Annotated in this window: 101 protein-coding genes and 2 pseudogenes (1 of these 103 cut by a window edge); 51 read left to right on the top strand and 52 right to left on the bottom strand. The window is 71.0% G+C overall.

The features are described 5' to 3' along the window. A protein-coding gene (gene glpX, locus ACIQCJ_RS09490; protein WP_355347954.1) for a class II fructose-bisphosphatase crosses the window boundary here: on the bottom strand, nt 1-577 show its 5' portion. The gene continues 455 nt to the left of window position 1, outside the view; the window shows 577 of its 1,032 coding nt (coding positions 1-577); it begins with the start codon at nt 575-577; its stop codon lies beyond the left edge, outside the window. 164 nt (nt 578-741) lie between these two features. Between glpX and ACIQCJ_RS09485 the strand changes: the two genes are divergently transcribed. After that, nucleotides 742-1,299, top strand: coding sequence for a DUF4245 domain-containing protein (locus tag ACIQCJ_RS09485; RefSeq protein ID WP_401312960.1), 558 nt, complete (start codon nt 742-744; stop codon nt 1,297-1,299). Nucleotides 1,300-1,405: 106 nt separating this feature from the next. Here ACIQCJ_RS09485 and ACIQCJ_RS09480 read toward each other — a convergent pair whose 3' ends face one another. The 3 genes from ACIQCJ_RS09480 to xseA form a co-directional block, all read right to left on the bottom strand. Further along, nucleotides 1,406-1,999 (bottom strand): malonic semialdehyde reductase, encoded by a 594-nt coding sequence (locus ACIQCJ_RS09480; protein ID WP_402711089.1) that lies wholly within the window; start codon nt 1,997-1,999, stop codon nt 1,406-1,408. 118 nt (nt 2,000-2,117) lie between these two features. Further along, complete coding sequence (locus ACIQCJ_RS09475) at nt 2,118-2,399, bottom strand: exodeoxyribonuclease VII small subunit (RefSeq protein ID WP_402711088.1); 282 nt, start codon at nt 2,397-2,399, stop codon at nt 2,118-2,120. Nucleotides 2,400-2,554: 155 nt separating this feature from the next. Beyond that, entirely contained in the window at nt 2,555-3,763 is a 1,209-nt protein-coding gene (xseA, locus tag ACIQCJ_RS09470) for an exodeoxyribonuclease VII large subunit (RefSeq protein WP_355347966.1), read from the bottom strand. Between the two features lie 97 nt (nt 3,764-3,860). Between xseA and ACIQCJ_RS09465 the strand changes: the two genes are divergently transcribed. Together ACIQCJ_RS09465 and ppgK are read left to right on the top strand one after the other, a co-directional pair. Next, complete coding sequence (locus tag ACIQCJ_RS09465) at nt 3,861-4,850, top strand: 4-hydroxy-3-methylbut-2-enyl diphosphate reductase (RefSeq protein WP_402711087.1); 990 nt, start codon at nt 3,861-3,863, stop codon at nt 4,848-4,850. Between the two features lie 30 nt (nt 4,851-4,880). Further along, nucleotides 4,881-5,618 carry a polyphosphate--glucose phosphotransferase gene (ppgK, locus tag ACIQCJ_RS09460; RefSeq protein ID WP_355347972.1) on the top strand — a complete coding sequence of 246 codons (738 nt, stop codon included), beginning with the start codon at nt 4,881-4,883 and terminating at the stop codon, nt 5,616-5,618. Here the strand turns inward: ppgK and ACIQCJ_RS09455 are convergent. Then, a complete protein-coding gene (locus ACIQCJ_RS09455; protein WP_391049220.1) occupies nt 5,539-6,102 on the bottom strand; it encodes a DUF6542 domain-containing protein in 564 nt (187 codons plus the stop codon). The two genes, ppgK and ACIQCJ_RS09455, sit on opposite strands and share 80 nt — an antisense overlap. Before the next feature lie 229 nt (nt 6,103-6,331). On the opposite strand from ACIQCJ_RS09455, the gene ychF reads away from it, so the two are divergent. Continuing rightward, nucleotides 6,332-7,420 (top strand): redox-regulated ATPase YchF, encoded by a 1,089-nt coding sequence (gene ychF, locus ACIQCJ_RS09450; RefSeq protein WP_355347978.1) that lies wholly within the window; start codon nt 6,332-6,334, stop codon nt 7,418-7,420. A gap of 49 nt (nt 7,421-7,469) precedes the next feature. Here the strand turns inward: ychF and ACIQCJ_RS09445 are convergent, their stop codons facing one another. From ACIQCJ_RS09445 to ACIQCJ_RS09435, 3 genes are all read right to left on the bottom strand, one after another. Then, on the bottom strand, nt 7,470-7,598 hold the full coding sequence (locus ACIQCJ_RS09445; RefSeq protein WP_402711086.1) for a hypothetical protein: 129 nt from the start codon (nt 7,596-7,598) through the stop codon (nt 7,470-7,472). 217 nt (nt 7,599-7,815) lie between these two features. Continuing rightward, nucleotides 7,816-8,319, bottom strand: coding sequence for an RHS repeat-associated core domain-containing protein (locus ACIQCJ_RS09440; RefSeq protein ID WP_402711281.1), 504 nt, complete (start codon nt 8,317-8,319; stop codon nt 7,816-7,818). Nucleotides 8,320-8,578: 259 nt separating this feature from the next. Then, entirely contained in the window at nt 8,579-14,773 is a 6,195-nt protein-coding gene (locus tag ACIQCJ_RS09435) for an RHS repeat-associated core domain-containing protein (protein ID WP_402711085.1), read from the bottom strand. 341 nt (nt 14,774-15,114) lie between these two features. Between ACIQCJ_RS09435 and ACIQCJ_RS09430 the strand changes: the two genes are divergently transcribed. From ACIQCJ_RS09430 to ACIQCJ_RS09415, 4 genes are all read left to right on the top strand, one after another. Continuing rightward, complete coding sequence (locus ACIQCJ_RS09430; protein WP_391049226.1) at nt 15,115-15,537, top strand: hypothetical protein; 423 nt, start codon at nt 15,115-15,117, stop codon at nt 15,535-15,537. Nucleotides 15,538-15,596: 59 nt separating this feature from the next. Then, nucleotides 15,597-15,776, top strand: coding sequence for a hypothetical protein (locus ACIQCJ_RS09425; RefSeq protein ID WP_391049229.1), 180 nt, complete (start codon nt 15,597-15,599; stop codon nt 15,774-15,776). Continuing rightward, the gene (locus tag ACIQCJ_RS09420; RefSeq protein ID WP_402711084.1) at nt 15,770-16,177 is read left to right on the top strand and encodes a hypothetical protein; all 408 of its coding nucleotides are present in this window, start codon (nt 15,770-15,772) and stop codon (nt 16,175-16,177) included. Before ACIQCJ_RS09425 ends, ACIQCJ_RS09420 begins: the two co-directional genes overlap by 7 nt. A gap of 61 nt (nt 16,178-16,238) precedes the next feature. Further along, the gene (locus tag ACIQCJ_RS09415) at nt 16,239-16,544 is read left to right on the top strand and encodes a hypothetical protein (protein ID WP_402711083.1); all 306 of its coding nucleotides are present in this window, start codon (nt 16,239-16,241) and stop codon (nt 16,542-16,544) included. Between the two features lie 195 nt (nt 16,545-16,739). Here the strand turns inward: ACIQCJ_RS09415 and ACIQCJ_RS09410 are convergent, their stop codons facing one another. Then, nucleotides 16,740-17,483: a hypothetical protein gene (locus ACIQCJ_RS09410; RefSeq protein WP_402711082.1), complete on the bottom strand. Its 744-nt coding sequence runs from the start codon at nt 17,481-17,483 to the stop codon at nt 16,740-16,742. 727 nt (nt 17,484-18,210) lie between these two features. Here ACIQCJ_RS09410 and ACIQCJ_RS09405 point away from each other — a divergent pair. After that, entirely contained in the window at nt 18,211-21,063 is a 2,853-nt protein-coding gene (locus ACIQCJ_RS09405; RefSeq protein WP_402711081.1) for a hypothetical protein, read from the top strand. A 95-nt stretch (nt 21,064-21,158) separates the two neighbouring features. Next, on the top strand, nt 21,159-22,553 hold the full coding sequence (locus ACIQCJ_RS09400) for a hypothetical protein (RefSeq protein ID WP_402711080.1): 1,395 nt from the start codon (nt 21,159-21,161) through the stop codon (nt 22,551-22,553). A 55-nt stretch (nt 22,554-22,608) separates the two neighbouring features. Here the strand turns inward: ACIQCJ_RS09400 and ACIQCJ_RS09395 are convergent, their stop codons facing one another. Both ACIQCJ_RS09395 and ACIQCJ_RS09390 read right to left on the bottom strand, forming a co-directional pair. Continuing rightward, on the bottom strand, nt 22,609-23,499 hold the full coding sequence (locus ACIQCJ_RS09395; protein WP_391049242.1) for an RICIN domain-containing protein: 891 nt from the start codon (nt 23,497-23,499) through the stop codon (nt 22,609-22,611). 88 nt (nt 23,500-23,587) lie between these two features. After that, entirely contained in the window at nt 23,588-25,654 is a 2,067-nt protein-coding gene (locus tag ACIQCJ_RS09390) for a hypothetical protein (protein ID WP_402711079.1), read from the bottom strand. A gap of 467 nt (nt 25,655-26,121) precedes the next feature. On the opposite strand from ACIQCJ_RS09390, the gene ACIQCJ_RS09385 reads away from it, so the two are divergent. Next, entirely contained in the window at nt 26,122-27,075 is a 954-nt protein-coding gene (locus ACIQCJ_RS09385; protein WP_391049246.1) for a GntR family transcriptional regulator, read from the top strand. 165 nt (nt 27,076-27,240) lie between these two features. Here the strand turns inward: ACIQCJ_RS09385 and ACIQCJ_RS09380 are convergent, their stop codons facing one another. Then, a complete protein-coding gene (locus tag ACIQCJ_RS09380) occupies nt 27,241-28,611 on the bottom strand; it encodes a glycoside hydrolase family 18 protein (protein ID WP_355348326.1) in 1,371 nt (456 codons plus the stop codon). A 92-nt stretch (nt 28,612-28,703) separates the two neighbouring features. Between ACIQCJ_RS09380 and ACIQCJ_RS09375 the strand changes: the two genes are divergently transcribed. From ACIQCJ_RS09375 to ACIQCJ_RS09340, 8 genes are all read left to right on the top strand, one after another. Beyond that, the gene (locus ACIQCJ_RS09375; protein ID WP_402711078.1) at nt 28,704-29,771 is read left to right on the top strand and encodes a DUF4190 domain-containing protein; all 1,068 of its coding nucleotides are present in this window, start codon (nt 28,704-28,706) and stop codon (nt 29,769-29,771) included. Between the two features lie 77 nt (nt 29,772-29,848). Beyond that, nucleotides 29,849-30,601: a GntR family transcriptional regulator gene (locus tag ACIQCJ_RS09370; protein ID WP_355348321.1), complete on the top strand. Its 753-nt coding sequence runs from the start codon at nt 29,849-29,851 to the stop codon at nt 30,599-30,601. 212 nt (nt 30,602-30,813) lie between these two features. Further along, nucleotides 30,814-31,287 carry an RpiB/LacA/LacB family sugar-phosphate isomerase gene (locus ACIQCJ_RS09365; RefSeq protein WP_401312999.1) on the top strand — a complete coding sequence of 158 codons (474 nt, stop codon included), beginning with the start codon at nt 30,814-30,816 and terminating at the stop codon, nt 31,285-31,287. Nucleotides 31,288-31,291: 4 nt separating this feature from the next. Continuing rightward, nucleotides 31,292-31,486: an SPOR domain-containing protein gene (locus tag ACIQCJ_RS09360; protein WP_355348316.1), complete on the top strand. Its 195-nt coding sequence runs from the start codon at nt 31,292-31,294 to the stop codon at nt 31,484-31,486. Nucleotides 31,487-31,545: 59 nt separating this feature from the next. After that, the gene (locus ACIQCJ_RS09355; RefSeq protein ID WP_355348313.1) at nt 31,546-31,938 is read left to right on the top strand and encodes a (deoxy)nucleoside triphosphate pyrophosphohydrolase; all 393 of its coding nucleotides are present in this window, start codon (nt 31,546-31,548) and stop codon (nt 31,936-31,938) included. Between the two features lie 23 nt (nt 31,939-31,961). After that, entirely contained in the window at nt 31,962-32,792 is an 831-nt protein-coding gene (locus tag ACIQCJ_RS09350) for an alpha/beta fold hydrolase (RefSeq protein WP_355348310.1), read from the top strand. A gap of 783 nt (nt 32,793-33,575) precedes the next feature. Then, nucleotides 33,576-36,104, top strand: coding sequence for a SpoIIE family protein phosphatase (locus ACIQCJ_RS09345; protein WP_402711077.1), 2,529 nt, complete (start codon nt 33,576-33,578; stop codon nt 36,102-36,104). A 212-nt stretch (nt 36,105-36,316) separates the two neighbouring features. Then, nucleotides 36,317-38,860 carry a SpoIIE family protein phosphatase gene (locus ACIQCJ_RS09340; protein ID WP_391161743.1) on the top strand — a complete coding sequence of 848 codons (2,544 nt, stop codon included), beginning with the start codon at nt 36,317-36,319 and terminating at the stop codon, nt 38,858-38,860. A gap of 37 nt (nt 38,861-38,897) precedes the next feature. Here the strand turns inward: ACIQCJ_RS09340 and ACIQCJ_RS09335 are convergent, their stop codons facing one another. The 6 genes from ACIQCJ_RS09335 to ACIQCJ_RS09310 all read right to left on the bottom strand — a co-directional run bounded on the left by ACIQCJ_RS09335 (nt 38,898) and on the right by ACIQCJ_RS09310 (nt 45,920). After that, on the bottom strand, nt 38,898-39,614 hold the full coding sequence (locus ACIQCJ_RS09335) for a PspA/IM30 family protein (protein WP_391049258.1): 717 nt from the start codon (nt 39,612-39,614) through the stop codon (nt 38,898-38,900). A gap of 125 nt (nt 39,615-39,739) precedes the next feature. Continuing rightward, nucleotides 39,740-41,791, bottom strand: coding sequence for a TPM domain-containing protein (locus ACIQCJ_RS09330; protein ID WP_402711076.1), 2,052 nt, complete (start codon nt 41,789-41,791; stop codon nt 39,740-39,742). 189 nt (nt 41,792-41,980) lie between these two features. Then, entirely contained in the window at nt 41,981-42,748 is a 768-nt protein-coding gene (locus tag ACIQCJ_RS09325; RefSeq protein WP_355348299.1) for a succinate dehydrogenase/fumarate reductase iron-sulfur subunit, read from the bottom strand. Further along, on the bottom strand, nt 42,745-44,712 hold the full coding sequence (locus tag ACIQCJ_RS09320; protein WP_355348296.1) for a fumarate reductase/succinate dehydrogenase flavoprotein subunit: 1,968 nt from the start codon (nt 44,710-44,712) through the stop codon (nt 42,745-42,747). Before ACIQCJ_RS09320 ends, ACIQCJ_RS09325 begins: the two co-directional genes overlap by 4 nt. 1 nt (nt 44,713) lies before the next feature. Beyond that, nucleotides 44,714-45,538, bottom strand: a complete 825-nt coding sequence (locus tag ACIQCJ_RS09315; protein WP_402711075.1) for a hypothetical protein — start codon at nt 45,536-45,538, stop codon at nt 44,714-44,716. A 94-nt stretch (nt 45,539-45,632) separates the two neighbouring features. Further along, on the bottom strand, nt 45,633-45,920 hold the full coding sequence (locus ACIQCJ_RS09310; RefSeq protein ID WP_355348291.1) for a hypothetical protein: 288 nt from the start codon (nt 45,918-45,920) through the stop codon (nt 45,633-45,635). Between the two features lie 353 nt (nt 45,921-46,273). Between ACIQCJ_RS09310 and ACIQCJ_RS09305 the strand changes: the two genes are divergently transcribed. The 7 genes from ACIQCJ_RS09305 to ACIQCJ_RS09275 all read left to right on the top strand — a co-directional run bounded on the left by ACIQCJ_RS09305 (nt 46,274) and on the right by ACIQCJ_RS09275 (nt 56,265). Beyond that, on the top strand, nt 46,274-48,031 hold the full coding sequence (locus ACIQCJ_RS09305; RefSeq protein ID WP_355348288.1) for an ABC transporter family substrate-binding protein: 1,758 nt from the start codon (nt 46,274-46,276) through the stop codon (nt 48,029-48,031). 186 nt (nt 48,032-48,217) lie between these two features. Next, nucleotides 48,218-50,083, top strand: a complete 1,866-nt coding sequence (typA, locus tag ACIQCJ_RS09300; protein WP_391161664.1) for a translational GTPase TypA — start codon at nt 48,218-48,220, stop codon at nt 50,081-50,083. A gap of 440 nt (nt 50,084-50,523) precedes the next feature. Next, nucleotides 50,524-52,167, top strand: a complete 1,644-nt coding sequence (locus ACIQCJ_RS09295) for an ABC transporter substrate-binding protein (RefSeq protein ID WP_391049267.1) — start codon at nt 50,524-50,526, stop codon at nt 52,165-52,167. 140 nt (nt 52,168-52,307) lie between these two features. After that, entirely contained in the window at nt 52,308-53,231 is a 924-nt protein-coding gene (locus ACIQCJ_RS09290; RefSeq protein WP_188285682.1) for an ABC transporter permease, read from the top strand. A 1-nt stretch (nt 53,232) separates the two neighbouring features. Then, the gene (locus ACIQCJ_RS09285) at nt 53,233-54,186 is read left to right on the top strand and encodes an ABC transporter permease (protein ID WP_402711279.1); all 954 of its coding nucleotides are present in this window, start codon (nt 53,233-53,235) and stop codon (nt 54,184-54,186) included. Nucleotides 54,187-54,197: 11 nt separating this feature from the next. Beyond that, nucleotides 54,198-55,226, top strand: a complete 1,029-nt coding sequence (locus ACIQCJ_RS09280) for an ABC transporter ATP-binding protein (RefSeq protein WP_355348278.1) — start codon at nt 54,198-54,200, stop codon at nt 55,224-55,226. Then, nucleotides 55,189-56,265 carry an ABC transporter ATP-binding protein gene (locus tag ACIQCJ_RS09275; RefSeq protein WP_402711074.1) on the top strand — a complete coding sequence of 359 codons (1,077 nt, stop codon included), beginning with the start codon at nt 55,189-55,191 and terminating at the stop codon, nt 56,263-56,265. The genes ACIQCJ_RS09280 and ACIQCJ_RS09275 overlap by 38 nt, the downstream gene beginning before the upstream one ends. A 70-nt stretch (nt 56,266-56,335) precedes the next feature. Here ACIQCJ_RS09275 and ACIQCJ_RS09270 read toward each other — a convergent pair whose 3' ends face one another. The 7 genes from ACIQCJ_RS09270 to ACIQCJ_RS09240 form a co-directional block, all read right to left on the bottom strand. Then, complete coding sequence (locus ACIQCJ_RS09270; RefSeq protein ID WP_401313022.1) at nt 56,336-57,133, bottom strand: DUF5984 family protein; 798 nt, start codon at nt 57,131-57,133, stop codon at nt 56,336-56,338. A 28-nt stretch (nt 57,134-57,161) separates the two neighbouring features. Beyond that, nucleotides 57,162-57,545: a VOC family protein gene (locus tag ACIQCJ_RS09265; RefSeq protein WP_391049273.1), complete on the bottom strand. Its 384-nt coding sequence runs from the start codon at nt 57,543-57,545 to the stop codon at nt 57,162-57,164. A gap of 90 nt (nt 57,546-57,635) precedes the next feature. Next, the gene (locus tag ACIQCJ_RS09260; protein ID WP_355348357.1) at nt 57,636-58,688 is read right to left on the bottom strand and encodes a dipeptide ABC transporter ATP-binding protein; all 1,053 of its coding nucleotides are present in this window, start codon (nt 58,686-58,688) and stop codon (nt 57,636-57,638) included. 10 nt (nt 58,689-58,698) lie between these two features. Then, nucleotides 58,699-59,724 (bottom strand): ABC transporter ATP-binding protein, encoded by a 1,026-nt coding sequence (locus ACIQCJ_RS09255; protein WP_355348260.1) that lies wholly within the window; start codon nt 59,722-59,724, stop codon nt 58,699-58,701. An 11-nt stretch (nt 59,725-59,735) separates the two neighbouring features. Beyond that, nucleotides 59,736-60,719, bottom strand: a complete 984-nt coding sequence (locus ACIQCJ_RS09250) for an ABC transporter permease (protein WP_355348263.1) — start codon at nt 60,717-60,719, stop codon at nt 59,736-59,738. Next, nucleotides 60,712-61,635 (bottom strand): ABC transporter permease, encoded by a 924-nt coding sequence (locus tag ACIQCJ_RS09245; RefSeq protein WP_355348266.1) that lies wholly within the window; start codon nt 61,633-61,635, stop codon nt 60,712-60,714. The genes ACIQCJ_RS09250 and ACIQCJ_RS09245 overlap by 8 nt, the downstream gene beginning before the upstream one ends. A 100-nt stretch (nt 61,636-61,735) precedes the next feature. Further along, a complete protein-coding gene (locus tag ACIQCJ_RS09240) occupies nt 61,736-63,382 on the bottom strand; it encodes an ABC transporter substrate-binding protein (RefSeq protein WP_355348269.1) in 1,647 nt (548 codons plus the stop codon). Between the two features lie 231 nt (nt 63,383-63,613). Between ACIQCJ_RS09240 and ACIQCJ_RS09235 the strand changes: the two genes are divergently transcribed. After that, nucleotides 63,614-63,994 carry a peptidoglycan-binding protein gene (locus ACIQCJ_RS09235; protein ID WP_402711073.1) on the top strand — a complete coding sequence of 127 codons (381 nt, stop codon included), beginning with the start codon at nt 63,614-63,616 and terminating at the stop codon, nt 63,992-63,994. 21 nt (nt 63,995-64,015) lie between these two features. On the opposite strand, the pseudogene ACIQCJ_RS09230 reads toward ACIQCJ_RS09235, so the two are convergent. After that, nucleotides 64,016-65,257: pseudogene (locus ACIQCJ_RS09230) on the bottom strand (IS701 family transposase). Between the two features lie 125 nt (nt 65,258-65,382). Between ACIQCJ_RS09230 and ACIQCJ_RS09225 the strand changes: the two are divergent. Next, entirely contained in the window at nt 65,383-65,787 is a 405-nt protein-coding gene (locus tag ACIQCJ_RS09225) for a hypothetical protein (RefSeq protein ID WP_401855815.1), read from the top strand. 165 nt (nt 65,788-65,952) lie between these two features. Here the strand turns inward: ACIQCJ_RS09225 and ACIQCJ_RS09220 are convergent, their stop codons facing one another. The 10 genes from ACIQCJ_RS09220 to ACIQCJ_RS09175 all read right to left on the bottom strand — a co-directional run bounded on the left by ACIQCJ_RS09220 (nt 65,953) and on the right by ACIQCJ_RS09175 (nt 75,468). After that, entirely contained in the window at nt 65,953-66,942 is a 990-nt protein-coding gene (locus ACIQCJ_RS09220; protein WP_402711072.1) for a hypothetical protein, read from the bottom strand. After that, nucleotides 66,939-67,394 (bottom strand): NUDIX domain-containing protein, encoded by a 456-nt coding sequence (locus ACIQCJ_RS09215; RefSeq protein WP_402711071.1) that lies wholly within the window; start codon nt 67,392-67,394, stop codon nt 66,939-66,941. Before ACIQCJ_RS09215 ends, ACIQCJ_RS09220 begins: the two co-directional genes overlap by 4 nt. Nucleotides 67,395-67,464: 70 nt before the next feature. Further along, nucleotides 67,465-68,307 (bottom strand): helix-turn-helix domain-containing protein, encoded by an 843-nt coding sequence (locus ACIQCJ_RS09210; protein WP_402711070.1) that lies wholly within the window; start codon nt 68,305-68,307, stop codon nt 67,465-67,467. Then, entirely contained in the window at nt 68,291-68,815 is a 525-nt protein-coding gene (locus ACIQCJ_RS09205; RefSeq protein WP_401313045.1) for a DUF6879 family protein, read from the bottom strand. Before ACIQCJ_RS09205 ends, ACIQCJ_RS09210 begins: the two co-directional genes overlap by 17 nt. Beyond that, nucleotides 68,799-69,005: a hypothetical protein gene (locus tag ACIQCJ_RS09200; protein WP_401313048.1), complete on the bottom strand. Its 207-nt coding sequence runs from the start codon at nt 69,003-69,005 to the stop codon at nt 68,799-68,801. The genes ACIQCJ_RS09205 and ACIQCJ_RS09200 overlap by 17 nt, the downstream gene beginning before the upstream one ends. Before the next feature lie 217 nt (nt 69,006-69,222). Beyond that, entirely contained in the window at nt 69,223-70,356 is a 1,134-nt protein-coding gene (locus ACIQCJ_RS09195; RefSeq protein WP_401313051.1) for an ABC transporter ATP-binding protein, read from the bottom strand. A gap of 27 nt (nt 70,357-70,383) precedes the next feature. Further along, nucleotides 70,384-71,445: an oligopeptide/dipeptide ABC transporter ATP-binding protein gene (locus ACIQCJ_RS09190; RefSeq protein ID WP_391049281.1), complete on the bottom strand. Its 1,062-nt coding sequence runs from the start codon at nt 71,443-71,445 to the stop codon at nt 70,384-70,386. A gap of 10 nt (nt 71,446-71,455) precedes the next feature. Next, on the bottom strand, nt 71,456-72,433 hold the full coding sequence (locus tag ACIQCJ_RS09185) for an ABC transporter permease (protein WP_355348256.1): 978 nt from the start codon (nt 72,431-72,433) through the stop codon (nt 71,456-71,458). A gap of 99 nt (nt 72,434-72,532) precedes the next feature. After that, entirely contained in the window at nt 72,533-74,329 is a 1,797-nt protein-coding gene (locus ACIQCJ_RS09180; protein ID WP_355348254.1) for an ABC transporter substrate-binding protein, read from the bottom strand. Between the two features lie 104 nt (nt 74,330-74,433). Then, nucleotides 74,434-75,468, bottom strand: coding sequence for an ABC transporter permease (locus ACIQCJ_RS09175; protein WP_355348251.1), 1,035 nt, complete (start codon nt 75,466-75,468; stop codon nt 74,434-74,436). A gap of 443 nt (nt 75,469-75,911) precedes the next feature. Between ACIQCJ_RS09175 and ACIQCJ_RS09170 the strand changes: the two genes are divergently transcribed. After that, on the top strand, nt 75,912-77,258 hold the full coding sequence (locus ACIQCJ_RS09170) for a hypothetical protein (RefSeq protein WP_402711069.1): 1,347 nt from the start codon (nt 75,912-75,914) through the stop codon (nt 77,256-77,258). A gap of 19 nt (nt 77,259-77,277) precedes the next feature. On the opposite strand, the gene ACIQCJ_RS09165 is transcribed toward ACIQCJ_RS09170, so the two are convergent. Next, nucleotides 77,278-79,428: a prolyl oligopeptidase family serine peptidase gene (locus tag ACIQCJ_RS09165; RefSeq protein ID WP_402711068.1), complete on the bottom strand. Its 2,151-nt coding sequence runs from the start codon at nt 79,426-79,428 to the stop codon at nt 77,278-77,280. Between the two features lie 249 nt (nt 79,429-79,677). On the opposite strand from ACIQCJ_RS09165, the gene ACIQCJ_RS09160 reads away from it, so the two are divergent. The 4 genes from ACIQCJ_RS09160 (at nt 79,678) to ACIQCJ_RS09145 (ending at nt 83,670) form a co-directional block, all read left to right on the top strand. After that, nucleotides 79,678-79,872, top strand: a complete 195-nt coding sequence (locus ACIQCJ_RS09160) for a hypothetical protein (protein WP_355348242.1) — start codon at nt 79,678-79,680, stop codon at nt 79,870-79,872. A 67-nt stretch (nt 79,873-79,939) separates the two neighbouring features. Then, on the top strand, nt 79,940-80,827 hold the full coding sequence (gene mshB / locus ACIQCJ_RS09155) for an N-acetyl-1-D-myo-inositol-2-amino-2-deoxy-alpha-D-glucopyranoside deacetylase (protein WP_391049289.1): 888 nt from the start codon (nt 79,940-79,942) through the stop codon (nt 80,825-80,827). Next, a complete protein-coding gene (locus ACIQCJ_RS09150; protein ID WP_317453004.1) occupies nt 80,824-81,183 on the top strand; it encodes a DUF6113 family protein in 360 nt (119 codons plus the stop codon). The genes mshB and ACIQCJ_RS09150 overlap by 4 nt, the downstream gene beginning before the upstream one ends. Before the next feature lie 153 nt (nt 81,184-81,336). Continuing rightward, nucleotides 81,337-83,670, top strand: coding sequence for a hypothetical protein (locus ACIQCJ_RS09145; protein ID WP_402711067.1), 2,334 nt, complete (start codon nt 81,337-81,339; stop codon nt 83,668-83,670). Nucleotides 83,671-83,687: 17 nt separating this feature from the next. Here ACIQCJ_RS09145 and ACIQCJ_RS09140 read toward each other — a convergent pair whose 3' ends face one another. The 3 genes from ACIQCJ_RS09140 to ACIQCJ_RS09130 form a co-directional block, all read right to left on the bottom strand. Then, a complete protein-coding gene (locus ACIQCJ_RS09140) occupies nt 83,688-84,839 on the bottom strand; it encodes a histidine kinase (protein ID WP_391161742.1) in 1,152 nt (383 codons plus the stop codon). Between the two features lie 134 nt (nt 84,840-84,973). Further along, nucleotides 84,974-85,714: an ABC transporter permease gene (locus tag ACIQCJ_RS09135; RefSeq protein ID WP_355348229.1), complete on the bottom strand. Its 741-nt coding sequence runs from the start codon at nt 85,712-85,714 to the stop codon at nt 84,974-84,976. Beyond that, complete coding sequence (locus ACIQCJ_RS09130) at nt 85,711-86,664, bottom strand: ABC transporter ATP-binding protein (RefSeq protein WP_355348350.1); 954 nt, start codon at nt 86,662-86,664, stop codon at nt 85,711-85,713. The genes ACIQCJ_RS09135 and ACIQCJ_RS09130 overlap by 4 nt, the downstream gene beginning before the upstream one ends. 251 nt (nt 86,665-86,915) lie before the next feature. On the opposite strand from ACIQCJ_RS09130, the gene ACIQCJ_RS09125 reads away from it, so the two are divergent. Continuing rightward, nucleotides 86,916-87,362: a hypothetical protein gene (locus ACIQCJ_RS09125; protein WP_402711066.1), complete on the top strand. Its 447-nt coding sequence runs from the start codon at nt 86,916-86,918 to the stop codon at nt 87,360-87,362. Nucleotides 87,363-87,940: 578 nt separating this feature from the next. Then, nucleotides 87,941-88,555: a response regulator transcription factor gene (locus ACIQCJ_RS09120; protein ID WP_355348223.1), complete on the top strand. Its 615-nt coding sequence runs from the start codon at nt 87,941-87,943 to the stop codon at nt 88,553-88,555. Nucleotides 88,556-88,572: 17 nt separating this feature from the next. Here ACIQCJ_RS09120 and ACIQCJ_RS09115 read toward each other — a convergent pair whose 3' ends face one another. Continuing rightward, nucleotides 88,573-89,397 (bottom strand): tetratricopeptide repeat protein, encoded by an 825-nt coding sequence (locus tag ACIQCJ_RS09115; RefSeq protein ID WP_402711065.1) that lies wholly within the window; start codon nt 89,395-89,397, stop codon nt 88,573-88,575. Then, entirely contained in the window at nt 89,394-90,155 is a 762-nt protein-coding gene (locus ACIQCJ_RS09110; RefSeq protein WP_355348217.1) for a GNAT family N-acetyltransferase, read from the bottom strand. Before ACIQCJ_RS09110 ends, ACIQCJ_RS09115 begins: the two co-directional genes overlap by 4 nt. Before the next feature lie 372 nt (nt 90,156-90,527). Between ACIQCJ_RS09110 and fdxA the strand changes: the two genes are divergently transcribed. Both fdxA and dapC read left to right on the top strand, forming a co-directional pair. After that, entirely contained in the window at nt 90,528-90,854 is a 327-nt protein-coding gene (gene fdxA, locus ACIQCJ_RS09105; RefSeq protein ID WP_355348214.1) for a ferredoxin, read from the top strand. An 84-nt stretch (nt 90,855-90,938) separates the two neighbouring features. Further along, complete coding sequence (gene dapC / locus ACIQCJ_RS09100; RefSeq protein WP_391049303.1) at nt 90,939-92,084, top strand: succinyldiaminopimelate transaminase; 1,146 nt, start codon at nt 90,939-90,941, stop codon at nt 92,082-92,084. Nucleotides 92,085-92,277: 193 nt separating this feature from the next. Here dapC and ACIQCJ_RS09095 read toward each other — a convergent pair whose 3' ends face one another. Next, complete coding sequence (locus tag ACIQCJ_RS09095; RefSeq protein ID WP_355348208.1) at nt 92,278-92,751, bottom strand: ATP-binding protein; 474 nt, start codon at nt 92,749-92,751, stop codon at nt 92,278-92,280. Nucleotides 92,752-93,036: 285 nt separating this feature from the next. Next, a complete protein-coding gene (locus ACIQCJ_RS09090) occupies nt 93,037-93,981 on the bottom strand; it encodes a heavy metal transporter (RefSeq protein ID WP_402711064.1) in 945 nt (314 codons plus the stop codon). A 137-nt stretch (nt 93,982-94,118) separates the two neighbouring features. Here ACIQCJ_RS09090 and dapE point away from each other — a divergent pair, with 137 nt between their 5' ends. The 3 genes from dapE to ACIQCJ_RS09075 all read left to right on the top strand — a co-directional run bounded on the left by dapE (nt 94,119) and on the right by ACIQCJ_RS09075 (nt 97,265). Continuing rightward, nucleotides 94,119-95,186, top strand: a complete 1,068-nt coding sequence (dapE, locus tag ACIQCJ_RS09085) for a succinyl-diaminopimelate desuccinylase (protein WP_391161651.1) — start codon at nt 94,119-94,121, stop codon at nt 95,184-95,186. Nucleotides 95,187-95,341: 155 nt separating this feature from the next. Further along, nucleotides 95,342-96,427 (top strand): alpha/beta fold hydrolase, encoded by a 1,086-nt coding sequence (locus ACIQCJ_RS09080; RefSeq protein WP_391161650.1) that lies wholly within the window; start codon nt 95,342-95,344, stop codon nt 96,425-96,427. 16 nt (nt 96,428-96,443) lie between these two features. Then, complete coding sequence (locus tag ACIQCJ_RS09075; protein WP_355348196.1) at nt 96,444-97,265, top strand: TIGR00730 family Rossman fold protein; 822 nt, start codon at nt 96,444-96,446, stop codon at nt 97,263-97,265. Nucleotides 97,266-97,303: 38 nt separating this feature from the next. On the opposite strand, the gene folP is transcribed toward ACIQCJ_RS09075, so the two are convergent. Continuing rightward, entirely contained in the window at nt 97,304-98,116 is an 813-nt protein-coding gene (gene folP / locus ACIQCJ_RS09070) for a dihydropteroate synthase (RefSeq protein ID WP_355348347.1), read from the bottom strand. 128 nt (nt 98,117-98,244) lie between these two features. Between folP and ACIQCJ_RS09065 the strand changes: the two genes are divergently transcribed. Both ACIQCJ_RS09065 and ACIQCJ_RS09060 read left to right on the top strand, forming a co-directional pair. After that, nucleotides 98,245-98,607, top strand: coding sequence for a DivIVA domain-containing protein (locus tag ACIQCJ_RS09065; RefSeq protein ID WP_391161649.1), 363 nt, complete (start codon nt 98,245-98,247; stop codon nt 98,605-98,607). Further along, a complete protein-coding gene (locus tag ACIQCJ_RS09060) occupies nt 98,600-99,181 on the top strand; it encodes a DNA-3-methyladenine glycosylase I (RefSeq protein WP_391049310.1) in 582 nt (193 codons plus the stop codon). The genes ACIQCJ_RS09065 and ACIQCJ_RS09060 overlap by 8 nt, the downstream gene beginning before the upstream one ends. A 97-nt stretch (nt 99,182-99,278) precedes the next feature. On the opposite strand, the gene ACIQCJ_RS09055 is transcribed toward ACIQCJ_RS09060, so the two are convergent. Beyond that, nucleotides 99,279-100,061, bottom strand: coding sequence for an enoyl-CoA hydratase/isomerase family protein (locus ACIQCJ_RS09055; protein ID WP_402711063.1), 783 nt, complete (start codon nt 100,059-100,061; stop codon nt 99,279-99,281). A gap of 268 nt (nt 100,062-100,329) precedes the next feature. On the opposite strand from ACIQCJ_RS09055, the gene ACIQCJ_RS09050 reads away from it, so the two are divergent. Beyond that, on the top strand, nt 100,330-100,497 hold the full coding sequence (locus tag ACIQCJ_RS09050; protein WP_069464762.1) for a DUF3117 domain-containing protein: 168 nt from the start codon (nt 100,330-100,332) through the stop codon (nt 100,495-100,497). A gap of 86 nt (nt 100,498-100,583) precedes the next feature. Here the strand turns inward: ACIQCJ_RS09050 and ACIQCJ_RS09045 are convergent, their stop codons facing one another. Continuing rightward, complete coding sequence (locus ACIQCJ_RS09045) at nt 100,584-101,219, bottom strand: O-methyltransferase (protein WP_355348344.1); 636 nt, start codon at nt 101,217-101,219, stop codon at nt 100,584-100,586. 212 nt (nt 101,220-101,431) lie between these two features. On the opposite strand from ACIQCJ_RS09045, the gene sigE reads away from it, so the two are divergent. The 4 genes from sigE (at nt 101,432) to ACIQCJ_RS09025 (ending at nt 104,570) form a co-directional block, all read left to right on the top strand. Continuing rightward, entirely contained in the window at nt 101,432-102,199 is a 768-nt protein-coding gene (gene sigE / locus ACIQCJ_RS09040; protein WP_355348341.1) for an RNA polymerase sigma factor SigE, read from the top strand. Then, complete coding sequence (locus tag ACIQCJ_RS09035; protein ID WP_402711062.1) at nt 102,196-103,137, top strand: zf-HC2 domain-containing protein; 942 nt, start codon at nt 102,196-102,198, stop codon at nt 103,135-103,137. The genes sigE and ACIQCJ_RS09035 overlap by 4 nt, the downstream gene beginning before the upstream one ends. 173 nt (nt 103,138-103,310) lie before the next feature. Beyond that, complete coding sequence (locus ACIQCJ_RS09030) at nt 103,311-103,808, top strand: sec-independent translocase (protein ID WP_355348180.1); 498 nt, start codon at nt 103,311-103,313, stop codon at nt 103,806-103,808. Nucleotides 103,809-103,955: 147 nt separating this feature from the next. Then, entirely contained in the window at nt 103,956-104,570 is a 615-nt protein-coding gene (locus ACIQCJ_RS09025; protein ID WP_391127398.1) for a hypothetical protein, read from the top strand. Between the two features lie 131 nt (nt 104,571-104,701). Here the strand turns inward: ACIQCJ_RS09025 and ACIQCJ_RS09020 are convergent, their stop codons facing one another. From ACIQCJ_RS09020 to ACIQCJ_RS09010, 3 genes and pseudogenes are all read right to left on the bottom strand, one after another. After that, on the bottom strand, nt 104,702-105,859 hold the full coding sequence (locus tag ACIQCJ_RS09020) for an Mrp/NBP35 family ATP-binding protein (RefSeq protein ID WP_355348575.1): 1,158 nt from the start codon (nt 105,857-105,859) through the stop codon (nt 104,702-104,704). A 179-nt stretch (nt 105,860-106,038) separates the two neighbouring features. Beyond that, nucleotides 106,039-106,611 (bottom strand): annotated as a pseudogene (locus tag ACIQCJ_RS09015) (DUF1003 domain-containing protein); the annotation flags it as partial. After that, nucleotides 106,598-108,019 carry a magnesium transporter MgtE N-terminal domain-containing protein gene (locus ACIQCJ_RS09010; protein WP_402711061.1) on the bottom strand — a complete coding sequence of 474 codons (1,422 nt, stop codon included), beginning with the start codon at nt 108,017-108,019 and terminating at the stop codon, nt 106,598-106,600. The pseudogene ACIQCJ_RS09015 and the gene ACIQCJ_RS09010, both read right to left, overlap by 14 nt. A 187-nt stretch (nt 108,020-108,206) precedes the next feature. On the opposite strand from ACIQCJ_RS09010, the gene ACIQCJ_RS09005 reads away from it, so the two are divergent. After that, nucleotides 108,207-108,932, top strand: a complete 726-nt coding sequence (locus tag ACIQCJ_RS09005; protein WP_355348581.1) for a hypothetical protein — start codon at nt 108,207-108,209, stop codon at nt 108,930-108,932. Nucleotides 108,933-108,946: 14 nt separating this feature from the next. Here the strand turns inward: ACIQCJ_RS09005 and ACIQCJ_RS09000 are convergent, their stop codons facing one another. After that, entirely contained in the window at nt 108,947-109,462 is a 516-nt protein-coding gene (locus ACIQCJ_RS09000) for a hypothetical protein (protein WP_402711060.1), read from the bottom strand. A 201-nt stretch (nt 109,463-109,663) separates the two neighbouring features. Between ACIQCJ_RS09000 and ACIQCJ_RS08995 the strand changes: the two genes are divergently transcribed. Beyond that, nucleotides 109,664-110,623 (top strand): DMT family transporter, encoded by a 960-nt coding sequence (locus tag ACIQCJ_RS08995; protein ID WP_402711059.1) that lies wholly within the window; start codon nt 109,664-109,666, stop codon nt 110,621-110,623. Between the two features lie 96 nt (nt 110,624-110,719). Here the strand turns inward: ACIQCJ_RS08995 and ACIQCJ_RS08990 are convergent, their stop codons facing one another. Next, nucleotides 110,720-111,856, bottom strand: a complete 1,137-nt coding sequence (locus ACIQCJ_RS08990; RefSeq protein ID WP_355348587.1) for a magnesium and cobalt transport protein CorA — start codon at nt 111,854-111,856, stop codon at nt 110,720-110,722. A gap of 376 nt (nt 111,857-112,232) precedes the next feature. Between ACIQCJ_RS08990 and ACIQCJ_RS08985 the strand changes: the two genes are divergently transcribed. Beyond that, entirely contained in the window at nt 112,233-112,826 is a 594-nt protein-coding gene (locus tag ACIQCJ_RS08985) for a suppressor of fused domain protein (protein WP_355348590.1), read from the top strand. Between the two features lie 113 nt (nt 112,827-112,939). Continuing rightward, nucleotides 112,940-113,578 (top strand): DUF6758 family protein, encoded by a 639-nt coding sequence (locus ACIQCJ_RS08980; protein ID WP_355348593.1) that lies wholly within the window; start codon nt 112,940-112,942, stop codon nt 113,576-113,578. Nucleotides 113,579-113,686 lie beyond the last annotated feature (108 nt).

Raw genomic sequence — 113,686 nt, 5'->3', positions numbered from 1 at the left:
CGCGGATCTCCTTCACGATGCCGTCGTGCCGCGGCCGGTCGAGCACCACGACGGTGACGTCCTCGGGCGCGCTGCCCTTGGCCTTGGCGACCCGGCGCACATTGACCGCGGGCGGCGCGGTGATGTCGACGTACTCGGCGGCCTCGGGGCCGACCACCAGCTTGTCCATGTAGAAGACGGCCGAGGGGTCGAACATGGTGCCGCGGTCGGCGACGGCGAGCACCGCCACCGCGTTCGGCATGCCCTTGGCGGTCAGCGTGGTGCCGTCCACCGGGTCGACGGCGACATCGCACTCGGGCCCGGTGCCGTCACCGATCCGCTCGCCGTTGTAGAGCATCGGCGCCTCGTCCTTCTCGCCCTCGCCGATGACGACGACGCCGTTCATCGAGACGGTGTGGACGAGGGTGCGCATCGCGTTCACCGCGGCGCCGTCGGCCCCGTTCTTGTCGCCCCTGCCGACCCAGCGTCCGGCCGCCATCGCGGCGGCCTCGGTGACGCGTACGAGTTCCAGTGCCAGGTTGCGGTCGGGGGCCTCCGGGCTCACTTCGAGCTGGGGCGGCAAATGCTGTTCGGTCATCACGCGCACCTTTCTGTACGAGGACGGCCGGAATATGAGGGTGTTCCGACCCTATCGGTTCGGCGCGAATATGAGCAGGGTGCACGTCACATGAGCGCCTGGTGCCCTGTGCGGGCCGGTGCCCGTGGAGGGTGCGGACCCCGGCGTCCGGGGCCGTTCCCGGCATGGGGGACGATGGTCGGGTGGCAGCAGACAAACGTGGCAACAAGACCGTGCGGGACCTGGTGCTGTCGATGGCGGTGATCGGCGCCGTCGCCGCCCTCATCTACGTGTTCATCCCGCACGACTCGAAGGCCGACCCGACCAAGCCGGTCACCTTCTCGGTGGAGCTCGGCCAGGCGCGGCGCGACGCGCCGTACAAGGTGGCGGGGCCCGAGGGGCTGCCCGCGACCTGGCGGGCCACCTCGGTCACCTACAGCGCGGCCGACCCGCAGGCCGTGACCTGGCACATCGGCTTCGTCGACCCCGAGGACCAGTACGTCGCCGTCGAGCAGAGCAACGCCGCGGCCGAGCCGTACATCAAGGACGTCACCTTCGGCGCGCACCGCGACGGCGGCCGTACGGTCACCGCGGGCGGCCTGGTCTGGGAGCGCTACGCGGGGCCGAAGTACAACGCGCTGGTCCGCAAGGAGCAGGGCGTCACCACGGTGGTGCTGGGCACCGGCAAGGACGCGGAGCTGACGACGATGGCCGCCGCGCTGAAGGAGCGCGGCGGCCAGTAATCGGTAGCCGGTCATATGGACATACGTCCCACCGGTAGCCGGTCATACGGACGTACGTGTGACCAGGTGTCCGGTCATACGGACATACGTCGGTCCGTCGTACGGATCAGACGGTCGTCACGACCTGCTCGTACGAAAGGCGCGGGTTGCGGTCGTACCAGGCGGCCTCGCCCGGCTTGCCTATGTTGACCACGGCCAGCACCGAGTGCTCGCCGTCCGCGAAGAACTCCTTGTTGATGCCGTCGGCGTCGAAGCCGGTCATCGGGCCGGCGGCCAGACCGGCGGCGCGGATGCCGATGATGAAGTAGCCGACCTGGAGCGCGGCGTTCAGCGCGGCGGACTGCTCGCGGACCGGGCGCTCGGCGAAGATCACGTCCTTGGCCTGCGGGAAGACCGGGAGCAGGGTGGGCAGCTCCTCGTGGAACTCGTTGTCCGCGGCCAGGATCGCCACCAGCGGCGCGGTCGACGTCTTCGCCTTGTTGCCCTCGCTCATGTGCCGCACCAGGCGCTCGCGCCCCTCTTCGGTACGGGCCAGGACGACGCGCAGCGGCTGCTGGTTGAAGGCGGTCGGCGCGTACTTCACCAGGTCGTAGATGGCCTGGACCTGCTCGTCGGTCACCGGCTCGTCGGTGAACGTGTTGGCGGTGCGGGCCTCACGGAAGAGCAGGTCCTGGGCGGCGGTGTCGAGCACGAGAGTCATGCGGGATCCTCAGGTCTTTCGGTCGTGCGAGGGGCGCGCGCCGGGGGGCGGCGCGTCGGAACACTCCGACCAACCTGGGTGAACGTTCAACCATTCCCTGGGGCAAGTGTGACCCCTGTCACTCCTGTGCGGCCCCCGTGACGTCTTCCGTCTCCTCGTCGTCCTCCTCCGCCGCCAGCGCCGCGTCCAGCCGGGCCCGCGCGCCCTCCAGCCAGCGGCGGCAGACCTTGGCCAGCTCCTCGCCCCGCTCCCACAGGGCCAGGGACTCCTCCAAGGTCGCGCCGCCCGCTTCCAGCCGCCGTACGACGTCCACCAGCTCGTCGCGCGCCTGCTCGTACCCGAGGGCCGCGCTACCGCTCTCCCGGTCCGCCGTATCGGTGGTGCCTGCCGTGTCTGCCATGGGGGCAAGCCTAGGCGCGGGGTGGGACAGGTCAGGCGACGCGCACACCGACATCACCGCGCGACACCGAACCGCGTGACGACGACATCACCGCGTGACGACACCGAACCGCGCGACGCCGACATCAGCGCGCGCCGCCCACGCCCACCCCGGCATCACTCCGTGACGCGCACCGTGAAGTCGCCCTCGGCCACCCGCGCCCGCAGCGCGTCGTCCGGCGCCACCTCCGCCGGGTCCCGTACCACCGAGCCGTCCTCGCGCTGGAGCACCGCGTACCCGCGGCGCAGCGTCGCGGCCGGGGACAGCGCGACCACCCGCGCCAGGGTGTGCGAGAGATCCGCGTCGGCGCGCTCCAGCAGATGGCGCAGCGTACGGCGGGCCCGGTCCACCCGGTCGGCCACCTCCGCCGCGCGGCCGTCGATCATCCCGTACGGCGCCGCCATCGACGGACGGCTCAGCGCCGCCTCCAGGCCGCGCTCCTCCCGGTCCAGCAGCCCGCGCATCACCCGCAGCGCCCGGTCCCGTACCAACTGGACGCGCGCCAGCTCCTCGCGCACATCCGGCACGATCCGCTTGGCCGCGTCGGTCGGGGTGGACGCCCGCAGGTCGGCGACCAGGTCGAGCAGCGGCGAGTCCGGCTCGTGGCCGATCGCCGAGACCACCGGGGTCCGGCAGGCCGCGACCGCGCGGACCAGCTCCTCGTCGGAGAACGGCAGCAGGTCCTCGACGCTGCCGCCGCCGCGCGCCACCACGATCACGTCGACATCCGGACGCGCGTCCAGCTCCCGTACCGCCTCGATCACCCGCGGCACCGCGCTCGCGCCCTGCACCGGCACATTGCGCACCTCGAAGCGGACGGCGGGCCAGCGCAGCCGCGCGTTCTCCCGCACGTCCCGCTCGGCCGCCGAGGCGCGGCCGGTCACCAGGCCGATGAGCTGCGGCAGAAACGGTATGGGCCGCTTGCGGTCCAGCGCGAAGAGCCCCTCGGCCGCCAGCGTCTTCTTCAACTGCTCCAGGCGCGCCAGCAGTTCACCCACCCCGACCGGGCGGATCTCCACCGCGCGCAGCGAGAGCTGGCCGCGCGGCCCGTACCACTCGGGCTTGGCGTGCATCACCACCCGCGCGCCCTCGCCGACCACGTCCGCGACCTGCTCGAAGACACCGCGGAAGCACGTCACCGTGATCGACACGTCGTGCGAGGGGTCGCGCAGCGTCATGAACACCACGCCCGCGCCCGGCCGCCGCGACAACTGGGTGATCTGCCCCTCCACCCACACCGCGCCCAGCCGGTCGATCCAGCCGCCGATCAGCCGCGACACCTCACCGACGGGGATCGGCGTCTGCGCCGAGGTGTTCAGAGCCATGCCCGCAGCGTAGTGGGCGCGACCGACACCGCCGCCGAACGGCCGCACCCCCGTACGCCCCCGCGCGTGCGATCAGCGCCCCCGTACGATGGACCTCATGACTGCCGCTACGAGCCCCCGCCGCGTCCTCCTCGCCGCCCCCCGCGGGTACTGCGCGGGCGTGGACCGGGCCGTGATCACCGTCGAGAAGGCGCTGGAGCAGTACGGCGCCCCGGTCTACGTGCGCAAGCAGATCGTGCACAACAAATACGTGGTCCAGACGCTGGAGAAGAAGGGCGCGATCTTCGTCGACGAGACGGACGAGGTGCCCGAGAACGCCATCGTGATCTTCTCCGCGCACGGCGTGGCCCCCGTCGTCCACGAGGAGGCCGCCCAGCGCAGCCTCGCCTCGATCGACGCGACCTGCCCGCTGGTGACCAAGGTCCACAAGGAAGCCGTCCGCTACTCCAAGGACGACTACGACATCCTGCTGATCGGCCACGACGGCCACGAAGAGGTCGTCGGCACGATGGGCGAGGCGCCCGACCACATGCACCTGGTCGACGGCCCCGCCGACGCCGCCAAGGTCACGGTCCGCGACGAGTCCAAGGTCGTCTGGCTCTCCCAGACCACCCTGTCGGTGGACGAGACGATGGAAACCGTGGACGCGCTCAAGGAGCGCTTCCCCAACCTGCTCTCGCCGCCCAGCGACGACATCTGCTACGCCACGCAGAACCGCCAGGTCGCGGTCAAGCAGATCGCCGCCGACGCCGACCTGCTGATCGTGGTCGGCTCCCGCAACTCCTCCAACTCCATCCGGCTGGTCGAGGTCGCCCTCCAGTCCGGCGCCGGCGCGTCGTACCTGGTCGACTTCGCCGAGGAGTGCGACGAGGCGTGGCTGGACGGCGTCACCACCGTCGGCGTCACCTCCGGCGCGTCCGTCCCGGAGATCCTGGTCGACGGCGTCCTGGACTGGCTGGCCGAGCGCGGCTACGCCGATGTGCAGGTGGTGACCTCCGCCGAGGAGTCCATCCAGTTCTCGCTGCCCAAGGAACTGCGCCGCGATCTGCGTGCCGAGGCCGCCGCCGGGGAATCCGCCAAGAGGTGACTTTTTCCCGTCACCTCTAACCTGGGGGCCATGAATATGTTCGGTGTGGACATCGGTGGTACGGGAATCAAGGGCGCTCCGGTCGATCTGGACCAGGGCGCCCTGTCGGACGATCGCTACAAGATCGACACCCCTCAGCCCGCGACTCCGGAGTCGGTGATCGACGGGGTGCACCAGGTCATCGAGCACTTCGGCTGGTCGGGCCCGGTCGGCGTGACCTTCCCCGGGGTGGTGGTGGACGGCACCACCCGTACGGCGGCCAACGTGGACGGCGGCTGGGTCGGCCTGGACGCGCGCGGGATGCTCGGCGACCGCCTCGGCCTGCCCGTGGTGGTGCTCAACGACGCGGACGCGGCGGGTGTCGCGGAGATGACGTTCGGCGCGGGCCGCGGCCGGGGCGGCACGGTCATCATGCTGACGCTGGGCACCGGCATCGGCAGCGCCCTGTTCGTGGACGGCAATCTGGTGCCCAACACGGAACTGGGCCACCTGGAGCTGCACGGGCACGACGCGGAGAAGAAGGCGTCGGTCAAGGCCCGCGAGGACGAGGACCTGAGCTGGGAACACTGGGCGCACCGGCTCCAGAAGTACCTGGCGCACGTGGAGATGCTCTTCTCGCCCGACCTGTTCGTGATCGGCGGCGGCGTCAGCCGCAAGTCGGAGAAGTTCCTGCCCCTGGTGAAGGGGATCAGCGCCGAGATCGTTCCCGCTGAACTGCAGAACAACGCGGGGATCGTCGGCGCCGCGATGGCAGCCGCAAAGCTCTGATCCCGACGATCGCGGCGGCCAGCACCGTCCCGGCGTAGAGCCAGCCGGTCATCAGCGCCAGCCCGGTGAAGACGCCGAGCAGATGACCGGCCAGGCCGCCGCCCCCGCTGTCGGCGGTCAGCGCGATGCCCACGGCGAAGGCGATCGGCGCCGCCACCGGGGCCGCCACCAGGTCGTACGGGCGTACGTACACCGCCGCCGCCACGCACACCGCGACGAAGACCAGGCCGAAGAAGACGCCGGGGCCGTCGAAGAGCAGGACGTCGATCCCGCCGCCCGCGACCGTCACGGCGGTGGTCAGCAGCCCGGTGCCGAGGCCGGTCAGCCGTGGCCTGGGCCGCTGGGCGGTACGCAGCCGGTGGACGGTCTGCCGTACCGCGGTGGCCATGACGGCCTGCCGGGGGCGCGGGGCGCGGTACACCCCGACTGTGGCCTCTCCGCCGGGTCCCGGAGCGGCACCTGAACGCGCACTGTGTTGGTCCACCTACTTACAGTAGGCACGGCAGTCGGGTGATCGCACGGCGGGACACGCGCTTTGCCCCTCCGGGGCGGGGCGGGGCTTTTTGGCGCGCACGTCCTCGGAGCGGTCCCCGTACCGGGTGCGGTGACGTCCTCGGGCCGGTGTTCGACGGGCGGCCGGGCGGTACGGCGGCGGCCCGTAGACTGGTGGCCGTCCGAACACCCACCAGCCCACCGCTCCGGGAAGTCTCCACGTGTCGCTCTCCATCGGAATCGTCGGTCTGCCGAATGTCGGCAAGTCGACGCTCTTCAACGCCCTGACCAAGAACGACGTGCTGGCGGCCAACTACCCGTTCGCCACGATCGAGCCGAACGTCGGAGTCGTGGGCGTCCCCGACGCCCGCCTCGGCACGCTCGCGGAGATCTTCGGGTCGGCGCGGGTGCTGCCCGCCACCGTCGACTTCGTGGACATCGCGGGCATCGTCCGCGGCGCCTCCGAGGGCGAGGGCCTGGGCAACAAATTCCTCGCGAACATCCGCGAGTCCGACGCGATCTGCCAGGTCATCCGGGCGTTCAAGGACGACAACGTGGTGCACGTCGACGGCCGCGTCTCGCCCAAGGACGACATCGAGACGATCAACACCGAGCTGATCCTCGCCGACCTCCAGTCCGTCGAGAAGGCGATCCCGCGCCTCACCAAGGAGGCCCGCCTCCAGAAGGAGAAGGCCGCGGTCCTCGCCGCCGCCGAGGCCGCCCAGGAGATCCTGGCCGCGGGTGACACCCTCTTCTCGCGCGGCATCACCAAGGGCACCGAGCAGGGCACCCTCCTCCACGAGCTGCACCTGCTCACCACCAAGCCGTTCCTCTACGTCTTCAACGTCGACGAGGACGAGCTGGCCGATGAGGACTTCAAGAACGAGCAGCGCGCCCTCGTGGCCCCCGCCGAGGCGATCTTCCTCGACGCCAAGCTCGAGTCCGACCTCGTCGAGCTCGACGACGCCGAAGCCCTCGAACTCCTCCAGTCCGTCGGCCAGGAGGAGCCCGGCCTCGCCACCCTCGCCCGCGTCGGCTTCGAGACCCTCGGCCTCCAGACCTACCTCACCGCCGGCCCCAAGGAATCCCGCGCCTGGACCATCAAGCGCGGCGCCACCGCCCCCGAGGCCGCCGGCGTCATCCACACCGACTTCCAAAAGGGCTTCATCAAAGCCGAGGTCATCTCCTTCGCCGACCTCGTCTCCACCGGCTCCGTGGCCGAAGCCCGCGCCAAGGGCAAAGCCCGCATGGAGGGCAAGGAATACGTGATGCAGGACGGCGACGTGGTCGAATTCCGCTTTAACGTGTAGCCGCTTGCGCGGAGGGCCGTCTGACCTGCGGCGGAGGAGGTGCGCGGCCTCAGGGCCCGCACCGAATCCGCAGGAGTACCGACATCGCGTCGCCCTCGTCGGGGCTGTCCGCGTACGCCTGGTCGACGGCGGCGCGGGGCCGTTCGTCGAGAGTTCCGAATTCTCGCTCTTCTTTCATTCCCCTCTCCTTCTCAGTAGGCGATACGTCAACCAGCAGACGTAGCCAATCGTCACTGAAGCAATCGGAGGTACCCACTCGGGAGAACGCGGCCACGCCGCCCGTATGACCACCATGGACACCATGCAGCAGGTGAACCCGATGAAATTCAGAGGTTCGTTCACCCGCCACCTCCCCTGACTTCTGCTTTGCTTATTTTCCATACGATTGGCCCTCTTTAGTTCCATCGATATTGCCCTGCTCCGACCGCACAGCCAACCAGCAGGGCGCCTGGCAGAAGTTTTTTGGCCACCTTGGCCACTGCGGAAATACCTATCCCCGACGCTCCGCCCCAGAGGCAGGCCCGGAAATAGTGATTTCGAAAGGCTGTGCTTGTATAGCGCAGGGCACTATTAAAGGGTGCGGGGGAATAGTGACGAGTGCGCCGCTTCGTCCATTTCCAGGAATTCTTGGCAACGCTTCCCCAGTCGCGGTGGAGAGGGCTCCAGCGGCTTACGTGGATCGGGTTGCGCCAGTGCCAACTGCCGAATTTACCGTCGAGGCCGTAGCAGTTGACGGGGTCGCCGTTGCAGTATTCGTAGGCGTTGGCGTTGCCGCCGGGGATGGGGTCGGTTTGGAGGAAGCGGCCGGTGGTGGGGTCGTAGAGGCGGACGCCCATGAGGGTGGCGGCGGTGAGGGTTTCGGGGTTGCCGAATTCGTCGTAGGCGAGGCGTTGGTCGATCGCGGCGGCGCATAGCGGGTCTTCGAACTTACCGAATGCCGGGTCACGCCATGTGGGCGTGACCCGGCACCTGGCCGAGATGGCTTATCGGTCTCGTCGAGAGTTCCGAATCTCCCGCACGGTGCCCACCACGACGAACACCGCCGCCACGCCGAACCCGATACGCACCCACACGTCGTCCGTCGTGATCATGGCGATTGTCGCGATTACGATTACGAGGCCGCTCAATAGCATGCTGAATGCACTCAGATTGCGCATGTTACTTGCAGTACCCCTTTTTGTAGCTACCTGGAATCAACCCAGGATATCCAAAAGGCCACTTCAGCTTGAGGCATTTGTGGTCCGCGTATGCCCACTGGGCCTTCACCGCGATGGTCCCGGCGTTCATAAAGACCCACTTCGCGATGACCCCGACACCCGAGCCAACGAGAACTGTGGACGCCGCATTGACGATGGTGGCCGCAGTGGCGGCGCGGCCCGCCTTCTTGGTTTCCCTTCTGTTGAGGTAGATCGTCCCGCTGACCCACCCCCAGGTGACCTTGAACTGGCCTGTGAGGTCAAAGGATCTGATCGGGTCCGAAGGGTAGGTATAGGCGTTCGCGTTGCCGCCGGGCACGGAGTCCGTCTGGAGGAAGCGACCCGTGGAGGGGTCGTACGCCCTCACGCCCATAAGCATCACGCCCCCGATGTGATCGCTGCCCCGCTCGTAAGCGCCAAGCCAGCCGTAGGTTGGGGTTGCGGATGTTCCGATGGCGTTGCCGAATTCATCATAACGGTAAACCGAGAGCGATTGGCTTGCGTCCAAAGGAAGCTGGACAGTGACGTCGCCGTGCAAATCGGTGAGCTGGAGGCTCACACCACCGGTCGCGGTAGTGATGGCACTCAACCGACCTTCCAAGTCCTGAACGTTACGGGCGATAGTGCCGCCGCTCTGTGACCAGGTTGGGCTGTCACAACCGCAGCCGAAGTGACTGACCGTGCTGCTCGTTGCTGTCCAACTGCCATCTGTTTGCTGGGTTTCCACGGTGGACAGAGAAAGCCTGTTCTCAGCGTCGAGACTCCAGCGCTCGCGCTTCCCGCCGATCGTCTCCTGCTGGAGGACGTCGTTCGCGTAGTAGCCGAGGGTAGTGCCGGTGGCCTGGACAGTGGTCCGGCCCAGTGCGTCGTAGACCGTGCCCGCTGTGGAGAGACGGTCGGCGCTGTCGTAGGTGTAGTTGACTGTGGCCGGGGTTCCGGCCGTGCCGTCGGGGTTGTCGACTGTTGTCGTGAGACTGGTGCGGTTGGTGTTCTTGTCGAAGGCGTAGGCGCGGTGGGTGATGGTGGCGTCTTGGACGTCTTCGATGTTAATCAGCCGGCCTGCGGCATCGTAGGTGTAGGCCTGGTTTCCGGTGTCGGTGGTGTGGGTGACCTGCTGGCCATGGACAGTCAGGGTGGCCGAGTCAGCCGTGACGATCAGGCCGTCGTTGTCACTGGCGTAGGTGCGTGAGGTGTCGGCGCCGGTTTCGTCCCGAGTGAACGTCACGGTGTAACCGCCTGGCAGGGCCTCTGTGGCCAGGCGGCCGTCGGAGTCGTAGGTGGCGTTGAAGGTGCCTGCGACGGAGTCGGCGCGGCCGGTTTCGAGACCCCGCGGATCACTGGCGGTGTCGTAGGTGTAGGTGGTGGTCGACGGGGCCGAGTCGGTCACCCTGATGGGCCGGTCGAGGGCGTCGTACCAGGTGGTGGCCGTGTTACCCGCACCGTCGCTGTAGGAGATCTGCCGACCAAGGAGATCGTAGGTCTGGCTGGCTGTGTGGCCGCCGGCAGTGATGGTGGCCTGCTTGCCGGTCGCCTGGTCGTAGGACGTCGTGGCACCAGGCACGGCGGTGCCCATTCCTCCGGTCACCGAGGTGCCGGTGGTACGTCCGGCCGCGTCATAGCTCGTGGTGGTGGTGCGGGTGCTGCTGCCCGCCGTGTCGGTGACGGTGGCGGCGCTGCCCCACCGGTCGTAGGTCGTGGTTGTGGTGGGCAGTTGGGACGGGTTGGTGCCGCCGCCGGTGATCGCACTGGCCGGGCCGGTCGAGCAGAGCAGGTCGGCCCATTCAGGTCGTCCGTTGCAGGCGCCGGTGCCGGTGGCGGACCAGTAGGTCGTGACGGTGGCCCCCGCGTCGGTGCCCGTGGACTTGGGCAGGGTGGTCTTGATGACGCGGCCCTGAGCGTCGTAGGCGGTGGTCTTGACCAGGTTCAGTCCGGCCGGGTCGGTGACCGTAGTGGTGGGCAGGCCCTTGGTCCAGTCGTATCCGGTGGTGCTGGTCCGGGTGTCACCGTCACTGGTGTAGGCGTCGCCCGCGTGGACGTCGGCGCCGATGGTGACGGTGGTCGGCTGGTTGGTCACGGTGGCGGTGCCGTTGGTCGGGCGGCCCTGGTCGTACGCGGTGACGGTGTGCGCACGTGCCGGGACGAAGGACCCTGCGGGCAGGCTGGTGCCGCCCGCGGTCGCGGGCAGGGCCTTGGCAAGGGTGACCATGTGCAGGGGGCCGGACTTCTCCAGCTCCCGCTGGCCGGCGTTGGCCGGGTCGGTGTCCTTGTTCGTACCGGCGTCGGCCGCCACGCTTGTGGTGTTGAACACCGATACGGTCGACAGCAGTTGAGCCCGCTCGGCGGACGGCAGAGCGTCGATGCCGAGTTGTTGCTGCTCGGCCAGGCTGTCGCCGTCGGTGGCGAGGGCCAGTTCACGGTTGGCTGCGGTCAGCTCACGGACGGTGTGACCGTACCGGTCGTACTCGGTGGTGGTGATGTGTGCGCCGGGGTTGGCGGTGTTGACCTGACGGCCCGAGGCGTCGGTGTAGGCGATGATCGCGCGCTGGTAGGCGTTGGCGGTCAGCGCGGCGCCGTCGTGCGACGCGGGTACGGCGTCCGAGGGGAACAGCGCCGTCGCGTCCGAGGGCGCGTCGCTCTGCCCCCAGGCGGTGACGTCGCCGCCGGACATCGGGTAGGGCGCCTTACCGCCGCTCAGCGGCACGTCGTAGACCAGGTTCGTGCTCGCGGTGCCGTTGGTCTGGGTGGCGCTTCCGGGGGTGAGCGTCGGCCGGGAGGCCGACAGCAGCATCCCGTCGCCCGCCGTCGCGGTGTTCCCGGCGCTGCCGTAGGCGAACGTCCACTGCAGTTCACCGGGCGGGGTCAGCGTGGTGATCCGGCCCGCGCTGTCGTAGTCGTAAGCCGTCTTCAGCGACGGGCTGATACGCGGATCCCACTGCTGGCGCAGGCGGCCGGTGGTGTCGTAGGCGTACTGCGAGACCGTGACCGCGGTCGCCGCGGACGCGCCGGGGTCGGTTCCCCACAGTCTGATCTGGGAGACCCGGTCGGTGAAGTCACCGAACGCCGAGGCGGTCGCGGTCGTGGCCGTGGCGTACACGTATTCCAGTACGCGGCAGCCCTTGGTTCCGGGAGTCGTGGCGCAGGTGGACTGCGTCACCGCGGACGTCGGCGCGATCACGTACTTCGGGCGGGCCAGGAACGTATTGCCGACCGGGATCTTCTCCGAGACGACCTGGGTGGTGGAGTTGGTGGTCGGCAGGAACGTCGAGGTCACCTGCCACGTCGTGGCCGAGGGGTCGACCTTCGCGAACGTGGTGGTCGTGCCTTCGCTGTCTTTCAGGGTGAAGGTGCCGGTGAGCAGGGAGCCGGTCAGTGTCAGGTCCTCCGCGCCCGGTTCGGGCTTCCACCCGCCGCCGGAGGCCGCGGTGAACCCGGTCGGATCACCGTCCCCATCGACCAGCGCCACCGACATGTCCGACGCCTTACGGAGGTAGGACCAGTCCGAGCCGGTGATCTCGGCGGTGGTGCCCGCCGTCCACTGCGGACCGAAGATCGCCGCCTGCCCCTCCTGCGCCGACCCGTTCGTGGGACGGCGGGAGGAGGCGCTACGGGTGACGGTGAGATCGAACCCGGAGGCGTCCGTGGCCGACAGCGAGGCGTCACCAGTCAGGGCGTTCACCGAGGCCGGACCCGCGCTCAGCACGGGGGCGGTGCCCGCGTTGCGGTCCACGGTAACGGTGTTCACGGGCGAGTTGTCGCTCGTCGTGCCGTCGGTGAACACCGCCCGGACATCGACAGGACCGTCCTGCGTGAACGTGTCGGTGATGTTCCAGGTCAGCGCGACCGGTTCTCCGCCCGGCGCGGCCAGCGGCCAGGAAACGACCGGCGCACCGGATGAACGGACGGTCACATGGGCAGTGGGCACGTTGTGCCAGATGTCGGTCTCACCGATCCGGTACTGATAGGTCACACCGGTCTCGGCGGGCTTGCCCTGCCCGGTCAATGCCACCCGGCGGGCTGGCCGGTCACCTTGCGCCGGGGTCAGCAGCGCCGCACCGGATCCGGCGTAGAAGACGTAGTACGTACCGGAGGCGAGGTTCCCGGCCTTGTCATGGGTCTTCGCGATCAGCGTGTGCTTACCCGCCCTGAACGTCAATGACTTGGTGAACGCGGCGCCTGTGGTGGAGGTGTAGGTCCAGGCGCCATCGTCCAGCTGCCAGGCCACCAGGCCCACGTCCGTACTGGGCGGGGTGAAGGTGAAGGAGCCGGTGAAGTTCCCCGAGGCGTCTGGGGTGCCGGACCAGGCCCCCGCCGGAAAAGCGGTGGAGGACACGGTGGTGTTGGCCGGTGCCTTGGTGTCGATGATCAGGGACTTGGCCGCCGTCCACGCGGAATAGTCGCGGCCGTCGTACGCCCTGACCTTCCAGGTGTACGAGCCGTCCGCCAGAGCCGTGGACACCTTCCACGTACCAGCAGTGCCGGAGTTGACGAACGCCGAACTCCCCGAAGCCTTGACGGTGGTACCCGACAGCACCTGGTAGTCCAGCCGCACGGTGTCACTGTTGGCGTCGGTGGCCTTCGCCGACAGCGTCGGAGTCGCACTGGCCGCGTAACCGTCGGTCGCCGTCGGCGAGGCCGCCAGCGAAGTCGGCGTGGCGGGCGGGGTGTTGTACGTGATCGACAGTGACGCGGCGCTGGAGAACCGCTTGAACTGGACCTCGTTGGTCTCACTGCTGGCGACCAGCACGAAGCAGATGGTCTGCCAGTGGTTCGCGGCGGCGTTGGTGACCTGGTTCATGAAACTGAACGTCCCCGACGGGCTGGACGTACACGCCGGACCGAAGTTCACCGAGCTCTGCTGGGCGACCTTCCCCGGCGCGTTGGCCCACGTGGTGGAGGCGTCGAAGACATTCGTGGACCACGCCTGGACACCGTAGGACGTGGTGCCGCACGACGCGGAATAGCTCTCCGTCATCTCCATGTCGGCGCTCAGCACCGTGCCACCCCAGATCGCCGAGGGAATGCTGACGCGGTAGTAGGTCCGCTCGATTCCCTTCGGTGAGGAAAACCCCTGGTACCCGACACCGTTGCCGTTCGATGGGCTGGAGTCGTAGTTCGACGTGTTCGGATACGCCTGCTGTACCTCGTTCCAGTGCAGGCGGCTGCCACTGGCCGGGTGCGGCACATAGGCGGGGTCGATGTAGACCGGGAAGACGGTGCTCTTCGCCGTCAACAGCCCACGGTCGGGCGTCAGATGGAGCTTGCGGTCCTTCAACGTGGTCTTCACCGCCGCATGGTGGGCGTGCGAACCCGGCCCCTGGGCGGTGGAACGGGTGCCCGCGCGGGGCTTCGCCTTGTCCGCCTCCGCGGGCGCGAGCCCGGCGGTGCTGTTCCCGCCGCCCGCCGCAGCGGGCTCGGTACTGGTCGCGGAGTCCCACATCACCGGCGCCGGAGAGTTCACCAGCAGACGGCCGGTGCCGTCGGTCACCGTCAGATTCCCGCCCGCGTCCGTCGCCGCGATGACGCCGTTGCTGGTCGACACGCTCTGCACCAGATCCGACAGCCCCGGGCCCGAGGCCGCCTCGGCGGACTTGACCACCAGCGTCTCCTCCACCCCGCCCTTCAGCGAAGCGGTCAACTCAAGGTCCACGTCCTTCAGCACGTTCGCGTACGTCGCCTTCGCACCCGACAGCACCGGCATCGGCAACGCCGTCGGCCACGTCAGCGACAGGTTCTTGCCGTCGACCGTCAACGAAGCCAACGGCCCCGAACCACCGCCGGACAGCACCAGATCCGTCTCGGCCGCCACCGGCACGACACTGCCATCGGCCCGCAACTGGAGCGTGGGGTCCAGATTCACCCACGAGCCGCCGCGCTGGGTCCACTTCGGCTCCGCGAACGCGGTGTACGTCACCGTTCCGTCGGCGTTCACGAACGTCTGCGAAGCATCCGTACGCTCGCTCAACGCCTCGATCCGCCGGCCCTGCAACCGTGCCATCAGCCGCGCCGACAGCACATCCCGCGCCTCCGCCACCCCGTACGACGGCGCCGACACGACGGTCCCTTCCCGCTGGGACCGAGGAGCGGCGAACGCCACCCCCGAATCCGCCGCGACCGTCGCCGCCTCAACGGCCAGCGCCATCACCACAAGCACCGACACCCGCCGCAACCACAACGACGAGCAAGACGATGAACGTGCGTGTCTCAGACCGCCCGGCGCGGAACGCCGAGCACCCCCCCAGAACATCCCCACGACCCCTCCTCGTCAGAACCCCCAAGGCGCAGAGCTGCCCCCGCGACTAGAAAACGGTCGGATCTTCACACATCCATCACACGGAGGGGAGTAGTTCAAAGGAACTGCCATGTTGAGCTAAAGGGCAGGCATAGACGACTTGAGTGAGCCGAAGGCTCAGTCGGCTCGCCAAATAACTGCAGACCGTCACGAATCACCGCTTGCGTAGCAACCAAAAGCCGCGTATCGCACCTGAAACACTTGACGAAGTGAGCGACATCACACCTTCGCCGCCCCGCTGTACCTCCGCAGAAGAAGCCGGGCACTTCCTCGGACGCCGGGAGCTATCCGTTCTGCTGTGCGGCGCACTGCCCTTCATCGCGCCATGGCTGCGGCCTCGAAACCGTCCTGGGCAACGCCTCGGCGGCGCCACCCAGGACGGCGCGTCGCAGCGCGGCATCCGGGACGTTCTCGCGCACCACGCACTCTTCGCCTGGAACGGCTCGGCTGAGGCCGAAAAGGCTATCTCTCCGCCTCCCGTAGTCCGCTTGCGAGCGGCAAGCGAGCATCACCGCATGGCGGCCGTCGCGGCGCGGAAAACCGGTGAGGCGGTTGCCGCTGAAATGCGACGATGCGGCTGTTTTGCAGGGTGGTTGTTCGTTTTGCGTGCGCGGGATGTGGCGGTGAGCTGACCGCCTCAGTATCGCAAGTTGAGCTGCCGGTCGACGCGTATCAGAGGTACGGGAACGCGGTGCAGCTCCCCGTGCTCATGGCGCGGGGCACGTTCGCGGTGGACCCGGAGCCCAGCGGGCAGCCGTGGCGGGGGTGGGAGGAGATCGATCCGTACGAGACGGCGGCCCGGGGCGTCTACGCGCCGGTCACCGGGCTGTCCTACGGGGTGCCCGGCCCTTCACCGTCGACAGCATGCTGATCTTCCAGATGGCCGCGCCGCGCGACGCGTTCACCGACTCCTTCACCTCGCTGTTCCCCGCCCCCGGCCGGGCGGGCGCGCCCTTGCGGGGTCCGCTGGTCCTCACCCACTCCCGCTGGGACCGGGCGACGGGCTTCTGGCATCTGCGGGCGGAAGGGGCGTCGGGGATCGGCCACTCGGGCGTCGGCAGGACGCCCGTACCGCAGTCCTCGATCCGGCTGCGGACGACGCGCACCGCGTACCGGCTGGACGATCTCGACCACCGCATCATGAACGTGGACGCGGGATGGCTCTACCGGGGTGGTTGGGGGACCCGGCTGTCGCCCGCCGGGGCGCACTCGGACTTCCAGCATCCGGAGTCCTCGCATCTGCTGCTTTCGCTCGCTTCGCACTCGCGGTGACTCGGCCGGTGGGCCGGGGGACGGGGCGGACGGCGGGGAAGTGGAGTGGGCCGCGCGGGGGTTGAGGGCGGAGCTCCTGGCGGGGGACGAGGACGGGGTACGGGAGGTGCGCCCGCGGGGCGAGGAGGCGCGGGAGGGGGCGAAGGGGGACGCGCATTCGTGGGCGGCGCTGGTGATCACTCTGGCGGCGTCGGGGGGAGTGCTGACGACGTTGATCACGGCGGTCAGCGGCTGGCCGGCGCGGCAAGGGCCGGACACGACGGTCGTGTGGGAGGTCGGCGGGGACCGCATCGCGCTGCCGGGGGCGACCGAGGCCGAACGGGCGCGCCTGATCGGAATCCTGGCCGCACGGCGCGACGACGAGTAGCCACGACGACGCGTCGTCAGGAAAACGGGCGGGAGCGCCAACGCGCAGCCGGGCCAGGGGCGTTCAGGCGGGAGAGCCCACGCGCTCGAGGCGCAGCGCGGAGACCAGGAAGAAGACCCCGCCGAGGAAGGCGTAACCCGCGAGATCGCGCGGGGAGGGATCGTCCTTGCCCGCCTGGGCCACGACGTCAGGGCCTCATGCGGGCCTCAATGGGGCTTCCGCTCTTGGCGGTTCGGCGGTGAGGCCCCTGAAGGTGGTGCGGCCCCACTGGGAGGCGCAGTCGACTGATATGCCGTCAGGCGCCAACCGCTCGTTGAGCCGTACGATCCGGGCCTGCAAGGCGCGGCGGGTCATCGGCTCGTCGGCCGCGCCGAGCAGGAGGCACAGGTCGTGGCAGCACCAGGGGCGCGCGGTGGTGCGGAGGATGTCGAACAGGACCTGCTGGGTGCCGCGTTGGGGGCGCGGCGATCCGTGGCGCGGTGCGTCCGGCGGCCGGCGGGGCGAGGACCTGGTGTCGAGCCAGCGCCGTTCGGCGAGGATGCGGCCGGCCAGTTCACGGGGGTCCGTGTCGCGCGGGATGACGTTGGCGGCGCCGGCCAGCAGCAGGTCAGCGGAGTCCGTACGGTCGGGCACCAGCACCACCACGGACGACAGATGGCTGAGGGCGTGGACGCGCTGGCCCAGATCGCCGGTCCCGCGCGGGCTCGGGACGTCCAGCACGGCGAGGGGGGTCCCGGCCCTGCGCAGCAGCGTGCGGTAGGCGGATTCCGAGCCCCAGGGGTGGCACAGCGCGGGCAGTACGTGGTGGGTGCGCAGGGCGCGCAGCAGGGCCGGGGTCCGCTCGCGGTGCAGCGAGAGAACGACGCTCACGGGATACGTGAACTGCTCCTCGGCCGGGACGGAGCGAATTAACTTCTCGCCAAACAGGTCAATAGGCATGGCAATGCCGCTGACACGGACCTCTCCTGTGGACGGTCACGGGAGCCGGGGACGGCACTCGGGTGCGGGAGGCGGGGGACGGGACGCGATGTTACTGACGGCGATCCCCGATTCCCCGTGGCTGAGCATGGGTTGGTCACCGTCTGAGCACGATCGGGCCCCGTGCTGAGCGTCCGGAGGGGCAGGCGGGAGAAGGGCCGGAAGGCCGGCCGGGCCGTCGGTCGCGGTCGGCCGCCGTGCTCCCGCCCGGGTCATACGGTGGGCGGCCACGCGGCGTTGGCCGGTCCGACACCGTGGTGCCATTGGGGTCTGATATATCTGGATGCCTCAATGACCCAACCAATAGGGCCGATTATCGCTCCACAGGGATAGGCAGTGCACCGGCCGCCGAGCAACGTCGTTCCGTTCGGCCGGGATTGGGCAGGGGAGGGCAGGTGGTGGGGTGTCTCCCACACGTCCGCGAGCGGTACGCGTCCGGTACGGCGCGAGGTGACGGACATCGTTGTCCCGTCGCTCCCGCGCTGACACCGCGCGGGCCGGTCTCTCGTGGCGCGAGATGAGGACGCATCCGCCCGGTCCGCGGAGACCCGCCGGCGCACGCAGGCTCGCGTGACCGGCCGGGAACGACTCACCGAACGAGGACAGTGATGAGCCAGCAGGGCGCGGGACGGCCGCGGTCGCCGTCGCGCACGACGGCACGGTACGGGGACCACGGGGAGGGCCAGGCATGAGCCGTTGGGCCTCCCGCCTGTCCCGCAAGGGCGGCGGCGCGAGCGGTACGGGCGGCGCGACCCGTACGAGCGCTACGGCCGGTACGAGCCGCGGCGCCGCTGCGGCGGAGTCCGTCCCCGCCCCCCTCGTCGAGGACATCGACGGCGTCCTCCTGGTCCGCTCGGTGGACGACGACTCCTTCCCAATGGCCGTCCTGGCCGAAGTGGCCCACACCTTCGGCGCCGAGGCGGACATCGTCACCGTCATGGTCGGCTCGGAGGGCGCGGGGCAGGGCAACGGCGGCGGCCACTGGCCGCGCCTGGTCACCCTCCTGGACTCGCTGCGCGCGCAGGGCACCCGCCGCGTCCGCCTCGTCCTGTCCGGCGCGGGCGACGACCGGCCGGGCCGCCCCGGCACCGCCCGCAGGATCGCCGACGGTTGGGGCTTCGAGGTGTTCGCGCCGGACGGCGTCGTCCTCATCACGCCCGGCGGCAGCCTCTTCGTCCGGGGCGACGACCGTCCCGAGGGATGCTGGTGGCGTTTCGCGCCCGGTGAGGCGCCCCGGAAGCTGGGCCCCCGCGCGCCCGCACCGGCCTGGCAGGAGGCCGTCGGCCGCGTGCCCACGCGGACATCGGGCGGCTGCGTGGTCGAGCAGATTCCGGCGGGCCTGGTGATCCGCCCCGCCGACGCGCCCGGGCCGCGCCCCGACGACCTGTGCTTCGCGGTGCCGCTCGACTCCGCGCACGCCGTCGTGCTGGTCGGCGCCCCGCACGCGGAGGACGTCGCCGCCGACGAGGTCGCCGCCGTCCTGTCCGCGCTCCCGGCGGAACACCGCGCCCGCGTGTGCCTCGCACCCGGCGGACAGGCCGACCTGCTGCGTCTGGCCCACACGGTCGCCGACACGCTGGACAGCCGGGTCGACGTCCTGACGGGCCTGCCGCTGCTCGCCGACCACGCGCCGCCCGGCGCCGTACCCCGCCCGACCCTGATCGGCCGTGACGGCGAACCGAGTTGGCAGCCGTACGTCACCGCCGTCGCGTGCCTCCCGACCGACGCGCGGGGCAGAACGCCCCTGCCCCGGCTGCTCGGCAGCCTCCCGCCCGACTGGCTCCCCGGCGGCACAGAACCGGGCACCGTACGGCTCACGGACGGCTGGCAGGCGACGGTGACGCGCTCCGGCCTCGCCCTGTGGGCCCAGGGCACGCCCCGCCCCCCGCTCGTGGGAACCGCCGTCGACCCCGAGACCTGCGCCATCGAACTCGGCGCGCCCGGACAGCGGTTGGACGCCTCCCTGCTCACCGCGCTGGCCCGCCTGCTCACCGGCCTCGGCGCCACGGCCCGCGCCAGGACCACCCTCCTCGTGCGAGGACGGCTCACCAGCGGGGAGGCCGAACTGCGCCGTCTGGCGGCGGAACACGGCGTACGCGGCATCCGCTACGTCACCGCCGCCCGCCCGGCCCCGCCCCCCTGGCAGACCCCGCCCCGCCCGAACCAGGACCGTCCGGGACCTGACCGTCCGGGACCTGACCGTCCGGGACCTGACCGCCCGGGACCGGCAGCGTCCCCGCGCCCTCCCGCGCCCGTGGCCGTACCGCCCGACGCGCGCCGTGAACAACCGGCCGCTGTAAGGGAGTTGACCGGTACGGCACCGGCACCGGCGCCGGGTGCGGAGCCCGTACGCCGTCCGGCCGCCGCGAGCGTGCCCACCGACAGCGCGTCCCCGGCCGGGGACAGCGGCGCGGACGGAACGCTCGTCCGCACGCCGACGACGGAGACGGATGTCGCCGCGCGCGACCGTTCCGCGCCGGGCGCTCCGGAGGAGCGGGGCGGTGAACGGCCCGACGGTACGGCCGAGGCGGCCCGTACGGTCGCCCCCGGCCCCCGCACGAACAGCCGGGGGCCCGGTCCGACGCGGTCGGCACCCGCGATCACCGCGCCCCTGCGGGGCTCCGCACTCGTCCGCGCACTCGTCGTCTCACCTCGCCCCGACCCCGACCCCGACCCCGACCCCGACCCCGACCCCGAGGCCGAGTCTGACCCCGACCCCGCACCCGTCGCTCAGGTCGCTCAGCCCGAACGGCCCGAACAGCCCCAGCCACCGGCCCCGTTGGCCGTCAGGCGGGAGGAGCCCCGCCTCGTGCTGCCCGGTCACGTCAGCACCGCCGCGCAACGGGCGGCGTTCCGCGAGCTGGTGGGGGACGGCTGGGAGGGGCACGCCGCAGCCGTGGACGGGCTGTTGGAGCGGAAGCTCGCGCTGCGCGGGGACGAGCGGGAGGCGGCGCGGCTCGATCTGGTCGCGGTGCGCGCGTATCTGTCGGCTGACGAAGGGCCGCTGAGCCGGCGGGAGTTGGCGCGGGGCCTGCGGGCGGGCGAGGCGCGGTCGCAGGCGTACGCCGGGTGCCTGGCGTCCGGGCTGCGGCGGCTGCCGTCGTACCGGGGCGTGGCCCTGCGCGGCGGCGCGGCGGGCGGTGCCGAGCCGAGGTTGGGCGCGCTGCTCCAGGACCCGGCGCCGATAGGGGCGTTGGCCCGGATTCCGGCGGCGGGCGGGACCGCCGTGCGCTACGCGATCTGGTCGACGACCGGCCGCGAGGTGGGCGATCTGGCGGCGGCGGACGCTGAGATCGTCTTCGCGCCGGGCACCGGATTCCGCGTGCTGGGGACGTGGACCGCACCCGCCGGGACCTCGGTCGTACTGCTGCGGGAACTGCCCGCGCACGCGACCACGTACATGGACGGAGCACGGGAGTTGAGCCCACGGGACCTCACCGCGCTCGCCGAACTGAAGGACGCGCTCGCCGGTGGTCCGCCCGCCGAGGAGGGGCGGAGCTGGCCCGAGCGCTGTGTCGGGCCCGTGGGCGGCAGCGGGTAGCCGCCCGCACCGCACATCCGGGCCGTACGCCCGCCGGCACGCAGGGCAGGACACCGCGCCGCACGACCGACTGACCACCAGGCCGAAGGAGAACCATGAGCAGCCGTCAGACCCGACCCGACCCCGACGGAACGCCCCGCGCCACCGAAGGCGGCGCGAACTCGGCTTCCTCCAGGGGCGGTTCGTCCGTGCGTCGGGCGGTCACGCTGGGTCCCGTGGCGGCCGATCCGGGCGAGGCGCTGACGCCCGCGGTGCCGCGGACCACCGGCGCGGCGGCGCCCTCGGCCCCCGACACCTCCTCGCGCCCGGGTACGTCGTCCGCCCCCGTGACGGCCGCCGCCGCGCGGCCTGAGCCCGCGGCGGGCGGTACGGCGGAGGCGGGCGGTACGTCCGAGGAGCCGACGCTGCCCGGAAAGGGATCGGCCGAGGAGACCCCGGCCCCGGCCCCAACCCCTGCCCCGGCCCCGACCCTTGCCTCGGCCTCCGCCCCGACCACGGCGCTGGCCACCGCATCGGCCAGCGCCCCGACCACCGCATCGGCCCCCACCACCGAAGCGGGCGAAACACCCGCCGAGACCCCCGACGCGAAGGCCACCCGCGAACTCACCCGCGAGACCGGCCCCGGGGCCGCCCTCCCGGCCGAGGGACCGCCCTCCGGCCCGTCCCGCAAGCCGCTGCTCGCCGCCGTCGGCGTGGTCGGCGTGGTCATCCTCGCGGTGCCCCTGGTGGCCTGGGCGACCAGCGGCTCCGGGCACAAGAACGACCATCTGACGACGGCGGCCAGCACCGCCGGGCGGATCACCGACCCGCCCGCGACCGTCCCGCACATCCCCCTGCCCCAGAAGTCCTCGGCGTCACCCGCCGCCAAGCCCACGACGAAGCCCAAGGCCAGGACCAAGGCCGTGGCGCCGCGCCCGCCCGCGCCGCCGAGCCCGACGGCCCGGCCGACCGCGACACCGACGAGGAAGGCGACGACCCCGTACCTCGGCCCCGGCCCGCAGATGCCCGGCGACGACAGGACCGCCTCGGCCACGGTCCTCCGGCTGGCGGCGCGCGAACCCGGCCGCCACATCTGCTACCGGGTCTACGTGGCGACCTTCGGCTGGCAACTCGCCGTCTGCGATGGGTCCGTGGCGGGTTCCGAGGTGGACGCGCGGAGCATCAAGGCCATCCAGATCGCCGTGTCCGGCACCAAGGGCACCTCCGCCAACGCCTACTTCCAGGCGAAGGGGTGGGTGAACAAGTCGTGGGTCACCGTGGAGGACGGCGCCGATCTGACCCTCGGCGCGGCCAGGCAGGACGCGCCCAACATCTCGGGCTTCGGCATCAGCGTCGGCAGGGCCACGGGCACCGTCTGCCAGAACACGTACAGCCGCGGCGGACCGTGGGGCAGCATGGCCTGCGACACCCCGCAGACCGCTGACAACTACATCTTCGGCGGCACGCTGGACGAGACGCGCTGGCTGGACGCGGTGCGGTTCACCGTCTGACGGGCGCCGGCGGGCAGGGGACGGCCGCACGCCGGCCGTCCGCCGGCGGTCCGGGTCAGCCGAGCAGCCGCCAGCGGCTGTCGTCGTCGGTGCCGCACGAGCCGATCACGAGCCGGGCGGAGGGCGCCTTCTTGTCGGCGCCCTCGACGCGCAGGCACAGATGGTTGCTCGCGTAGTTGCGTATCCACACGGTGTCGCCCCCGGCCGGGGCGAGCCACCACAGTTGGTTGTCCGCCAGCGTCCCGGTGCAGTTCGCCTCGGACAGCTCGGTCCCCGACGGCTGCGCCCCGCGCTCCGGCGGGTCGATGCACAGACCGTCCATCGTGTTGGAGAACTGCACGAGATCGGTGCCGCCGGGGCCACTCGCGGGGAGCTTGACCGTCATGTTCCAGAACTGGTTGTCCTGGTCGGTGCCGTCGCAGTGGTACTGGTCGATCTCCAGGCCCAGTTGGCCCGGTCCGTTATAGGGGATGTCGACGCACATCCCGCTGTAGGCGTTCATGATCAGCACCTTGCGGTCGTGCGCGGTCAGCGCCCGCGGGTCCTTGCCGCCCGACCCGGCCGTCCGCTTCGGCGTCGGCGTGGTGGAAGGGGTCCTGTGCGGCTTGGGCGAGGCGGTGTGCGGGACGGGCTTCCCGGTCCGCTTCGGCACGGTCTTCGTCGGCTTCGGGGTGGGCGACGGCGACGCGGAGTGCGCGATGTTCTTGTACGCGGCGGTCCGTTGGGCCGCCAGGTCCCGCTTCTTGTCGTGCTCGTCCGCCTGGTGGCTGCGCCAGGCGCCCATGCCCAGCGTGGCGCCCGCGACGAGGGCCAGTACGGCCACGGCGCCCGCGACCCTGCTGCCCACACGCGAGTGTTCGCCGGGCTGACGGGTGTGCGTCGTCAACGCCTCGACGAACCGCGCCCGTTGCCGCCGCTTCGCCTCGTCGTGGTCACTCTCGCTCAACGCCGCTCCCCACTCGCGGAAGGTCCAACTGACAAGGTAAGCGGATGCGTTCGCGCCGCCCGCTGACGCCGGCCGGGACGGGCGCGGCTCACCGCGGCGCCGACCCGTACAGCTCGCGCTCGCGCAGCACCTCCGCCGCCGTCGCCAGCGCGGTGGACAGGCGGCGCCGGTAGGTGCTGAAGGACAGTCCCACCCGGCTCGCGGCGGCCTGCTGGCTGCGCGGCCCGCTCAGATACGTGATCTCCAGGACGTTGCCCAACTGCCGCCGTCCCGGCTGCGCGCGCAGGTACGCCACCGTCTCGGTCAGCACCTCGCGCAGCGCCGCCGCGTCCCCGTCCGGCGCCACCAGCCGGGTGCCGAGCAGCGAGCTCTCCGCGAGCTGCCGCGCGTCCTGGAGGCTGCGGTAGGCGTGCTTGACGGCTTCGGCGAACTCCGGCCACGGCATGGCGGCCTCCGCGGTGACGGTCACCGGCGCCGGGCCCGGCGCGGGCTCGTCGGCCAGCAGCCGGACCCGCAGATCCACCGCCCACCGGTCGAAGGGCGCGCTGCGCCAGTCCTGCACGAAGGCCAACGCCCTTTCGCCGTAAGCCCCTTCGCCGTACGGTCCTTCGGCCGGTGCCACCCGCTGCTGCCCGTACAGGTCGAGCAGCGAGGCGAGACCCGGCCGGTCAGGGGCCGCGCAGGTCCAGCTCACCGCGAGGTTCGGTGTGGTCGCCCACAGCGTGGTCAGCGCGAAGGCCGCGGCGGCGGCGCCGCCGGTGCTCCACCGCGCCAGCAGCAGCCGCTCGGCGCGCCGCAGCGGCCGGCGGCCGGCGGTGTACTCCAGCGCGGCACGCGCCGTCGGGTCGTCGGGCAGCCCGGTGGCCCCCGGGTCCAGGCAGGGCGCGACGAGGGCGGCGGTGACGCCGCGGCGGCCGTCCTCGGCGACGCAGAAGGCGCCCGGCTGCCGGTCCCACCACTGCCGGGCCAGAGCGGCGGCCTCGTCGCCGTGCTCCTTGCCGATCGCGGCCAGCACCTCGTCCAGATCCTCCGGGCGGGCGGTGCGCAGCCGCAGCCGGTCCGTACCGCGCCAGTCGACCGTCTCCCGCGGGAAGCGGCCGGAGCGCCCCAGATAGGCCAGGCCCGCGCCGAACGCCCAGCGGCTGCCGGTGCGGCACGCCAGTTGCTCGGCCAGATGCGCGTGCAGCCGGGTGAAGAGCCGTTCGTACGCCGACAGGTCGCGCCAGCGCAGCTCGACCAGGAGCGCCTCGCGGACCAGCTCGTGCGGGACCAGGCCCTCGGCGGTGCTGCGGACGAAGGAGAGTGTGCGCAGCCAGGCGCAGAGCTTTCCGGCCTCCGCTGACGGCACGTCGAGCGTGTGCCGCAGCAGGTCCTCGGTGGTGACCCGGGCCAGCGCCAGGACGTGCAGCGCTTCCGCCTGACCGGGCGACAGGCTCTCGCGCAGCAGCAGGTGCAGCAGTTCGCCCACCAGGTCGGGGGAGTCGGCCAACTCCCAGGCGGTGCGCGGCTCCACGGAGTCCGTGGCGCGTTCGCGCGCGTCGGCGAAGAGCGCCAGGGCGAGCGGCACGCCGTGCGCGGCCCGCACGATGTCGGGGATGTCCGCCTCCGGCACGTCCCGGTTGCGCAGCAGCTTCGTGGCCTCCGCGGTGTCCATGCCGCGCAGTTCGACACTGCGCAGCGCCTGCCACCACTGCACGTCGGCCCGCCACTCGGCCGACGGGGGCCGCCGACTGCCGACCACCAGGAACAGGTGCGAGGGCATCCGCGGCAGGAACTCGTCCCGCAGCCACTGCTCCAGCGGCCCGAGGGCCTCACCGGAGTCGATGAGCAGCAACTGGGCTTCCTGCGACGGGCCTTGCGCGTCGAGGGCGGCCAGGAACGCCTCCGGTGTCGCGGCCGTGGCGCGCATGTCGACGGTGCGGACCGTCCTGCCGTGCGCCTCGGCCTCGTCGGCGAACCGGTGCAGCAGGCTGCTCTTGCCGAAGCCGCCCATGCCGTGCAGCCACACCACGAAGCAGGAGCGCCGGTCGCTGAGCATCAGGTCCCGCAGCAGCCGCAGTTCCGCGGTCCTGCCGGTGAACACCGCTCTCCTGCGGGCCGCCAGCGTGTACCCGTGGGAGTCGGCCGGCAGGGGTGTGGGGGATATGCGCATCATCTATTGATGAGTCCTCGGGAGCGGGTGCGGTTCCCCCGGGCGCCGGGACGTCCGGCCCCGCGTCGGTCGCCGGTGCCGTGGGCTCGAACGAGAAGGGTCACTCATCGCTCCCGTCGCGGATGGGGGTGGGCGCCACAGGCCGGCGCGACCGGGGCCGTCACTCGGCGGCGGGGTACTGCCTACCCTGGTGGGTCGATGTTAGACCCATCGATACACGGACGGGCGACGGCCAGAGATATATGTCCCGTTGTGCTGTTGCAGTGCATTTGCGCAGGCGAAGCGGGGTGCGGGCGCTGTCGATCTCCGCCGGGGCGGGGCGGCCTGACGTGCTTTCTACCTAGCCGGTTGGGCCAATTCAAGCCGAAGACAAGAGGGCGCACGGGGCATGCTTGACTGCCTCCCGCGTGGATAAGGTGGTTTGGCTGAGATGCGCAACGGGGAAGGCCGGGCACCTGGTGGACAGCGACGTGCAGGTGAGTCGTCACTCGGACGTACCCATCTACCGGCAGATCGTGACCCAGGTGTCGTTCATGATCGAGACCGGCGATCTCGCGGTCGGCCAGACCCTTCCCAGCGCCCGGCTGCTGGCCGACAACCTCCAGATCAACCGGAACACGGTGGCCCGCGCGTACGCGGAGTTGAGCGAGCTGGGCCTGGTCGAGAGCCGGGGCCGCAGCGGGACGACCGTGGTCGGTACGGGCCTGGCGCGTACGAGTTCGCCCGCCAGGGACCGGGCGTGGGCGGTACTGGACGCGGCGGCCAGGGAGTGCGTCGCGCTCGGCCTGTCCGCCGTCGAGATCCAGTCACTCGTGACGAGCCTCGCCCTGCGTGCCGAGGACGACGTCCTCAAGGTCGCGTTCGTGGAGTGCAACGCCGACCGGGCCGGCTACTTCGCGAGCGAACTCGGCCTGCACCTCGGTCTCAAGGTCAAGCCCCTGGTGCTCGGGGACTTCTCGCCCGAGGAGGAGCACGACGACCTCGCCCTCACCACGTTCTTCCATCTGGCCGAGGTGCGGCGGCTGTGGCGCGGGGAGCCGACCGAGGTGGTCGCCATCGTCGCCGCGCCGCATGTGCAGACGCTGGTACGGATCGCCTCCGCCGCCAGGAGCGGCACGGTGGGCATCTGTTACTCCACCTACGGCCAGGCCGTCAGCATCCGGGACTCCCTGACGCAGTCCGGGATCAGCAACGTCAGGGTGCTGCACGGGGACGAGGGGGAGGACGTCGGGGACCTCGACCTCGTCGTGATCCCCAGCGACATGCCGCAGTTGAAGGCGCGCTTCGAGGAGCGGGTCGAGGTGGTCGAGTTCGGCAATGTGCTGGACGCCGCGTCCGTCCGGATGGTGACGCAGGTCGTCGGCGACATGCAGGCGGCCAAGCTGGCCGCCAAACGGGCCGCCGCCTCCGCCGCGCGCGGCTGACGTATCCGCCGCGTGTGGGGAGGCCCGGTGCTCCCCCGCGGAGAGGGAGGGCTGGGGAGCACCGGGCGTGAGGGGCGGGGTTACCCGAGGCGCCGGGTCACCTGTGGAGCGGGGTCACCCGAGGAGCGGGGTCACTTGGGGATGCTGGCCACTTGGGGGTCCGGGTCACCGGTGGTGCGCGGCGAGACCCTGGTGAACGGCGTTGATCAGCTCGCCGTCCGCCGTGTCGCCGTCCAGGGACCAGACCATCGCGCCGCCCAGGTGGGCCCGCTTGATGTAGGCGGTCTTCTGGGCGATGACCTGCGGGTCGTCGTAGGTCCAGAAGTTGGTGCCGTCGTAGAGCCAGGCGAAGCCGTTCCGCACGTCCCGGTGGACGGTGTAAGTGCCGGAGGAGGCAAGGGCCTTGAGGGCGTGGTAGTCCTCGTTGCCCGCTTGCCAGGTGGCGGGGGCGGGGCCGGTGGACGGCTGGAAGAGGCCCGCGGTGCCGCCGTCGGGGACGCCGGTCCAGCCCTGGCCGTAGAAGGGCACGCCGAGGACGAGCTGCCGGGCGGGTGCGCCGCGCTTGAGCCAGTCGCCGACCGCCTGGGTGTCGCTGAAGTCGTGCGGGACGGGCGAGTTGCGCGGGGCCTTGAGCGCGGACTGCTGGTTGGTGGTGGCCTCGTAGGGGCCGTGGAAGTCGTAGCCCTGGACGGTGCCGAAGTCGAGGTACTTGAAGATCTTCCGGACCTCGAAGCCCGCGTCGATCTTGGCCGGTGCGGCGGGCAGGAAGGCGCTCAGGTCGTAGTGCTTGTGCGCCTTGCGGCCCAACGCGTCGAGCTGGCCGCGGAATTCGGCCGCGAGGGCGGTGAAGTTCCGCTTGTCCTCGGGCCGGTAGACGGTGTCGACGTCACCGGAGGAGCCGGGCCACTCCCAGTCGATGTCCACGCCGTCGAAGAGCCCGGCGGCCGAACCGGGGCCGCCCTTGCCGTCGAGCAGCGGCAGATTGCCCTTGACGAAGATGTCCAGGCAGGACGCGACGAGCGCCTTGCGCGAGGCGGCGGTGCGGGCCGCGTCGGAGAAGTGCGTCGACCAGCCCCAGCCGCCGATCGAGATCATCACCTTCAACTTCGGGTTGGCGGCCTTCAGTTCGCGGAGCTGGTTGAAGTTACCCGCCAGCGGCTGCTCGGCGGTGTCCGCGGTGCCGTCGACCGAGGAGGCGGCGTCGAGCGGGCGCTGGTAGTCGGCCCAGGCGTCGCCCTCGCCGGCCACGTTGGCCTCGAAGCACTTGCCGTCGGCGCCGATGTTGGCGAACGCGTAGTTGAGGTGGGTGAGTTTGGCCGCGGTGCCCGAGGTCTGGACGTTCTTCACCTGGTAGTCGCGTCCGTAGACGCCCCACTGGGTGAAGTAGCCGACGCTCTTGTACGACGAGGCGGAGGAGCCGTGGTCGTCACGGCCGTGCGCCTGGGCGGCGGAGCCGCCCGTGACGGCGGGCAGGACGGCGACCAGGGAGAGGGTGGCTGCGGTTGCGGCCATACGGCCGAGAATTCTTCGACGCATGCGCGTGAAGGTATTGGTCTGGACCAATAAGGGTCAAGGGGGACGGCACAACCCGTTCACAACCCGTCGGCGCAGAACCGTAGGATCCCCCAGTGGACATACCGCCGCCGCCCCCGCCTCCGCCGTCCTCCGACGACGCGCCCCCGTCCCAGCCGCCGCACGACGCCCCCACTTCGCCGTACGCCGGACTGCCCTCGTATCCGCAGAAGCCGTACGACCAGCAGGGCGGACCGCCGTACAGCGGTCCGGGACAGCCGACGTACGGCGGCCCGTCATCGGGCGGGCCCGGCCCCTACGGCTCCGTGCCCCCGCCCTACAGCGGACAGCAGCCCCCCGGCTCCGCGCCGCCCTACGGCGGGCAGGCCCCGTATCCCGGCCAGGCCCCGTATTCCGGGCAGCCTCCCTACGGCGGCCTGGGTCCACACGGCGGCCAGGCCCCCTACGGCGGGAATCCGTACGGCGGGCAGAATCCGTACGGTCCCCAGCCGCATCCCGGCTATCCGCAGACCGCCGGCTGGTACAACCCGCAGGCGAACACCAACGGCATGGCCATCGCCTCGCTCGTGGTGGGCTTCACCTGCATCCCCGTCCTCGGGGTGATCTTCGGCCTCGTCGCGCTCAGCCAGATCAAGAAGCGCGGCGAGCGCGGCAAGGGACTGGCCGTCGCGGGCCTGATCCTCAACGGCGTCGCCACGGTGCTTCTCGCGGTCTTCATCGCGCTCGGCGTGGCGGGCGCCTTCGACGACGGCAACACCCGCGTCGACCGGATCAGGGTCGGCCAGTGCTTCAACACGGTCGACAGTTCGCTGGGCGACTACGGCGGCGACGGCGCGCGCTCCACCACCGTGGACGTCGTCGACTGCTCCGAGGAGCACGACGCGGAGGCGTACGCGATCTTCACCGTCGACGCGGCGGACGACGGCGGCTACCCCGGAACGGATCGCATCTCGGCCGTCGCGGAGTCGAAGTGCGCCTCTTACGCGGACGACTACGCGGACGGCACGCCCTGGGAGAAGAGCGCCGACGTCTACTACTACATGCCGCCGGCGGACGGCTGGCGCCGCGGCGACCACAAGGTGACCTGCTTCTTCGGCGCCACGCACGGCTCGATGACCGGCTCGGTGAAGGACGGAGGCACCAACTCCGGATTCGGAGTGTGATGCTCGGGGGAGGGCTTGCGGACGGGCACCGACGGTTGTCAAGCTGTCGCAGACAGTCAACCCCTTGGGAGGGGCACGTGCCTTTCGGTGAGCAGCCCGCCTACCTTCGCGTCGCCGAGGATCTGCGGCGCAAGATCCTCGACGGGACGCTCCCGCCGCACGCGCGGCTGCCCTCGCAGGCCCGGATCCGTACCGAGTACGGGGTCTCGGACACCGTCGCGCTCGAAGCGCGCAAGGTGCTGATGGCCGAGGGCTTCGTGGAGGGCAGGTCCGGCTCCGGCACGTACGTACGGGAGCGGCCGAGGCCGCGGCGCATCGTCCGCAGCGGCTACCGGCCCGCCGGGACGGCCAGCCCGTTCCGGCAGGAGCAGGGGGACGAGGGGTGCAAGGGCACCTGGGAGTCGCGCAGCGTCCAGGACCACGCCTCGCCCGCCGTCGCCGAGCGGCTGCGGATCGAGCCCGGCGACCGGGTGATGCGCACCCACTACCTCTTCCGCACCGAGGGTGAGCCCTCGATGCTCTCCACCTCCTGGGAGCCGCTGGCGCTGACCGCCCGCACACCGGTGCTGCTGCCGGAGGAGGGGCCGGTCGGCGGCCAGGGCGTCGTGGAGCGGATGGCGGCGATCGACCTGGTGGTCGACCACATGGCCGAGGAGGTCGGCGCCCGGCCGGGGCTCGCGGAGGAGACGGCGGCGCTCGGCGGAGTGCCGGGGCACATCGTCATCGAGATCCAGCGCACGTACTACTGCTCGGGGCAGCCGGTGGAGACCGCGGACGTCATCATCCCGGCGGAGCGGTACCGGGCCGTCTACCACCTGCCGGTACGCTGACCCGCCGTCAACTCCCTTACAGCGCCTGGCGGTACGGATGGTCCGGGCGGTACGGGCGCTGGTGTCCACTCCGGCGTGCGCCCGGCGTGACCGCCGGGGGCGTCGGACACGTGTGACCTACAGTCAACTTCTGGTCGAACACCTGGCCGGAACGGTACCTCTTCGTGTCATTCCGTGCCCGCGCCGTGAACCTCGGGCGTAGGGTCGGGCATATGCGCATCGCCGTTTCCTCGGACATGGATGAACCGGTGGCCAGGCAGGTCGTCGACGAGCTTCGTCACCGTGGTCACACGGTGCTCGCCTACGGCGCACTGCGCCCCGGAGACCGCAAGGACTGGGCCTGGAGCGCGGAGGCGGCGGCCCGCGCGGTGGCCGAGGGCGCGGCCGACCAGGCGGTGGTCTGCTGCTGGACCGGCACCGGCGCGTCCATCGCCGCGAACAAACTCCCGGGCGTCCGGGCCGCGTTGTGCGCCGACGCGTACACCGCGCGGGGTGCCCGCCGCTGGAGCGACGCCAACGCGCTGGCGCTGAGCCTGCGTTCGGTGTCCGGCGCCGTGCTCGGCGAGATCCTGGACGCCTGGTTCGACAGCGCCGCGAGCGACGCGGCGGACGACCGGGACAATGTCGCGCACCTGGCGGACCTGGAAGCCGGTTCCGCTGCCGCGACCTCGCCTGAGGGGGCCTGAGCTGATGACGACCGACCTCGTATGGCTCCTCATACGGCAGGACGAGAGCGGCAACCGGTACCGGGTCGGGCGCTACGCCACCCGCGCCGAGGCCGAGCGCGTCGCGGCCACGCTGAACGGCCCCGGCCTCAACCGGGACCAGCAACAACGGCGTTACGTGATCGAGCGGTTGACGCCGCGCGCCGTGCAGTCCTCGTAACGGGTTCGCGCCGCGCGCTGTGCGGGTCGCGGGTCTCCGTCTTACGTATCCTGCGTCGCATGACCGAACGTGTGGTGGTGGGCGGGGCCGTGCTCGACGCCGGACGGCTGCTGGCCGCGCGGCGGACCGCGCCGCCCGCGCTGGCGGGACGCTGGGAACTGCCGGGCGGCAAGGTCGAGGCGGGGGAGAGCCCGCCGGACGCGCTCGTGCGCGAGCTGCGCGAGGAACTGGGCGTCACGGTGGAGCCCCTCCAACGCGTCCCCGGCGCCTGGCCGTTGGCCAACGGCCTCACCCTGCACGTCTGGACCGCCCGCCTGGTGAGCGGCACGCCCCGCCCCCTCCAGGACCACGACGAGCTGCGCTGGCTGCTCCCCGCGCAGACCTCCGACGTCGACTGGCTCGACCAGGACCGCCCGGCGGTCGAGTGGGCGACACGCCTTCTGGTCGGCTGACGGCCTGAGGGTAGGGTTTTTCGGTGTCCGCGACCGAGACGGGGGATTCGATGCTGGTGCAGGTGGAACGCGACGGTGTGGTGCTGGTGCTCGGCCACCGGGTGGGCGAGGGCAGGCCGCTGCTGATCGTTCCCGGGGTCATGGCCGACGCCGTGTCGTGGCAGCCGGTGGTGGACGCGCTTCCGGCCGGCCGGCCGGTGTACGTACTGAACCGGCGCGGCCGACGGCCCAGCGGTGAGCTGGGTGACGGATACGGGGTCGGCACCGAGGTCGCGGATCTGCGGCGGGTGCTCGACGAGGTGGCCGGGCGGCACGGCGGCGACGGCGGGGTGGACCTCTTCGGCTGGAGCTACGGCGGCCTGATCGCGCTGGAGGCCGCGACGCGGCACTCCGGCGTGCGTTCCCTGACCCTCTACGAGCCGGTGGTGCGGCCCTTCGGCGCGCAGGTGCTGGACTCGCTGCGCGCGGCCGACGCGGCCGGTGACCTGGACCGGGCCGTGGAGATCGTCAACCGGGACGTGTCCGGATTCTCCGCCGAGTACGTCGCCGAGCTGCGCCGGAGCCCGGCCTGGCAGGTGCTGCGGCCTCTCGCCGCGCCGCTCGGGCGCGAGCTGACCGCCCTGAACGAGCACCACGCCGACCTGGCCGCCTACGGCAAGCTCGACATGCCCGTCACCCTGCTGGTCGGCGGCGACGACGACGGCGTCGGGCCCTACTGGGAGCCCTTCGCCCGCATCGCGGGCGCCATGCCCCGCGCCCGCGTCCACGTCATTCCGGGCCAGGGCCACCTCGCCCACGTCCAGGGCCCGGCCGCCCTGGCCGCCGCCCTCACCCAAGCCCTAGCCCTAGCCTGACGGCCCCGCCCGCCCCCGGCCCGCCCTCGCCGCACCTGACCCCGGCGGGACCCCGCCGCACCTGACCCCGGCGCACCTGCCCCGGCGCGGGCCCCGCCGCGCCCGGGGCTTTCCGTGCCACCGACCCCGACCCCTGGTCGCATCTGGCGCCTGCGCCTGGCCAACCCGGCCACCCTCGGCCTCCAGCCGGCCCCGGCCGACTCCCGACCTCGGGCTCCCGTCGCTAGCGCCGCTCCAGGCGCTTCCCGCGCCGCTGGCTTCGCCCCCGCCGCGCCTGGCGCTCCCGGCTCCGGCCGACCCCGGACCCCGGTCGCCTCTGCCGCCCGCGCCGCGCCGCGCGCGCTCCCCGCTGGCCCCGGCCTCCCGGCCGACCCCGGCCGCTACGCCGTCTCCCCGTGGCCCGCGCGGTATCGGGGTGTTTGGGGGAATATCGGGTAAGAGGGATAATTCCCACTGACAGTGGCCGGGGCGGAACCGGCCCGACCCGGTCGGGGGTGACGCATGAGCGCCAGCGGCGGCGATGGCCCTGAGGCGTCCCCGAACCGCGCCCCGGACCCCGCCGCAGCCGGTCCCGAGGAAGGCGGCCAGCCCCCCGCCGCAGGCGGCCAGGCTCCCGCCGGTGGCGGTCCCGCTGAGGTCGGCCCAGCCCCCGCCGCAGGCGGACAAGCCCCCGCCGCAGGCGGACAGGTCCCCGCAGGGGAGAGCCCCCCGGCGGGGGAGAGCCACCGGGCCGGGGAGGGGGAGCCGGGGGTGGGGCGGCCGCATCGGCATCATCATCCGGATATGGATCCCGATCCGGAGTCGTGGGGTGAGGGGCGGGGAAAGAGCACGGGGACGCTGCTCGACACGCTGCGGGTGGCGGTCGTCATGCTGGACACGTCGGGGCGGGTGCTGCTGTGGAGCCCCCTGGCACAGGAAGTGCTGGGCTGGGCGGGGGAGCACATCGTGGGCCGCCGGGTGGGCGGACTGTTCGGGCCGCCCGAGAGCCCGCCGGGACACTCCCCGCGGCGCGGGCCGGACGAGATCCCGCGGATGCCGGACCCCAGCCCCGCCGAGCAGATCCTCGCCGACCTGCTGCGAGGGGGCCGCTGGGACGGCATCCTCTCGCTGCGGCACCGCGACGGCCACACCGTCCAGGTGGAGACCCGTGCCTCGCTGCTGGTCGACGGCGACGGCCGCCCCTTCGTCCTGGCCTCGATGGTCGAGACGAGCCGCCTGCGGACGCTGGAGCACGACCTCGCCGCCCTCGACTCGCTCTTCGACTCCTCACCCCTCGGCGTCGCCATCTTCGACCGCGACCTGCGCTACGTACGGCTCAACGAGGCGCTGGCGGCGATGAACGGCAGGCCCGTCGCCGACCACATCGGCCACACCGTGCAGGAGGTGCTGGACGAGCGGTCGGCCGCCGACCTCACCGCGCTCCAGCGGGACGTCCTGGCCACCGGGCGGCCGGTGATCGACCTGGTCACGTACGCGCCGCACGGGCGCGGCCACCGCTCGCTGTCGTACCACCGGCTGGTCGACCGGGCCGGGCGGGTGCTGGGGATCAGCGCCACCGTCATCGACGTGACCGAGCGCGTGCAGGCCGCCGCGAAGGTCGAGCGGGCCCGGCGGCGGCTGGCGCTGCTCAACGACGTGGGCACCCGGATCGCGAACGTGCTGGACGTCCGCCGGTGCGCCGAGGCGCTGGCCGCCGCCGTCGTGCCGACCTTCAGCGACTACTCCGGGGTGATCCTGCACGCCGAGGTCGCCGACGGCGGCGAGCTGCCGACCGCGCCGTACGGCGACAATACCCCGATGCGGCAGCTCGGCACGGGCGCGGTGCGCTGGGGGCCCGAGGTCGAGCGGATGATCCTGACCGGGCAGCCGATCCGCTTCACCCGCAAGTCGATCTTCGGCACGGTGCTGACCACCGGGCAGCCCCGGATGGTGAGTTCGGAGGAGGAGCTGCTGGCCACCACCTTCCCCGGCGACCCGAAGGTGCGCGCGGCCATCGCGCTCGGCGTCCACTCGCTGCTCGTGCTGCCGCTGCGGGCCCGCGGCGTCGTCCTCGGCCTGCTGGTGGTCAGCAGGGCCCGCGAGCGCGAGCCGTTCGACCACGACGACCTGGCCCTCGCGATGGAGCTGGCCAACCGCGCGGGCGCCGCCCTGGACAACGCCCGGCTCTACGTCCGCGAGCGCGAGGGCGCCCTGATGCTCCAGCGCAGCCTGCTCCCGCAGAGCGTCGTGGAACCGCCCGGCGTCGGCGTCGCCTTCCGGTACGTGCCCGGCAGCAGCGGCGCGGAGGTCGGCGGCGACTGGTTCGACGTGATCCCGCTGGCCGGGGGCCGGGTCGCCTTCGTCGTCGGCGACGTGATGGGCCACGGCCTGGGCGCGGCGGCCACCATGGGCCGGCTCCGTACCGCCGTACGGACGCTCGCCGGGCTCGACATGCCGCCGGACGAGCTGCTGCGCCGGGTCAACGAGCTGGGCGACGACCTCGCGCAGGGCCAGGCCGAGGGCTGGATGGCCACCGCCGTCTACGCCGTCTACGACCCCTCGACGCGCCGGATCGCCATCGCGCAGGCGGGCCACCTGCCGCCGGTCCTGGTCGAACCCGTCACGCGGGCGCCGGGCGGCGAGGAACCCGGCGCCCACCCGGACGAGTGCCATGCCCGACTGGTCGAGCTGCCCTCCGGCGTCCCCCTGGGCGTCGGCGGCGTACGCTTCGAGACCACGGAGCTTGCGGTCGCCGACGGCACGGTCCTCGTGCTCTACACCGACGGCCTGGTGGAGACCCGCGGCCAGGACATCGGCGAGGGCCTGGAACGGCTGCGCCAGACGCTGTGCCGCCCGCTGCCCTCACTGGAGGACTCCTGCGACGACGTGCTGGCCATCATGCAGCCGGGCCGCGAGCCCGACGACGTGGCGCTGCTGATGGCCAGGCTCGGCGGGCTGCCCGCCGGATCCACCGCCTCCTGGACGTTCCCCGCCGAGCCCAGCGCCGTCCGGCTGGCGCGCCGCCGGGTCCGTGACACCCTGGTCGAATGGGGTCTCGCGCAGCTCACCGACGTCACGATGCTGCTGGTCAGCGAGCTGGTCACCAATTCGCTGCGGTACGCGCACGGACCGATCGGTGTACGGATGGTGCGCGGCGGCTCGCTGCTGGTGGAGGTCTCCGACCCGCTGCCGGACCCGCCGCGCGAGCGGATCGCCACCCTGGAGGACGAGGGCGGCCGTGGTCTGCAACTGGTCGCACGGGCCTCACGGCGCTGGGGAACGCGTCACGGACCGTTCGGAAAGACCGTCTGGTTCGAACTGGCTCTGCCGTGACGCGCGCGATGATTCACGGGAGCTGTGCCGGGTATGCCGAAGACGCGGGAGCGAGGGGTGTGACCGCGCTGTCCCGGGGACGGTCCCCGTACCCCAGGAGCCGAGATGATGCTGTGATCGACAAGACCGTGTGCTGGACGGTCCTCATGCTGAATACTCGGCTCCAACCGGTCCATGTGTGCTGAGCTGGAGGGGTCGGGCGAGTGAGCGACATGCCAGCGAGGGCGGTACCGCCCCGAGACGACACGGACGCGGTCGACGCGGTCTGGCAGTCGAGTCCGCCCGGTTCGCTCTACGACTACATACGCGTGGCGTCGTTCTCGCTCGACGGTGACGGCCGGATCGACCAGTGGAGCGCGCGGGCCGCGCAGTTCTTCGGCGTACCGGCGGAACGCGCGCTCGGCCGCGACCCGGTGAACGCCTTCGCGCCCGAGCACGTACGCGAGCGCGCGCACGAGCGCCTCGCGGAGATCCTCGACGGCCACGAGTGGACCGGACTCGTGCCGTACCGGGACGCCTCGGGCGGCCAGGGCCTGGCCGAGGTCTACGTGATGCCCGCCGACCACGGCGCGCTGTGCATCGCGGTCGACGTCGCCACGCTGCGCCAGATCGAGACCGATCTGGCCGCCTCCCAGGCGGTGTTCGGCCAGTCGCCGATGGGCTTCGTGCTCTTTGACACCAGCCTGCGGCTGATCCGGGTCAACGAGCGCTTCGCGACCGTCTTCGGCCGTGAGGCCGAGGAGAACCACGGCCGCGGCCCGCACGACTTCCTCTCCCGCGTCGAGGCCGACCGGCTCAGCGCCGCGCTGCGCCAGGTGCTGGAGACCGGCGAGCCCGTCCTGGACATGCCCCTGGTCGGCACCGTGCCCGGCGATCCGGGGCGGCGGCGCTGGTCGATGTCGCTGTACCGGCTGCACAGCGGCACCGGGCGGCCGATCGGCGTCGCGGGACTCGCGATGGACGTCACCGGACGTCAGCGAGCCGAGCGCGAGGCCGCGCACGCCCGCCGCAATCTCGCGCTGCTCAACGAGGCGGGCGCCCGTATCGGCACCTCGCTCGACCTGGAGACCACCGCGCGCGAACTGCTGGACGTCGCCGTCCCGCACTTCTGCGACATCGCCTCCGTCGACCTCTACCAGGCCCTGCTGTCCGGCGCCGAGGATCTGACGGGCACCACCGACGGCAGCGGGGACGTGCGCCGGGTGGCGTTCGCCAGTTCCGTGTCGGACGCGCCGATAGCGATGGCCGGGGACGACGACGATGTGGCGGACGGCCCGGTCGCGGTCGGCGCCGTGCACCGCTACCGCTTCAGCTCCGCCAGCGCGCGGGCGCTGCGCACCGCGCAGCCGCAGGTGATCGACGGCGACGGCGGGCCCGACCTCGGCGGCACCCTCGTGCAGTCCACGCTCGTGGTGCCGATGGTCGCCCGCGACACCGTACTGGGGCTGGTGCAGTTCTCCCGCGCCAAGGGCAGCGAGCCGTTCGTGGACCGCGACCGGATGCTCGCCGAGGAACTGGCCGCCCGCGCCGCGGTGTTCATCGACAACGCCCGGCTCTACCGGCGTGAGCACGAGCGCGCGCTGATCCTCCAGCGCAGCCTGCTGCCCCCCGACGACCCCGAGGCCGCGGGCCTCGACATCGCCTGCCGCTATCTGCCGGGCAGCATGGAGACCGAGGTCGGCGGCGACTGGTTCGACGTCATCGAACTGCCGGGCCACCGCACCGCGTTGGTGGTCGGCGACGTGATGGGCCGCGGCCTGCGCGCCGCCGTCGCGATGGGCGAACTGCGCACCGCCGTACGGACCCTGGCCGCACTCGACCTCGAACCCGCCGAAGTGCTGGGCGCGTTGGACGAAGTGGCCAACGGCCTCGGCTCCCCGAACCAGGGCCGCACCCGCCGGGCCAAGGACCGCGGCGGCGCCGACCTGTCCGAGGTCTACCTGGCCACCTGTATCTACGTGGTCTACGACGCGGTCACCCGGCGCTGCACGATCGCCAACGCGGGCCATCTGCCGCCGGTCGTCGTGGAGTCGGGCGAGTCGCCGCTGCTGCTCGAAGTGCCCAGGGGAGTGCCGCTGGGCGTCGGCGGCGAGCCGTTCGAGGAGATCGAGGTCGAGCTGAACGAGGGCGCGCTGCTCGCCCTGTACACCGACGGTCTCGTGGAGTCCCGCAACCACCCGCTGGACGAGGGCCTCGACGCCTTCCGGGACTCGCTGGCCGGGCCGCCGAGGCCGCTCGAGGACATCTGCGACCACGTGCTGGCCACCCTGGACACCGCGCACGGCGAGGACGACATCGCCCTGCTGATGGCCAGAATCCGCGGTCTGCCCGCGGAGCAGGTCGGCGACTGGACGCTGGAACCGCGCCCCACGTCGGTGGCCAGGGCCCGCGAGCTGGCCCGCGAGCAACTGCTGAGCTGGGGGCTCGGCGACCTGGTCGACACCACGGAACTGCTGGTCAGCGAGCTGGTCACCAACGCGCTGCGGCACGGCTACGGCGACATACGACTGCGGCTGCTGCTGGACCGCACCCTGGTGTGCGAGGTGTGGGACAGCGCCCTGGTGCAGCCGCGCCGCCGCCGCGCCCGTGACACCGACGAGGGCGGGCGCGGCCTGCAACTGGTCACCATGCTCAGCGAGAGCTGGGGCAGCCGCCGTACCCACCGCGGCAAGACCGTCTGGTTCGAACTCGCCCTGCCCGGCGAGCAGTCCCACTCCAGCGGTCCTTCGGTGGACGAACTGCTGAGCATGTTCTAGCGCCTGCCGCGCGCGGCAGGCGGACGGCCCTCGGAGGTCAGGCCGCGCGGTCCTTGAGCTTGGCCAGTCGCGCGTCGATCTCCGCGCTGTCGCCGAGCGCGTCCAGCGACTCGAACTGCGCGTCGAGCGAGGACGCGGCCAGTTCCTCCTTGCCCTTGGCCCTGGCCTCCTCGCGCCGCACCTTGTCCTCGAAGCGGCCCAGCTCGCTGGTCGGGTCGAGCACGTCGATGTTCTTGACCGCGTCCATCATCTGGTTCTGCGCCTGCGCGGACTTCGCGCGCGCCACCAACGAGTCGCGCTTGCCCTGGAGTTCGCCCAGCTTGGCCTTCATCGAGTCCAGGCCGGACTTGAGCTTGCTCACGATCTCGTTCTGCGAGGCGATCGTCGGCTCGGCCGTCCGCGCCTCCTTCTCGGACTGGAGCTGACGGCCCAGCGCGATCTTGGCGAGGTTGTCGAAGCGGTCGGCCTCCGCGGCGTTGCCCGAGGCGCGCTGCTCGTCGGCCTTCTTGCTGGCCGCCAGCGCCTTGTCGCCCCACTCCTTGGCCGCCGCGACGTCCTCGGCGTGGTCCTGCTCCATCAGCCGCAGATTGCCGATGGTGGTGGCCACCGCCTCCTCGGCCTCGCGGATGTTGGTGGTGTAGTCCCTGATGAGCTGGTCCATCATCTTCTGCGGGTCCTCGGCCTGGTCGAGGAGGGCGTTGATGTTGGCCTTGGCGAGCTGGGTCACCCGGCCGAGGACGGTCTGCTTCGTCATGGTCGTACTCCTTGCGTGTCCGTATCCGTGAGCCAGAAAGGGCCGGAAAGAGGGGCCGGAAAGTAGGGGCCGGAAAGGAAGGGGCCGGATGGGAAGGGGCCGGATAGAAGGGGAGTCAGGGGAGTTCAGAAGCGGCCGCCGCCGCCCATCCGGCCGCGGGTCTGGCCGCCGCCGAAGCTGCCGGGTCCCGAGCCGCCGCCCCCGAAGCCCCCGCCGAAGCCGCCGCCCCGGCCGCGCCCGCCGCCGAGGATCTCGCCGAGGATGATCCCGCCGAGCACCGCGCCGCCCATGCCGCCGCCGGAGCGCCGGCCGCCGGGCCCGCCGAAGCCCCCGCCGTACCCGCCGACGTCCCGCCGGGCCGCGTCCTGCGCCTGCCGGGCCAGCCGGTCCGCCTCCTGCGCGTGCGCCAGCGCGCCCGCCGCGTCGGAACCGGCCAGCGCCTCGGCCTGCTGGAGCCGCCGTTCCGCCTCGGTGAGCCGGGTACGGGCCTGGCTGCCGACCGCGCCGCGGTTGGTGGTGACCATGTCGCGGGCGGCGGCCACCTCGCTGCGCGCCCCCAGCAGCGCCTGGTCCAGCAGCCCGCGCGCCCGCTGCTCGCTGACCTCCCGCTCGCGGGCCCCGGCCAGCGCCTCGTCCAGCGCCGCGTCCGCCTCCTCGACCCGGCGCAGCCCGGCGATCGGGTCGTAGCGCCCCGCCGCCAGCTCCTGCCGTACGTCGGCCACGACCGTCTCGGCGCGGGCGATCCTGCCCTGGAGGTCGGCGGTGGAGACCCCGGCGGCGGTGCCGCCGAGCAGGCCGCGGGCCTCGGCGAGGTCGGTGTCGGCCTCGGTCAGCGCGTCCCGCAGCTTCCCGTCGGCCTCCGCCAGCTCCTGGGCCCTTCGGGTGACGGAGTCGGTGAGCATGACCGCCTGGTCCAGCGCGCCCTCGGCGGCCCGTACGTACACGGCGACCTTGCCGTGGTCGGTGCCGACGGCGGCCCTGGCCTGTACGAGGCTGGCGTGGGCGAACTCCAGCCGGTCCCTGGCCTCCGCCGGGTGGCCGGTGACCGGGTCGAGCGCGGCGTCCGCGTACTTCTGGGCCAGCGGCGCCAGGGACGCCTCGGCGGTGTCGATCCGGCTCGGCAGCGCCGCCGCCTTCGCCTCGGCCTGCTCCAGCACCTCCGGCGCGTTCGCCTCCAGGGCGCGCAGCCGGTCGAACGCCTCGGACTCCGCGTCCAGCCGCCGGTTGGCCTGGGTGCAGCGGGACAGGATCTCGTCCAGCATCTGCCGGCGGGTCGCGTCGTCCTCGGGTATCGCGTCGTCGAGCTGCTGGCGCAGCCGGAAGGCCGCGGTCAGCTCGGTCTTGGCGTACTCGACGGCCTCGGCGAACGGCCGCGCGGCCTCCTCGCCGAACTGCGCCGCCGCGAAGCCCACGTCCTCCTGGCTGGTGCGGACCGCGTCGTCGGTCTCCACCAGCAGATGCTTGGCCTGCGAGTCCAGCTCGGGCAGCGGGGTCGGCTGCGGGGCGCCCCAGCCGCGCTCGCCGGGCGCCGGGCGGGCGGGCTGCCGCGGGCCGCGCTTCCTGCGGAACGCCCACACCCCGACCGCGCCCGCGGCGCCGACGGCCACCACCGGAATCCACAGGTCGGCCGCGGAGTCGCCCGGGGGCGCCCCGCTGCCGCCCGGGTCCGCGGTGCCGGGGGTGATCGAGGGGACGGTCACCGGAAGGCCGCTGAGGACCGCGTCGTAGCCGGTGGCCGCGCCGATCGCGGCCCCCGCCCAGTCGTTCTGCCGCAGCGCGGGCTCGACGGCCTGGCTGCTGACCTCGTTGAGCTGGGCCGCGGTCAGGCCGGAGTCCTGGTCGGCGGAGACCGCGTACTGCCGGTCGTGGGTGGCCACCGCCAGCAGGACGTCCCGCTGGCCCAGGCCGTTCTTGGTCGCGGTCGCGTTCGCCCAGTCCTGCGGAGCGCGGCCGGAGAAGGTGCGGACGTACGCCACGAAGAGCTGGACGCGCTGCTTCTGGTAGAGGCCGTCCAGCGCCGTGACGACCTGCGGCTTCCGGTCGCCCAGTGCGCCGACCTTGTCGGTTATCTGGCCGGACCTGGACAGCGTGATCGGGTCGTCCGCCCGTGCCGACGGCGCGCCGGACAGCAGCATCAGGGCGCCGAGCGCCGCAACGATTCCCGCGAGTCGCCGCATGCGTACCGCGCCCTTCGCCGCGCCACGGCCGCTTGCCGCGTGCTCCTTTTCGGAGGCTATGTCCGGTGTGTCCGGAGCGCGACTCGGAGTTCCGTTTCTGATCCCGCCAGCCCGCCCACCTGCCTGCCCGCCCGCCTGCTCCCCTGGCCGCCCCGTGCGGGGCGGGCAGGCAGGCAGGGGAGAGGGGAACTACTCGCCGCGGCGGCGGATCTTGTTGCCCAGCCAGATCAGCGGATCGTACTTACGGTCCACCGCCCGCTCCTTGAGCGGGATCAGCGCGTTGTCGGTGATCTTGATGTGCTCCGGGCACACCTCGGTGCAGCACTTGGTGATGTTGCAGTAGCCGAGCCCGTGGTCCTCCTGCGCGGACGAGGCGCGGGTCAGACCGGCCTCGGAGGCCGCGTCCAGCGGATGCATGTCCAGCTCCGCGATCCGCATCAGGAAGCGCGGCCCGGCGAACGACGTCTTGTTCTCCTCGTGGTCGCGCACCACGTGACAGGTGTCCTGGCACAGGAAGCACTCGATGCACTTGCGGAACTCCTGCGAGCGCTCCACGTCGACCTGCTGCATCCGGTACTCCCCGGCCGCGACCCCCTTCGGCGGCACGAACGCCGGGACCTGCCGGGCCTTGTCGTAGTTGAAGGAGACATCGGTGACCAGGTCGCGCACGACGGGGAAGGTCCGCATCGGGGTGACCGTGATCGTCTCCTCCGGTGCGAAGACCGACATGCGGGTCATGCACATCAGCCGCGGCCGTCCGTTGACCTCCGCGCTGCACGACCCGCACTTGCCCGCCTTGCAGTTCCAGCGGACCGCCAAGTCGCCCGCCTGGGTGGCCTGGAGGCGGTGGATGATGTCGAGCACGACCTCGCCGTCGTTGACCTCGACCTGGTAGTCGCGCAGCTCGCCGCCCTCGGCGTCACCGCGCCACACCTTGAAGTGCGCTTCGTAACTCACCCGTCGAGCTCCTCGTCCGTCAGGTATTTGAGCAGCTCGTCCCTGTCGAAGAGGTCGAGCAGGTCGCCCCGGATCGGGTCCGTCGCGCGCCGGCGCAGACCGATCTGGCCGTGGTCGGGGTCGGTGGCCGCCAGGCCCCCGGTGGGGTCGGTCAGCTCGCAGACCAGATTGACCTTGCGCCAGGCGCGGTCCATCTCCGGATGGTCGTCGCGGGTGTGGCCGCCGCGGCTCTCGGTCCGCTCCAGCGCGGCACGCGCCACGCACTCGCTGACCAGCAGCATGTTCCGCAGGTCGATCGCCAGGTGCCAGCCGGGATTGAACTGCCGGTGCCCCTCGACGCCCGCCCGCCGCGACCTGGCCCGCAGCCCGGTCAGCCGGTTCAGCGCGTCCTCCATCTCGGGACCGCGCCGGATGATGCCCACCAGGTCGTTCATCACCTGCTGGAGCTCCTGGTGCAGGGTGTACGGGTTCTCCGCGGGCCGCGCCCCGCCCGCCTGCGCGCCCCCGGCGGCCTCCGCCGCGTCCGCGTCCTCCGCGCTGAACGGCCGCAGCGCCTCGGCCGCCGCGGTGTCGATCTGCTCCTCGGGTACGACGGGACGCGCGCCCTCGACGAACGAGGCCGCGTACCGCGCCGCGTGCAGCCCGGCCCTGCGGCCGAAGACCAGCAGGTCGGAGAGAGAGTTGCCGCCCAGCCGGTTGGAGCCGTGCATGCCGCCCGCGACCTCGCCCGCCGCGTAGAGCCCCGGCACCCCGCGCGCCGCGGCCGTGTCCGGGTCCACGTCGACGCCGCCCATCATGTAGTGACAGGTCGGGCCGACCTCCATCGGCTCCGCGGTGATGTCGACGTCCGCCAGCTCCTTGAACTGGTGGTGCATCGACGGCAGCCGCCGCTTGATCTCCTCGGCGGGCAGCCGTGTCGACACATCGAGGAAGACGCCGCCGTGCGGGGTGCCGCGCCCGGCCTTCACCTCGGAGTTGATCGCGCGCGCCACCTCGTCGCGGGGCAGCAGCTCCGGCGGTCGGCGGTGGGTGTCAGGGGCGGAGTACCAGCCGTCGGCCTCCTCCTCGGACTGCGCGTACTTCTCCTTGAAGACGTCCGGCACGTAGTCGAACATGAACCGCTTGCCGTCGCTGTTGCGCAGCACCCCGCCGTCGCCGCGCACCGACTCGGTGACCAGGATGCCCTTCACCGACGGCGGCCAGACCATGCCGGTCGGGTGGAACTGGATGAACTCCATGTTGATCAGCGGCGCCCCGGCCAGCAGCGCCAGCGCGTGCCCGTCGCCGGTGTACTCCCAGGAGTTGGACGTCACCTTGAAGGACTTGCCGATGCCGCCGGTCGCCAGCACCACCGCGGGCGTGTCGATCACGAACAGCCGCCCGGACTCGCGCACGTAACCGAAGACGCCCGCGACCTTGTCGTCCTGCTTGAGCACGCGGGTGACCGTGCACTCCTGGAAGACCTTCAGCCGCGACTCGTAGTCGCCGGTCTCCGCGAAGTCCTCCTGCTGGAGCGAGACGATCTTCTGCTGGAGGGTGCGGATCAGCTCAAGGCCCGTACGGTCGCCGACGTGTGCCAGCCGCGGGTACTCGTGGCCGCCGAAGTTGCGCTGCGAGATCTTGCCGTCGGGGGTGCGGTCGAACAGCGCGCCCCAGGTCTCCAGCTCCCAGACCCGGTCGGGAGCCTCCTTGGCGTGCAGCTCCGCCATCCGCCAGTGGTTGAGGAACTTCCCGCCGCGCATGGTGTCGCGGAAGTGGACCTGCCAGTTGTCACCGGAGTTGACGTTGCCCATGCTGGCCGCGATGCCGCCCTCGGCCATCACCGTATGGGCCTTGCCGAACAGCGACTTGCAGATCACGGCGGTACGCATGCCCCGCTCCCGGGCCTCGATCGCGGCCCGCAGCCCGGCGCCGCCCGCGCCGACCACGACCACGTCGTACGCGTGCCGTTCGACTTGTGTCATCTCAGAAGAACCTCGGATCGTCGAATACGCCGCTGGAGACCAGATAGATGTAGAGGTCGGTGAGGCCGACGCCGATCAGGGACGACCAGGCGAGCAGCATGTGACGGCCGTTGAGGACGCCGACCCAGCCCCAGAGGCGGTAGCGCACCGGGTGCGCGGAGAAGTGCCTGAGCTTGCCGCCCACGATGTGCCGACACGAGTGGCACGACAGCGTGTACGCCCAGATCAGGATGATGTTCACGAGCAGGACGACCGTGCCCAGACCCATGTGGCCCCAGCGGTCGTGCTCGTCGCGGAAGCCGAGCACCGTGTCGTAGGTGAGGATGCCCGCCACCGGCAGCGCGAAGTAGAAGAAGTAGCGGTGCACGTTCTGCAGGATCAGCGGCAGCCGCGTCTCGCCGGTGTACTTCGCGTGCGGCTCGGCGACCGCGCAGGCGGGCGGCGAGGCCCAGAAGCCCCGGTAGTACGCCTTGCGGTAGTAGTAGCAGGTCAGCCGGAAGCCGAGCGGGAAGACCAGCACCAGCAGGGCCGGTGACAGACCCCACCAGTCGCCGAACAGCGGCCAGTTGGCGCCGCCCTTCATGTCCGCGCAGTTCGACGCCAGGCACGGCGAGTAGAACGGCGAGACGTAGGGCGCCGCGTAGTAGTGGCTGTTGGCGAAGGCCCGCCAGGTCGAGTAGACGACGAAGGCCGCCAGGCCGAGCGCGGTGACCAGCGGTGGCACCCACCACCGGTCGGTCCGCAGATGCCGTTCGGAAATGGCCGCGCGCCCCGGCGTCAGGACGCCGCGGCGCGCGGTGGGGGAGGGGGTGGTTCCGGTGGCCAAGGAGGACTCCGAAGGAACGGGGGAGGGGACGCCGCCGGGTGCGGGCGCCGAGGGGTGCGGGGGTGGTACGGCCGCCGCGGGCCGGTGCCGCGCGCTACGGCGCGTGCCGGTGCGGCGAGCCCAGCCCCTCGTCCTCCGCGTCGGCCCACAGGCCGCGGTCGTACGGCGCGTCCGGGATCGTCACCATCTCGACCTTGCGGATGCCCGCGGTCGTCGGGACGGCCTCGTGCAGCAGAGCCAGGCTCTCCCGCAGATGGGCCGCGTCGGCCCGCACCCTGCGCATGTCCAGGCTGTCGCCCACGTGCTCGTCCAGCCGCCCGACGCAGCGCATCAAATCGTCGAGCCGCCGGGTGACCGACGTCAGATCGTCTTGCAGGGACATACGGATGCCTCACCTTCTCCGCCGTGCGGGGGTGATGCGGTTGATGACGCTGCCGCGCCTGGAAGTGTCGCGCGTCACACCTTCGGTTGGGAAGACGCGTGCACCAATTCCCCTCCGGGGCGGTTCGCCGGTCTCCGGGCGCGCCGCCCGCCCGGCCACCCCGCGCAGTCCCCCGCGCCCCTCATGGGCCGCCCCCCGCGCCAAGGGGCCGTCCGGGTGGAAGAGCGGGGCATTGCGGTCGTGTCGGGGCGGAGAGCCGCTCCTCGTCCCCTCCACTGGGAAGTGATTACCCGGAAATCAGGCCAAATGAGTATGTCCCCGGTCTATGCCGGGCCGCCGGAGGTGTCCGATCCATGAACCGCAGCGCGAACCCACCCGTATTGCGCGCCGCCGTGGCGCTGACCGCCGGGGCGGCCATGACCCTGACCGCCTGCTCCTCGGGCGGCGGCGCCGCCGGGACGGCGGGCACCGACATCGCGACCGTCTCGCGCGCGGGCGTCCGCGACGGCGGCACGCTGCGCTGGGCGACCGATGAGCTGCCCCGCACGCTGAACGCGTACCAGGCGGACGCGGACGCCGACACGCTGACGATCGCGGGAGCCACCCTCCCGGCGATGTACCGGCTCGACGGCCACGGCTCCCCGCGGGCCGACAGCGACTTCCTGGCGAGCGCGGACGTCGCGCAGTCACCGCGCCAGGTGGTCACGTACCACCTGAACCCCAAGGCGAAGTGGAGCGACGGCCAGGCGGTCGGCGCGGCCGACTTCGTCGCCCAGTGGAAGGCGCTGAACGGCAAGAACAGCGCCTTCTGGACGGCCCGCAACGCCGGTTACGACCGGATCTCCGACGTCCGGCAGGGCAAGGACGCCCAGCAGGTCGACGTCACCTTCGCCAGCCCGTACGCGGACTGGAAGTCGCTGTTCAGCCCGCTGTACCCGAAGTCGGTGACCAGTGACGCGGACACCTTCAACGACGGCGTGCGCACCAAGCTGCCGGTCGTCGCAGGCCCCTTCGCGGTCGAGGCCGTGGACACCAAGAAGGGCACCGTCACGCTGGACCGCAACAAGGCGTGGTGGGGCGAGCCCGCCAAGCTCGACCGGATCGTGCTGACCGCCGTGCCGGTGGACAAGCGCCCCGCCGCGCTCGCCGCGGGCACCCTCGACCTGGCCGAGATCGACCCCGGCGCGGTCACCGCCGTGACCGGGACCAAGGGCCTGGCCGTACGGAAGGCGCCCGACGCCGCGTACGCGCAGCTCGCCATCAACGGCAGTACGGGACCGCTGGCCGACGAGCGCATCCGGCACGCCGTGGCCCGCGCCATCGACCGCAAGGCCATCGCCACCGCCGTGCTCAAGCCGCTCGGGCTGCCCGACGAGGCGCTCGGCAACCACCTGGTGCTGCCCTCGCAGGACGGCTACCGCGACAACAGCTCGGCGCTCGGCACCAACGACGTGCAGCAGGCCCAGGCGCTGCTGGCCGACGCGGGCTGGACGCGCAGCAACGCCAAGACCGGCGACCAGGCGGCCGGCGGCCCAGGCCGTACCGCGGCCTCCGGCGCCGTCACCGTCGTGGAGCCCGCAGCCGCCGTCAGCAAGGCGGGCAAGCAGCTCACCATGCGCTTCGTGCTCCCGGCGGACTCCCCGACGCTGGACGACGTCGGCACCCGGATCGCCTCGATGCTCTCCGGCATCGGCATCCGCACCGAGATCACCAAGGTCGCGGGCGACAGCTACTTCCAGGACCACATCGCCTCGGGCGACTTCGACCTGGCGCTCTACTCCTGGCCCGGCACGGCCTACCCGGCCACCGACGACACCCCGATCTTCGCCAAGCCGGTGCCCGCCCCCGACGGCTCGCTGACCGTGGCGCAGAACTACACGCGGGTCGGCACCGACCAGATCGACCAGCTCCTGGACCGGGCGGGCGGCGAGCTGGACACCTCCGCGGCCCGCGACCTGACCTCCAAGGCCGACGCCCGGATCTGGGCCGCGGCCGGTTCCATCCCGCTCTACCAGCGCCCCGGCCTGGTCGCGCTGCGCACCACCGTCGCCAACGCGGGCGCCTTCGGCTTCCAGACCCCCGACTACCAGAACCTCGGCTTCCGCAAGTAGGCGCGCGCGGTCGCGGAAAACCGTGCGATTACGGGCCCCAAATCCCCTCTGAAGCCAGCCATCGGCGGCCGAGGGGGGTTGGGGCCCGTACCATGGGGTAAGGCCGCGGCGTGACCTTGCCCGGCAGGCGAGCGCGTCAACGAGGAACGCGACGTCCATCCACGATTCCGGGAGAAGCGCCGCAGCATGTCCACGCGCCACGATATTCGTAACGTCGCCATCGTCGCCCACGTCGACCACGGCAAGACGACCCTCGTCGACGCGATGCTCAAGCAGGCCGGCGCATTCGCCGCCCACCAGCATCTCGACGATCGGATGATGGACTCCAACGACCTGGAGCGCGAGAAGGGCATCACCATTCTCGCGAAGAACACCGCCGTGAAGTACCACCCCAAGGGCGGTGGCGATGTCATCACGATCAACATCATCGACACCCCGGGCCACGCCGACTTCGGCGGCGAGGTAGAGCGCGGCTTGTCCATGGTCGACGCGGTCGTGCTGCTGGTGGACGCCTCCGAGGGCCCGCTGCCGCAGACCCGTTTCGTGCTCCGCAAGGCGCTGTCGGCGAACCTGCCGGTCATCCTCTGCGTGAACAAGACGGACCGCCCCGACTCCCGGATCGACGAGGTCGTCAACGAGACGTACGACCTGTTCCTGGACCTGGACGCCACCGAGGACCAGATCGAGTTCCCGATCGTCTACGCGTGCGCGCGGGACGGCATCGCCTCGCTGACCAAGCCGGAGAACGGCACGGTTCCGGCCGACAGCGACAGCCTGGAGCCGTTCTTCTCCACGATCCTGTCCACCGTCCCGGCCCCCACGTACACCGAGGGCGCGCCGCTCCAGGCGCACGTCACCAACCTCGACGCGGACAACTTCCTCGGCCGTATCGCCCTGCTCCGGGTGGAGGAGGGCGAGCTGCGCAAGGGCCAGCAGGTCGCGTGGATGAAGCGCGACGGCTCGGTCAGCCAGGTCAAGATCACCGAACTGCTGATGACCGAGGCGCTGACCCGCAAGCCCGCCGAGATGGCGGGCCCCGGCGACATCTGCGCGGTGGCCGGTATTCCGGAGATCACCATCGGCGAGACGCTGGCCGACCTGGAGAACCCGGTCGCGCTGCCGCTCATCACGGTCGACGAGCCCGCGATCTCGATGACCATCGGTACGAACACCTCGCCGCTGGTCGGCAAGGGCGGCAAGGGCCACAAGGTCACCGCCCGCCAGGTCAAGGACCGCCTCGACCGGGAGCTGATCGGCAACGTCTCGCTCCGCGTGCTGCCCACCGAGCGCCCCGACGCCTGGGAGGTCCAGGGCCGCGGCGAGCTGGCGCTGGCCATCCTGGTCGAGCAGATGCGCCGCGAGGGCTTCGAGCTGACCGTCGGCAAGCCGCAGGTGGTCACCAAGGTGATCGACGGCAAGGTCCACGAGCCGGTCGAGCGGATGACGGTGGACTGCCCCGAGGAGTACCTGGGCGCGATCACCCAGCTCATGGCGACCCGCAAGGGCCGCATGGAGACCATGACGAACCACGGCTCCGGCTGGGTCCGCATGGAGTTCGTCGTCCCGGCCCGCGGCCTGATCGGCTTCCGTACGGAATTCCTCACCGACACCCGCGGCACCGGCATCGCGCACAGCATCTTCGAGGGCCACGAGCCGTGGTTCGGCGACCTGCGGACCCGTAACAACGGCTCCCTGGTGGCCGACCGCGCCGGTGTCGTGACGCCGTTCGCCATGATCAACCTCCAGGAGCGCGGCGTGATCTTCGTCGAGGCGACCACGGAGGTCTACGAGGGCATGATCATCGGTGAGAACTCGCGGTCCGACGACATGGACGTGAACATCACCAAGGAGAAGAAGCTCACGAACATGCGCGCCGCGTCCGCGGACAACACCGAGAACGTGGTGCCGCCGCGCAAGCTCTCGCTGGAGCAGTCGCTGGAGTTCTGCCGCGAGGACGAGTGCATCGAGGTGACCCCGGAGACGGTCCGCATCCGCAAGGTCGTCCTGGACCAGAAGGAGCGGGGACGCTCGGCCGCTCGGGCCAAGCGCTGACCGCGCAGCGCCCGTAGGGGCGCGGGGAGCCGCGCGACCAGACTCCGCCGCCGGACGGCGGGGACCGGTCACGCGCTCTCCGCGCCCCTTTTGGGTTTTTCGCACTGTCCGTTATCCGGACGTTCATCTCCGCTCAGCGGCGTAAGAAAGATCACACTGTCCGTTTCGAACCTGTCTGTGTACGTTCCAGATTGTCCGAATTTTGAGCAGGCTCCTCTGCCCATCGTGACCGAAGCGAAACCAGACCCTGTTCCGAGCGACCTCAAACGTGCCCGATAGTGGACGAAGTTGAGCTCGGGTCAATGGGTCACGCGCTGATGGGGAGCGCCGACTCACGAGCACGGAAGGCCAGGCCCTTCTCCTGTCAGGGGTGTCAGGAGTGTCAGCGGCGACCGGCCTTCCTTTCACGTATCGACAGTGACTCCTGAGGAGGCAAACCCATGCGCGGTGCCAAGAGCGCCAAGTGGGTCATAGGCGCGGCAGTCGTCGCCCTCGCGGCAACCGCCTGCGGTTCCGGTGATTCGGACAACAAGGCCGGCGGTTCCAACGACGGCATCGTCAGGGCGTGGTGGGGAGACCCCCAGAACCCCCTGGAGCCGGCGAACACCAACGAGGTCCAGGGCGGCAAGGTCCTGGACATGATCTTCATGAACCTCAAGGAGTACGACCCCAAGACGGGGAAGGCCAACCTTGAGGCCGCTGACTCGATCACCACGACCGACCAGCAGAACTTCACCATCAAGATCAAGCAGGGCCTGAAGTTCTCCGACGGCACCCCGGTGACCGCCAACTCGTTCGTCGACGCCTGGAACTACGGCGCGCTGCTGACGAACAAGCAGCTCAACGCGTACTTCTTCGCGGACATCGACGGCTACGCCGCGGTGCACCCCGACAAGGAGGGCGCCGCCCCGACCGCGAAGACCATGTCGGGTCTGAAGGTCGTGGACGACACCACCTTCACCGTCAAGCTCACCCAGAAGTTCTCCACGTGGCCCGACCGCCTCGGCTACAAGGCGTTCGCGCCGCTGCCGAAGTCGTTCTTCACCGACCACGCCGGCTACCTGAACAAGCCGGTCGGCGACGGCCCGTACATGATCGACTCGTACAGCAAGGGCTCCAGCATGAAGCTGGTCCCGAACCCGAACTACACGGGCCCGAGCAAGCCGAAGAACAAGGGCGTGCTGCTGAAGGTCTACACCGACAGCAACACCGCCTACGCCGACCTCCAGGCGGGCAACCTGGACGTCCTGGACGACGTTCCGGCCGAGCAGCTCAGCCACGTGAAGTCGGACCTCGGCGGCCGCTACCTCAACCAGCCGGCCGGCATCATCCAGACGGTCTCCTTCCCGCTGAACCAGAAGGCGTGGAGCGCCCCCGGCATGGAGAAGGTCCGCCAGGGCCTGTCCATGGCGATCGACCGGAAGACCATCACCGAGAAGATCTTCCAGGGCACCCGCACCCCGGCCACCGACCTCACCTCCCCGGTGCTGGGCGCGGCCGGCGGTTACAGCGACTCCGTCGGCGGCGAGTCGGTCACGTACGACCCGGTCAAGGCGAAGCAGCTCATCCAGGAGGGCGGCGGCATTCCCGGCGGTCACATGACCATCGGGTACAACGCCGACACCGGCTCGCACAAGCAGTGGGTCGACGCGGTCTGCAACAGCATCAACAACGTGGTGGGCAACAACAAGGCGTGCGTCGGCGCCCCCACCGGCACGTTCGCGGACTTCCGCAACCAGATCACCAAGGGTGAGATGACCCAGCCGTTCCGCTCCGGCTGGCAGATGGACTACCCGCTGATCGACAACTTCCTGACGCCGCTGTACGTGACGGGCGCCAGCTCGAACGACTCGCACTACAGCAACCCGCAGTTCGACTCGCTGATCAAGCAGGCGAACTCGGAGCCGGACACCGCCAAGGCGATCGGGTTCTACCAGGACGCCGAGAAGATCCTGATGAAGGACATGCCCGTCATCCCGCTCTGGTACCAGAACGGTGGCGCCGGCTGGTCGTCCCGGGTGTCCAACGTGACGGAGAACGCCTTCAGTGTCCCCGTCTTCACCGACATCACGGTCAACAACTGACCTGATGCGGTAAGCGCGCCCGCCATGGCACCCCGTGGCGGGCGCGCGTTCGGGGGGAACTGACAGCAACCGCTCGCGGTGCGGAGGTCGGCCGGGGTCACAAGCCCCGGCTCACGTCTGCCCCGATCCCTGGAGGACAGATGGGGCGCTACGTCATTCGACGACTGCTCCAGATGGTTCCGGTCTTCATCGGAACCACCTTTTTGATCTTCGTCATGGTCTACGCGCTCGGCGACCCGGTGGCCGCCATGTTCGGCGACCGGGCGCCCGACCCCGCCACGGCGAACCAGATCAGGCACGACCTGTATCTGGACCACTCGCTGCCCGCGCAGTACGGGCACTACATGTGGCAGATCCTCAGCGGCAACTTCGGTACCGCCGCCACCGGGCAGCCGGTCACCGAGCTGATGGGCACGGCCTTCCCGGTCACCATCCGGCTGACCATGGTCGCCTTCGCGATCGAGGCGGTCGTCGGCATCGGGCTCGGCCTGCTGGCCGGGCTGCGGCGCGGACGGTTCGCGGACTCGGGCGTGCTCGCGTTCACGCTGCTCGTCGTGTCCATCCCGACCTTCGTGACCGCCTTCCTGCTCCAGTACTTCGTGGGCGTGAAGTGGGGCCTGGCCAATCCGGCGGTCGCCGAGGGCGCCCCGATCGGTGACCTGATCCTGCCGGGACTCGTCCTGGCCGGTGTCTCGCTCGCCTATGTGGCCCGGCTGACCCGTACCTCGGTCGCGGAGAACTCCCGCGCGGACTACCTGCGCACGGCCGTGGCCAAGGGCCTGCCCAAGCGCCGCGTGGTCACCGTCCACCTGCTGCGCAACTCGCTGATACCCGTGGTGACCTTCCTCGGCACCGACCTCGGCGCGCTCATGGGCGGCGCCATCGTCACCGAGCGGATCTACAACATCCACGGCGTCGGCTACCAGCTCTACCAGGGCATCCTGCGGCAGAATCCGCCGACCGTCGTCGGCTTCGTGACGATCCTGGTGATCGTCTTCCTGGCCGCCAACCTGCTCGTCGACCTGCTTTACGCGGTCCTGGACCCGAGGATTCGCTATGTCTGAGATGTCCGACGCCCGGAGCGCCGCGAACGCGATATCCACTGCGCCCGCCGGGCTGCCCGTGGACGGACCGCGCGGCCCGGGGGAGCCGTCGCGTGACGCGGAGCGCGAGAAGCCGCGCAGCCTGTGGAACGACGCCTGGCACGACCTCAGCCGCAAGCCGATGTTCTACGTGTCCGGGCTGCTGATCCTCTTCCTGGTCGTCATCTCGATCTGGCCCAGCCTGATCGCCGGGGGCAGCCCGCTCTCCTGCGACCTCGCCAAGTCGCAGAACGGGGCGACCTCCGGGCACCCCTTCGGCTTCGACCAGCAGGGCTGCGACGTCTACACCCGCACCGTCTACGGCGCGCGCGCCTCGGTGTCGGTCGGCATCTTCGCGACCCTCGGCGTCACCGTGCTGGGCTCGCTCCTCGGCGGCCTGGCCGGTTACTTCGGCGGCTGGTGGGACTCGATCCTCTCCCGGATCAGCGACATCTTCTTCGGCATCCCGATCCTGCTCGGCGGCATCGTCTTCCTGTCCGTGGTCAAGGGCGGCAGCGTCACCACCGTTTCGCTCTTCATGATCCTGCTGGGCTGGCCGCAGATCGCGCGTATCGCGCGCGGCTCGGTCATCACGGCCAAGCAGCAGGACTACGTGCAGGCAGCGCGGGCACTCGGCGCGGGCAACGCGCGGATGCTGCTGCGGCACATCGCGCCCAACGCGCTCGCCCCGATCATCGTGGTCGCGACGATCGCGCTGGGCACGTACATCTCGCTGGAGGCGACGCTGTCGTTCCTCGGCGTGGGCCTCAAGCCGCCGGCCGTCTCCTGGGGCATCGACATCTCCCAGGCGTCCACCCAGATCCGCAACGCGCCGCACATGCTGCTGTGGCCCGCGGGCGCGCTCAGCGTGACGGTGCTGGCGTTCATCATGCTCGGCGACGCGGTGCGCGACGCCCTCGACCCCAAGCTGCGCTAGGAGGTACGGCGTTGACTGTCATCGATGAGACCGCGAGCGCCCCGGCGCCCGGCGTCCCGACGGCTCCGCTGCTCGAAGTACGGGACCTGCACGTCGAGTTCCACACCCGCGACGGTGTCGCCAAGGCCGTGAACGGCGTCAACTACTCGGTGAACGCCGGGGAGACGCTGGCCGTGCTCGGCGAGTCCGGCTCGGGCAAGTCCGTGACCGCGCAGGCGATCATGGGCATCCTCGACATGCCGCCCGGCCGTATCCCGCAGGGCGAGATCCTGTTCCAGGGCCGCGACATGCTCACGATGTCCGGCGAGGAGCGGCGCAAGCTGCGCGGCCGGAAGATCGCGATGATCTTCCAGGACGCGCTGTCGTCCCTCAACCCGGTGCTGTCGGTGGGCTACCAGCTCGGCGAGATGTTCCGGGTGCACCAGGGCCTGTCCCGCAAGGCCGCCAAGGCCAAGGCGGTCGAGCTGATGGACCGGGTGCGCATCCCGGCGGCGAAGGAGCGGGTGAACGACTACCCGCACCAGTTCTCCGGCGGTATGCGGCAGCGCATCATGATCGCGATGGCGCTCGCCCTCGAACCCGACCTGATCATCGCGGACGAGCCGACGACCGCGCTCGACGTCACCGTCCAGGCTCAGGTGATGGATCTATTGGCCGAACTCCAGCGGGAGTTCAACATGGGCCTGATCCTGATCACCCACGACCTGGGTGTGGTCGCGGACGTGGCCGACAAGATCGCGGTGATGTACGCGGGCCGGATCGTCGAGAGCTCGCCGGTCCACGAGATCTACAAGAACCCGGCGCACCCGTACACCAAGGGCCTGCTCCAGTCGATTCCCCGGCTGGACCAGAAGGGCCAGGAGCTGTACGCGATCAAGGGGCTGCCGCCCAACCTGCTGCGTATCCCGTCGGGCTGCGCCTTCAACCCGCGCTGCCCGATGGCGCAGGACATCTGCCGGACCGAGGTGCCCGTGCTGCACACGATCGGCGACGGGCGCGGCAGTGCCTGCCACTTCTGGAAGGAGACGCTCGGTGAGTGACCTCTCGAACCGGGGTGAACCCATCCTCCAGGTGCGGAACCTGGTGAAGCACTTCCCGCTGACGCAGGGCATCCTGTTCAAGAAGCAGGTCGGCGCGGTCAAGGCGGTCGACGGGATCTCCTTCGACCTCTACCGGGGCGAGACGCTCGGCATCGTCGGCGAGTCCGGCTGCGGCAAGTCCACGGTCGCCAAGCTGCTGATGAACCTCGAACAGGCCACCGCGGGCGAGGTGTTCTACAAGGGCGAGGACATCACCAAGCTGTCGGGGCGGGCCCTGAAGGCCGTCCGGCGCAACATCCAGATGGTGTTCCAGGACCCGTACACCTCGCTCAACCCCCGTATGACGGTCGGCGACATCATCGGTGAGCCCTTCGACATCCACCCCGAGGTGGCTCCCAAGGGGTCGCGCCGCAAGCGTGTCGAGGACCTGCTGGACGTGGTCGGCCTCAACCCCGAGTACATCAACCGGTATCCGCACCAGTTCTCCGGCGGCCAGCGGCAACGCATCGGCATCGCACGGGGGTTGGCGCTCAACCCGGAGATCATCATCTGCGACGAGCCGGTCTCCGCGCTCGACGTCTCGGTGCAGGCCCAGGTCATCAACCTGATGGAGAAGCTCCAGGACGAGTTCACCCTCTCCTACCTCTTCATCGCGCACGACCTGTCGATCGTCCGGCACATCTCCGACCGCGTCGGCGTGATGTACCTCGGGCGGATGGCGGAGATCGGCACCGACACCGAGATCTACGAGCACCCGACCCACCCCTACACCCAGGCCCTGCTCTCCGCCGTCCCGGTCCCCGACCCGGCCGCGCGTGAGCACCGCGAGCGGATCATCCTCTCCGGCGACGTGCCCTCCCCGGCCAACCCGCCCTCCGGCTGCCGCTTCCGCACCCGCTGCTGGAAGGCCCAGGAGCGCTGCGCCGAGGAGACCCCGCTGCTGGCGATCCCCGCCCGCTTCCAGGGCGGCTCCACCCCGGCCACCCACGAGTCGGCCTGCCACTTCGCCGAAGAAAAGGACGTCGTCGGCGCCGCCTGACGATCCCCCACCCCAGAGGGGCGCCCCCCACCCCGGGCGGCGCCCCTCTCGCGCGCGTCAGGCGTGGACGTCAGGCGTGGGCGGCTGTGTCGGGGGCCTGGAGGGTGCGCACCCCGGTCCGTACGGCGCTCCAGTCCGTACCCGGCTCGCGGTCCCGTGCGCGCCGCAACCAGGTCGCCCGGTCCCGGTGTTCACGCCGCAGCTGCTCGATGTCCGCTTCGAGGCCGGGCACCGGGCCGGACTCCTCCAGTTCATTGATGCGCTGGTCCATCGCGGACAACAGCGCCCGGTCGAGTTCGGTGACCGCCGCGAGGAACTCGCTCGTCGGTATGGCCACCCGTCCCGACCGCGGGCCGACGAATTCGATCACGCCCTCCGGGTCGGCCTGATGCTCCCAGACGACCGTCACCGTGTCCTCCTCACCGACGACCGTGCGCCAGCAGCGGACGTGCGGGGCGATCCGCAGGTAGTCGGTGTACAGATAGCCCGCGCTGTGCCAGGCCAACGCGGCCTCGGCCTCCGGCGTTTCGCGCCATGTCCAGGCGGGCGAGGTGTCGGCCGCGACGTCCACCAGGTCCGGTGGCACGGGCTCCAGCGCCGCCGACACGAGCGCGATCATGTCCTCCCACAGGCGGACGACGTAGTAGTCCACATACGGGTGCGTTCGCCTGCCGTCACCGTCGTCCCGCAGTGCCCGGACCGTGGAATCGGAGTAGCGCAGCACCTCATGGCCGTCGAGGTCGACGCAGTACCAGCCCTCGGTCAGCCCGAACCAGTGCAGGACGGGCCGCTCGTGGCCCCACGGCGTGACCGACGTCAGGGGCGTCAGCTCGAAACGGAACCGGATCGCCCGGTCGGTGTGGATCACCGCTCCAGTGTCCCAGCGGAAGCGGCGTTCAGGCGTGGGCGGCCTCGCGGTCGGCTTGGCTGCGCAGGACGCAGAATTCGTTGCCCTCGGGGTCGGTGAGGACGGCCCAGCCGGTGCCGTCGGGGTTGCGGCGGTCGGTGAGGAGGGTGGCGCCGAGGGCGAGGAGGCGGTCGACCTCCTCGTCGCGGGTGGTGTCGGGGCGCAGGCACAGGTGGACGCGGTTCTTGACCGTCTTGGGCTCGGGCACCTGGTTGAAATGGAGCAGGGGGCCGTCCGCGAGGAGCACTTGGACCTCCGGGTCGCCCGGCCGGTCCTCCGGATCCAGCGGACGGCCGGTGACGCCGCTCCAGAAGAGAGCCAGGCTGTAGGCGTCCGCACAGTCGATCGCCACGTTCTGCACTACCGAGACCATGGCCCGAGCCTTCCCGATCCCGGCGCCCGGCGCCACCGCATTCGGCGCCTCCCCTGACGAGGAGGCGTCGTACGCGTGGTCGGCCGGTGCTCAGTCGTTCGGGACGACCTGCTTCTCCTCCGCGAAGTGGCACGCCGAGTCGTGTTCGGCCGGGCCCGCCGTGCCGCGGAAGGCCGGGGGGACCGCCAGCAGCGGCTCCTCCAGGGTGCAGCGCTCCTGGGCCTTCCAGCAGCGGGTGCGGAAGCGGCAGCCGGAGGGCGGGTTGGCCGGGGAGGGCACGTCGCCGGAGAGGATGATCCGCTCGCGGTGCTCACGCGCGGCCGGGTCGGGGACCGGGACGGCGGAGAGCAGGGCCTGGGTGTAGGGGTGGGTCGGGTGCTCGTAGATCGCCTCGTCGCCGCCGATCTCGACGATCTTGCCGAGGTACATCACGCCGACGCGGTCGGAGATGTGCCGGACGATCGACAGGTCGTGCGCGATGAACATGTAGGAGAGGTTGAACTCCTTCTGGAGATTGCCCATCAGGTTGATGACCTGGGCCTGCACCGACACGTCGAGCGCGGAGACCGGCTCGTCGGCCACGATGATCTCGGGGCGCAGCGCCAACCCCCGTGCGATGCCGATGCGTTGCCGCTGGCCGCCGGAGAACTGGTGCGGATAGCGGTTGATGTACTCGGGGTTGAGGCCGACGACGTCGAGCAGGTCCTGTACGCGCTTGCGCCGGTCGCCCTTGGGCGCGACCTCGGGGTGGATCTCGTACGGCTCACCGATGATGTCGCCCACCGTCATACGGGGGTTGAGCGAGGTGTACGGGTCCTGGAACACCATCTGGATGTTGCGCCGGACGGCCTTCAGGGCCCGCCCCGACAGCTTGGTGATGTCGTCGCCCTTGTACAGGATGCGTCCGGCGGTGGGCACTTCGAGGTTCATCAGCAGCCGGGCGACGGTCGACTTGCCGCAGCCGGACTCGCCGACGATGCCCAGCGTCTCGCCGGGGAAGAGGTCGAAGGAGACACCGTCGACGGCCTTGACCGCGCCGATCTGCTTCTTGAACAGGATGCCCTGGGTCAGCGGGAAGTGCTTGACCAGGTCGCGTACTTCGAGGATCGGCTCGTGCGCCGCCTTGACCGGGTCCTTGTGCATGACGGGCTGTTCACTCACCGAGCGTCTCCTTCCAGAAGTGGCAGGCGCTCGCCCGGTCGGGGCTCACCTTCGCCAGCGGGGGCACATCGGTGCGGCAGATGTCCTGGGCCATCGGGCAGCGCGGGTTGAAGGCGCAACCGGGCGGAATGTGCAGCAGGTTGGGCGGCAGCCCCTTGATCGCGTACAGCTCCTGGCCCTTCTGGTCCAGCCGCGGGATCGACTGCAACAGGCCCTTGGTGTACGGGTGCGCGGGCCGCTTGTAGATCTCGTGGACCGGCGAGGTCTCCACGATCCGGCCCGCGTACATCACGGCGATCTTGTCGGCCACGTCGGCGACGACGCCCAGGTCGTGGGTGATGAGGATCAGGCCCATGTTGAACTCCCGCTGGAGTTCGGCCAGCAGATCCATCACCTGCGCCTGCACCGTCACGTCGAGCGCGGTCGTCGGCTCGTCCGCGATGATCAGCGCGGGTTCCAGGGCCATCGCCATGGCGATCATCACGCGCTGCCGCATACCGCCGGAGAACTGGTGCGGGTACTGCTTGACGCGTTCGGCGGCGGCGGGGATGCGGACCCGTTCCATCAGCTCGACGGCCTTGATCCGCGAGTCCTTCTTCGACATGCCCTGGTGGGTGGTGAACATCTCGCCGAGCTGTTCCCCCACGGTGAGCACGGGGTTGAGGGACGACAGCGCGTCCTGGAAGACCATCGCCATCTTCGCGCCGCGGACCTTGCGCCGCTCCTCGCCGACCATCGTCAGCAGGTTCTTGCCCTGGAAGACGATCTCGCCCTTGGTGATGAAGCCGGGCGGCGAGTCGAGGATGCCCATGATGGCCTGCGCGGTCACGGACTTGCCGGAGCCGGACTCGCCGAGCACGGCCAGCGTCTCGCCCTCGGCCACCGAGTAGGTGACGCCGTTGACCGCCTTGGCGACCCCGTCCCTGGTACGGAATTCGACGTGCAGATCGTGGACGTCCAGCAGGTTGCCGCTGGGCGGGGCGCTGGTGTGTTCTGCGGCCAGGTACTCGGTGCTCATGTACGGGCTCCTCAGCGCAGCTTGGGGTCGAGGGCGTCGCGCACCGCGTCGCCGAGCATGATGAAGGCCAGCACGGTGATGCTCAGCGCGCCCGCGGGCCACAGCAGCATGTGCGGCGCGTTGCGGATCTGCGAGGACGCGTCGGAGATGTCGATGCCCCAGGAGACGGTGGGCGGTTTGAGGCCCACGCCGAGGTAGGACAAGGTCGCCTCCAGCGCGATGTACGTACCCAGCGCGATGGTGCCGACGACGATGACCGGCGCGACGGCGTTGGGCGTGATGTGCCGCAGCAGGATGCGGGAGTTGCCCGCGCCCAGCGCCCGCGCGGCCTGCACGTAGTCGTTCTCCCGCGAGGTGATCACCGAGCCGCGGGCGATACGGGCGATCTGCGGCCAGCCGAGCAGCACCATGAAGCCGATGACCGGCCAGACGGTGCTGTTGGTGACCACGGACAGGAAGACCAGGCCGCCGAGGATGACCGGGATGCCGAAGAAGATGTCGCTGATCCGGGAGAGGACCGCGTCCCACCAGCCGCCGAAGAACCCGGCGAGGCCGCCGAGGACGCTGCCGAGGAGGACCACGCCCAGGGTCGCGCAGACGCCGACGGTGACCGAGGCGCGGGCGCCGTAGACCACGCGCGTGTAGACGTCGCGGCCCTGCTGGTCGTAGCCGAAGGGGTGGCCGGGGCTCGCGCCCTGCTGGGCCTTGGACAGGTCGGCCTTCAGCGGGTCCTGGGTGGCGATCAGTCCGGGCCAGATCGAGATGATCACCAGGAAGAGGATGATCAGCGCGGCGATGATGAAGATGGGGTTGCGCCGCAGGTCGCGCCAGGCGTCCGACCACAGGCTGCGCGGCTTCTCCGCGGGGTCGCCGCCGTCGGGCCCCGGCCCCTTCTCCAGTGACCCGGCCTCCTCCGCCGCCAGGTCGAAGCCGCCGCCACCGCCCGCGGCCGAGACGGACTGGCCGGGGTCGAGCGGGTTGCTCTGTTCAGGCATAACGAATCCTCGGGTCCAGGACCGCGTACAGCAGGTCGACTAGCAGATTCGCCAGCAGGAAGACCAGCACCAGGATCGTGACGAAGCCGACCACCGTCGGCGAGTTGTTGCGCAGGATGCCCTGGTAGAGCTGGAAGCCGACGCCGTGGATGTTGAAGATGCGCTCGGTGACGATCGCGCCGCCCATCAGGCCGCCGATGTCGGTGCCGATGAAGGTGACCACCGGGATCAGCGAGTTGCGGAGCAGGTGCCGGAAGATCACCTTGCGGCGTGGCAGGCCCTTGGCGACGGCGGTGCGCAGATAGTCGGCGCGGGTGTTCTCGGCGATCGAGGTACGGGTCAGCCGGGTGACGTACGCGAGCGAGACCAGGGCGAGGACCAGGCCCGGCAGGATCAGTTCGTTGAACGGGGCGCTGGGCGAGACCGAGGGGCTGACCCAGCCGAGCTTCACGCCGAACAGGTACTGGAGCACGTAGCCGGTCACGAACGTGGGCACCGAGATGACGACCAGGGTCATCAGCAGCACCCCGGTGTCGATCGGCTTGCCGCGCCGCATGCCGGTGATCACGCCGAGCAGGATGCCGATGATGATCTCGAAGATGATGGCGACGATGGTGAGCCGGATGGTGACCGGGAAGGCGCTGCCCATCAGGGAGGTGACGGACTGCCCGTTGAAGGCGGTGCCGAAGTCGCCGCGGAAGATGTTCCCCATGTAGAGCAGGTACTGCTTCCACAGCGGGTCGTTCAGGTGCAGGTCCGAGCGGATCTGGGCAGCGGTGGCGGGGTCCGGTGCGCGGTCGCCGAAGAGCGCGGCGACGGGGTCGCCGAGCGCGTAGACCATGAGGAAGATCAGGAATGTGCTGCCGATGAACACCGGGATCATCTGGAGCAGCCGCCGGATCACATAGCGTCCCATGCGGTGCCTTCCGAAGGGCCTTCCGGGCAGTGACGGGGAGGGGCGGGAAGCGGAGCGGCCGGAGGCCGCACCGGGTTACCGGTGCGGCCTCCGGCGGACGTCACTTGACCTTGATCTCGTTGTAGACCGGGACGCTGAACGGGTTCAGCTCGACGTTGGTGATCTTGTCGGAGTACCCGGCGCTGCCGTTCTGGTACCACAGCGGGATCGCGGGCATGTCCTTGACGAGCTGGCGCTCGGCGTCCTGGAAGAGGCCGACGGCCTTGGCGGTGTCGGTCTCGGCGTTGGCCTGGTTGACCAGCTTGTCGAAGTTGGCGTTGCTGTAGTGCGAGTCGTTGGACGACGCGTTGGTGTAGTACAGCGGCTGGAGGAAGTTCTGGATCAGCGGGTAGTCCATCTGCCAGCCGGACCGGAACGGGTTGTCCATCTGCTTGTTGACGATCTTGTTGCGGAAGTCGGCGAAGGTGCCGGTGGGGCTGCCGACGCACGCCTTGTTGTTGCCCAGCACGTTGTTGATGCTGTTGCAGACCGCGTCGACCCACTCCTTGTGGGAGCCGGTGTCCGCGTTGTAGCCGATGGTGATGCTGCCGCCCGGCAGGCCGCCGCCCTCCTGGATGAGCTGCTTGGCCTTGGCCGCGTCGTACGTGCACTCGGCGCCGCACAGGCCCGCCTTGTAGCCGCCGGACGCGCCCAGCACCGGGGAGGTCCAGTCGGTGGCCGGGGTGCGGGTGTTCTGGAAGATCTGCTGGGTGATCTGCTGGCGGTTGATCGCCATCGACAGGCCCTGCCGGACCTTCGCGGAGTTCGCGGACGACCACCGCGAGTTGTACAGCGGGAAGGCGAGGGTCTGGATGATGCCGGCGGGCTGGTTGATGTACCGGTCGCCGAGGTCGCTCTTGACGTTCTTGAGCTGCGAGGCCGGGATGTCGTCGACCAGGTCCAGGTTGCCCGCCTGGAGGTCGGTGTAGGCGGTGTTGTTGTCGGTGTAGACCCGCAGGTCGACGCCGCCGTTCTGGGCCGGGTCCGGGCCCTTGTAGCCGTCCCACTTGCGCAGGCTCATCTGCGAGCCCTTGCTGTACGACTGGATGGTGTACGGGCCGTCGCCGATCGGCTTCTTCAGCCAGGCGGCGTGGTCGTCGAAGAACGCCTTCGGCAGCGGGTAGTACGCCGAGTACCCGAGGGTGTCGGGGAAGGTGGAGAACTTCTGGTTGAGCTTCACCTTGAACTCGGTGTCGCTGACCTTGGTCAGACCGGAGAGCGTGGTCGCGGAGGACTTGGCGCCCGCGGTGTCCGGGTGGACCTTGTCGTACCCGTCGATGTACTGGAAGAAGTACGCGTTGATCTGGGCGTTCTTCAGCAGCGCGCCGTAGTTCCAGGCGTTGATGAAGGAGTCGGAGGTGACCTTCTCGCCGTTGCTGAAGGTCCAGTCCGACTTGATCTTGATGTCGAAGGTCTGCGAGTCGGTGGTGGTGATCGAGTCGGCGATCATGTCGGTCGCCTTGCCGGTCTTCGGGTCGTACTTCTTCAGGCCGCGGAAGACCATGTCGAGCACCTTGCCGCCCTGCACCTCATTGGTGTTGGCGGGCTCCAGCGGGTTCTGCGGGTCGCCCCAGGAAGCGCGCACTACGCCGGAGCCGCTGCCGCCGCCGCCCCCACCGCTGTTGTTGCTGCTGCTGCCGCAGGCGGCGGCTGCCAGGGCGACGGCCGTCGCACAGACGGCCCACTTCAAGCGCGTGGCTCCGCGCATCGCGTGCCTCCTCATGGATCACAAATGACACTTAGTCACCCATGACACCGCAATAGAGCCAAAGTCGCACTTCTACTACTCCGTGTCGGCATGTCCAATGCGTTGGCCATTGCGCTACCCCCTGTCAGAAAGCCGTGTCACGGCCCCCGCGAAGTGACCTGTCCGCGTCAAAAATGGAGGCGGCCGCGCCCGCTCGCCCGTCCGGTCCGTGCCCCACGAAGGAGCTCTCCCGTGAACGACGCGCGCCCCACCCGCGCCGCCCCGTCCCGCCCGCTCGACCGCCGCACGCTGCTGCGCTACGGCACCGGCGCGCTGGCGGGCGCCGGCCCCGCCCCGGCCGCCGCCGCGTACGGCTGGCCCGCCTCACTCCAGCAGGGGTCGAGCGGCGCCGCGGTCACCGAACTCCAGATCCGTATTGCGGGCTGGGCCGCCGACTCCGCCTCCCACACCTACGTCGGGGTGGACGGCTCCTTCGGCCCCGGTACGTACGCGGCCCTGCGCCGCTACCAGGCCGCGTACGGCCTCGGCGTCGACGGCGTCGCGGGTCCGCAGACCTTCGCCTCCCTCAACGCCCTCAAGGCGTCCGACGGTTCGATGAGCGGCACCGTCTAGTACTCCAGCGGTAGATCGTGATCATGCTGGGGCTGCGGCTTGTCGTTGGTAGTGGCTTGCTTGGGATCGTGCCTGGTGGCGGCGTCGCCAGTGGGACCAGCGGAGCCTGTGGGCGGAGTCGTGGACGTGTCGGGCCACGAGGGCGATGAACAGGTGCGCGATCTCGTTGCAGGTGAGCGGGATCAGTGTGTCTGGGGCGGGACCGCGTGCGTGTTCCTCGGCACGGACAACGGCGAGGAAGGCGTGGGCGAGCATTGCGAGGGTGACCCAACGGGACCAGGACGCGTAGCGGCGGACCTGGTGCTCGTCCAGTCCGGCCAGCCCCTTTCCGGACTGGAATGTCTCCTCGACCCGCCACCGTGATCCCGCGACCCGAACGAGTTTCGCCAGGGGCACCGGCTTGGGCGAGTAGCAGCGGTAGTAGGCGAGTTCGCCAGTGGTGCGGTTGCGGCGGATCAGCAGGTGGCGGCGCCCGGGAGCGCCGCTAGCAGGTCGATGTGGGCCCAGTCGTAGAAGCGTTGCCCTTTGGCGCCGATTCCGGCGGACAGCTTCTGCCAGGCTCGCTTGGGGAGCTTCTTGGCCAGGGTGTCCGCGCGGAGCTTCCCGGCCCTGGTGGTTACCTCGTGAGTGCGGGCCACCGCCAGTACGTATCCGATGCCGCCGTGTTGCTCCAGGGCGGTTCGCAGTTTCGGGTTGCCGCCATAGACCTCGTCGCCGGCGACCCAGGGGGCGTGGTGGCCGGAGTCCAAAAACCGGGCGATCATGCGGGCTGCCAGTTCGGGCTTGGTCGCGAACGCGGTGTCCGGGTCGAGCCCGGCGGCATGGCAGCGGTCGGGCTGGTCGGTCCACTAACGCGGGACGTAGAGCTCCCGGTCCACCGCGGCATGTCCGTGCTTTCCCGAGTAGATCAGGTAGACGGCGACTTGGGAGTTCTCGATCCGGCCGGCGGTGCCGGTGTACTGGCGCTGGACGCCGACGGTGTGGCTGCCCTTCTTCACGTCACCGGTCTCGTCGACCACCAGGACCGCCTGGTCGTCGTGGAGATGCTCGACCACGTAGTCGCGCAGGTCGTCGCGGACCGCGTCGGCGTCCCATTTCGCGCGGTTCAGCAGGTGCTGCATGGCGTCGGGGGTCGGGTCCCCGGCCCACTCGGCGATAGTCCAGCAGTTCTTTGCGCGGCAGGTCCGCGAGCAGGCCGAGCACGAGCGACCGTATGCGGCGGCGGGGTTCGACCCGGGTGAACCGGCCCGCGATCCGCCCCATCAAGGCGTCGAATGATGCCTGTCAGCGGGCAGGGTCTACGCTGTGACCGGCGGCCACCGCATGATCGTTTGTCTCCACACACCGATGATCAACGGCAGCCGCTTCCATCGTGGAAGACGAGGAGCATGGTGCAGGTCGCCGGGATCGACATCTACGTGAACCATCCCGTGCTGCACCTGGGGGCGACCGAGTGGGTTCCGGTCTCGCTAGCCCTGGGGGCCGCCCCTGCAGCCAGCTGCGAGACGCACGTGGCGGTGCGGGTCCGCGCCCAGAGGGGACTCATCAAAGTACGTCTCTTCACGCAGCCGCAGGAGCCGGGGAGCGAAGGGCCCGACGAGGCATTCACCACGGTCTTCGACGGCTCGCTCCTGCTGCCCGACGGCCGCGTAGCCGTCGGCGACATCGAGCAACTGACTCGCTTGGTCCACCGGATCGGCGACCGCGGAGAGTTCAACGTGCGCGTCGCAGTCGACTCGCCCGGGCTGAACGCCACGGCCATCGATGTCACGATCACCGAGCCGAGCGGCTGATCCTGGGAGATCAGCCAACCCAGTACACGCAGGCCAGGCGGCAGCAGGTCACTCCCAGCGACAAGATCACGATCTACCGCTGGAGTACTAGCCTGCGGACCCGGCGCCTCCTCGTCCTGGGAGGCGCCGAATACGGTGGCTCATGCACGACGGGATCGAGACCCCCTACGCCGACGGGTCGGGTTCGAAGTAGCCGGGAGCGCGGAACAGGCCCGTGAAGGTTCCGGGACCGTGGCGCTCGTCGAGCCACGTCATCAGCTCTGTCACATCGCCGGTGACGATGGCCGCAAGGAGACGAGCGTGAAGCTCGTCTCCTTCTCCGGGGCCGAACTCCGCGAGGAAGCGGACGTATCGGCGGGTGACAGTCCTGTCGTAATCGCTGAGGGCTGCCGCGTATCGAGTCTGTTCCTCACTCGCGTGCACCTCGACCGCACGCCCGGTGTCTTCCTCGGACAGCGTTCCCGTCACGTCGCGGAACACGAGTGCGTCGAGGATGTCGAAGGGCTCCGCCACACCGAACCGTTCTGCTGTCTGTCGGGTGATGGAACGCGCCTCCTTGTCGCAGGCGCCTTCCATGACGATTCCGAGGTTCCGTGTGTTGCGGCTTCCGTGCCGGTCGACCACCGAGTAGGGCTGTCCGGTCGCTCGGCGGTAGTTGATGCCGTACTGAGTCCGGACGGGCCTGCCCGCTACCTCCACGTACCGGCGACGAGATCCGTAGTGAAGGCAGTCATGCGTGTACGCGCGCAGTAGGTCGAGCAGAGCCAGCGGGGAGCGTTCGGTGTCCCGGCATTCCATGGGACCGTACATGGTGATGACGGCCATCATCTGAAGGTGCCGATACCCCTGGTCGGGGTGGTGAAATCCACCGAAAGCCCCGGCGCGCGACGATTCGGAGGCGACCAGCACACGGTCAAGCGGCAGCATCTTCGTCAGCCCGTACCCGGCGTACCGGTGGTTGGCGGACTCGACACCGCTGCGAAAGGGCGTGATATCGATGCCGGCATCCGCCAGGCGGTTGAGCGTGTCCGACAGCGTGCGGAACACGTGGGCGGGGTGCCCGCTCGTCAGCGGGGAAGCGTCGGCGCGCATGGCTACCAGAACGGCCATGGCCTCTTCGCCGGTGACGGACTCGTTCGGAGCGAGTTTCGTCAAGGCGCCGAGCCGGCCTTGACGAGGTGGACGTGGGACTCCTGCATCCCTTCCGGGAGTGCGTCCGGGCTGAACCATTTCGCCTCCAGAATCTCGAAGCTGTCGAGCTTGACAACTCCGCCCACGTGAAGTGCCTCGTAGGCGATTTCCACGCGGAGCTTGTAGCCGCTGGTTACCTGGACCAGTCGGCCTGGGGCGACCTCGAGACCGGTTTCTTCCCTGACCTCTCGGACGACGGTCTTCTGGAATTCTTCGCTCTTGATCGCGTAGCCGGTAGGCAGCCCCCACGGTCGATCAGCGGGCCACATGCGGTGCTTGAGGAGCAGGACTTCCCCCGCCTCATTGCGCACCACGCCTGTCACGCCGACCATGAATTTGGCGTGCGCGAACCACAGAACGCGCCATTGCAGAGGGCCGCGAATGAGCTTCCACATTCGAGCGATGATCTGCTTCATGTGCACCCTTCCTGGAGGACAGAGTATTCCGCAAGGACCGGCAGGACTGTCTCTTTATGCGCGTCAATGACTAAAGATCACTGCGGCAGGATTCAGCCCACTCCGCCAGCCGTCCGCGCGCGTCCCCGTCGAACAGGGCCTTCTCTTCATACCTTGTGAATCTGCTGATGAGATCTTGAACATCGCGTGCGTCTCGGAAAACTATCGCTCCGAGATCCAATTCGGCTGTAGCCACCGATTCATCGTAAACGGTAAAAGTGTTGAGCGCGCCGGGGCCCAGGTAGGTCCCCATAGGGATGACGCCGATTCGGATGTTCGGCTGTCTGCTGAGGGAAACAAGGTGGTCGATCTGCATGGCCAGCTCATCACGAGGAATCAGCGGATACAGCACGGCGGGCTCACACATGAGGAAAGTGAAATTCTTCGACTGGTCGAACAGTACGCGCTGCCGCTCCAGCTTGAGAGCCACAGCCTTTGACCGCTGTTCCGACGGCGCATCTCTGAGACTTGCTCGCACGTACGCGGGTGTTGCCAACAGGCCGGTAATCATGGACAGCAGGAAGTAGCGGAATGTAGCAGACGACGTTTCCAGTCCCGCTAGTTGCACCTGCTTCTTGTCCAAACCCTTGCGGCGCAGAGTCCTGCTGTCGTGCCACTCGGTCTGCGCGATCCGCGCGAGCGCCATCACTTCGGCCGCTACAGCAGCGCTGGCTCCCAGGGCACGGAGGATCTGTTCCACGTCCAGCAACGAGGGGCGAGACTTGTTTCCTTCAATCCTGCTGACCTTCGACTGAGACATGTTGCAGCGCGCGGCGAGCCGGACTCCTGAGAGTCCGGCTCGCACACGCAACTCTCTGAGCCTGGCCGCTAGTTCGCGGCCCGACCGGTCCAGCTGGTCAGGGTCGATGGCCACCGTCGACGTACTCCCTGAACGGCACCGACTCCGCGACCGCGACGCGCTGGTACTCGACGAACGAGGCCGGGTCGCCCTCGTACAGTTCGCGACTGATCTGCGTTCCGTCCTGTGCGTAGTTCATGAGCACGACGGTGGCCCCGTCCAGAATCCAGAAGTCGGACACCCCGTGCAGCGGGTTGGGGCGATCCGTCACATCGAGGATTCGGATGTCGTCCCCGGCCCGCGCATGCACGTCGTAGTACATGAACTCAAACCGGAGATAGTCGGTCAACGGCCGCGCGACGATATGCACACGCCCCTTGCGCTTGCCCTCCGCGACGAGTTCGCGCACCCCGTCCGTATAGGCGGAGGAGTACGTATCGGGGTCAATACGCTGTCCGGCGAGGAAGTCCCGAATATCTCCGTCCTCGCCGGGCGACCGGTAGACGGACAGCGTTTCCAGCCGCCAGGCCTCGCGTCGGATGCCCCGCATCAGGTCCTTCCAAGCGTCACCATCCAAGAGCACGTACGGCCTCCCTCAGAACGGTCTCAGGGATCTCGACCAGCCCCTCACCGGCAGCAGGCTGGAAGGCGTCGGACACGTCGCCCTGAACGACGATAGAACCGTCAGCGGTCCGGTACACGTTCGGACAGTCGTCGTTGTTGCAGTTGCCGTTCCCGTTGCCGGTGAGCCGCTGTAAGGCATCGCGCGCCATACTGATCCCCTTTGTCGATGGGCCTTGTCGGGGCCGACATCCCATGACGTTACGGGGACGGACGAGGAGGCGTCCACGCGCGAAGGCTGCTATGCGCGATGTTGCATAAACCGGGAGCGTGTGACGGGCGCCGGCAACGCGAGACGGTCCGTACCCGGGTGGTGCTGGGGTGTCCGGGTACGGACCGTTTCCGAGCGGAGGCTGAACTGAGCCCGGGTCAAAGGGTCTTGTCAGCCGCCTCCTCGATCGCGGCCAGCGCGGGGTCGAGGACGATGTCCTCGTCCCGCGCCGCGATCGTCGGCTCTTCGGGGAAGTGACAGGCCGTCAGGTGCCCGTCCGTGTTCCCGTCGATCTGGACCAGCGGCGGTTCGTCCGTCGCGCACTTGTCCTGCGCCTTCCAGCACCGGGTGCGGAAGCGGCAGCCGGACGGCGGGTTGATCGGCGACGGCACGTCACCGGCCAGCCGAATCCGCTCGCGGTCGTCCGCGTGGTCCACGTCCACCTCGGGCACCGCGGACAGCAGCGCGTGGGTGTACGGGTGGCGCGGGCGCAGGTAGATCGAGTCGCGGTCGCCGACCTCCACGACCTTGCCCAGGTACATCACCGCGACGCGCTGCGAGAAGTGCCGCACGATCGCCAGGTCGTGCGCGATGAACAGGAACGCGATGCCCATCTCCTCCTGCACCTTCTGCAGGAGGTTGACGACCTGGGCCTGGATCGACACGTCGAGCGCCGACACCGGCTCGTCCGCCACGATCAGCTTCGGCTTGAGGGCCAGCGCCCGTGCCACGCCGATGCGCTGCCGCTGACCGCCGGAGAACTCGTGCGGGAAGCGGTTGTAGTGCTCCGGGTTGAGACCGACGGTCTCCAGCAGCTCGCGCACGTGCTTCTCGCGCCCGCCGGGCGGGTTGATCCCGTTGATCTCCATCGGGCCGCCGATGATGGTGCCGACCGTCTGGCGCGGGTTCAGCGACGAGTAGGGGTCCTGGAAGATCATCTGGATCTCGGACCTGATCGGCGCCAGTTCCTTGCGCGAGGAGTGCGCGATCTCCTGGCCCCGGTACAGCACGCTGCCCGCGGTCGGCTCCAGCAGCCGGGTGATCAGCCGGCCGGTCGTCGACTTGCCGCAGCCCGACTCGCCCACCAGACCGAAGCTCTCGCCGGCGTGGACCTCCAGGTCCACCCCGTCCACGGCCCTGACGGCGCCCACTTGGCGCCTGAACGGAAAGCCGCCGTAGATCGGGAAGTGCTTGGTGAGGTCCTTGACCTCCAGCAGCTTCTCGCCGACGGGCCTTTTGTCGCGCTGTTCCGGGACCGTTTCGGTCACGGTAGCGCTGGTGTCGTTGCTCATGGTGGTATGCCTGCCCCTGGTGACCGGTCAGCCCAGCCGGGGCTGAATCTTCTCGATGAATACGGACTGCCGCTGTTCCGCGGTCAGATGGCACGCGGAACCGCGACCAGCCGGCAGGTCGGGCCGCGACGTGACGCAGGTGTCGCCGCCGACCAGCGCGGGGAACTCGCAGCGCGGGTGGAACGGGCAGCCGGTCGGCGGCCTGAGCAGGCTCGGCGGAGCGCCCGGAATCGGCGTCAGCGGGTCGTCGACATTGCCGCTGAGGCGCGGCATCGAGCTGAGCAGACCCCAGGTGTACGGGTGCTGCGGCTCCTTGACGATCTCCCGCACCGAACCGCGCTCCACGGCGCGCCCGGCGTACATCACGAGCAGGTCGTCGGCGACCTTGGAGACCACACCGAGGTCGTGGGTGATCAGGATGATCGCGGACCCGAACTCCTGCTGGAGGTCCTTGAGCAGGTCCAGGATCTGGGCCTGCACGGTCACGTCGAGCGCGGTGGTCGGCTCGTCGGCGATCAGCAGATCGGGGTTGCACACCAGCGACATCGCGATCATCGCGCGCTGCCGCATACCGCCGGAGAACTGGTGCGGGTAGTCGTCCACGCGCTGCTTGGGCTGCGGGATGCCGACCTTCTCCAGCATCTCGATCGCCCGGTCCCGGCCCTCGCGCTTGCTGGCGCCCAGGTGCTTCCGGTACGGCTCCGCGATCTGCCGGCCGACCGTGTAGTACGGCGACAGGGCGGTCAGCGGGTCCTGGAAGATCATCGCCATCTTGTTGCCGCGCAGCCGCTCCAGCGTGCGGTTGCTCGCACCGGTCAGCTCCTGGCCGTCCAGGATGATCTCCCCGGCGATCTCGGTGGTCGCCGGATTGTGCAGCCCGAGGATCGACAGGTTCGTCACCGACTTGCCGGAGCCGGACTCACCGACGATACCGAGCGTCTGGCCGCGCTCCAGGTCGAAGGAGAGACCGTCGACGGCCTTGACGGTGCCGTCCTCGGTGGAGAAGTGGACGTACAGGTCGCGTACGGACAAGAACGAGTCCGACCCGCCCTTGTGCGTGCCCTCCTCGGGCTTGGTCATGGTGGTCACTGACGTTCTCCTAGGACAGTCGCACGCGCGGGTCGATGAACGCGTAGGCGGCGTCCACGATGATGTTGAACAGGACGATCAAGGTGGCGCTGAAGAGCATCACGCCCATGAGCATGGGCAGGTCCGTCTTCATCACGGAGTCGATCGCCAGTCGGCCGAGCCCGGCGAGCTGGAAGGTGTACTCGGTGATCATCGCGCCGCCGAACAGCGAGCCGAGGTCGATACCGAGGATCGTGACGATGGGGATCAGCGAGCCACGCCAGGCGTACCGGAAGAAGACGTACGCCGACGACATGCCCTTGGCACGCGCGGTCCGTACATGTTCTTCCTGTAGCTGCTCGATCATCGTCGAGCGCGACATACGCGTGTAGTTGGCGGTGAAGATCACCGACAGCACACACCATGGGATGAGCAGTCCGTTGAACCAGGAGAGCGGATTCTGCGTGAACGGCACGTACTTGGGCTGATCCAGGATCTGGTTGTTGTAGACCAGCAGGGCCAGCACGATCGGGCCGAGGAAGTAGATCTGCATCGAGCTGAGAACCAGCGACGCGGAGCTGAAGATCTTGTCGATGAACGTGCCGCGCTTCCAGGCGGCCAGCATGCCGGAGCCGAGACCGACGAGCAGGAAGACCACGGTGCCGCCCGCGGCGAGCGAGATGGTCGTGGGCAGGCGGTTCATCAGGGTCGGCCAGACCGGCTCACTCGTGGCGAACGAGTAACCGAGGCAGGGCGCGGGGCAGTTGCCGGCACTGAACCTGTGGCCGGTGAATATCCGCACCATGTAGTTCCAGTACTGGACCGGCACCGGGTGGTCGAGACCCAGGTTGTGGTGGATCAGCGCGATGTTCTGCGGCGTGCAGTTCTTGCCGCAGGAAAGGAGCGCGGGGTCGTGCGGAATGGCGAAGAAGAGGAAGAACGTGAAGGCGCTGATGAACAAAAGAATGACCAGAGCGCCGAGCGTCCGGCGGACGAGGAATCGAAGCATGGCGGTCGCAGCTCTCAGAGGACGGCGGCGGTGGGCGGGTGATCGCACCCCAGGTGGGGCCGGGCGGCTGCCCGGCCCCACCGAAGGCCGCGAGGGTGCTTACTTCTTGACGTACAGCTTCGTCAGGTCGATGCCCGAGGTGACGTTGTTGTAGACAACGCCGCCCACCTTCGAACCGAAGATCTGGAGCTGCTTGTAGTACACAGTCGGAACACCGGGGATCACCTTGGTGGTGATGTAGGTGTTGAGCTGGAACCAGGCGTCAGCCGCTTCCTTCGGGTCCGTGATCTTCTTGATGCGGTCGATCTCGGAGTTGATGTGCGGGTCGTTCACGTGCGAGTAGTTCGGCGCCTGGTCGGCGATCGTCCGGCCGTCGAAGACCGGGGGGATCACCGTCAGGGTCGACGGCCAGTCGGCACCCCACGCGGAGGCGTAGATGTCGTACGGGTTGTCGACCTTGCCGATCAGGTCGTAGTACGTGTCCGACGGCAGTTCCTTGCGCTGGACGTTGAAGCCCGCCTGGGTCAGCGTGTTGGCGATCGCCAGGGAGTACTGCTGGCCGGCGGTGGTGTTGATGTACGCGTAGGTGATCTTCATGCCGACCTTGCCGGCGTCCGTGAGCAGCTTCTTGGCCGCCACCGGGTCACCGTCGGGCTTGGCGACCTTGCCCAGCGGGTCGGCCTTCTGGTAACCGGCGAGGGTCGGGCTGATGAAGCCGCCCGCGTACTCGGCGCCGTAGGAGGCACCGAGCGCCTGCCACACGGGCTTGGTCGGGATCGCGAGCGCCAACGCCTTGCGGATGTTGACGTCCTTGATCTTGTTCATGTTGAAGTTGATCTCACCCACGAACGGCTGGTAACCGGCCACCGTGCGCTTGTAGATCGACGGGGTGCCCACCACGGTCGGGGTGTCGTCCGGGTCGACCGCGTTCGCGAAGCTCAGCGAGGTCTGGTTGTCACCGGAGTCCGACATCAGGCGCTTGGTGGAGTCCTCGGCCTGGTGGTTGAACGTGATGTCGTACGTGTCGACGTACTGGTGACGCGCCGCGTCCGTCTTCGGGTCCCAGGCGGGGTTCTTCACCAGGGTCATGGACTTGCCGGTGTCGAAGGTCTTGATCATGTACGGACCGGACGCGACGGGCGCCTTGTCGTACTTCTCCTTGGTGTCCTTCGCGTGGTCCACCACCGAGTAGCCCGGCATCGCGAACAGGTACGGAGCGTCGGGCTCCGGGTTCGGGAAGTGGAAGACGATGGTCTTGTCGTCCGGCGTCGACAGCAGGCTGTCCGGCAGGTGCTTGCCCTTGTACGGGCCCTCCGGGAGCAGCTTGCGGAAGTCCGAGCCGCTGGTGTTGGCCAGCCACTGCTGCAGGTACTGCGGGCCGTTGGTGACGAACGGGGCGAACAGCCGCTCAACGGTCCAGCGGATGTCCGTGGCCGTGATCGGCGTGCCGTCCTGGAACTTGATCCCGTCCTTCAGCTTGAAGGTCCAGGTCTTGCCGCCGTCGGACTCCACACCGCTGTCCGTGGCGAGGTCGCCGACGACGGTGTAGTTGCCCTTGCTGTCCAGCTTGTACGTGGTCAGACCACGGTGGATCAGGGTGGCGAGCTGGCCCTCGTTGCTGACGTAGATCTGGCCCGGGTCGAGGTGCGTGTAGCTGTCGCGCTCCAGGGCGTGCAGTGTGCCGCCCTGCTCGGCGCCCGCGATGGGCTCCGCCGGTCCGGTGGAGGCCGCGGCGTCACCGAAGGTGATCTGCGACTGAAGCTGGGTCTTGCTCTTGTCCTGCTTCTGCTTGGCGTCGTTGTTCTCGCCCTTGCCGCCCCCGCCGCCGCTGCTGCAAGCGGTGAGAACCAGCGCACCGGCGGCGACCGCCACCAACGCAGCCCGGGTTCTACGCATGGAAAGGTTCATAGCGGTGAATGCACCCCTGTTCGTTGTTACCTGTTAGCTGCCTGGCTCTCCTGGTGAGAGGGGCGGCAGCCACCCCCTGTTGCTGTGCTTCCTCAGCGTGCGGTCTTCGGATCGAACGCGTCCCGGACCGAGTCCCCGAGCAGGTTGAACGCGACGATGAAGATCACCATGGCGATACCCGGGAAGAACATGTAGGTGAGGTCGTTCTGGTAGATCTCACCGGCTCTGGCGAACATCCGTCCCCAGTCGGGGGTCGGCTCCACGAGGCCGACACCGAGGAAGGACAGGCCCGCCTCGGCGGTCACGAACCCGGGCAGCATGAGCGTGCTCTGCACCAGGATCGGGGTGACCAGGTTGGGCAGCAGTTCCCGGCGGACGATGCGCCAGGGCGAGGCGCCGGTGACCCGGGCGGCCTCGATGAACTCACGCTCCCGAAGCGTGAGCACCTGGCCGCGCAGCAAGCGGGCCAGACCCATCCAGCCGAGGAACCACTGCACCACGATCAGCGCGATCACGCGGATGTAGGTGGGGGTCGCGTCGGACGGCGACACCAGAAGCGCGGTGACCACGGGCATGAAAGCGACGAAGAAGAGCTGGGCGGGGAACGCCATCAGCAGGTCGCTGATCCGGCCGATGAAGTAGTCCGTCTTGCCGCCCATGTATCCGGCGACCACACCGAGGATGATCGCGGTGATGGTGACGATGATCGTCACCGCGATGCTGATCGCCAGCGAGGTGCGGATGCCGTAGAGGAGCTGGGTGAAGACGTCGCGGCCCAGCGTGGGTTCGATGCCGAACCAGAAGTGGCTGCTGATACCGCCGTTGGGCGCGACCGGGTAGCCGAACTCGTTGAGCAGGTCCGGACTGTTCTGCCCGTAGAGAGTGTACGGGTTCTTGCCGTACAGCTTGGCGATCAAGGGAGCGAAGATCGCTATCGCGAAGAAGAACAGGACCACATAGGCCGATATGACACCGGTTCGGTCGCGCCTGAACCGCCGCCACATGAGCTGGCCCGGTGACCGCCCGACCAACTCGGGGTCCACCTTCGTGGCCGCTGCCCCCTCCTTCCCGGGGTCGCCGGGGTCACCGATCGGCTCGGTGACCGTGGTCGATGTGGAACTCGTCATCGCGATTGCCCCCGCAGCAGGAGTCTGGTCGACGCGACGGGGTTGTGCGTCGCGGGTTGAGCGGACTTTCGCAATGGAATCAACCTTCAGTCAAGGGGGGAAGGAGGGAAGAAAGCTTGTTGTTTGGCATCTTGAGCGAAGATTTTGCAGATCGTCCTCCGTACGTGCTTGACAGTGATCCAAAACATCGGGCATTTCGGATATATCCAGGCGAAGCGCGTTAACATGCGTGCAACTTAGCCGTCGCAACTCCGATATACGGACGTAGCAGTCTGAACAACGTACGGCCGTGCGGGTGCCGTAGGCCGGCCGGGCGTCGCGAGCGACCCCGGCCGGCCGCTCGTCAACTCCCCGCAGTCTCCTCCTGGTTCGCGAACCGACTGTTCCTACCCCAAGTGGCACGGGTATATCTGAGGGAACACTGGGCCATGGGGGAGAAGGCCATGCAGCAGGGTATGCAGCAGCAGTCGCCGTACGGGCAGGGGTCCGGCTTCACGCCGCCAGGTCCGGTCGGACCGCGGACACTCGCGCCGGGAGCGCGGATCGCGGGGGCGCTGATCTGCGCGGTTCTCGTCGCGGTGGAGATCGCCTGGACGGTCCGCGACATCAAGCACGTCGGATTCCACGACACGCTCTGGGCCTGGCTCGGCCTCGACCACGCCGTCTACCAGCACGCTTTGCTGGCCACCGCGGCGCTGGACGGCGTACTGCTCGTGGTCCTGCTCGGCGCCCTGGTGCGGTCCGCGCGGCCCGCCGCCGGGTGGGCCTTCGTGACCGCCGGGGTCTTCGCGTTCGGATATCGGTTGCCCGGTCTGTGGATCTTCCAGTCGGACTGGACCGCCGGGGCGCAGATGCACACCCGGGCGCTGGCCACCGCGGTCGCCTTCACGCTCGGCGGGATCGCGCTCGTGGTCATCGGCCTCGCGGGAAGGCGCCCGGTGCGGGGCGGCGCGCCGGTCGGGGATGTGCCGCTGAGCGGTGCGCCGTCGGACACCGCGCCGTCGAGCGGGCCCGGCGCCGCGCCGGTGGGGCCGCGGCGCGGAGCGGCGGTGGCCGCGGGGGTGCTGCTGGTGCTGCTCGCGATCGAGGGGGCCGGCTGGCAGATCTTCGAGACGCACAAGTACACGACGGCCAACGACTTTCCGCCGCACTTCTACCGGCACCTGCTGACCGGCGAGGGCACGCTGACCACGCTGCTCGGCATGCCGGTCGCCTACGCGGGCTGGCTGCGGGTCGTGTTCGCGCTGCTCGTCGCCTGGGTCGCCTTCGCGAAGTCGGCGGCTTCCAGGGCGCTCGGCGTCGCCTTCGGCTTCGCGGCGGTCGTCTTCTGCGTCGTCGCGCTGGACAACTGGCACAGCTACCACCAGCTGTTCGAGTTCGACCACCTGCCGCTGTATCAGAAGAGTCAGCAGGTCTTCCTGGTGGTCGAGTTGGCGGTGGGGCTTGTGGTGCTCCTGCTGCTGGCGGTGCCCGGCAGGAGTACGGACGGCCCGCGGCCGGTGCCCGCTTGGGGTCCGCCGCCGCAGGGGTACGGCGCGGCGCCGGGGTCCGTGCCCGCATCCGCGCCGGGGTCAACGCCGCGCTCGGCACCGGGTTCGGCACCGGGCTCGGCGCCCGCTCCCGGCGGCTGGGGTCAGCCGCCCCACGCGTCCCCTTATTCCCAGCCGCCTCAACAGCCGCCCGCAGGCGGGGGGTTCGGGCCGCCGCCGCAGTTTCCGCCGCAGTCCCCGCCGGGTTATCCGCCGCCCCCGCCCGGCTTCCCGCGGGAGCCGGGCGGCGACGGACGCTGATCATCCGCGCGGCTGGACCTCAGCTCCTGTCCGGGCCCAGGGACCGCTTCAGGAAGTCCACTTGGAGCAGCAGCAGATTCTCCGCGACCTGCTCCTGCGGCGTCATGTGCGTGATGCCGGACAGCGGCAGCACCTCGTGCGGGCGGCCCGCGGCGAGCAGGGCGGTGGACAGCCGCAGGCTGTTGGCCACCATCACGTTGTCGTCGGCCAGGCCGTGGATGATCATCAACGGCCTGGCGGGCTCGGCGAGTTCGGTGATGCCGTCCCGCGTGACCACCGAATTCGCCTCGTACACGCCCGGCCGCTCGCCGGGCTGCCCCAGGTAACGCTCGGTGTAGTGCGTGTCGTAGAGCCACTGGTCGGTCAACGGCGCGCCCGAGACACCCGCGTGGAAGACGTCCGGACGGCGCAGCACCGCCGCGGCGGCCAGCGTGCCGCCGAACGACCAGCCGCGAATGGCCACCCGGCCCAGATCCAGCGGATACGTCCCCGCCAGCGCGTGCAGCGCGGCGATCTGGTCGGTCAGCGACACCTCGATCAGCTTGTCCGCCATGGCCTTCTCCCAGCCGGGGGAGCGCCCCGGGGTGCCGCGGCCGTCCGCGACGATCACCGCGAAGCCCTGGTCGGCGAACCACTGCGAGACCACATGCGCGTTGTGCGCCGCCTGCACCCGCTGGCCGTGCGGGCCGCCGTACGGGTCGAGCAGCACCGGCAACGGCCCGTCGCCCTCGGCGTATCCGCTCGGCAGCAGGACGGCGGCCGGGATGCGGTCCTCGCCCGCCTCGGTCAGCCGCGCCCTGGCGGTCAGCGACGGCGTCTGCGCGTACGAGGCGATCTCCGCGATCTGCTCGCCGTCGCGCAGCACCCGCGCCGTGCGCCCCGGACGGTCCGGCGTCGCCGAGTGCAGCACCGTCACCCGCCCCGAGCGCGTCGCGGTGTGCACGCCGGGCTCGGTCGAGACGCGCTCCACGCCCCGCTCGCTCACCCGCAGCACATGCAGCTCGCCGATCTCCGGCTCGGCGGCGGCGGCGCCCGCCGACGCGGCGATCAGCACGTCCTCGTCGCCGACGTCCAGCACCGCCCGCACATGCGACTCGGGACCGGTCAGCGCCCGGTCGCCGACCATCAGCGCGCGTACGTCGCCCTCGTCGGCGATCCGCACCAAGGTGCCGTCGGACGTGGTGGCGGGGACGCCGGGGAAGAGATCCAGCCAAATTCGATCTTCCTCCGTGCGCAGCGTCCGCGTCGTACCGGTCGCGATGTCCACGCTCAGGTAGAGCTGTTCGCGCTGGTCGCGGGCCTGCACCAGCAGGACCGGCGGACCGGCCGCCGACCAGTGGACGGCCGCCAGGTACGGGTAGCGCTCCCGGTCCCACTCCACGTCCACCCGGGAGCCGTCCAGGCCGAGCAGCGCGAGCGTCACCACCGCGTTGTCCGTACCGGCGGCCGGGTAGGCCACCTCGGCCGGCGGGCGCTCGGGGTGCGCCGGGTCGGAGATCCACCAGCGGCCGACCGGTGACTCGTCCACCCGCGCGGCGAGCACCGCGGAGCTGTCCGGCGCCCACCAGAAGCCGCGGCTGCGCGACATCTCCTCGGCGGCGATGAACTCCGCCAGCCCCCAGAACACCGACTCGCCGTCCGGCTCCGCCAGCGCCCTGTCGTCCGCGCCCGAGGCCGCCACGACCCGCAGCGCGCCGCCCGAGGCGTACGCCACCCACCGGCCGTCCGGCGAGGGCCGCGGATCGACCACGGGACCCGGCACCGTCAACTCCCGTGCCCCCGCGGCCCCCGGCAGCAGCCCGGCGGTGAACAGCCGCCCGGAGAGCGCGAAGGCGGCCAGCGACACCGTGTCGTCCACCGCGTAGCCCACGACGCCCGCGGAGCCCTCCCGGCTGCGCTCCCTGCGCGCCCGCTCGGCCGCCGACAGCTCCTCCTGGCCGCCGCCGAGCAGCGCCGCGGGGTCGGCCGCCGCGTACTCCGTGCCCGCGCCCTCGCCCGCCCCTTCTTCCCGCAGGTCACGGACCCACAGCAGATGTGACGGGTCGTCCCCGGCGCGGGATCTGAGGAACACCACCCGGCCGCCGTCGGGCGACACGGTGAAGGAGCGCGGGGCGCCGAGGGTGAACCGCTGCGTACGGGCGTGCTGTCGGGGGAATGAGAGCTGCGTCATATCCGTGACACTAGGCCGTACGTCCGACACTCGCCGTTCTTCCCGGGGACCGGCCGCCGCCGTACCTCCCCACCTGCGCCGGAGCGCCACCGCGAGGACCGCGCCCGGTGGCTGGATCTGGTCATGCGCCCCCATGTGCTTCCGTGCCCCGACATATGCGGTGGCACGGAAAGTTATGATCAGTAGCCGTGGGTGGGTAATAAGCATGTGGCAACTGACATGACCCTGCGTACTGGGAGGTGAGCCGCTGTGGCACTCTCGATTTCGGCGGTGCTGCTGCTGCTGATCGTCGTCGTCCTGTTGATCCGCCGTTCCGGGCTCAAAGCCGGGCACGCGATCGCCTGTACGTTGCTCGGTTTCTACCTGGCGAGTTCAACCTGGGCGCCACAGATCACAGACCTCACCAACAACGTTGCGGGGATGATCTCGGACATCAAGTTCTGAGCGGCCCGTGCCGGGCTCGGTGAGCTGCGGGGAAGAGCGGTACGCCGGGGAGCCGTAGGCTTCCCTCATGACCGATCTTCCCGCGCGGCGTCTGCTGCTCGTCCACGCCCACCCGGACGACGAGACGATCAACAACGGCGCGACCATGGCCAAGTACGCGGCAGAGGGCGCCCTTGTCACCCTGGTCACCTGCACCCTCGGTGAAGAGGGCGAGGTGATCCCGCCCGAGCTGGCGCACCTGGCCGCCGACCGCGACGACACCCTCGGCGAGTACCGCATCGGTGAACTCGCGGCCGCGATGGCCGAGCTGGGCGTCACCGACCACCGCTTCCTCGGCGGCGCGGGCCGCTACCGCGACTCCGGGATGATGGGCGTCTCCCAGAACGACCGCGAGGACTGCTTCTGGCAGGCCGACCTGGACGAGGCGGCGGGACACCTGGCCGAGGTGATCCTCGACACCCGCCCGCAGGTGCTGGTCACGTACGACAGCAACGGCGGCTACGGCCACCCCGACCACATCCAGGCGCACCGGGTCGCGCTGCGCGGCTACGAACTGGCCGCCGAGCGGGGCCACCGGATCGCGCGGGTCTACGAGATCTGCACCCCGCGCTCGATCGTCGAGGCGGGCTTCGCGCGGCTGGCGGCGGCGGGCAAGGACTTCCCCTTCGGCGGGATCGCCTCCGTGGACGACGTGCCGGGTGTCGTCGACGACGACCTCGTCACCGTCACCGTCGACGGCGCCGACTACACCGGGCAGAAGACGGCCGCGATGCGCGCGCACGCCAGCCAGATCGCCGTGGACGGCCCCTTCTTCGCGCTCTCCAACGACCTCGGCCAGCCGTTCTTCGCCACCGAGCACTACCGGCAGGTGCGCGGCGAGGCCCTGACCGAGGGCCGCGGCGACGACCTCTTCCCCGCCGAGGGCGGTCCCGACTCCGACGGCGGTGCGCGGTGAGCCAGCCGCTGCGCGTGGTCGCGTACGTCGTCCTCGGTGTGCTCGGAGCGCTGGTCGCGGCGGCCGGGGCGCTCGTCCAGGCGGGCTGGTTCCCCGGCGGGCTGCTGCTGGGCCTCGCGGGCTGCGTGGCGGTCTTCTACGGCGGCGTGACGCTCACCCGCACCCGGCTCGGCGCGGTCGTGCCCGCCGGGGTCTGGCTGGTGTGCGTGATGCTGCTGAGCACCACCCGCCCCGAAGGTGACTTCCTGTTCGCGGCCGGACTCGGACCGTATGTGTACCTGCTCGGCGGGGCCATGGCGGGCGTGATCTGCGCCACCCTGCCCCAACTGCCCCCATCCGGGCCGAATACCGCCTGACTTGGCGGGCGGGGGCGGGCTCGTGGTTGGCTGAGACCGAGCGTTCCGCCGGACCAGAGTCGTCGTTACACGCCGGTCGGTATGGTGGTGCGCGCCGGCGAGCCGCCCGCGGAGAACCGTGACGGGTGGCGAAGCTAACCGGGAGAGCCTGCTTTGAGTCGTGAAACTGACAGTTCGTCGTCCGGGCCGCAGGGCCGCGGCGGTGCCGCGTACCCCTCGGGCACTCCGCCGTACGGCTCGCGCCCGTTTCCTTCGCTGCACCCGCAGGAGCGTCCGCGACCGGGCGGTACGCCCGAGCCGGCCGCCGCGCCCGAACCGCCGCCGGCCGACGAGCCGAAGACCGAGACGACGCTGACGACGCGCATCCGGATCAACATCCCCGGTTCGCGCCCGATCCCGCCGGTCGTGGTCCGCAAGCCGGTCGACGAGAACAACCCGGCGCCCGAGCCGCCCGCGCCCGAGCCCGCGTCCGCCGCGGAACCGGCCGCCGCCGAGGCGTCGGGCGAGCCGGAGCCGCAGCCGGAGAAGACCAGCGACTGGTTCGCGCCGCGCAAGTCCCAGGCCGGGCAGCCGGGTCCTGGCTCCGCTCCCGCCCCCGGCGCGGGTTCCGGTACGGGCGCCGGTCCTGCTGCCGGTGCCGGTGCGGGCTCCGGTGCGGGCTCCGACTCCCGTACCGGTTCGAGCCCGTACCCGTCGTCGGCCGCCGCGCCCGGTACGGCGTCCACGCCGTACCTCCCGCCGCCGGTCGGCACCCCGCAGGGCGGCGACCCTTCCGCGCGCGGCCCGCACGACACCCCGGCCGCCGGTGTCCCGTCGCTCTTCGCCGGGGAGTTCGGCCCGGAATTCGGTACGGAGCCGCAGCCGGAGCCGCCGTACGGCATCGACGCGTTCCCGCCCGGAGTGCCGCGGCCCGCGGGCACCTTCCCCGGACCCGACCCGTACGGCCGTCCCGAGGACCAGGGCCAGGGTCAGGGACAGAGCCAGGGCCAAGGGCAGGGCCAGGGGCAGGGTCCCGATCCGCTGAGCACCCCGTACGGCGCCCAGGCCGCCGCGGCCCCCTACGCGCCGCCCGCCGACGGGCCCAACAGCCCCTTCCCTGAGTACCAGCCGCCCGCGGGGCCGACCACCGGCCCGGTCACCGGCCACATGCAGGTGCCGCCCGCCGCCGACCAGCGCGGCCGGTCCGCCCCCTCCGCCTTCCGCCCGCCGACGCCCGGCGACGGACCCGGCCCCGAGGACACCAGTGGCGGCTTCCGCGCCCCGACGCCTCCCGGCGACGGGCTCGGTCCCGAGGACACCAGCGGCGGCTTCCGGCCGCCCGTCGTGCCGGACGCCCCGGGCGGACGGCTGTCGGACGACACGTTGGTCAGCGGTATTCCGGCCGTGCAGCCCGGAGGTCCGGGAGCGCGCACGCCGCGTGCGCCGGGTCCCGCCGCGCCCGTGCCGGGCGGCCCCGGCGCCGGTCCCGTGCCCGCCCCCGTCGTCGCCGAGCCGCGCGCGGCGCAGCCCGCGCCCGCCGCGCCGCGTCCGCCCGCGAAGAAGAAGGGCCGCTCCAAGGTGGCCCTGCTGGGCGTCGGGGTGTGCACCATCGCGGTGCTCGCGTACGGCGCCGGACTGCTGATGACCCACGGCGACGTGCCGAAGGGCACCACCGTGGTGGGCGTCGACATCGGCAACCAGAACAAGGGCGACGCGGTCAAGATGCTGGACACCGCGCTCGGTGACCGCAAGACCGCACCGCTCGAACTGACCATCGGCGACCGCAAGTTGAGCCTCAAGCCGTCGGTGGCGGGCCTGTCGGTCGACACCGACGCGACGGTCCGGGGGGTCGCGCACTCCGACTACAACCCGGTCTCCGTCGTCGGCTCGCTCTTCGGCGGCAGCCGCGTCGCCGACCCGGTCATAGTCGTCGACGAGGACAAACTGCGGGTCGCGCTCAAGTCACTGGCGGGCCAGAGCGGTTCGGGCTCCGACGGCATGGTCCGCTTCGCCGACGGCAAGGCCGTCCCGGTGGCGGGCACGTCCGGCCAGTCCTTCGACGTGAACGCCGCCGCGGCCAAGGTCGCCGCCGCGTACCGTACGCGCGCCGAGACCGGCTCCAACCCGGCCGTCGCGCTGCCGGTCACGACCACCCCGCCGAAGGTCACCCAGGCCGAACTGGACGCCGCCGTCAACGGGTTCGGCAAGCGGGCCATGTCCGACTTCGTCGTCGTCCGGGCGGGCCTGAAGTCCATCAAGTTCGGACCGATGAAGTCGATCCCGAAGTTCCTGACGATGGTGCCGAACGCGGACGGCAAGCTTCAGCCGCACATCGACCTCGCGGTCCTCAAGGGGCTGTACGGCGGCACGTTCGACACCGTCAAGCTCAAGGCGAAGGACGGCTCCACCAGGGCCGTCACCCCGCAGGACGTCGCGGACGCCCTGCTGCCCGCGCTGGACGCGACGGGCGCCAAGCGCGATGTGACCCTGCCGAACGTGGCGGGCTGAGACGGCCCCAGGGGTTCTCAGACGCCGGTCGGACTCGTCTCGTCGGCGCCGACCGGCACCGTCGCCGTCAGGCGGAAGCCGCCGTCGCCCGAGGGCGCGGTGCGCAGGGTGCCGCCGGCCAGGATGAGGCGCTCGGTCAGGCCGTTGAGGCCGTTGCCGGGGGTGTGGTGGGGAGCGGGGCCGCGGCCGTCGTCGGAGACGGTGAGGGTGGCGGCGGCGCCGTCCGCGCTGGTGCTCACGGCGATCACGCAGGTGAGGGCGCCGCTGTGGCGGACGACATTGGTCACCGCCTCGCGCAGCGCCCAGGCCAGGGCGCCCTCGCCGTCCGGGGCGAGACCGGGCAGCCGGTCCGGCTGGTGGACGCGCGCGGCGATTCCGGCGGAGGCCAACGCGGAGCGCGCGGAGGCCAGTTCGGTGGCCAGCGTCGGGCGGCGGTAGCCGCTGACCGCCTCCCGTACGTCGACCAGCGCCTGCCTGCTGACCTTCTCGATGTCGGCGACCTGCCGCGCCGCGTCCTGCGGCCGGTCCGGCAGCATCCGCCCGGCCAGTTCGCTCTTGAGCGTGATCAGGGACAGCGAGTGCCCGAGCAGGTCGTGCAGGTCACGGGCGAGCCGCAACCGCTCCTCGGTGGCGGCCAGATGCGCCACCGTCTCCCGCGCCTCGCGCAACTCCCGCATGGTCCGGACGAGTTGCCGCACGCCCACCATCGCGAAGCCGCCGAGCAGGGCCGGGATGACCAGCGCGGGGTAGAGGTCGCCGCTGCTGTCGACCCAGGCGCCGACCCCGGCGAGTGCCGCCGTGACCGCGGGAATCGCCCACCGGGACTGCGTGCCCGGCAGCGACGCCCCGCAGGCGACGGCCACGTAGACGAACATCACCAGCCAGTCCTTGCCGAGCGTCGCGGACAGCGTGAAAGCGAGCGCGAGCTGGGCGGCGAGCACCCCGTACACCCAACGCTCCTGCATGTACGCGGTGTTGGTGCGCAGGAAGACGACGGCGAGGTAGGAGACGACGAAGACGAGCAGGCCGCAGCCGGCGACGACGGTGACCAGGGCGCCGTGGTGGCCGTCGGCCAGGTCGCTGACGGGGGAGCCGAGGTAGAGCAGCCAGATGCCGATCCACATCAGCTTGACCAACGCCTGGCCGCGGGTCTCGGGGGCGCGGCCCATGGCGGTGGTGTCCGCGTCCTCCACCGCCTGCCGCCACGGCGGCCAGGGCCGGTCCCGCGCCCGCGCCTGCTCCTCCGCCCGGTCCCGCGCCCATGCCTGTGCCCGCCGCGCCTGCTCCTCCTTCGCCATCCGCGTCACGCCTTCTGCGTGTCCTTGCGGTACAGCCAGGCGGCCGTACCCGCGAAGAGCAGCAGGTAGAAGGCGAGGACGGCGATGTCACGGGCGTGCGGCGCGTTGCCGAACTCGATGGACTGGCCGAGCGCCGCGTACGGCCGTCCCGGCAGGTAGTCGGCCGTCGTCCGGAGCCAGTGCGGGAAGGTGGTGATCGGCACCCACAGACCGCCGAGCATCGCCAGGACGAAGTAGGCGAGCATCGAGACCGGCCGGGCGACGTCGGCCGTGGCCACGTATCCGATGGCGACGCCGAGCGCCGCGAAGACCATGCTGCCCGCCCAGGTCGCGCCCAGGATCGCGATCCACTGCCAGGCGTCGAGCCGGACGTTCTTCACGGTCGCGCCGAGGATCAGCACGATCAGGATCGACGGCAGGCTGACGGTCGCGGCGGAGGCGATCTTCGCGGTGACGTAGCCGCGGCCGGGCAGCGCGGTCAGCCGCAACTGCCGCACCCAGCCCTTCTCGCGCTCCCGCGCGATCCGCTCGGCGTTGCCCATCAGCACCGCCGTCATCGCGCCGAACGCCGCCATCGCGACCATGTAGTACGCGACCAGCGTGAGATTCAGGCCGTCGATCTTCTTCGTCCTGTCGGCGCCCGCCGTGATGATCAGGAAGAGCAGGCCCGGGTAGAGCACCGAGAAGAACATGAACTTGCGGTTCCGCAGGGTGCGGACGATCTCCAGTCTGACCAGGGTCTTCATCGGTTCTCCGCCTCCTCGGCGGACGCTGCGTCGGTGATGGCGAGGAAGGCCTGCTCCAGGCCGAGGCCCGAGACCTCCAGATTGCGCGGGTACAGGCCGAGCGCGTACACGGCGTGCGTCGTGGCGTCCGCGTCGTCGGAGCGGATGCGGACGGTCGGGCCGGTGATGTCGAGGCCGACGATGTGCGGCAGCGCGCCGAGCGCCCGCTCGTCCGGCGTGCCGTCCAGGTCGAAGGTGATCCGGCGGGCGCCCGCCCGCGCCTTGATCTCCGCGGCCGTCCCGTCGGCGATCAGCCGCCCCCGGTGCAGCACCAGGACGCGGTCCGCGATGGCGTCCGCCTCCTCCAGGTAGTGGGTGGCGAACAGCACGGTCCTGCCCTGCTCCACCTGGCCGCGCATCGTGGCCCAGAACGCCTGCCGCGCGCTGACGTCCATGCCGACCGTCGGCTCGTCCAGCACGATCAGGTCGTTCGCCCCGGCCGTCGCGAGCGCGAACCGTACGCGCTGCTCCTGACCGCCGGAGAGCTTGTTGACCTTGCGGTCGGCGATGTCGGCGATGTCCGCGCCGGCCAGCACCTCGTCCACCGGGTACGCCTTCGGGTGCAGGTCGCACGCCAGGCTCACCAGCTCCCGTACGGTCACGTCCTCCATCAGGCCGCCGCTCTGGAGCATCGCGCCCACCCGGCCCGCCGCGATGGCCTGCGCCGGGGTCGTGCCGAACAGCCGCACGCTCCCGCTGTCCGCGTTCCGCAGCCCCAGCATCAGGTCGAGCGCGGTCGACTTCCCCGCGCCGTTCGGGCCCAGCAGGGCCACCGTCTCGCCCGGGTGCAGCGTCAGGCTCAGCTCCGCGACGGCCCGCACCGGCCCGAAGCTCTTGTTCACATCGCTGAAGGCGACCACGGGCTCGCCCTTGACGGCGGCCCCCGGCCCGTTCGCGGTCGTCATCCCCATCGCGCTCATGCCACCAAGCTTCGCCCGCCCGCCCCTCGCCCGTGCAGTGCCGCGAGTCGTGTCTTCCCCATGACAGATGTCATACGGCGGTCCGCGTCCGGGTCCGGCTGTCACCGCCGGGTCCTCACGCTGTAACCATCCGTGCCGGGGGTGGGACGCCGGGCCTCCGCGCTCGGTACGGTCCGGCCACCGGGCGCCGCCGTGGCGCCTTCCTGGGGGGAGTCGACGTGACGCGTTCCGCTACGAGACGTGTGATCAGACATACGGTGCCGGCGGCCGGGGTCGCGGTGGCCGGAGCGCTCCTGCTGGCCGCCTGCGGCGGGGGCTCGGGGGGTTCCAGGCCGTCCGCCACGGGGTCGGGCAAGGCCACCGGCAGTGCTTCTGCCGCCTCTCCGTCCGCCTCAGCCTCTGCCTCAGCCTCCGCCTCCGGTGGCTCCGGCGGTGCCAATCCGGTCGACGGGCCGACCTTCTGCGCCTTCCTCGCCAAGGAGGGGCCCCGCATCAAGGACTCCGGCGCCCCCGCGGGCGCCAAGGCGTTCTTCGCCATCGACCTCGCCAACTGGATCGAGCAGCACCCCGATCAGAAGCCGCGCACCGCCGCCGATCTTGACGCTGCCGCTTTGGGCTCCTGCCCCAAATACCGTGCCACCGTCACCTCTGCCATGGGCGCCGCCAGCTTCACCGAAGCCCTCGGCTAACCCCGCCGCGGCCCCGCCCCCGGGCGGCCTCTCAACCTGGGCGGTAGACCGATCTTTTCAGGGCGCGCGCCCTGGGGCGGTTCTTCTGCCGGGGGCCAGCCACGTGTCTTTAGGGGCGCGGGGAACTGCGCGGGCCGCCACGACGGTGGCGCGGTGTTCGCACGGCGGGTCGGGCCCCGAAGGGGCGCGGGGAACTGCGCGCTCAGCCCGCGCGGTGGCGCGGCTGAAGAACCGGCCCCAGCGGGGCAGATGCGGTTGTTTTCGGGCTGACAGCCCGGTGGGGGCTGGCCGCGCAGTTCCCCGCGCCCCTAAAAAGATCGGCCAGCCGCCCTGGCAGAAGGACCGCCTCGGGGCCGCGCCCCTCAAAAGATCGGCCAGCCGCCTTGGCGGAAGGACCGCACGGGGCCGCGCCCCTGAAATGATCGGCCCACCGCCCTGGCGGAAGAACCGCCCGGGGGCGCGCCCCCAGAAAGAATCGGCCCACCGGCCTGGTGAGGGAGCGGTCTGGGGGGCGAGCCCTGGAAGGGGGGGCGGGCGACCGGGCGGGGAACCGTAGGGCGGAGCCCTAGGGTGGGGGGATGAGGAGAAGCGTCCGGGTGCTGCTCGCGGAGGATCAGTCGATGGTGCGAGAAGCACTGGCGACGCTCCTCGGCCTCGAAGAGGACCTCGAGGTCGTCGCCCAGGTGGCCCGCGGCGACGAGGTGCTGGCGGCGGCCAGGACGCACCGCCCGGACGTGGCGCTGCTGGACATCGAGATGCCGGGCCTGACCGGCATCGAGGCGGCGGCGCGCCTCCGCGAAGAGCTGCCGGAGGTCAAAATCGTGATCGTCACGACCTTCGGCCGCCCCGGCTATCTGCGCAGAGCGATGGAATCGGGCGCGGAGGCGTTCCTGGTCAAGGACGCTCCGGCGGCCCAACTGGCCGACGCCGTACGGCGGGTGCTGCGCGGCGAGCGCGTCATCGACCCCACGCTGGCCGCGGCGGCGCTCGCCGACGGAGCCGACCCGCTGACGGCCCGCGAGCGGGAGGTGCTGCGGGCCGCCGCCGATGGTTCGGTCAACGCCGACATCGCGCGCGGCCTGCTGCTGTCGGAGGGCACGGTCCGCAACTACCTGTCGACCGCGATCCAGAAGACGGGCGCGCGCAACCGCGCGGAGGCGGTCCGTATCGCCCGCGAAAAGGGCTGGCTCTAGGGCCTGTCCGCCGGGGCTCAGTTCAGCAGTGCCCGCGCCGCGCGGGCCTTGCGGCGGATCTTCTCCGCGGTCTCCGGGTCGAAACCGCCGATCAGTTCGGCGTACTCGTCGAGGGCCGCGGCGCCGCCGGTGAAGTCGCCGAGGCGGACGAGGAGTTGGGCGCGCTCGTAGCGCAGGCGGGCCGGGTGGCGGGGGAGGAGCAGGGCGAGGTCGATCGTCCACAGCTCGACGGCGGCCTGTTCGAGGCGGGCGGACGCCCAGGCGCGGATGTTGTTCAGGACGCGGTGCACGGTGTCCAGCGGATCGGCGGGCGTGAGCATGCCGGGGGCCAGCGGGGCGCCGGTCGCGCCCGCGACCAGGAGTTCCGCGTCGGGCCCCGACAGCACCCGGCCGCCCTCGAAGGGGTCGACCAGGACGTACCCGCCCGCCGGATCGCCGAAGCCGACGACGTAGTGGCCGGGCAGCGCGACCCCGTACACCGGCGCGCCGGCCCGGCGGGCGACCTCCGTCCAGACCACCGACAGCAGGATCGGCAGCCCGCGCCGCCGCCGCAGCACCTGCTGGAGCAGCGACGACGAGAGCTTCTGGTAGTCGCCGGGCTCGCCGTGGAAGCCCAGCCGGGCCCCGAGCAGCCGGTGCAGGGCGGTCGCCCACTCCAGCGGCGTCGTCAGGCCGTACGGGAGCATCCCGGCGAGCCGGTCCAGCTCGATCTGGGCCGCGTCGATCGCGACGCCGTCCAGCGCCGGGTCGGCCTCCGCGCCGATCAGCAGGCACAGCTCGGCCAGGTCGGGGCGCTCCTCGCGCGCCGCCGCCGCGAACCGTTCCCGTACGTCCGCGCTCATACCGAGGGGCGCCGGTAGTGGTAGCCGTGGTGGTCGGTGAAGCCGAGCCCGTCGTAGAGCGCGCGGGCCGCCTCGTTGTCGGCCTCCACCTGGAGGTACGCGCTCCTCGCGCCCTCGTCGGCGGCGCGCCGGGCGAGCGCGCCCATGACGGCGGTCGCCAGGCCCCTGCGGCGGTGCGAGGGCGCCACCTCGACCGCGCCGAACAGCACCCACGGCCCGTCGACCACGGCCCGCCCGATGGCGCCGGGGGCGGTCGCGAACCACACCGAGGGCCCGCCGGAGACCACCTTCAGCGCCGCGTCGGCGAGCGAGCCGGTGCGGTGGTAGGCGGCCAGCCACGCCGCGTCGGGCGTCCGGGACAGCGTGACGGCGTCCGCGCCCGGCAGCCGGGTGAGCGGCGCCAGCGGCGCGACCCTGACCAGCGTGTCCGCCTCCCGTACCCACCCGCGGCGCTCCAGCTCGGCCGCGTAGGGCGAGGTGTCGGGCACCTGGAGATACGGTGTCGTGCCCCGCGCCCCGTACCAGCCGACGACGTGGTCGAGCGCGGCGTCCAGCGGGCGGTCGGGATCGCCGTCCACCAGGACGGAGTTGGCGCGGCGGGTGAAGCCCTCCCGCCGCCCGCCGCCCTTGTCCTGCTCCGCTTCTCGCTCGCCCGCGACGGCCGAGCGCAGTGTCCACCGGCCCAGCGGCGCGGTCTCGGTGGCGGGCCAGGCGCGCGAGGCGAACGCCTCAAGCTCCTCGGGGGACGCGGACGTCACACGCGACATTCTCCGTGACGGCGGGGTGGGCGGCACCACCTTCCCCGCGACGAGGAGCGATTCGTCGATGCGTACCGTTTCCCCGGACCTCCGCGTGACGCACACCACTCCCGCATCCCACGATACGAGAACACCGACCGTATCGGTGAACGTAGGATGCCCGTCGGTGATCTCCAGAACCTGCCGTACCGATACGCGTTTTCCCACGTCAGACGGGGTAATCCGGATCACGAGCCGCGCTCCGGAAGAGAAATCCCCTGCCATGCGTGCCCCTCCTGTTCGGATCGTGCTCAGGAACGGAGATACTAGGTGCGGGCATCGACGACGCCGCGCTCCCGCGCGAGATGAGCCCTATCGAGGAGGAACGACAGCGTGACCTACGTCATCGCGCAGCCTTGTGTCGACCTGAAGGACAAGGCGTGCATCGAAGAGTGCCCGGTCGACTGTATCTACGAGGGCTCCAGGTCCTTGTACATCCACCCGGACGAATGCGTCGACTGCGGCGCCTGTGAGCCGGTCTGCCCCGTCGAGGCGATCTTCTACGAGGACGACACCCCGGAGGAGTGGAAGGACTACTACAAGGCGAACGTGGAGTTCTTCGACGAACTGGGGTCGCCCGGCGGCGCGTCCAAGCTCGGTCTCATCGAGCGCGACCACCCCTTCATCGCAGCGCTGCCCCCGCAGAGCCAGGACCACTGATCCCGGTCGGGCAGTCTCCGCCCGGCCCCGTACGGCGCACCGAGCCACGCTCGGCGCTGTGCGGGGCCGCGGCGTACGTCCGTCATGGACATTTCGATCACGGACCATCGATCGACAAGCGAGAGTGAGCACGTGAGCATCTCCGCCCGCCTCCCGGTCTTCCCGTGGGACCGCCTGGAGCCCTACAAGGCGACGGCCGTCGCGCACCCGGACGGTGTGGTCGACCTGTCGGTGGGGACCCCGGTGGACCCGGTGCCCGAGGTGATCCGGCGCGCGCTCGCCGCCGCCGCCGACAGCCCCGGCTATCCGCTGACGTACGGCACGCGCGCGCTGCGCGAGGCCGCCGCCGGATATCTCAGCCGCTGGCACGGCGTGAGCGGCGCCGACCCGGCGAACATCCTGCCGCTGCTCGGCTCCAAGGAACTGGTCGGCTGGCTGCCGACGCTGCTGGGCATCGAGGCGGGCGACCGGGTCGCGTACCCGCGGCTCGCCTACCCGACGTACGAGATCGGCGCGCTGGTGGCCCGCGCGGAACCGGTCACGTACGACGACCCGGTGACCGAACTCGACCCGGACGGCCTGAAGCTGCTCTGGCTCAACAGCCCGTCCAACCCCACGGGCCGCGTGCTGTCCGCCGCCGAGCTGCGCCGGATCGTGGCGTGGGCGCGCGAGCACGGGGTGCTCGTGGTGTCCGACGAGTGCTACATCGAGCTGGGCTGGGAGGGTGCGGAGCCGGTCTCCGTCCTGCACCCGGACGTGTGCGGGGACAGCCACGAGGGGCTGATCGCCGTCCACTCGCTGTCCAAGCGGTCCAACTTCGCGGGCTACCGCGGCGCCTTCCTCGCCGGTGACGCGTCCGTCGTCGCCGGTCTGCTGGAAGTCCGCAAGCACGTCGGCATGATCGTGCCCGCGCCCGTACAGGCCGCGATGGTCGCCGCGCTCGACGACCGCGAGCACGCGGTGGAGCAGAAGGAGCGGTACGCGCGCCGGCGCGCCGCCCTGCGGACCGCCTTCGAGGGCGCGGGTTTCCGGATCGAGCACAGCGAGGCCAGCTTGTACCTGTGGGCGACCCGCGCGGAGAACTGCTGGGACACCGTCGGCGACCTGGCCAAGCGCGGCATCCTGGTGGCGCCCGGCGAGTTCTACGGGCCGACGGGCGAGCGGTTCGTCCGGATCGCCTTCACGGCGGTCGACGAGCGGGTGGCGGCGGCCGTCGAGCGGCTGCGCTGAACCGCTCCCGCTGAACCGCTCCCGCTGAACCGCTCCCGCTGAACCGCTTCCGCCGGGCTGACCCGCCGGGCTGACCCGCCGGGCTGACCCGCCGGGCTGACCCGACCAGGCCGGTGTGAGAGCGCTGCCCGGCAGACACGCGCGGGGGCCGGGAGCGGTCGCTCCCGGCCCCCGCGCGCGTGCGGTTCGGCGATCAGCCCAGGGGGAGGCCCTTGAGCGGCAGCATGTCGGTGGTGGGCAGCGCGCCGGCCGGCAGTTGGCCGGTGTTGGGAAGCGCGGAGACCGGCAGCGTCTCGGTGTGCGGGGCGACGCCACCGGCCGACTCGGCGGTCTGGCCGACGATCCGGCCCGCGGAGTCGGCGGCGTCGCCCGCGGCCTTCTGCGCGGCCGGGGCGGCGGTCCTGCTCGCGGTGCCCACGATGCGGCCGGTGGCCGGGAGCGTGGTCTTCATCGCCTGGGTACCGGCCTGCCCGGCCACCCCGGTGGCCTGCTGGGAAGCGCTGTCCAGCGTGTTGCCGACATTGGCGCCGTCCAGATTGCTCAGCCCGCCCAGGTCCGTCGGCGGCAGCGCGGCGGCCTGCGCGGCGCCCGCTCCGATCAGCGGCGCGGCGGCGGCGCCGATCAGCAGGGCGGCCTGGGCGAAGCGGCGGGTCAGGGGGAGGGACATGGTGCTCCTTTTACGGAGTTGGCTCCGTGAGGGGACGTATTGCGTCCGCCGGGCGGACGTCGTGACTACCGCTCAAGGAGCCCGAAGGTTGCGGTCGTTCGAGGTAAAGAGTTGGCAATGTGTCGCATTATAGGAATCCGACAGATCGGATATAGCGGACAGCTCATATGACTTTGATGAAACGTCACATCCCTGCTGCGGCAAGGGAATTGCCATCCGGTCGAGCGGTTTTCCCGCAGCCCGCGTTTGACCGCGGGAGCGGGCACTTCCGAGTGAATGCGCGCACTATTGCGCGACGGTGATCCGTACGTATCCGTCCGGCTTGACGGCCGCGGAACCCTGCGCGCCGCCCGCTTTCTGCTTCTGCCAGCCCTTGCCGGACTGCGCCGCGGCCCACTTCTGGCCGCCGAAGGTCACCTGCTCGACCTTCAGGTCCTGCGCGTGCGCCACCGCCCACTGCGCCAGCTCCCAGCCGCGCCGGGTGCCGTCGCCCTCCGCCGCGCCGCCCGCGGGCCTGGCGGGCACCGCGACCGTACGCGGCTCGTCGGCCGCCACCGGCTTCACCTGGCTGCCGAACTCCCGCGTCAGCCTGGCCGTGACCTGCGACGTACTGCCCAGCTTGCCGCCCGCGCTGAAGGGCGTGTCCGAGCCCGTCGTACAGCTCAGCGCGCCCGCCTTGCGCCCGTACAGCGCCGCCGACAGCAGCGTCGCGTCCGCCTCGTGCTTCGCGTACGCCTGGGGGAAGCCGCTCTTCTGCACGCGCTGCGCCGCCACGGTCAGCGGCAGCCGCGAATAGCCCTCGATCTTCACCAGGCCGTCGAAGAAGGCGTTCGTCGAGTACACCGGGTCCTGGACCTGCTGCGCGGTGCCCCAGCCCTGCGAGGGGCGCTGCTGGAACAGTCCGAGCGAATCCCGGTCGCCGTGATCGAGATTGTCCAGCCGTGACTCCTGCAACGCCGTGGCCAGGGCTATGGTGAGCGCCCTTTCCGGCAGCCCGCGCGAGGTGGCCACGGCGGCGATCGTCGTCGCGTTCGCCGCCTGCGACGGGCTCATGTCCAGCGTGTCGCCGTCCGCCGTCACTGTGCAGTCCGCGCTTTCCGGCGCTTTGTTCTCCTCCGCGGCGCGGTAGAGGCCATAGGTGGCGAGCCCCAGCAACACCACGGCCGCTGTGGCGATCTTGCGGCCCCGGCGCTTGCGCTTGGGGGGCTTCTGAGGGGGGGAGCTGGGCACGCGCCGAGCGTACCGAAGGCGGCGGGTCCCGAATGACCTACGACGGCGCCGTCTTCGGCTTTCTCCTCCGTGCGCGTGAACGGGGCAGGCGGCCGGGGCCTTCGGGGCATCCGGGCCCGAGGCCCTACGCTCGGCGTATGCGCAGCGAACTCGACCTCAGCCAGGATGCCGCTCGGCTCACCGCCCAACTCGTGGACGTGCCGTCCGTGAGCCAGCAGGAGAAGGCGCTGGCGGATCTGGTGGAGGAGGCACTGCGGGGGCTGCCGCACCTGACGGTGGACCGGGACGGCGACGCGGTGGTGGCGCGGACCCGGCTCGGGCGCGCCGAGCGGGTGGTGCTCGCGGGCCACATCGACACCGTGCCGATCGCGGACAACCTGCCGTCGCGGCTGGACGAGAACGGCCTGCTGTGGGGCTGCGGCACCTCGGACATGAAGGCGGGCGTGGCGGTGCAGCTGCGGCTGGCGGCGACCCTGACCGCGCCGAACCGCGACCTGACCTACGTCTTCTACGACGCCGAGGAGATCGCGGCCGAGTTCAACGGACTCAAGCGGCTGGTCGAGCGGCACCCCGAGTGGCTGGCCGGGGACTTCGCGGTGCTGATGGAGCCGACCGACGGCAAGGTCGAGGGCGGCTGCCAGGGCACCCTGCGGATCCGGGTCGAGACCACCGGCCGCCGGGCGCACTCGGCGCGGAGCTGGCTCGGGGACAACGCCATCCACAAGGCCGCGCCGATCCTGGACCGGCTCGCCGCGTACGAGCCCCGCCGGGTCGTCATCGACGGCCTGGAGTACCGCGAGGGGCTGAACGCGGTGCGGGTCGAGGGCGGCCACGCGGGCAATGTGATCCCCGACTCCTGCGCGGTGACCGTCAACTTCCGCTTCGCGCCCGACCGGAGCGAGGCCGAGGCGCTCGCGCACGCCGAGGAGGTCTTCGACGGCTTCACCGTGGTGCTCACCGACAGCGCGCCGGGCGCGCTGCCCGGCCTCGCGCACCCGGCCGCCGCCGCCTTCGTGCGCGCCATCGGCACCGAACCCGCTCCCAAGGACGCCTGGACCGACGTGGCCCGCTTCTCCGCGCTCGGCGTGCCCGCGGTGAACTACGGCCCCGGCGACCCCAAGCTCGCCCACGCCCGCGAGGAGCACGTCGCGGTCGCCGCCGTGCTGGAGGCCGAGGAGCGGCTGCGCGGCTGGCTCACCGACTGACCGGGCCCGATCCCGCGGCCCCGGCGACCGCCCCGCCTCACTCGTCCGACTGATCCGGCGAAAGGCGGAGCAACCGAACAGGGGTGCCCATCGGTCTTCCCTCGCGGCATGGTGTGATCGGAGCCGTAGGGATCGGTTGGGGGAAGAGGCGTGTCGTGGGACTGACCAGCAGAGGATTCGCCGTACTGCTCCTCGTCGTCGCGGTGGCCGCGGTGGCGGGCGCGGTGCTGCTCTGGCCGCGGGTACGGGGCCCGCGGCCGGTACGGGTCGTCGCCCGCGTCGGGATGATCGTGCTCTGTCAGGTCACCGCGATCTTCGTGGTGATGGTCACGGTCAACAACGACTACGGCTTCTACGCGTCCTGGGACGACCTGCTCGGCAACGCCAACAGCGGCGGCAAGTCCGTCGCGGGCCCCACCGCCACGCCCACCCCCACCAAGCCCGACTACCGGGTCAAATTCGCCTCGTACTCCCAAGGCTTCGAGAAGGCCACCGTGCGCGGCTGGAAGTCCGGGACGAAGGGCGACGTCATCGTCTGGACGCCGCCGCAGTACAAGAAGAAGGAGTTCGCGCACACCCGCTTCCCCGTCATAGAGGTCCTGCACGGCATCCCCGGCACCCCGCACAGCTTCCTGCGCGGCATGCGGCTCGGCCAGATCATGCAGGACGAGATCACCGCCGGCCGCGCCGAGCCCGCGATACTCGTGCTGCCCACCATCACCCCGGACCGGGCCAACACCGGCTGCGCCGACGTGCCGGGCAAGAGCAAGGTCGGCACCTGGCTCACCGACGACGTGGCGCAGACGATCGCGCACAATTTCCGTACGCTCCCGGCGCCGCGCGGCTGGGCCGTGATGGGCATATCCACCGGCGGCTACTGCGCGGTGCGGATGGCGCTCGAGCACCCCGACCGGTTCGTGGCCGCCGCCGCGATGGCCCCGGACAATCCGGCCGAGTCCGCCCGCGGTGTCCGCTCGCCGCTGTGGCTGGCCCAGAACACCCGCCCCGACGTGCACATCCTCATCGAGTCCAGCAAGCAGGACCCGGAGAGCCCGCCGAAATTCGGCGACTGGATCACCGCCGCCGTCCGGCCGCCCACCTCGGTCAGCACGCTGCGGATCGACCGCGGCGGGCACAACTGGAAGACCTGGGGCGGAATGTTCCCCGCGGCCTTCACCTGGGTCAGCGCCCGCCTCGAAGCGCCCCGGGCGGTCCCATTGGCGCCGTCCGCCGCACCTTGATGCGTACGCTTCCCGTATGACTGACTCACACACGGGAGCGGCCGGGCAGAGTCCGGACGCGCAGGAGGCGGCTGCCGCGGCCAACGAGGCGGCGGAGACCGTGCTGACCGGCAAGGGCTGGCCGGAACGGCACACGGGCCCTGTCGTACGGCGGCGCGGCCAGGTGCAGGCGGGGACCACCGATCAGCGGTTGCTGGACAGTCGAGGAGAGTCGGACTGGGTGCACGGCGACCCGTGGCGTGTGATGCGGATCCAGTCGGAATTCGTCGAGGGCTTCGGCGCCCTGGCCGAACTCGGCCCCGCCGTCAGCGTCTTCGGCTCCGCCCGCACCCCGGTGGACTCGCGTGAGTACGCGGCGGGCGTACGGATCGGCCGCGCCCTGACCGAGGCCGGTTTCGCCGTCATCACCGGCGGCGGCCCCGGCGCGATGGAGGCCGCCAACAAGGGCGCGCTCGAAGCGGGCGGCATCTCGGTCGGCCTCGGCATCGAGCTGCCCTTCGAGCAGGGCCTCAACTCCTATGTCGACATCGGCGTGAACTTCCGCTATTTCTTTGTCCGAAAGACGATGTTTGTGAAGTACGCGCGGGGATTCGTCGTGCTCCCCGGCGGCTTCGGCACCCTCGACGAACTCTTCGAGGCGCTCACCCTCGTCCAGACCAAGAAGGTCACCCGTTTTCCGATCGTGCTCTTCGGCACCGAGTACTGGGGCGGCCTGGTCTCCTGGATCCGCTCCACGCTCGTCGCGGGCGGCAAGGCGTCCGCGGCCGACCTGGAGCTGTTCCACGTCACGGACGACGTGGACGAGGCCGTGGCGCGGGTGACGAAGGAGAGCGCCTAGGGCCTCGCAGGGCCCCTGGCCCCCGCCCAGCGGGCCCCCTAGGCCAGGCCCCTGCGGGCCACGGCGGGCGGGCGGTGGCCCGCGATCGAGGCCACCATCTCCAGCACCTGACGGGTCTCGGCGACCTCGTGGACGCGGTACACCCGCGCCCCGAGCCACGCCGACACCGCCGTGGTGGCCAGCGTGCCGATCAGCCGCTCCTTGACCGGCCGGTCGAGCGTCTCCCCGACGAAGTCCTTGTTCGACAGGGAGACCAGCACCGGCCACCCCGTCGCCGTCATCTCCGGCAGCCGCCGGGTCGCCTCCAGCGAGTGCCGGGTGTTCTTGCCGAAGTCGTGACCCGGGTCGATCAGAATCCCGTCACGCGGCACGCCCAGCGCCGCCGCCCGCTCGGCCAGCCCCACCGTCACCCGCAGGATGTCGGCCATCACGTCCTCGTACCCCACCCGGTGCGGCCGGGTCCGCGGCTGCGCGCCGCCCGCGTGCGTGCACACCAGCCCCACGCCGTACCGCGCCGCGACCTCCGCCAGCCGCGGGTCCACCCCGCCCCACGCGTCGTTCAGCAGGTCGGCGCCCGCCTCGCACACCGCCTCGCCGACCTCGTGCCGCCAGGTGTCCACGCTGATCACCACATCCGGGTGGCGGCGGCGCACCTCCGCCACGAAGGCGACCGTGCGGCGGATCTCCTCCGCCGCCGAGACCTCCTCGCCGGGGCCCGCCTTCACCCCGCCGATGTCGATGATCGCCGCGCCCTCCGCGACGGCGCCCGCGACCCGCTCCAGCGCGGGTTCGTCGGTGAAGGTGGCGCCCTGGTCGTAGAACGAGTCCGGCGTACGGTTCACGATCGCCATGATCACCGGCTCCCGCTCGCCGAATTCGCGGGTCCCCAACCGAAGTGCCACTGCCGCTCCTCATCTCAGACTCATGCGATCGTGGCACGATCGTGCCTGACACGTAGGCCGGACCCCGGGAGATCGAGTTGTTCTGGTTCATGCTCATCGCGCTGGTCGCGGTGGTCGCCGCCGTCGCGATGGCCGTACTCGGTGACGGCGGCACCCTGCGGGACTCCGAACCCGACCGGATCGACGACCGGCTGCCCGCCGACCGCCCGCTCATCAGGTCCGACATCGACGCCGTCCGGCTGCCGATCGCCGTACGCGGCTACCGCATGCTCGACGTCGACGAGGTGCTGGACCGGCTCGGGGCGGAACTCGCCGAGCGGGACGCCAGGATCGCCGACCTGGAGGCCGTGCTGGCCGGGGCGCGGGCCGACGCGGTCGGCGCCCCCGTGACGCCGTCCCTGGACAAGGACGAGACGCCGCGGGACGACACCGGTGAGTGACGCGATCGTCGGGCCCGACGGACTCGCGCGCTGCCCCTGGGGGCTGTCCGCGCCGGATTACGTGGCCTACCACGACACCGAGTGGGGGCGGCCCGTGCACGGGGACGACGCCCTGTTCGAGCGGACCTGCCTGGAGGCGTTCCAGTCCGGGCTGTCCTGGATCACGATCCTCCGTCGCCGCGAGGGGTTCAGGGCCGCCTTCGACGGCTTCAAGATCGACGCGGTCGCGGGCTTCACGGCGCAGGACGAGGCGCGGCTGCTGCTCGATCCCGGGATCATCCGCAACCGGGCGAAGATCGCCGCCTCCGTCGCCAACGCGCGGGCCGCGCAGGCCCTGCGCGACAGCTACGACGGCGGGCTCGACGCCCTCATCTGGTCCTTCGCGCCCGACCCCGCGACCCGCCCGGCGCCGCGCCGCCTCGCCGACGTGCCCGCCACCACCCCCGAGTCGGTGGCTCTCGCCAAGGCGCTCAAATCCCACGGCTTCCGCTTCGTCGGCCCCACCACCGCCTACGCCCTGATGCAGGCCTGCGGCCTGGTCAACGACCACCTCGCCGACTGCTCCGCCCGCTAGGGCCCGTCCGGACGGGCCGGAGGTCGCGCCGCACCCGCGTCCCCTTCAGCCCGTCCGGCGATCGAGGACCGGCCGGAGCGGCGACGGGCGTCCCGCGTCAGCGGCCCACGTAGCGCGGGGGCTGCTTGGCCACGAAGGCGTTGACCGCGATGCGGTGGTCCTCGGCGGCTCCGGCCAGGGTCTGGAGCTCGTCCTCCTTGGCGAGGGTGGAGAGCAGGGAGTGGGCGGCCCCGTGGGCGAGGGACGCCTTGATGGCGGCGTAGGCGACGGTCGGCCCCTCGGCCAGCCGCCGGGCCACGGCGACGGCCTCGGCGGCAAGATCCGCGGCGGGCACGACCCGGTTGGCGATCCCGAGGTCGTACGCCTCCGCGGCCCCCACCGAGCGCGGGAAGAGCAGGAGATCCGAGGCCCGGCTGTGCCCGACCAGCCGCGGCAGCGTCCACGACACACCCGAGTCCGCGCTGAGCGCCACCCCGGCGAAGGACGTGTTGAAGGCGGCGGTGTCCGCCACGATCCGGTAGTCCGCGGCGAAGGCGAACCCGGCCCCGGCGCCCGCGGCGACCCCGTTCACCCCCGCCACCACCGGCTTGGGCATCGTCGCGATCGCGGTGACGATCGGGTTGTAGTGCTCGGCCACCGTCGTGAGCCCGCCGCCCGCCGCCAGCGTCGCCAGATGCTCCTTGAGGTCCTGTCCGACGCAGAAGGCCCGCCCGGTCGCGGTGAGCAGCACCGCCCGCACCGCGGTGTCGTCGGCCGCTTCCCGCAAGGCGTCCCGCAGGGTGTTCTTCGTGTCCGTGTCGAGCGCGTTCATCGCCTCGGGACGGTTGAAGGTGACGGTCGCGAGCCCGTCGCTCACCTCGTACAGAACGCTGTCGGCCATGGCTGAACCCCTTCGTCGCGGCATCGGTCCTGGCCAGAATGCCGGACTTCACGGCACCCCGACATGTGACGTACGTCAAACGTCCGACCGAACCGATACCCTTCGGGAACCCGGTCGATCACTGTCCACTCGCCGAATTGGCCGGTTTTGGGGAGGGCCCATGCTGAACGTAGTGCGACCGATGTTGGTCATCGGGTCGATAGATGCGGGATAATGGCCGAGAACCAATGTGTTCGAGTCCGAGCTGGTTTCAGGAAGGGGAACGAGCATGGCGGCCATGAAGCCGCGGACGGGTGACGGCCCGCTCGAGGTGACCAAGGAGGGGCGGAGCATCATCATGCGCGTTCCGCTTGAGGGCGGCGGGCGGCTTGTTGTCGAGCTGACCCCGGACGAGGCGGATGCCCTCGGCGACGCGTTGAAGAAGGCCATCGCCTGAGACCAGCGGTCCCATAAATCGTCGCGGCCCCGTACACGGAATGTCGTGTACGGGGCCGCCGTCGTTTTCCTGCGCGCGCCGCCGCGTCACTTCCGGCGCACCGCGCACAGCAGACCGTCGTCGGTCGGCAGCAGGACGGGGGAGAGCCGGGGGCTGTCCCGGACCGCGCGCATCAGCTCGCGCAGCCGCACCGACTCGGCGTCCTGGTGGGCGGCGTCCAGCGCGCGCCCGCGGGCGAAGGCGCCCTCGAAGCAGACCAGGCCGCCGATCCGCAGCAGCCGCAGCGCCTCGTCGAGGTAGTCCAGGTACTCCAGCCGGTCGGCGTCGCAGAAGACCAGGTCGTAGCCGCCGTCGGTGAGCCGGGGAAGCACGTCCAGGGCCAGGCCGGGGATGACGCGGGAGCGGTTGGCGGCGAAACCGGCCTCGCGGTACGCCTCGCGCGCGAGCTGAAGGCGGTCCGGCTCGGTGTCGACGGTGGTCAGGATGCCGTCGGGGCGCATGCCGCGCAGCAGGTGGATGCCGGAGACCCCGGTGCCGGTGCCGATCTCGACGACGGACTTCGCGTCCCCCGTGGCGGCCAGCAGCCGCAGGGCCGCACCGGTGCCGGGCGAGACGGGCCGCAGACCGGCCGCGTGGGACCGGGCGCGGGCGCGTATGAGGGCGTCGTCCTCGGCGACGAACGCGTCGGCGAACGCCCAGCTCGCCTGCCGGTTGCCGGTAATGTCCCTCTCCCTGTCCCCGGGTCGATCCCTGTCGTAGGTGCAGCCCGCCCGGCGACTGTATCCGCTGGGGGCGGGAACCCGCTGATGGGACTGTGCGTTATCCGTAAGGACGGCTACCGGCGGGAGAAGGCCCCGGCTCTCCCCGCCGAGTGGAAGTCCTGGGAAGTCAATGGCAACAGCGCACTTATCCGGAGCTAACGGGCGAGGTGGATATGGTAGGGGCTCTACTGGACACCACCAGAGCCGACAGGGGAGGTGCGGCTGCGGCCGGTGACAAGGGAGGAACGCTCAGGCGTATTCTCCGGTCCGCCGGACAGCCGAAATCCGTGACCAACACTGCTGATGACCGTTCACGCGAAAACACTCCCGCGACCGCGACGTTCGCCACCGACGGGGACGCTCAGGCGTGGACGCCTCCCTCTTGGGAGGAGATCGTCAGTACCCACAGTGCCCGGGTGTACCGGCTGGCGTACCGCCTGACCGGCAACCAGCACGATGCGGAGGACCTCACCCAAGAGGTCTTCGTGCGGGTCTTCCGTTCCCTGTCCACCTACACGCCCGGCACGTTCGAGGGCTGGCTGCACCGCATCACGACCAATCTCTTCCTGGACATGGTGCGCCGCCGCCAGCGGATCCGCTTCGACGCCCTCGGGGACGACGCGGCCGAGCGGCTGCCCAGCCGCGAGCCGTCCCCCGCGCAGCACTTCAACGACACGCACTTCGACGCGGACGTCCAGCAGGCGCTGGACACCCTCGCCCCGGAGTTCCGCGCCGCCGTGGTGCTCTGCGACATCGAGGGACTGTCGTACGAGGAGATCGCCGCGACGCTGGGTGTGAAGCTGGGCACGGTGCGGAGCAGGATTCACCGTGGCCGCTCCCACCTGCGCAAGGCTCTGGAACACCGGGCGCCCGGCGCCCGGCCGGCTCCCGCGCTCGCTGCCGCCACACAGAAACCTGGCCAGGAGGGCGGGAGAACGTGAGCAGTAGCGGTTCAGGCGAACAACGTGCAGCGCCTGCCGAGCAGCACCTTGGCGACCGGCTCGCCGCATTTGTCGACGGTGAGCTCGGCGACGACACCCGGGACCGGGTGCTCGCCCATCTGGTGACCTGTCCGCAGTGCAAAGCCGCTGCCAGCGAGCAGCGGCGTCTCAAGAGCGTCGTGGCGGCCTCCGAGCAGCCGATGCTCTCCGCCGGGCTGCTGGCCCGGCTCCAGGGCCTTCCCGGCCTACCACCGACCGGCGACGGGACCGAGGACGCCGACCGTACGCGTGACTGGCGCGACCGGGACGACGAGGGCCACGGCCCCGGCGCCGCCGGCGGGCGGGACCAGGAGCGGCGCGGCCCCTTCGACGGCGGCCTGCTCGGCTCCGGCGTGTTCGGCGGCGGCGGTTCCCGGCGCCGCGAGGAGTTCTCGTACCTCACACCGGGCCGCGACCTCGTGCCCGGCGGCTCGGGCGGTCGCGGTTTCCGCATCCATGAGCTGACCCGCGCCGCCGCGGCCGACGGGCGCCCCGAGGACCGGGAGCAGCCGGAGGTCCCCGCGCACAGCGGCTCCGGCACCGCGGCCTCCCGCGGCAGGCGGTTCGCCTTCGCCGCCGCGGGCGCCTTCTCGATGGCGGCCATCGCCCTGGGCAGCGCCCTGCCCATGGAAGCCGCGGTCGACGGCGGCGCCCGCCCCGACGACGGCCCCGCGGTCAGCCCGCTGAGCGCCAACTCCGTGCCGGACACCCGCGGGGTCACCCCGCGCGGCGTGCTCGACGCCGGGGACCGGCGCATGCTCCGCGCGCCCGCCGCGGTCACCTCGGTGACACCCGTTTCGGTGACCCGGCCGCTGATGGCGCCCGGCGCCCTGCCGCTCGTGACGCCCGCCGCTTCCCCCGTATCGCCCGGCCCCCAGGTCCCCGCGATACGGCGCTGACCGGCCACCGGCCGGTCTCCGGCCGGTCACCGGAGCGGGCTCGGGGGCTGACCCTTTACCCCCTGGCGACGTACTGTTAGCCGGAGCCACTCCCGCACCGCCCGCGTGGACAGGTACCGTAAAGTCCGCCGGACCCTGCCTTCCCGGCTGTGGACGTCCCAAGGAGCTGCAAGGTGTTCTTCGACATAGGCCCGCTGGAGCTGGTCGCGATCGTGGTCCTTGCCGTCCTCGTCTTCGGCCCCGACAAGCTGCCGAAGGTCATCCAGGACACCATGAACTTCATCCGGAAGGTCAGGGAGTTCTCGGACAGCGCCAAGGAAGACATCCGGCGGGAGCTGGGTCCGGAGTTCAAGGACTTCGAGTTCGAGGACCTCAATCCGAAGACGTTCATCAAGAAGAATCTGATGAGCGACAGCGACATGGACGAGCTGGGCCTCAAGGACATCCGCAACGGCTTCGACTTCCGCAAGGAGATGGCCGAGGTCACCGACGCGGTCAACGGGGTGGAGCCCGCCTCCGCCGCCAACGGCTCGTCCGGCGCGGCCGGTTCGTCCTCCGGCGTGCCGGGACCGACCTCCGGCGGCGGCTCCTCGGCCACCCCCGACAGGCTCCGCAAGAAGGACGGCCTGGAGCCCGGCGAGGCTCCGCCGTTCGATTCCGACGCGACCTGAGTCAACCAGATCACGCCTTTTCACCCCTCCAGGTGGCTATTGTCCGTGTGTTCGCCGTCACCGTGAGCCGGTTCGGCTCCCGAACCCACCCAGGGTCGGGCAAGATGGCGAGTCGCCCAGATGGGCACGGAGGAGGCGTAACACCGCATGGAGACGAAGACCGGCAGTGCTCGTGGGACGGTCGACGGCTACTTGATGGCCGACTTCCCTTGGTACGGGCTGGACGAGGCGTTCACCGGACGGCGCTGGCTGGGCACGGTCGGCGTGAGCGGGGACGGCACGGTCGAGCACGGCTCAATAGGGCATGGTGACGAGCCTTCGCTGAAGGCGGCTCCGGCGGACGCGGAAGGGCTGCGGTTCGCCGCGGTCGTCACCCTCGCCAACCGACCCGGACGGCGCAGCTCCGACGGCACCGGCGTACTGGAGGCGACCTCGGTCTCCTCCGCGGCCTGGCTCGCCGGGTCCGGGCTGCTGTCCTGCACCTGGCCCACCACCATGGACCGGGCCCTGCGCCAGGACTGGCTCGACCAGCAGACCGCCACCGCGTGGGAACTCGCCGACGACCTGGCGGGCAGCGGCTGGTCGACGCTGACCCTTCCGGTCGACGGCGACCCGACGCCGTTCCACTACCGCGAGTCCGAGTACGGCTGGGTCATGGCGGGCTCGGCCCGCGGTGTCCACCTCGGCGCGTACGGCCGCGGCATGAGCGCGTACGGCCTCGGACTGGCCGTGGTCAAGGACGTGACCCTGTACGAGGTCTGAGGCGCCCTCAGGGCGCTTCCAGGCACCTTTGCGGCGCTCCGCGGACGGCGGGGGCGGGCTGATCACCGATCAGCCCGCCCCCGCCGTCCCGTACGCTCGGCGGCCGGGCCGCCCGCCCGGCCGCCGAGCGCTCAGAACTTGTTGCGCGGGGTGATCCCCAGGGACATCCCCGCCAGGCCGCGCTGACGGCCGCCCAGCTTGCCCGCGATGGACCGCAGGGCAGCGCCCGCGGGGGACTCGGGGTGGCTGAGCGCCACCGGACGCCCGTCGTCGCCGCCCTCGCGGAGCCGCACGTCGATGGGGATCTGCCCGAGGACGGGCACGGTCGCGCCGGTCATCCGGGTCAGCCCCTCGGCGACCCGCTCGCCGCCGCCCGAGCCGAAGACGTCGATGACCTCGTCGCAGTGCGGGCACGGCATGCCCGCCATGTTCTCCACCACGCCGACGATCTTCTGGTGGGTCTGCACGGCGATCGACCCGGCGCGCTCGGCGACCTCGGCCGCCGCCTGCTGCGGGGTCGTGACGACCAGGATCTCCGCGTTCGGCACGAGCTGCGCGACGGAGATGGCGATGTCACCGGTGCCGGGCGGCAGGTCGAGCAGCAGCACGTCGAGGTCGCCCCAGTACACGTCCGCAAGGAACTGCTGGAGCGCGCGGTGCAGCATCGGCCCGCGCCACACCACCGGCTCGTTGCCGGGGGTGAACATGCCGATCGAGATGACCTTCACGCCGTGCGCCGACGGCGGCATGATCATGTTCTCGACCTGGGTGGGCCGGCCGTCCGCGCCGAGCATGCGCGGCACGCTGTGCCCGTAGATGTCCGCGTCCACCACGCCGACCTTCAGCCCGTCGGCCGCCATCGCCGCCGCCAGGTTGACCGTCACCGAGGACTTGCCGACACCGCCCTTGCCGGACGCGACGGCGTAGACGCGGGTCAGCGAGCCCGGCTGGGCGAACGGGATCTCGCGCTCCGCCTGCCCGCCGCGCAGCGACGACGCCAGGCCGCGGCGCTGCTCGTCGCTCATCACGTCGAGCGTGACCTGTACCGAGGTGACCCCGGCGACGCCCTCGACCGCCGCCGTGACGGCGTTGGTGATGGTGTCGCGCATCGGGCAGCCGGACACCGTGAGATAGACGGTGACGGCGACCGAGCCGTCGGCGCCGATGTCCACGGACTTGACCATGCCGAGGTCGGTGATCGGTTTGTGGATCTCCGGGTCGTTCACCGTCGCGAGCGCGGCGCGCACGGCGTCTTCGGTCGGCGTGGAGACTGCGGTGTCGGTAGCCATACGTCGATGGTACGGCGGTGGCCGAGCGCCGTTCAGCGCCCCCGGCCGTCGCCTTCGTCACTGCCCTCGTCGTCGGAGCCGGGGCCGGAGCCGGGGCCGGAGCCGGGGCCCGTCCCGGAGCCGTGCCCGCCGTCCGTGCCGCGCCTGGCCTCGGGGCCGCGTTTGGTGTGGGTCCTGCCGCCGCTGGGCCTGCCGCCGGGGCTGGTGCCGTGGCCGCCCCCGGCCTGCCGGTCCTCGATCTCCTTGAGCAGGTCCTGGAGTTCGGAGCGGATCCAGTCGCGGGTGGCGACCTCGCCGAGGTTCATCCGCAGCGCCGCGACCTCGCGGGTCAGGTACTCGGTGTCGGCGATGCTGCGCTCGCCCTGCTTGCGGTCCTGTTCGAGGTTGACCCGGTCCCGGTCGTCCTGCCGGTTCTGCGCGAGCAGGATCAGCGGGGCCGCGTACGACGCCTGGAGGGACAGCATCAGGGTCAGGAAGATGAACGGGTAGTTGTCGAAGCGGATCGACGGCGGCGCGAAGATGTTCCACAGCACCCACAGGATGATGAGGACCGTCATCCAGACGATGAACCGTCCGGTGCCCAGGAAGCGGGCCACGCGCTCGGAGAGCTTGCCGAACGCCTCCGGGTCGTACGTCGGCAGCAGGCTGCGGCGCGGGGCGCGCGGCTGGTCGAGCCGCACGCGGGGGCGCGAGGTGGCGGTCGCGCCGGGCGGGTGCCGGAAGCGCTCCCGGTCGCGGTCATCGGCCGCCATCGTCGCCCACCCCCGTCATGCCGCCCCGCGCGTCGTCGTCCGCCGCGTCGTCCGTGCCGTCGTCCGTCATGTGGTGCCCGTGCGGCCCGACCGCGCCGTGCAGATCCGTCTCGCGCCAGTCCTCGGGCAGCAGGTGGTCCAGCACGTCGTCCACCGTGACCGCGCCCAGCAGCCCCCCGGTCGCGTTCACCACGGGCGCCGAGATCATGTTGTACGTCGCCAGGTAGCTGGTCACCGCGGGCAGCGGGGTGTCGGGCGTCAGCGGCTGGAGGTCGGTGTCCACGATCGAGGCGAGCAGCGTGAACGGCGGGTCGCGCAGCAGCCGCTGGAAGTGCACCAGGCCCAGGTACTTGCCGGTCGGCGTCTCGTCCGGCGGCCGGCACACGTAGACCTGCGCGGCCAGCGCGGGGGACAGGTCGGGGTTGCGGATCCGGGCGAGCGCGTCGGCGACCGTGGCGTCAGGGCGCAGCACGATCGGCTCGGTGGTCATCAGCCCGCCCGCGGTCCGTTCCTCGTACGACAGCAGCCGCCGTACGCCCGCCGCGTCCTGCGGCTGCATCAGCGTGAGGAGTCGTTCCTGCTCGTCCGCGGGCAGTTCGGCCAGCAGGTCGGCCGCGTCGTCCGGGTCCATCGCCTCCAGGACGTCCGCGGCGCGCTCCTCCTTGAGCTTGCTGAGGATCTCCACCTGGTCGTCGTCGGGCAGCTCCTCCAGGACGTCCGCCAGCCGGTCGTCGTCGAGCGCCGCGGCCACCTCGCCGCGCCGCTTGGGCGACAGGTGGTGCAGGACGTTCGCCAGGTCGGCCGGGCGGAGCTGTTCGAAGGTCGCCACCAGGTTCTCCGCGCCCTGGCCGTCCTCGGCCAGCCGGAAGCCGGTCACCGCCGACCAGTCGACGGTGAGGGTGGCTCCCTTGCGGCGCAGGGCCCCGGGCCTGCCGCGGCGGACGAAGACCTTGTCGATCTCCCAGTCGCGGCGGGCCGGGAGCTGGGTCATGGAGACGTCGAGGACGGTGACCTCCGCGCCGGACTCGCCCACGCCCGCGTCGGCCGCGCCCTGCCCGCCGTCCCCTCCGGCGTCCTGCCCCGCGTCCTCGGCGACCAGGCGCACCCGGCGGTCCAGCAGCTCGCCCAGCACCAGCGTCTCGGTCGGCCGCTGCTCGAAGCGGCGCATGTTCAGGACCCCGGTGGTGATCACCTGACCGGACTCGACCCCGGTGACCCGCGTCATGGGCAGGAAGATCCGGCGGCGGCTGACCACTTCGACCACCAGGCCGAGCACCCGCGGCGGCCGTCCGCCGACCCGCAGCATCACCACGACGTCACGGACCCGGCCCACCTGGTCGCCGTTCGGATCGAAGACCGCGACGCCCGAAAGATGGGAGACGAAGACCCGCGGGCTGCCTGCGGCCATCGGGGGGGCCTCCTACCGGTCCACGGAGGGCTGCTCCGGTCCACTCGTCATCCGTCGCCAGGCTACTCCCAGCCGATCTTGCCCGCCCCACGGGGTGCTCGCCGGGGGTACCGTGCGGTAGCTTCTGGACGCCTCCCCGGACTCGTCCGGGGTGCCCCCCGCCGTCTCCGCAGGAGGACGAGAACACGTGTATCCCGGCCGCCGGACCGCAGCCGCCGCTCTCGGAACACTGTGCGCGGCGACCGTACTCACCGGATGCCTCGGCTTCGGCGGCGACCCCGACGCGGGCACCAACGGCGTCGCCAAGCTGCCGCCCGCGACCGTCGAGCAGAAGGCGAAGACCGCCGCCGAGACCGCGCCGACCGTACGCCTGGCGGGCACGGTGATCAGCAAGGGGCAGAGCTTCCGCCTCGACATGCGGCTGCGGGACAACGGCGGCGTAGGCGAGGTCACCACCAAGGGCACGACCTTCCAGCTCCTGCGGGTCGGCGCCGACCTCTACCTCAAGGCGGGCGCCGACTTCTACGGCGACGCGGGCGCCGACAAGAACGGCAAAGCCGCCGCCCAGAAGCTCGACGACAAATACGTCAAGGTGCCCACCGACGACCCCGCGTACAAGCAGTTCAGCGGCTTCACCGACAAGAAGGTGCTGCTCGCCGACCTCTTCGTGCTCGACGGCGACCTCAAGCTCGGCGACCACCGCAAGGTCGGCGACACCAGGACCGTCGCCCTCAACGGCACCAAGGGCGGCTCGCTGGACGTCTCCCTCAAGGGCACGCCCTACCCGCTGCGCTACCAGCGCGCGGGCAACGCGGGGACGCTCACCCTCTCCGACTGGGGCGAGGACTTCACGCTCGCGGCGCCGAACAAGTCCTCGGTGGTCGACTACGGCAAATCGGTGACGACGAAGTAGCCGGGCCCGGCGCGCTACGCCTTGCGGCGGCGGGCCAGCAGCCTCGGCAGACCGGCCGGGACCGGATGCCGGGTCGTGGCCGGGGTCGCGGCCGGGACCGCCGCGCCGGAGACATCCGGCATCGCGCCGGGGTGCTCGACGGGAGCGCCCTCGGGCGCCAGCCGGAAGACCCGGCAGTCGCGGGCCCAGCGCTCGGTGACCGTCTCGGCGTCGACGGAGTTGAGCCGCTTGCCCTTCAGCTCCGCCACGGCCGCCTCCCACGCCTCGCCGTCCGGCGGCAGCAGGGCGACCAGGGCCGTCCAGGCCACCAGCCGCCCGCCCTTGTCCTTGCTGCGGACGACGACCGTGGCGCGCCCGCCGTCGGCGAGCCCCGGCGGCAGCGGCTGCTCGACGGGCCCGCCGCCGACCACGCACATCGCGCCGTCCACCCACGCGTGCCACAGCGCCTGGCCGTCCACCCACACCAGGCCCGACTTCTTGGTGGCCTCCTCGACGAGGGCGGTCTGCTCTGCGCTCACAGCGGTCGTCATGCCGCCACTTTAGGCGCTGGCCACAGGCGGCGGACCCCGGCCGGTATCACGGTACGGACCGACAGGTACGTGGACCCGCCACGGGCCTTACGCTGGTGGCTGCCGACGGGCGCGGCGCCGTGTCCGCCCCCGGTGTCGGACGCTCCGGTGTCCGACCCGCGGCCGTCCCTGTCACCGCACCGCGTCCGCCCGAGGAGTCCCGTGACCGCCGAGCCCGCCGCCGCCGCGCTTCCGCTGCCGGACACCGGTACGGGGCCCGCCGCGGGAGGGCCGGGCGCCGAGCCCGCCGCCGCGCGGACGCTGGACTTCACGCTGCTCACCGTGGCCATCGCCAGCGTCTCGATGTCGGCCCCGCTGATCGCCTCGACGGCCGCGCCCGCGCTCGCCATCGCCTTCTGGCGGAACGCGATGGCGGTCGGCGTCCTCAGCCCGTTCGCCCTGTGGCGGGGCCGCGCCGAACTGCGGCGGATGGGCCGCAGGGCGATGACGCTCTCGGTGCTCGCCGGTGTCGTGCTCGCGCTGCACTTCGGACTGTGGCTGCCGAGCCTGTCGATGACGTCGGTGGCCACCTCGACCGCCCTGTGCACCACCACGCCGATCTGGACCACGATCATCCTGCGGATACGCGGCCACCGGCCGCCCCGGCTGGTGTGGGTGGGCACCGCGCTCGCCGTGGCGGGCGTCGTCATCCTCACCGGCATCGACCTGTCCACCGACACCCGGGCCCTCGCGGGCGACGCCCTGGCCCTCGGCGGCGGCATCGCCGCCGCCGGATACGTCCTGCTCGGCTCCGAGGTGCGCAGGACCGCGAGCACGACCGCGTACACCTACGTCTGCTACGCGACCACCGCCGCGGTCCTGCTGGTCACCTGCCTGGTCTCCGGCTCCGCGCTCGGCGGCTACGACGGCCGTACGTGGCTGAGGATCGCCGCCCTCACCGTCGTCGCGCAACTGCTCGGGCACTCGCTGCTCAACCGGGTGGTACGCGGCCTCGGCCCGTCCACCACCTCCACCGCGATCCTGCTGGAGACGCCGGGCGCGGCGCTGATCGCCGCGCTGTGGCTGGGCCAGATCCCGGCCTGGTCCGCCTACCCGGCGCTCTGCGTGATCCTCGTGGGCCTGGCCCTGGTGATCCTCGCCGACCGCCGGAAGACCGCCTGAGCGCCGCGCGCACCCGCGTCGGAGCCGGAGCCAGAGCCGGAGCCAGAGCCGGGGTCAGAGCCGGGGTTGGAGCCGGGGTTGGAGCCGGAGCCGGGGTCAGAGCCAGCCGTTGCGCCGGAAGCCGCGGTGGATCACGTAACAGATCGCCACGATGCCGATCAGCACGGTCGGATAGCCGAACTTCCAGCGCAGCTCCGGCATCGTGTCGAAGTTCATCCCGTACACGCCGGTGATCATCGTCGGGACGGCCAGGATCGCCGCCCAGGCGGTGATCTTGCGCATGTCCTCGTTCTGCACGACGGTGGCCTGCGCGAGGTTGGCCTGGAGGATCGAGTTGAGCAGGTCGTCGAAGCCCATGACCTGCTCGTGGACGCGGGCCACGTGGTCGGCGACATCGCGGAAGTACTTCTGGATCTCCGGGTCGATCAGCCGCATCGGCCGCTCGCCGAGCACCTGCATCGGCCGCAGCAGCGGCGCCACCGCGCGCTTGAACTCCAGCACCTCGCGCTTGAGCTGGTAGATCCGGCCCGCGTCGCCGCCGCGCGACGGCTTGCCGTTCTCGGCCGAGAAGACGTCGATCTCGACCTCGTCGATGTCGTCCTGCACGGCCTCGGTGACGGCCAGGTAGTCGTCCACGACCTGGTCGGCGATGGCGTGCAGCACCGCGGACGGGCCCTTGGCCAGCAGCTCGGGGTCGTCCTCGAGGCGGTGCCGCAGCGAGCGCAGCGAACCGTGGCTGCCGTGCCGCACGGTGATCACGAAATACCGGCCGGTGAAGACCATCACCTCGCCGCTCTCCACCACCTCGCTGGTGGCGGTCAGCTCGGCGTGCTCGACGTAGCGGATCGTCTTGAAGACCGTGAACAGCGAGTCGTCGTACCGCTCAAGCTTCGGCCGCTGGTGGGCGTGGACCGCGTCCTCGACCGCCAGCGGGTGCAGGCCGAACTCCTGGGCGATACCGGCGAATTCCTGCTCGGTCGGCTCGTGCAGACCGATCCACACGAAGCCGTCGCGCCCGTCGCACTGCTCGCCGCTGCGCCCGGCCCGCACGCTCGCCAGCGCCTCGCTGAGACCGACGGTGTCGCTGCACCGCACGCCGTCGCGGTAGACCGCGCAGTCCACCACCGCGCTGCCGGCGGCGGAGACGTCGTGAGTCGGGCCGTAGTCGTAGGACGCGGTGCTCTTGCGCAGCGCGGGGCGTACGACAGCGCGCAGATCACGGATCATCGACATGGCAAGCTCCTTCACGGACTGGCCGACGGCATCACGCCGCACTGAATGCTGATCAGGACGGGATCAGTACTGGCTGATCACCAGGCAGTTCAGGGCGCTCTTCCGACGCGGATTCGCTCCGCGGGCAGATCGTGAGGATCGTGAGGTCACGCGTTTCACGGCACAAGGGCCGGGTAAGTAGCGCGCAGGCTCACATCACGGGACGGCGTTCGGAAGAGCTGCCGGTACTGCACGGTCGACTCGGATCCACTGCAGTCCCCACCTCCTCCGGCCATGCCCCGCTGGGGGATGTCGTATATGAACACCCCACCTTAGCGCGTCCGCGTGCCCGCTCGACCGCGCTTGGCCGGTTCCATACGCGATCTATGCTCGCCGCATGGGTGATCTCCTGACGCTGGTCGAGGCGCGACTGCGCTCCGCCTTCGGCGCGCCGGACGCGCGCGCCGCCGTGACGTTCCTCGGCGTCGACCGCATCGAAGTGCTCCGCTACCGCGACGGTGACCTGCTGCGATACGCCACCCTCGGGATGTCGGCGCAGCCCATGAACGAGCCTCTCGCCACCGTCGCCGATCCTGTACGCGGCCCGCGCGCCGAACTGCTGCTGTCGGTACGCGCCGGTGTGGCCGAAACCGACAAGGTGCTGCGGCCGCTCGCCGTGCTCGGCGCCTCTCCGCAGGTCGAAGGGGTCGTCGTCGCCCCCGGCAACTCGCTGGACGTCGGCGAGCCGCTCTGGCCGGGCGCGCCCTTCTCCGCCGTGCTCGTCGCCGAGGGCGGGGGCCTGGTCGAGGACCTGGTGCTCGACGCCCTCGACCCGGCGCCCGACCCCGTCCGCTTCCTGCCGCTGCTGCCGATGACCCACACCGAGGCCGCCTGGAAGCGGGTGCACGGCGCCGCCGCCCTCCAGGAACGCTGGCTCTCGCACGGCACGGACCTGCGCGATCCGCTGCGCGGGGCCGTGGCCCTCGGCTGATCCGGGCCGCCGGTCGCGGCCGCGTCCCGCGCTCCGCCAGGCGCGTGGTGTCGCTGAACCACCTGGGTGATCGTCCTTGACGGGGGCACGGACGCGGAGGACCGTTGGTCGTTATGAGGGGCGAACCCAGTTGCCCGAAGTGCGGTGGCAGGGTGCGAGCGCCCGGCCTCTTCGCCGACTCCTGGCAGTGCGACGAGCACGGGACCGTGTATCCGCTGCAACCCGTCGTGCCCCCGAGCGTCGAGGCGCTCGGCGTCGTGGTGCACCGCGCCCAGGTGCCCGTCTGGATGCCGTGGCCCCTGCCGGTCGGCTGGCTCTTCTCCGGTGTCGCCGCCGCGGGCGACGACCGCAGCGGCGGGCGGGCCACCGCCGTGGCCTGCTCGGGACCCGGGCCGCTCGGCGGACCCGGTGAACTCATGCTCATCGCCGAGGAGTTGGGCGTCGGGCTCGGCGCCCGTCACGCCGGGATTCCCGGGCCCGATCCGGGGCCCGGCATGTGCGTCGACAAGCCTCCGCACGCCAAGGTGCTCGCCGCCGGGCGGCCGACGCCGCTCTGGCACGTCAACGGCGCTCCCGACGACCGTGTCGTCTTCGCCGGCGAGGCCCGCGGGCTCTGGCTCTGGGCCATCGTCTGGCCCGAGCAGACCGGGCTCCTCATGTACGACGAGCTCGTCCTCACCGACCTCCGCGACGCCGGGGCCGAGGTCGACATGCTCCCCTGCGGCGCCCTCTCCCCCCGCCTCCTCGCCTAGCCCCTCCCGGGGGGCCACCCCCACCCGTACCCCCGCCTTGCGCAAGTCGGTCCCCCCCCCCCCCCGGGGCGCGGCGACCCCCCACCGGCCGGCGGTCCGGGGACAACC

It is taken from the genome of Streptomyces sp. NPDC093221, assembly GCF_044753885.1.
GTDB lineage: Bacteria > Actinomycetota > Actinomycetes > Streptomycetales > Streptomycetaceae > Actinacidiphila.
The sequence above is the reverse complement of the archived record's forward strand: the minus strand, read 5'-3'. Positions and strand labels throughout refer to the sequence as shown.

Bases quoted from the DNA above. Each gene is read 5' to 3' on its own strand.
- ACIQCJ_RS09000 (WP_402711060.1), bottom strand. From the start codon at position 109,462: ATGACGACCGCTGTGAGCGCAGAGCAGACCGCCCTCGTCGAGGAGGCC.
- ACIQCJ_RS09485 (WP_401312960.1), top strand. From the start codon at position 742: ATGGGGGACGATGGTCGGGTGGCAGCAGACAAACGTGGCAACAAGACC.
- ACIQCJ_RS09120 (WP_355348223.1), top strand. From the start codon at position 87,941: ATGAGGAGAAGCGTCCGGGTGCTGCTCGCGGAGGATCAGTCGATGGTG.
- ACIQCJ_RS08985 (WP_355348590.1), top strand. From the start codon at position 112,233: ATGGGTGATCTCCTGACGCTGGTCGAGGCGCGACTGCGCTCCGCCTTC.
- ACIQCJ_RS09420 (WP_402711084.1), top strand. From the start codon at position 15,770: ATGCTGATCTTCCAGATGGCCGCGCCGCGCGACGCGTTCACCGACTCC.
- dapC (WP_391049303.1), top strand. From the start codon at position 90,939: ATGGACATTTCGATCACGGACCATCGATCGACAAGCGAGAGTGAGCAC.
- ACIQCJ_RS09225 (WP_401855815.1), top strand. From the start codon at position 65,383: ATGGTGCAGGTCGCCGGGATCGACATCTACGTGAACCATCCCGTGCTG.
- ACIQCJ_RS09310 (WP_355348291.1), bottom strand. From the start codon at position 45,920: ATGTCCCTGCAAGACGATCTGACGTCGGTCACCCGGCGGCTCGACGAT.
- ACIQCJ_RS09170 (WP_402711069.1), top strand. From the start codon at position 75,912: ATGCAGCAGGGTATGCAGCAGCAGTCGCCGTACGGGCAGGGGTCCGGC.
- ACIQCJ_RS09165 (WP_402711068.1), bottom strand. From the start codon at position 79,428: ATGACGCAGCTCTCATTCCCCCGACAGCACGCCCGTACGCAGCGGTTC.
- sigE (WP_355348341.1), top strand. From the start codon at position 101,432: ATGGTAGGGGCTCTACTGGACACCACCAGAGCCGACAGGGGAGGTGCG.
- ACIQCJ_RS09400 (WP_402711080.1), top strand. From the start codon at position 21,159: ATGAGCAGCCGTCAGACCCGACCCGACCCCGACGGAACGCCCCGCGCC.
- ACIQCJ_RS08980 (WP_355348593.1), top strand. From the start codon at position 112,940: ATGAGGGGCGAACCCAGTTGCCCGAAGTGCGGTGGCAGGGTGCGAGCG.
- ACIQCJ_RS09075 (WP_355348196.1), top strand. From the start codon at position 96,444: ATGACTGACTCACACACGGGAGCGGCCGGGCAGAGTCCGGACGCGCAG.
- xseA (WP_355347966.1), bottom strand. From the start codon at position 3,763: ATGGCTCTGAACACCTCGGCGCAGACGCCGATCCCCGTCGGTGAGGTG.
- ACIQCJ_RS09240 (WP_355348269.1), bottom strand. From the start codon at position 63,382: ATGCGCGGAGCCACGCGCTTGAAGTGGGCCGTCTGTGCGACGGCCGTC.
- ACIQCJ_RS09245 (WP_355348266.1), bottom strand. From the start codon at position 61,635: ATGGGACGCTATGTGATCCGGCGGCTGCTCCAGATGATCCCGGTGTTC.
- ACIQCJ_RS09480 (WP_402711089.1), bottom strand. From the start codon at position 1,999: ATGACTCTCGTGCTCGACACCGCCGCCCAGGACCTGCTCTTCCGTGAG.
- ACIQCJ_RS09095 (WP_355348208.1), bottom strand. From the start codon at position 92,751: ATGTCCCTCCCCCTGACCCGCCGCTTCGCCCAGGCCGCCCTGCTGATC.
- ACIQCJ_RS09390 (WP_402711079.1), bottom strand. From the start codon at position 25,654: ATGATGCGCATATCCCCCACACCCCTGCCGGCCGACTCCCACGGGTAC.
- ACIQCJ_RS09290 (WP_188285682.1), top strand. From the start codon at position 52,308: ATGGGGCGCTACGTCATTCGACGACTGCTCCAGATGGTTCCGGTCTTC.
- ACIQCJ_RS09340 (WP_391161743.1), top strand. From the start codon at position 36,317: ATGCCAGCGAGGGCGGTACCGCCCCGAGACGACACGGACGCGGTCGAC.
- ACIQCJ_RS09360 (WP_355348316.1), top strand. From the start codon at position 31,292: ATGACGACCGACCTCGTATGGCTCCTCATACGGCAGGACGAGAGCGGC.
- ACIQCJ_RS09320 (WP_355348296.1), bottom strand. From the start codon at position 44,712: ATGACACAAGTCGAACGGCACGCGTACGACGTGGTCGTGGTCGGCGCG.
- ACIQCJ_RS09020 (WP_355348575.1), bottom strand. From the start codon at position 105,859: ATGGCTACCGACACCGCAGTCTCCACGCCGACCGAAGACGCCGTGCGC.
- folP (WP_355348347.1), bottom strand. From the start codon at position 98,116: ATGGCGATCGTGAACCGTACGCCGGACTCGTTCTACGACCAGGGCGCC.
- typA (WP_391161664.1), top strand. From the start codon at position 48,218: ATGTCCACGCGCCACGATATTCGTAACGTCGCCATCGTCGCCCACGTC.
- ACIQCJ_RS09405 (WP_402711081.1), top strand. From the start codon at position 18,211: ATGAGCCGTTGGGCCTCCCGCCTGTCCCGCAAGGGCGGCGGCGCGAGC.
- ACIQCJ_RS09445 (WP_402711086.1), bottom strand. From the start codon at position 7,598: ATGAAAGAAGAGCGAGAATTCGGAACTCTCGACGAACGGCCCCGCGCC.
- ACIQCJ_RS09135 (WP_355348229.1), bottom strand. From the start codon at position 85,714: ATGAAGACCCTGGTCAGACTGGAGATCGTCCGCACCCTGCGGAACCGC.
- ppgK (WP_355347972.1), top strand. From the start codon at position 4,881: ATGAATATGTTCGGTGTGGACATCGGTGGTACGGGAATCAAGGGCGCT.
- ACIQCJ_RS09200 (WP_401313048.1), bottom strand. From the start codon at position 69,005: ATGGCGCGCGATGCCTTACAGCGGCTCACCGGCAACGGGAACGGCAAC.
- ACIQCJ_RS09345 (WP_402711077.1), top strand. From the start codon at position 33,576: ATGGATCCCGATCCGGAGTCGTGGGGTGAGGGGCGGGGAAAGAGCACG.
- ACIQCJ_RS08990 (WP_355348587.1), bottom strand. From the start codon at position 111,856: ATGTCGATGATCCGTGATCTGCGCGCTGTCGTACGCCCCGCGCTGCGC.
- ACIQCJ_RS09255 (WP_355348260.1), bottom strand. From the start codon at position 59,724: ATGAGCACCGAGTACCTGGCCGCAGAACACACCAGCGCCCCGCCCAGC.
- ACIQCJ_RS09195 (WP_401313051.1), bottom strand. From the start codon at position 70,356: ATGAGCAACGACACCAGCGCTACCGTGACCGAAACGGTCCCGGAACAG.
- ACIQCJ_RS09185 (WP_355348256.1), bottom strand. From the start codon at position 72,433: ATGCTTCGATTCCTCGTCCGCCGGACGCTCGGCGCTCTGGTCATTCTT.
- ACIQCJ_RS09025 (WP_391127398.1), top strand. From the start codon at position 103,956: ATGGAGACGAAGACCGGCAGTGCTCGTGGGACGGTCGACGGCTACTTG.
- ACIQCJ_RS09265 (WP_391049273.1), bottom strand. From the start codon at position 57,545: ATGGTCTCGGTAGTGCAGAACGTGGCGATCGACTGTGCGGACGCCTAC.
- ACIQCJ_RS09050 (WP_069464762.1), top strand. From the start codon at position 100,330: ATGGCGGCCATGAAGCCGCGGACGGGTGACGGCCCGCTCGAGGTGACC.
- ACIQCJ_RS09355 (WP_355348313.1), top strand. From the start codon at position 31,546: ATGACCGAACGTGTGGTGGTGGGCGGGGCCGTGCTCGACGCCGGACGG.
- ACIQCJ_RS09365 (WP_401312999.1), top strand. From the start codon at position 30,814: ATGCGCATCGCCGTTTCCTCGGACATGGATGAACCGGTGGCCAGGCAG.
- ACIQCJ_RS09260 (WP_355348357.1), bottom strand. From the start codon at position 58,688: ATGCACAAGGACCCGGTCAAGGCGGCGCACGAGCCGATCCTCGAAGTA.
- ACIQCJ_RS09140 (WP_391161742.1), bottom strand. From the start codon at position 84,839: ATGGGCCGCGCCCCCGAGACCCGCGGCCAGGCGTTGGTCAAGCTGATG.
- ACIQCJ_RS09330 (WP_402711076.1), bottom strand. From the start codon at position 41,791: ATGCGGCGACTCGCGGGAATCGTTGCGGCGCTCGGCGCCCTGATGCTG.
- ACIQCJ_RS09250 (WP_355348263.1), bottom strand. From the start codon at position 60,719: ATGCCTGAACAGAGCAACCCGCTCGACCCCGGCCAGTCCGTCTCGGCC.
- ACIQCJ_RS09180 (WP_355348254.1), bottom strand. From the start codon at position 74,329: ATGCGTAGAACCCGGGCTGCGTTGGTGGCGGTCGCCGCCGGTGCGCTG.
- dapE (WP_391161651.1), top strand. From the start codon at position 94,119: ATGCGCAGCGAACTCGACCTCAGCCAGGATGCCGCTCGGCTCACCGCC.
- ACIQCJ_RS09295 (WP_391049267.1), top strand. From the start codon at position 50,524: ATGCGCGGTGCCAAGAGCGCCAAGTGGGTCATAGGCGCGGCAGTCGTC.
- ACIQCJ_RS09285 (WP_402711279.1), top strand. From the start codon at position 53,233: ATGTCCGACGCCCGGAGCGCCGCGAACGCGATATCCACTGCGCCCGCC.
- ACIQCJ_RS09465 (WP_402711087.1), top strand. From the start codon at position 3,861: ATGACTGCCGCTACGAGCCCCCGCCGCGTCCTCCTCGCCGCCCCCCGC.
- ACIQCJ_RS09410 (WP_402711082.1), bottom strand. From the start codon at position 17,483: ATGCCTATTGACCTGTTTGGCGAGAAGTTAATTCGCTCCGTCCCGGCC.
- ACIQCJ_RS09215 (WP_402711071.1), bottom strand. From the start codon at position 67,394: ATGAAGCAGATCATCGCTCGAATGTGGAAGCTCATTCGCGGCCCTCTG.
- ACIQCJ_RS09305 (WP_355348288.1), top strand. From the start codon at position 46,274: ATGAACCGCAGCGCGAACCCACCCGTATTGCGCGCCGCCGTGGCGCTG.
- ACIQCJ_RS09380 (WP_355348326.1), bottom strand. From the start codon at position 28,611: ATGCGTCGAAGAATTCTCGGCCGTATGGCCGCAACCGCAGCCACCCTC.
- ACIQCJ_RS09335 (WP_391049258.1), bottom strand. From the start codon at position 39,614: ATGACGAAGCAGACCGTCCTCGGCCGGGTGACCCAGCTCGCCAAGGCC.
- ACIQCJ_RS09175 (WP_355348251.1), bottom strand. From the start codon at position 75,468: ATGACGAGTTCCACATCGACCACGGTCACCGAGCCGATCGGTGACCCC.
- ACIQCJ_RS09115 (WP_402711065.1), bottom strand. From the start codon at position 89,397: ATGAGCGCGGACGTACGGGAACGGTTCGCGGCGGCGGCGCGCGAGGAG.
- mshB (WP_391049289.1), top strand. From the start codon at position 79,940: ATGACCGATCTTCCCGCGCGGCGTCTGCTGCTCGTCCACGCCCACCCG.
- ACIQCJ_RS09475 (WP_402711088.1), bottom strand. From the start codon at position 2,399: ATGGCAGACACGGCAGGCACCACCGATACGGCGGACCGGGAGAGCGGT.
- ACIQCJ_RS09010 (WP_402711061.1), bottom strand. From the start codon at position 108,019: ATGGCCGCAGGCAGCCCGCGGGTCTTCGTCTCCCATCTTTCGGGCGTC.
- ACIQCJ_RS09055 (WP_402711063.1), bottom strand. From the start codon at position 100,061: ATGGCCGACAGCGTTCTGTACGAGGTGAGCGACGGGCTCGCGACCGTC.
- ACIQCJ_RS09130 (WP_355348350.1), bottom strand. From the start codon at position 86,664: ATGGGGATGACGACCGCGAACGGGCCGGGGGCCGCCGTCAAGGGCGAG.